The 115,343-nt window shown below is 68.7% G+C and carries 84 protein-coding genes, 1 tRNA gene and 1 pseudogene (1 of these 86 cut by a window edge); 32 read left to right on the top strand and 54 right to left on the bottom strand.

Annotation, left to right across the window (positions count from 1 at the left end):
* The 3 genes in view from AC1HFH_RS23645 to AC1HFH_RS23655 are tightly spaced (at most 9 nt apart) and all read right to left on the bottom strand, a layout consistent with a single transcriptional unit that may run on beyond the window.
* Window positions 1–2,140, bottom strand: partial view of a non-ribosomal peptide synthetase gene (locus AC1HFH_RS23645; protein ID WP_480244984.1) — the 5' portion only. It extends 1,106 nt beyond the left edge of the window; only the first 2,140 of its 3,246 coding nucleotides appear in the window; its start codon is at window positions 2,138–2,140; its stop codon lies beyond the left edge, outside the window.
* A gap of 5 nt (window positions 2,141–2,145) precedes the next feature.
* Window positions 2,146–3,087, bottom strand: a complete 942-nt coding sequence (locus tag AC1HFH_RS23650; protein WP_480244985.1) for a methionyl-tRNA formyltransferase — start codon at window positions 3,085–3,087, stop codon at window positions 2,146–2,148.
* Window positions 3,088–3,096: 9 nt separating this feature from the next.
* A complete protein-coding gene (locus tag AC1HFH_RS23655) occupies window positions 3,097–4,350 on the bottom strand; it encodes a SidA/IucD/PvdA family monooxygenase (protein WP_480247955.1) in 1,254 nt (417 codons plus the stop codon).
* 356 nt (window positions 4,351–4,706) lie between these two features.
* On the opposite strand from AC1HFH_RS23655, the gene AC1HFH_RS23660 reads away from it, so the two are divergent.
* The 4 genes from AC1HFH_RS23660 to AC1HFH_RS23675 all read left to right on the top strand — a co-directional run bounded on the left by AC1HFH_RS23660 (window position 4,707) and on the right by AC1HFH_RS23675 (window position 7,883).
* Window positions 4,707–4,904: a hypothetical protein gene (locus AC1HFH_RS23660; RefSeq protein ID WP_480244986.1), complete on the top strand. Its 198-nt coding sequence runs from the start codon at window positions 4,707–4,709 to the stop codon at window positions 4,902–4,904.
* A gap of 147 nt (window positions 4,905–5,051) precedes the next feature.
* On the top strand, window positions 5,052–5,981 hold the full coding sequence (locus AC1HFH_RS23665; RefSeq protein WP_480244987.1) for an RluA family pseudouridine synthase: 930 nt from the start codon (window positions 5,052–5,054) through the stop codon (window positions 5,979–5,981).
* 205 nt (window positions 5,982–6,186) lie between these two features.
* Complete coding sequence (locus AC1HFH_RS23670) at window positions 6,187–6,927, top strand: CPBP family glutamic-type intramembrane protease (RefSeq protein WP_480244988.1); 741 nt, start codon at window positions 6,187–6,189, stop codon at window positions 6,925–6,927.
* A gap of 116 nt (window positions 6,928–7,043) precedes the next feature.
* Entirely contained in the window at window positions 7,044–7,883 is an 840-nt protein-coding gene (locus AC1HFH_RS23675) for an SDR family oxidoreductase (protein ID WP_480244989.1), read from the top strand.
* Between the two features lie 81 nt (window positions 7,884–7,964).
* Here the strand turns inward: AC1HFH_RS23675 and AC1HFH_RS23680 are convergent, their stop codons facing one another.
* Window positions 7,965–8,624, bottom strand: coding sequence for a DUF4190 domain-containing protein (locus tag AC1HFH_RS23680; protein ID WP_480244990.1), 660 nt, complete (start codon window positions 8,622–8,624; stop codon window positions 7,965–7,967).
* A gap of 243 nt (window positions 8,625–8,867) precedes the next feature.
* Between AC1HFH_RS23680 and AC1HFH_RS23685 the strand changes: the two genes are divergently transcribed.
* Both AC1HFH_RS23685 and AC1HFH_RS23690 read left to right on the top strand, forming a co-directional pair.
* Window positions 8,868–11,417 (top strand): hypothetical protein, encoded by a 2,550-nt coding sequence (locus AC1HFH_RS23685; protein ID WP_480244991.1) that lies wholly within the window; start codon window positions 8,868–8,870, stop codon window positions 11,415–11,417.
* 38 nt (window positions 11,418–11,455) lie between these two features.
* On the top strand, window positions 11,456–12,058 hold the full coding sequence (locus tag AC1HFH_RS23690; protein ID WP_480244992.1) for a putative glycolipid-binding domain-containing protein: 603 nt from the start codon (window positions 11,456–11,458) through the stop codon (window positions 12,056–12,058).
* Between the two features lie 95 nt (window positions 12,059–12,153).
* Here the strand turns inward: AC1HFH_RS23690 and rpsQ are convergent, their stop codons facing one another.
* From rpsQ to rpsJ, 11 genes are read right to left on the bottom strand one after another with little or no spacing between them, the layout of a single operon-like run.
* Window positions 12,154–12,420 (bottom strand): 30S ribosomal protein S17, encoded by a 267-nt coding sequence (gene rpsQ / locus AC1HFH_RS23695; protein ID WP_480244993.1) that lies wholly within the window; start codon window positions 12,418–12,420, stop codon window positions 12,154–12,156.
* Window positions 12,417–12,656: a 50S ribosomal protein L29 gene (gene rpmC / locus AC1HFH_RS23700; RefSeq protein ID WP_480244994.1), complete on the bottom strand. Its 240-nt coding sequence runs from the start codon at window positions 12,654–12,656 to the stop codon at window positions 12,417–12,419. Before rpmC ends, rpsQ begins: the two co-directional genes overlap by 4 nt.
* Window positions 12,656–13,072, bottom strand: coding sequence for a 50S ribosomal protein L16 (gene rplP / locus AC1HFH_RS23705; RefSeq protein ID WP_480244995.1), 417 nt, complete (start codon window positions 13,070–13,072; stop codon window positions 12,656–12,658). Before rplP ends, rpmC begins: the two co-directional genes overlap by 1 nt.
* A gap of 3 nt (window positions 13,073–13,075) precedes the next feature.
* Window positions 13,076–13,870, bottom strand: coding sequence for a 30S ribosomal protein S3 (gene rpsC, locus AC1HFH_RS23710; RefSeq protein ID WP_480244996.1), 795 nt, complete (start codon window positions 13,868–13,870; stop codon window positions 13,076–13,078).
* A complete protein-coding gene (gene rplV / locus AC1HFH_RS23715; RefSeq protein ID WP_480244997.1) occupies window positions 13,871–14,269 on the bottom strand; it encodes a 50S ribosomal protein L22 in 399 nt (132 codons plus the stop codon).
* On the bottom strand, window positions 14,266–14,547 hold the full coding sequence (rpsS, locus tag AC1HFH_RS23720) for a 30S ribosomal protein S19 (protein ID WP_067507622.1): 282 nt from the start codon (window positions 14,545–14,547) through the stop codon (window positions 14,266–14,268). Before rpsS ends, rplV begins: the two co-directional genes overlap by 4 nt.
* A 15-nt stretch (window positions 14,548–14,562) precedes the next feature.
* Window positions 14,563–15,399: a 50S ribosomal protein L2 gene (gene rplB / locus AC1HFH_RS23725; RefSeq protein WP_480244998.1), complete on the bottom strand. Its 837-nt coding sequence runs from the start codon at window positions 15,397–15,399 to the stop codon at window positions 14,563–14,565.
* 32 nt (window positions 15,400–15,431) lie between these two features.
* Entirely contained in the window at window positions 15,432–15,737 is a 306-nt protein-coding gene (gene rplW, locus AC1HFH_RS23730; protein WP_480244999.1) for a 50S ribosomal protein L23, read from the bottom strand.
* Window positions 15,734–16,411, bottom strand: coding sequence for a 50S ribosomal protein L4 (gene rplD / locus AC1HFH_RS23735; protein WP_480245000.1), 678 nt, complete (start codon window positions 16,409–16,411; stop codon window positions 15,734–15,736). The genes rplW and rplD overlap by 4 nt, the downstream gene beginning before the upstream one ends.
* Window positions 16,408–17,085, bottom strand: coding sequence for a 50S ribosomal protein L3 (gene rplC, locus AC1HFH_RS23740; protein WP_480245001.1), 678 nt, complete (start codon window positions 17,083–17,085; stop codon window positions 16,408–16,410). The genes rplD and rplC overlap by 4 nt, the downstream gene beginning before the upstream one ends.
* A 17-nt stretch (window positions 17,086–17,102) precedes the next feature.
* Complete coding sequence (rpsJ, locus tag AC1HFH_RS23745; RefSeq protein ID WP_003938093.1) at window positions 17,103–17,408, bottom strand: 30S ribosomal protein S10; 306 nt, start codon at window positions 17,406–17,408, stop codon at window positions 17,103–17,105.
* 492 nt (window positions 17,409–17,900) lie between these two features.
* On the opposite strand from rpsJ, the gene AC1HFH_RS23750 reads away from it, so the two are divergent.
* Window positions 17,901–18,377 (top strand): hotdog fold domain-containing protein, encoded by a 477-nt coding sequence (locus AC1HFH_RS23750; RefSeq protein WP_480245002.1) that lies wholly within the window; start codon window positions 17,901–17,903, stop codon window positions 18,375–18,377.
* 6 nt (window positions 18,378–18,383) lie between these two features.
* Here the strand turns inward: AC1HFH_RS23750 and AC1HFH_RS23755 are convergent, their stop codons facing one another.
* Window positions 18,384–19,916, bottom strand: a complete 1,533-nt coding sequence (locus tag AC1HFH_RS23755; RefSeq protein ID WP_480245003.1) for an aldehyde dehydrogenase family protein — start codon at window positions 19,914–19,916, stop codon at window positions 18,384–18,386.
* A 340-nt stretch (window positions 19,917–20,256) separates the two neighbouring features.
* Here AC1HFH_RS23755 and AC1HFH_RS23760 point away from each other — a divergent pair, with 340 nt between their 5' ends.
* From AC1HFH_RS23760 to AC1HFH_RS23770, 3 genes are read left to right on the top strand one after another with little or no spacing between them, the layout of a single operon-like run.
* Complete coding sequence (locus AC1HFH_RS23760; RefSeq protein ID WP_480247956.1) at window positions 20,257–21,249, top strand: ATP-binding cassette domain-containing protein; 993 nt, start codon at window positions 20,257–20,259, stop codon at window positions 21,247–21,249.
* Window positions 21,246–22,061, top strand: coding sequence for an ABC transporter permease (locus tag AC1HFH_RS23765; protein WP_480245004.1), 816 nt, complete (start codon window positions 21,246–21,248; stop codon window positions 22,059–22,061). The genes AC1HFH_RS23760 and AC1HFH_RS23765 overlap by 4 nt, the downstream gene beginning before the upstream one ends.
* Window positions 22,058–22,909: an ABC transporter permease gene (locus AC1HFH_RS23770; protein WP_480245005.1), complete on the top strand. Its 852-nt coding sequence runs from the start codon at window positions 22,058–22,060 to the stop codon at window positions 22,907–22,909. Before AC1HFH_RS23765 ends, AC1HFH_RS23770 begins: the two co-directional genes overlap by 4 nt.
* Here the strand turns inward: AC1HFH_RS23770 and AC1HFH_RS23775 are convergent, their stop codons facing one another.
* From AC1HFH_RS23775 to AC1HFH_RS23815, 9 genes are all read right to left on the bottom strand, one after another.
* Window positions 22,910–24,121 (bottom strand): lycopene cyclase family protein, encoded by a 1,212-nt coding sequence (locus AC1HFH_RS23775; protein ID WP_480245006.1) that lies wholly within the window; start codon window positions 24,119–24,121, stop codon window positions 22,910–22,912.
* A 449-nt stretch (window positions 24,122–24,570) separates the two neighbouring features.
* Window positions 24,571–24,924: a hypothetical protein gene (locus AC1HFH_RS23780; RefSeq protein ID WP_480245007.1), complete on the bottom strand. Its 354-nt coding sequence runs from the start codon at window positions 24,922–24,924 to the stop codon at window positions 24,571–24,573.
* Window positions 24,925–24,935: 11 nt separating this feature from the next.
* Window positions 24,936–25,718 carry a CdiA C-terminal domain-containing protein gene (locus AC1HFH_RS23785; RefSeq protein WP_480245008.1) on the bottom strand — a complete coding sequence of 261 codons (783 nt, stop codon included), beginning with the start codon at window positions 25,716–25,718 and terminating at the stop codon, window positions 24,936–24,938.
* Window positions 25,719–25,934: 216 nt separating this feature from the next.
* Window positions 25,935–26,396, bottom strand: a complete 462-nt coding sequence (locus tag AC1HFH_RS23790; RefSeq protein WP_480245009.1) for a hypothetical protein — start codon at window positions 26,394–26,396, stop codon at window positions 25,935–25,937.
* On the bottom strand, window positions 26,393–27,736 hold the full coding sequence (locus AC1HFH_RS23795) for a hypothetical protein (protein ID WP_480245010.1): 1,344 nt from the start codon (window positions 27,734–27,736) through the stop codon (window positions 26,393–26,395). Before AC1HFH_RS23795 ends, AC1HFH_RS23790 begins: the two co-directional genes overlap by 4 nt.
* Before the next feature lie 5 nt (window positions 27,737–27,741).
* Entirely contained in the window at window positions 27,742–28,047 is a 306-nt protein-coding gene (locus tag AC1HFH_RS23800) for a WXG100 family type VII secretion target (protein ID WP_480245011.1), read from the bottom strand.
* Window positions 28,048–28,059: 12 nt separating this feature from the next.
* On the bottom strand, window positions 28,060–28,392 hold the full coding sequence (locus AC1HFH_RS23805) for a WXG100 family type VII secretion target (RefSeq protein WP_480245012.1): 333 nt from the start codon (window positions 28,390–28,392) through the stop codon (window positions 28,060–28,062).
* Window positions 28,393–28,546: 154 nt separating this feature from the next.
* Window positions 28,547–29,857: an ATP-binding protein gene (locus tag AC1HFH_RS23810; protein WP_480245013.1), complete on the bottom strand. Its 1,311-nt coding sequence runs from the start codon at window positions 29,855–29,857 to the stop codon at window positions 28,547–28,549.
* A gap of 390 nt (window positions 29,858–30,247) precedes the next feature.
* Complete coding sequence (locus tag AC1HFH_RS23815) at window positions 30,248–30,847, bottom strand: phosphoribosylanthranilate isomerase (RefSeq protein ID WP_480245014.1); 600 nt, start codon at window positions 30,845–30,847, stop codon at window positions 30,248–30,250.
* 129 nt (window positions 30,848–30,976) lie between these two features.
* Here AC1HFH_RS23815 and AC1HFH_RS23820 point away from each other — a divergent pair, with 129 nt between their 5' ends.
* Window positions 30,977–31,456: a hypothetical protein gene (locus AC1HFH_RS23820; RefSeq protein ID WP_480245015.1), complete on the top strand. Its 480-nt coding sequence runs from the start codon at window positions 30,977–30,979 to the stop codon at window positions 31,454–31,456.
* On the opposite strand, the gene AC1HFH_RS23825 is transcribed toward AC1HFH_RS23820, so the two are convergent.
* The 7 genes and pseudogenes from AC1HFH_RS23825 to AC1HFH_RS23855 all read right to left on the bottom strand — a co-directional run bounded on the left by AC1HFH_RS23825 (window position 31,424) and on the right by AC1HFH_RS23855 (window position 73,161).
* Window positions 31,424–32,686 (bottom strand): TetR/AcrR family transcriptional regulator, encoded by a 1,263-nt coding sequence (locus AC1HFH_RS23825; protein ID WP_480245016.1) that lies wholly within the window; start codon window positions 32,684–32,686, stop codon window positions 31,424–31,426. The two genes, AC1HFH_RS23820 and AC1HFH_RS23825, sit on opposite strands and share 33 nt — an antisense overlap.
* A 193-nt stretch (window positions 32,687–32,879) precedes the next feature.
* A complete protein-coding gene (locus AC1HFH_RS23830; protein ID WP_480247957.1) occupies window positions 32,880–33,902 on the bottom strand; it encodes an alpha/beta hydrolase in 1,023 nt (340 codons plus the stop codon).
* Between the two features lie 236 nt (window positions 33,903–34,138).
* Window positions 34,139–50,983 carry an amino acid adenylation domain-containing protein gene (locus AC1HFH_RS23835; protein WP_480245017.1) on the bottom strand — a complete coding sequence of 5,615 codons (16,845 nt, stop codon included), beginning with the start codon at window positions 50,981–50,983 and terminating at the stop codon, window positions 34,139–34,141.
* 59 nt (window positions 50,984–51,042) lie between these two features.
* Window positions 51,043–58,365 carry an amino acid adenylation domain-containing protein gene (locus AC1HFH_RS23840; RefSeq protein ID WP_480245018.1) on the bottom strand — a complete coding sequence of 2,441 codons (7,323 nt, stop codon included), beginning with the start codon at window positions 58,363–58,365 and terminating at the stop codon, window positions 51,043–51,045.
* 276 nt (window positions 58,366–58,641) lie between these two features.
* Window positions 58,642–64,626, bottom strand: a pseudogene (locus tag AC1HFH_RS23845) (amino acid adenylation domain-containing protein); the annotation flags it as partial.
* Between the two features lie 71 nt (window positions 64,627–64,697).
* Window positions 64,698–72,008 (bottom strand): amino acid adenylation domain-containing protein, encoded by a 7,311-nt coding sequence (locus tag AC1HFH_RS23850; RefSeq protein ID WP_480245019.1) that lies wholly within the window; start codon window positions 72,006–72,008, stop codon window positions 64,698–64,700.
* A 271-nt stretch (window positions 72,009–72,279) separates the two neighbouring features.
* Window positions 72,280–73,161, bottom strand: coding sequence for a M23 family metallopeptidase (locus AC1HFH_RS23855; protein ID WP_480245020.1), 882 nt, complete (start codon window positions 73,159–73,161; stop codon window positions 72,280–72,282).
* Window positions 73,162–73,332: 171 nt separating this feature from the next.
* Here AC1HFH_RS23855 and AC1HFH_RS23860 point away from each other — a divergent pair, with 171 nt between their 5' ends.
* Window positions 73,333–74,376, top strand: coding sequence for an NAD(P)H-dependent flavin oxidoreductase (locus AC1HFH_RS23860; protein ID WP_480245021.1), 1,044 nt, complete (start codon window positions 73,333–73,335; stop codon window positions 74,374–74,376).
* A 96-nt stretch (window positions 74,377–74,472) separates the two neighbouring features.
* Window positions 74,473–74,880: an SCO5389 family protein gene (locus tag AC1HFH_RS23865; protein ID WP_480245022.1), complete on the top strand. Its 408-nt coding sequence runs from the start codon at window positions 74,473–74,475 to the stop codon at window positions 74,878–74,880.
* A gap of 162 nt (window positions 74,881–75,042) precedes the next feature.
* On the opposite strand, the gene AC1HFH_RS23870 is transcribed toward AC1HFH_RS23865, so the two are convergent.
* Entirely contained in the window at window positions 75,043–76,680 is a 1,638-nt protein-coding gene (locus AC1HFH_RS23870; RefSeq protein ID WP_480245023.1) for a long-chain fatty acid--CoA ligase, read from the bottom strand.
* Window positions 76,681–76,863: 183 nt separating this feature from the next.
* On the opposite strand from AC1HFH_RS23870, the gene AC1HFH_RS23875 reads away from it, so the two are divergent.
* Window positions 76,864–78,003: an acyl-CoA dehydrogenase family protein gene (locus AC1HFH_RS23875; protein WP_480245024.1), complete on the top strand. Its 1,140-nt coding sequence runs from the start codon at window positions 76,864–76,866 to the stop codon at window positions 78,001–78,003.
* A gap of 228 nt (window positions 78,004–78,231) precedes the next feature.
* On the opposite strand, the gene AC1HFH_RS23880 is transcribed toward AC1HFH_RS23875, so the two are convergent.
* Window positions 78,232–78,639 (bottom strand): type II toxin-antitoxin system VapC family toxin, encoded by a 408-nt coding sequence (locus tag AC1HFH_RS23880; protein WP_480245025.1) that lies wholly within the window; start codon window positions 78,637–78,639, stop codon window positions 78,232–78,234.
* Window positions 78,636–78,845: a hypothetical protein gene (locus AC1HFH_RS23885; protein ID WP_480245026.1), complete on the bottom strand. Its 210-nt coding sequence runs from the start codon at window positions 78,843–78,845 to the stop codon at window positions 78,636–78,638. The genes AC1HFH_RS23880 and AC1HFH_RS23885 overlap by 4 nt, the downstream gene beginning before the upstream one ends.
* A gap of 12 nt (window positions 78,846–78,857) precedes the next feature.
* Here AC1HFH_RS23885 and AC1HFH_RS23890 point away from each other — a divergent pair, with 12 nt between their 5' ends.
* Together AC1HFH_RS23890 and AC1HFH_RS23895 are read left to right on the top strand one after the other, a co-directional pair.
* Entirely contained in the window at window positions 78,858–79,007 is a 150-nt protein-coding gene (locus AC1HFH_RS23890) for a hypothetical protein (RefSeq protein ID WP_480245027.1), read from the top strand.
* Between the two features lie 60 nt (window positions 79,008–79,067).
* Window positions 79,068–79,140: transfer RNA gene (locus tag AC1HFH_RS23895), tRNA-Arg, on the top strand.
* A gap of 36 nt (window positions 79,141–79,176) precedes the next feature.
* Here AC1HFH_RS23895 and AC1HFH_RS23900 read toward each other — a convergent pair.
* Window positions 79,177–79,479 carry a hypothetical protein gene (locus tag AC1HFH_RS23900; protein ID WP_480245028.1) on the bottom strand — a complete coding sequence of 101 codons (303 nt, stop codon included), beginning with the start codon at window positions 79,477–79,479 and terminating at the stop codon, window positions 79,177–79,179.
* A gap of 567 nt (window positions 79,480–80,046) precedes the next feature.
* Between AC1HFH_RS23900 and AC1HFH_RS23905 the strand changes: the two genes are divergently transcribed.
* From AC1HFH_RS23905 to AC1HFH_RS23920, 4 genes are all read left to right on the top strand, one after another.
* A complete protein-coding gene (locus AC1HFH_RS23905) occupies window positions 80,047–81,999 on the top strand; it encodes an MMPL family transporter (protein WP_480245029.1) in 1,953 nt (650 codons plus the stop codon).
* 5 nt (window positions 82,000–82,004) lie between these two features.
* Window positions 82,005–83,177 (top strand): sensor histidine kinase, encoded by a 1,173-nt coding sequence (locus tag AC1HFH_RS23910; protein WP_480245030.1) that lies wholly within the window; start codon window positions 82,005–82,007, stop codon window positions 83,175–83,177.
* A 46-nt stretch (window positions 83,178–83,223) separates the two neighbouring features.
* Complete coding sequence (locus AC1HFH_RS23915) at window positions 83,224–83,829, top strand: response regulator (RefSeq protein ID WP_480245031.1); 606 nt, start codon at window positions 83,224–83,226, stop codon at window positions 83,827–83,829.
* Between the two features lie 473 nt (window positions 83,830–84,302).
* Window positions 84,303–84,647 carry a DoxX family protein gene (locus AC1HFH_RS23920; protein ID WP_480245032.1) on the top strand — a complete coding sequence of 115 codons (345 nt, stop codon included), beginning with the start codon at window positions 84,303–84,305 and terminating at the stop codon, window positions 84,645–84,647.
* Window positions 84,648–84,741: 94 nt separating this feature from the next.
* Here AC1HFH_RS23920 and AC1HFH_RS23925 read toward each other — a convergent pair whose 3' ends face one another.
* From AC1HFH_RS23925 to AC1HFH_RS23945, 5 genes are all read right to left on the bottom strand, one after another.
* Complete coding sequence (locus tag AC1HFH_RS23925) at window positions 84,742–85,641, bottom strand: pyridoxamine 5'-phosphate oxidase family protein (protein WP_480245033.1); 900 nt, start codon at window positions 85,639–85,641, stop codon at window positions 84,742–84,744.
* Window positions 85,642–85,675: 34 nt separating this feature from the next.
* A complete protein-coding gene (locus AC1HFH_RS23930) occupies window positions 85,676–86,125 on the bottom strand; it encodes a VOC family protein (protein WP_480245034.1) in 450 nt (149 codons plus the stop codon).
* 74 nt (window positions 86,126–86,199) lie between these two features.
* Window positions 86,200–86,742, bottom strand: a complete 543-nt coding sequence (locus AC1HFH_RS23935; protein WP_480245035.1) for a carboxymuconolactone decarboxylase family protein — start codon at window positions 86,740–86,742, stop codon at window positions 86,200–86,202.
* A gap of 419 nt (window positions 86,743–87,161) precedes the next feature.
* On the bottom strand, window positions 87,162–87,893 hold the full coding sequence (locus AC1HFH_RS23940; protein ID WP_480245036.1) for an SDR family oxidoreductase: 732 nt from the start codon (window positions 87,891–87,893) through the stop codon (window positions 87,162–87,164).
* A 124-nt stretch (window positions 87,894–88,017) separates the two neighbouring features.
* Window positions 88,018–89,142, bottom strand: coding sequence for an AraC family transcriptional regulator (locus AC1HFH_RS23945; protein ID WP_480245037.1), 1,125 nt, complete (start codon window positions 89,140–89,142; stop codon window positions 88,018–88,020).
* Window positions 89,143–89,477: 335 nt separating this feature from the next.
* Here AC1HFH_RS23945 and AC1HFH_RS23950 point away from each other — a divergent pair, with 335 nt between their 5' ends.
* Window positions 89,478–90,374, top strand: coding sequence for a LysR family transcriptional regulator (locus AC1HFH_RS23950; protein ID WP_480245038.1), 897 nt, complete (start codon window positions 89,478–89,480; stop codon window positions 90,372–90,374).
* 198 nt (window positions 90,375–90,572) lie between these two features.
* Here AC1HFH_RS23950 and AC1HFH_RS23955 read toward each other — a convergent pair whose 3' ends face one another.
* The 4 genes from AC1HFH_RS23955 to AC1HFH_RS23970 form a co-directional block, all read right to left on the bottom strand.
* Window positions 90,573–91,262: a nucleotidyl transferase AbiEii/AbiGii toxin family protein gene (locus tag AC1HFH_RS23955; RefSeq protein WP_480245039.1), complete on the bottom strand. Its 690-nt coding sequence runs from the start codon at window positions 91,260–91,262 to the stop codon at window positions 90,573–90,575.
* Window positions 91,255–91,839: a type IV toxin-antitoxin system AbiEi family antitoxin domain-containing protein gene (locus AC1HFH_RS23960; RefSeq protein ID WP_480247958.1), complete on the bottom strand. Its 585-nt coding sequence runs from the start codon at window positions 91,837–91,839 to the stop codon at window positions 91,255–91,257. The genes AC1HFH_RS23955 and AC1HFH_RS23960 overlap by 8 nt, the downstream gene beginning before the upstream one ends.
* Window positions 91,840–92,123: 284 nt before the next feature.
* Window positions 92,124–92,558 carry a PIN domain-containing protein gene (locus AC1HFH_RS23965; protein WP_480245040.1) on the bottom strand — a complete coding sequence of 145 codons (435 nt, stop codon included), beginning with the start codon at window positions 92,556–92,558 and terminating at the stop codon, window positions 92,124–92,126.
* Window positions 92,555–92,764, bottom strand: a complete 210-nt coding sequence (locus AC1HFH_RS23970) for a type II toxin-antitoxin system VapB family antitoxin (protein WP_480245041.1) — start codon at window positions 92,762–92,764, stop codon at window positions 92,555–92,557. Before AC1HFH_RS23970 ends, AC1HFH_RS23965 begins: the two co-directional genes overlap by 4 nt.
* A gap of 185 nt (window positions 92,765–92,949) precedes the next feature.
* On the opposite strand from AC1HFH_RS23970, the gene AC1HFH_RS23975 reads away from it, so the two are divergent.
* Complete coding sequence (locus tag AC1HFH_RS23975) at window positions 92,950–94,128, top strand: NAD(P)/FAD-dependent oxidoreductase (protein WP_480245042.1); 1,179 nt, start codon at window positions 92,950–92,952, stop codon at window positions 94,126–94,128.
* 78 nt (window positions 94,129–94,206) lie between these two features.
* Window positions 94,207–95,133: an RNA polymerase sigma-70 factor gene (locus AC1HFH_RS23980; protein WP_480245043.1), complete on the top strand. Its 927-nt coding sequence runs from the start codon at window positions 94,207–94,209 to the stop codon at window positions 95,131–95,133.
* Between the two features lie 48 nt (window positions 95,134–95,181).
* Here AC1HFH_RS23980 and AC1HFH_RS23985 read toward each other — a convergent pair whose 3' ends face one another.
* Window positions 95,182–96,042 (bottom strand): polysaccharide deacetylase family protein, encoded by an 861-nt coding sequence (locus AC1HFH_RS23985; protein WP_480245044.1) that lies wholly within the window; start codon window positions 96,040–96,042, stop codon window positions 95,182–95,184.
* 116 nt (window positions 96,043–96,158) lie between these two features.
* On the opposite strand from AC1HFH_RS23985, the gene AC1HFH_RS23990 reads away from it, so the two are divergent.
* Entirely contained in the window at window positions 96,159–97,055 is an 897-nt protein-coding gene (locus AC1HFH_RS23990; RefSeq protein ID WP_480245045.1) for a LysR family transcriptional regulator, read from the top strand.
* A gap of 66 nt (window positions 97,056–97,121) precedes the next feature.
* Here AC1HFH_RS23990 and glsA read toward each other — a convergent pair whose 3' ends face one another.
* Entirely contained in the window at window positions 97,122–98,930 is a 1,809-nt protein-coding gene (glsA, locus tag AC1HFH_RS23995) for a glutaminase A (RefSeq protein WP_480247959.1), read from the bottom strand.
* Window positions 98,931–99,364: 434 nt separating this feature from the next.
* On the opposite strand from glsA, the gene AC1HFH_RS24000 reads away from it, so the two are divergent.
* On the top strand, window positions 99,365–100,177 hold the full coding sequence (locus tag AC1HFH_RS24000; RefSeq protein ID WP_480245046.1) for a hypothetical protein: 813 nt from the start codon (window positions 99,365–99,367) through the stop codon (window positions 100,175–100,177).
* Window positions 100,178–100,270: 93 nt separating this feature from the next.
* Here the strand turns inward: AC1HFH_RS24000 and AC1HFH_RS24005 are convergent, their stop codons facing one another.
* Both AC1HFH_RS24005 and AC1HFH_RS24010 read right to left on the bottom strand, forming a co-directional pair.
* A complete protein-coding gene (locus AC1HFH_RS24005) occupies window positions 100,271–100,990 on the bottom strand; it encodes a hypothetical protein (protein WP_480245047.1) in 720 nt (239 codons plus the stop codon).
* A 170-nt stretch (window positions 100,991–101,160) separates the two neighbouring features.
* Window positions 101,161–101,907: a TetR/AcrR family transcriptional regulator gene (locus tag AC1HFH_RS24010; RefSeq protein ID WP_480245048.1), complete on the bottom strand. Its 747-nt coding sequence runs from the start codon at window positions 101,905–101,907 to the stop codon at window positions 101,161–101,163.
* Here AC1HFH_RS24010 and AC1HFH_RS24015 point away from each other — a divergent pair.
* Genes AC1HFH_RS24015 through AC1HFH_RS24030 form a run of 4 tightly spaced genes read left to right on the top strand, consistent with a single transcriptional unit; the run spans window position 101,906 to window position 104,668 of the window.
* Complete coding sequence (locus AC1HFH_RS24015; RefSeq protein WP_480245049.1) at window positions 101,906–103,135, top strand: alkane 1-monooxygenase; 1,230 nt, start codon at window positions 101,906–101,908, stop codon at window positions 103,133–103,135. The genes AC1HFH_RS24010 and AC1HFH_RS24015 overlap by 2 nt on opposite strands.
* Window positions 103,132–103,308 (top strand): rubredoxin, encoded by a 177-nt coding sequence (locus AC1HFH_RS24020; RefSeq protein ID WP_480245050.1) that lies wholly within the window; start codon window positions 103,132–103,134, stop codon window positions 103,306–103,308. The genes AC1HFH_RS24015 and AC1HFH_RS24020 overlap by 4 nt, the downstream gene beginning before the upstream one ends.
* Complete coding sequence (locus tag AC1HFH_RS24025) at window positions 103,305–103,487, top strand: rubredoxin (protein WP_365040097.1); 183 nt, start codon at window positions 103,305–103,307, stop codon at window positions 103,485–103,487. The genes AC1HFH_RS24020 and AC1HFH_RS24025 overlap by 4 nt, the downstream gene beginning before the upstream one ends.
* Window positions 103,484–104,668, top strand: coding sequence for an NAD(P)/FAD-dependent oxidoreductase (locus AC1HFH_RS24030; protein ID WP_480245051.1), 1,185 nt, complete (start codon window positions 103,484–103,486; stop codon window positions 104,666–104,668). The genes AC1HFH_RS24025 and AC1HFH_RS24030 overlap by 4 nt, the downstream gene beginning before the upstream one ends.
* Before the next feature lie 182 nt (window positions 104,669–104,850).
* Here AC1HFH_RS24030 and AC1HFH_RS24035 read toward each other — a convergent pair whose 3' ends face one another.
* A complete protein-coding gene (locus AC1HFH_RS24035) occupies window positions 104,851–105,225 on the bottom strand; it encodes a VOC family protein (RefSeq protein WP_480245052.1) in 375 nt (124 codons plus the stop codon).
* A 318-nt stretch (window positions 105,226–105,543) separates the two neighbouring features.
* Between AC1HFH_RS24035 and AC1HFH_RS24040 the strand changes: the two genes are divergently transcribed.
* Window positions 105,544–106,359 (top strand): NmrA family NAD(P)-binding protein, encoded by an 816-nt coding sequence (locus AC1HFH_RS24040; RefSeq protein WP_480245053.1) that lies wholly within the window; start codon window positions 105,544–105,546, stop codon window positions 106,357–106,359.
* An 18-nt stretch (window positions 106,360–106,377) separates the two neighbouring features.
* On the opposite strand, the gene AC1HFH_RS24045 is transcribed toward AC1HFH_RS24040, so the two are convergent.
* From AC1HFH_RS24045 to AC1HFH_RS24060, 4 genes are all read right to left on the bottom strand, one after another.
* On the bottom strand, window positions 106,378–107,292 hold the full coding sequence (locus AC1HFH_RS24045) for a TIGR01777 family oxidoreductase (protein ID WP_480245054.1): 915 nt from the start codon (window positions 107,290–107,292) through the stop codon (window positions 106,378–106,380).
* A gap of 87 nt (window positions 107,293–107,379) precedes the next feature.
* Entirely contained in the window at window positions 107,380–109,617 is a 2,238-nt protein-coding gene (locus AC1HFH_RS24050) for a hypothetical protein (RefSeq protein WP_480245055.1), read from the bottom strand.
* A gap of 52 nt (window positions 109,618–109,669) precedes the next feature.
* Window positions 109,670–110,992, bottom strand: coding sequence for a D-alanyl-D-alanine carboxypeptidase family protein (locus AC1HFH_RS24055; protein WP_480245056.1), 1,323 nt, complete (start codon window positions 110,990–110,992; stop codon window positions 109,670–109,672).
* Window positions 110,993–111,298: 306 nt separating this feature from the next.
* The gene (locus AC1HFH_RS24060; protein WP_480245057.1) at window positions 111,299–112,579 is read right to left on the bottom strand and encodes a D-alanyl-D-alanine carboxypeptidase family protein; all 1,281 of its coding nucleotides are present in this window, start codon (window positions 112,577–112,579) and stop codon (window positions 111,299–111,301) included.
* A gap of 322 nt (window positions 112,580–112,901) precedes the next feature.
* Here AC1HFH_RS24060 and AC1HFH_RS24065 point away from each other — a divergent pair, with 322 nt between their 5' ends.
* Both AC1HFH_RS24065 and AC1HFH_RS24070 read left to right on the top strand, forming a co-directional pair.
* Window positions 112,902–114,458, top strand: a complete 1,557-nt coding sequence (locus AC1HFH_RS24065) for an acyl-CoA carboxylase subunit beta (protein ID WP_480245058.1) — start codon at window positions 112,902–112,904, stop codon at window positions 114,456–114,458.
* Window positions 114,459–114,639: 181 nt separating this feature from the next.
* A complete protein-coding gene (locus AC1HFH_RS24070; protein WP_480245059.1) occupies window positions 114,640–115,338 on the top strand; it encodes a hypothetical protein in 699 nt (232 codons plus the stop codon).
* The last annotated feature ends 5 nt before the right edge of the window (window positions 115,339–115,343 follow it).

A 115,343-nucleotide genomic window follows, 5' to 3' on the forward strand; every position in this document is an offset into this window, starting at 1 on the left:
CGCACCGAGCGATCAGTTCCGCAATCCCGGAGATGTCGTGCCGGCATTCGGGTTCCGGAATCACCAGGCAGGAGCCCACGGTGAGGGTGACGAAGATGTCCAGCATCGATGCGTCGAACCCGACGGCGGCCGTTTGCAGCACCCGGTCGGCGGCCGTCAGATCCCACTGGGCGGCGAATCCGGTGATGTGTTCGGCGATGGCCCGGTGCGGTACCGGCACCCCTTTGGGCCGTCCGGTGGTCCCGGAGGTGTACACGACGTAGGCGAGGTTGCCCGGACGCAGCGGCCGGATCCGGTCCCGGTCACCCGGTGCGGACGTGGACAACGTGCGGGCTGTCTCCTCGGCAGCTGCGAGTTCGACGGCACCGAGCAGCAGCGCCACCCGGGAATCCCGGTACATCGAGGTGATCCGGTCGTCCGGATGAGCGGGATCGATCGGCAGATAGGCGGCCCCGGCCTTCAATACCGCCAGCACCGCGACGACGAAATCGACCGACGCCGCCAACCGCAGCGCCACGACATCCTCCGCGCCGACACCCTGGCCGATCAGCCAGTGCGCGAGCCGATTCGCGCGAGCATCGAGCTCCGCGTAGGTCAGGGTCCGTTCCTCGGCAGCCGTCCGGCCCGGTGACATCAGCGCCGGCTCGGCGGCGGATTCGGCGACCCGCCGTTCGAACAGCGCGACCAAGGTGGTCGGCGGGGCCTCGACGGATTCGCCACGCGAGGCCGCCAGTACCCGGCTCTGTTCCTCGGGCGCGAGCATGGTCAGATCCCCGATCGCGGTGCGCGGCGTCGCCAACGCCGCGGTGAGCAACTGCTCGAAATGCGCGAGGAGCTGCCGCGCCAGCGGCTCACCCATTCGCCGGGGATCGAATTCGGCCACCACCCGGCCGCTGTCGACGCCACGCACGACGGTGATGGCGGCGGCGAGCCCGGGATGGTGCCGGACCGTCGCGGGGACGGACCGGATGGTCTCGACTCCGCTCAGCCGCGGCAGCGGGGGCTCGTCGGTGACGGCGAAGCCCAGCCGCACCAGGCGATCCATGCCGTCGTGAGTTGCGCTGCGCCCAGGCGCCACCGCCCGCACCACCTCATCGATACCGAGATCGGCATGCGCGAATGCGGCGGCACCGGACTGCTCCACTGCCACGGTGAGCGCGCCGAACTCGTCGCCGCCACGACACTGCGCCCGGAGCAGCACGGCGTTGCCGACGTAGCCGATCCGGTCGGCGGCCGTGCCGTCCCGTTGCGAAACCGGCACCGCAACCAGGAAATCGGTGGCGCCGCTGTACCGGTGCAGCACCGCCTGTGCCGCGGCGAAGAGCACCGAGAAGCGACTGAACCCGCGGGCTTCGGCGAAGTCGTCCACCCGGTCCAGCAGGGCGGCGGGCAGAGCTCGGGTGACCCGGCCGGCACCGGTGGTGACAACCGGTTCGCGACGGTGCGGGAAGTCCGGAAGTTCGGGCAGCGGCGTCAAGGTTCGCAGCCAGTAGCCGGCGGAGTCCCGGACCGGTGCCCGGCGGTGGCCGCCGCCCGGCCCGATCCCGCCTGGTGACGGCGGCGATGCTGTTCCGTAGGCATCCGAGAGATCGGCGGCGAAGATCGCTTCCGATGCCTCGTCCCACACGATGGTGTGCACGACCAGCGTGAACACATACTCTTCGGCACCGGTCCGCAGCAACAGCACCCGTGCCGGGACTGCGGGGCCGGTCGGCGTCGGACCTGCTGCGCCGGGAGCCGGCACGCGGAGGTCGAACGGTCGGCCCACCGCCCGGCGGATCAGCACCTGCACTCGTCGCTGCCGAGCCGTTTCCGACAGTTCACGCAGATCGTGCTCGACCCATTCCGGGGCCGCTCCGGTGCCGCACCACCGGAGCGGTTCGCCGTCCGCACCGACCCCGAACGATGCCCGCAGTAGTTCGTGCCGATCGACGACCCGGTCGAATGCGGTCCGCAGCCGCGCGGGGTCCAGCCCGCCGATCATGCGATAGGTCAGTTCGACGTTCAGCGCGGTGTCGTCCTGGTCCCGGGCCTGCAGGAACCAGATGCGCCGCGGTCCGCCGGTGAGCGGAACGGCGCCGAACATCGCGGCGGCACCGGCCGGTGCCGCGCCGCGCAGGTGCGAGCCGATCGCCGTCATCCGGCCTACTCCGGGGTGTCGGTCAGGTATCCACCGCGCCGGAAGAAGTCGGCACCCTCGTGCACGACTCCGTCCGGAGTCCGCACGCTGGTGATCACCAGGCCGCGATTGCGCCCCCGGATCGGTGCCGGCCCGCAGACCACGACACCGCCACCTTCCTGCACGATGACGCGGCCGTTGGTACCGCCGTACCGGGCGTCGGAAAGCTTCGCGGCGAGCACCTCGATCCGCTGCCCCCGGTAATGCGTGAACGGCCGCGGGTACGGCTCGGAAAGCGCGCGCACGAACCGCTCCAGATCCTCGGCCGCCCAGCCGAAGTCCAGCCGACCGTCCCGGTCGGCGCGCTTGTGGAAGTAGGTGCGCTCGGCCTTGTTCTGCGGCTTCCATTCCGCGGTACCGGATTCCAGTGCGGCCAGGGCCTCGTGCACGGCACCGGGGATCAGCTCCATCCCGGCCACCACCAGTTCGGTACCGGTCGCGGCCGGACCGATCGGCAGCCGGTGCTGGACCAGGATGTCGCCGGTGTCCAGCTGCTCGTCCATCCGATGCACGGTGAGCCCGAACTCTTCTTCACCGCTGATCAGCGCCCACAGCACCGGCGAGAAGCCGGTGAACTTGGGCAGCAGCGAATCGTGCAGGTTCAGCGTGCCGTGCGTGGGCATGTTGTACAGCTCCGGCGGCATCCAGGTGTACCAGCTGTTCACCACCATCACATCGGGCTCGGCCCGCTTGACCAGGTCGATGGTCTCGGCGTCGGCCCGTTCGGTGAGGTGCACCGGGATGCCGTGTTCGCGCGCCAGTTCCTCGACCGAATCCGACCAGATGCCCTTGTACGAATCCTCGCTGGCAGGGTGGGTGACCGCGAGCACGACCTCGTGCTCGGAATCGATCAGGGCCTGCAGGGTCTTACGACCCCAGGTCTGGAAACCGAACGACACAATACGCATAAGGCAAGCCTAACCTACGCCCTTGGCGGTGGTTGCGGCACCCCGGACGCCGCCCTCGGCCCGCAATGCCGCCTCCCCCAGCACCCGATCCGAGAGTTCGCCCAGGCAGCTGAGATTCGGGAAGCCGGGCCCCTGCGCGAGACCGGCCAGGTTGGGCAGGAAAAGCTTGGCCTCCATCCCGGCCACCGCCAGGTCGTGATCGATCGCCGCTTCCAGCCGGGATGTGCTGATCGGGCCGCCGATGGCGAGCTCCACCAGATCGGCGGCATCGGAATCGAACAGGTCCAGGAACCACAGTGGATGCCCACCGGTGGCGTCGACGACCAGATCGAAGGCATGCACCTGATCGGGCCGGCGCTCGTTGCGCAGGGTCAGCTCGATCGCTTCACCCGCCCCGATCACCCGGCTCACCCGGCCCTGCAGGTGATGCACCCGGCTGTCGGCGAGCAGATTCTGCTGCACCTGCACGGAGAAAACGCCGCGATCGGTTCGGCGTACGACATCCCGGCGCTCGTCCACGCTCAGCGAACGCCACTTGGCGGGGTCGCTGAACAGCGAATTCTCGAAGTAGCTCTCACCGCGGGTGTAGATGGTCGCCGCGGGCGAGATCACCGAGACGGTGAGGACATCGTGGCGGATCAACTCGTCCATCGCCGAGGCAGCGGTCTCGCCGCCACCGATCACCGCGGCCCGCGAGGACGGCGGCAGCTGCCGGCGGCCGGCGAGATTCCAGAATTCCGCGATGGACAGCATCTTCGGATGGTCGGCCAGCGTCCGCGAACTGCTCCCCGGACCGGTGATCATCAGCCCGTCGGCGGTGAGCTCGGACAGAGAACCGTCCGTGGCGGCCACCTCGACGCGCCAGCCGGTGGCCGCCGCCGACACGGTCCGGACCGTGCCCAGCACCACTTCGACGCCGGACTTCCGGGCGACCCACTGCAGGTACTTCGCCCACACATGATGCTCCGGACTCGGCCGGCCCCGGTCCACCCATTCGGCGTAGGTTCCCCGCTCCACGAGGAAGGAGGTCCAGCTGAAGGCGGTCATCGCCTCGTTGATCGCCCGGTTGCGGCCACGCGCCCAGGTGGAGTGATACGGGAAGCCCACGTCCTTCTCCGGACTGGTCCCGAGGCGGTGCCGTCCATCGGTCCAGCCACCGGAGGACAGCCAGTGCCCGCCGACCGCATGTGATTCCACGATCACGATCTCGGGAGCCGGCAGGCCGAGCTGCCGCAGCACCTGCGCCTTCGCGGCGACCGCCATGGCCTTCGGACCCGCGCCCACCACCAGAAGTCTGTCCACCGGTTCTCCCAACTCTCTCGACCGCAGAACGCGGCGCCGGCGTGCTTCCGGCCGGTGCGATGCCTCCGCAGAGACCCGCACACCTATGTTTGCATAGGCTTACCTTATAGCGGCGGCAGATTCCAGTCAGCGGCGGCTCCGGGCCGCACCGGAGGCCTCCCGGCCACGATCGGGAAGACCACGCTCACCTGCGGTTTCCCGGACCCAACAGCGTGATAAGCGTTCATGAACAGCGGGCCGTTCGACATCGAATGCCGGGTGGCTATGGCTGACTTGTCTCCCACACCCGAAAACAGCGTTCGACAGGGAGCACCGGCATGTTCGTCACCCACATTGTCTCCACCGCTACCGACTGCCACCGCGACCCCGGCGCCCTCACCTCTGGGCAGGCGCACCGGGCCATGCAGATCCATCTCGACTGTCATGTGGACTGCTGCGTAGTCCGCCGCCGAGCCCGCGACACCCTGGTCGATGCCCGGCTGATGGTTCTCGACGACCGCGCGCGGCACCGGTGACCCCACCGGCCGACAATCGCCCCCCCGATCCGGGCGCGCCGGGCCTCGACCACACCGAAGTGGCACCGTAGGCCGTGCCGGTCCGGATCACCCTCGATCAGGTGCGCGGGTTCGGGCCGAAAGGCCGCCGGATATTCTGGTGGGGCGATGAGACGGAGGCAGAAACCGCCGCTGCCCAAGCGGCACGGCCTCGACCCGGCACGACTCCGGCTGCCCGACGACGGCACCTGGCCTACGCTGCGCGACCACCTGGTCGAGCGGCTGCCGCGAGTGGATCCGGACCGGATCGACGAGATGCTGCGGGACGGCGACATCGTCGACCTCGATGGACCCGTCGCACCGGACGCGCCGTTCGTTCCCGGCGGCGCGGTCTGGTTCCACCGTGATCTGCCCGACGAGACCGAGGTGCCGTTCGAGATCGGCATCGTATATCGCGACGACACGCTCTTGGTGGCGGACAAACCGCACTTTCTGGCCACCATTCCGCGGGGGCAGCACATTCTGCAGACGACGCTGGTGCGGTTGCGCCGGGAACTGGACCTCCCCGAGCTGATCCCGGCCCACCGCCTCGACCGGGTCACTGCCGGGCTGGTGCTGTTCGTGATCGACCCGGCCCGGCGCGGCGCCTACCAGACCATGTTCGGCAATCGCACCGTCCGCAAGGAGTACGAGGCGATCGCACCCTACGATCCAGCTCTCGACCTGCCGCGGGTGGTGCGCAGCCGGATCGTGAAGGAGAAGCAGATCCTGGCGGCCTACGAGGCACCCGGCGAGCCGAATGCCGAAACCGAAGTGGAACTGCTGGAGCATCGGGACGGACTGGGCCGCTACCGGCTCCGGCCGCACACCGGCCGGACCCACCAGCTGCGCCTGCATATGAACAGCCTCGGCGTCCCGATCCTCGGTGACGAGTTCTACCCCACCATCACCGACAAACCGGTCGACGATTTCACCCGCCCACTGCAACTGCTCGCCGCCACGCTCGAGTTCACCGACCCGATCACCGGCGAACCGCGCCGCTTCACCACCCGGCGCACCCTCCAGGCCTGGGACGACTACGCCGGTTGGGCCGGCTGAACACCCGCACGGGCAGTGATGCCGCCGGACGGCCCCGGCCTCCGACCACGGCCCGATGCACCCACCCGCCGATGAATACACATCCCCTGACGCCGAGGGCTCGCGCGACATCGTTTCAGTGCGCGGCTCCGGCTGCTTAGGCCGTCGACTGTGAGGATTGTCGCGAAGACTTCCGGTCCCGGGATCGATCCCTAGACTGGTCCGGATGTCTGTACCGGTCCGGGTGGATTCGCCGCCGCATCCCAAACTGCATGCGTATATCGATGTGGCGGTCGTCGTCCTCGCACTGGCCGGGACCAATCTCATCGCGCATTTCACCACTCCGTGGGCCAGCATCGTCACGGTGCCGATCGCGGCGGTCGTCCTGCTGGTACTGATGCGGCGGCGCGGGCTCGGCTGGTATGAGCTCGGGTTGTCGCCGCGGCACTGGCGGCGCGGCACCCTGTATGCGGTCGGTGCCGTTGCGATCGTGCTGACCGCGGTCGCCATCGGCGCCCTTCTCCCGGCCACCAGGCCGTTCTTCCTCGCCGACCGGTACGCCACGATTTCGGGCGCCCTGATCGCCTCGATGATCGTGATTCCACTGCAGACGGTGATCCCGGAGGAACTGGCATTCCGGGGTGTGCTGCACGGCACGCTGGAACGCGCTTGGGGTGCCCGCGGCGTGTTCGCGGCCGGTTCGCTACTGTTCGGCTTCTGGCATATTGCCTCCTCGCTGGGGCTCACCGACAGCAATCGCGGCCTCACCGAATTCTTCGGCGGCGGTCTCCTCGGCCAACTGGCGGGGATTTCGCTGGCCGTCGCCGCCACCGCCGCAGCCGGTGTCGTCTTCACCTGGCTACGCCGCCGCAGCGGCAGCCTGCTGGCCCCGATCGCCCTGCACTGGTCGCTGAACGGCGCAGGCGCCCTCGCAGCTGCCATCGTCTGGCACACCGCCGTCGCATAGTTTTCACAGACCGTCCGGCTCCGGACTTCCGAACCGTGGCCGGGCCGAACATACGCCGGATCGTCGGCAACGGCGATACAGTTCATCCGAATGCGTAACGCGTCGGGAGGATGGACATGAGCAACTCGCCGGCCGGGCGCACGGTCGCGGTCACGGGTGGCGCCGCCGGGATCGGCCGGGAGATCGCCCGGCAGCTGGCCGCTGCCGGCGCCCGAGTCGCCATCGGCGACCTGTCCGAGGACGCCGCGAAAGCGACCGCGGCCGAGCTTCCCGGCACCACTGCCGGGTTTGCGCTCGACGTCACCGATACCGATTCGTTCCGCACCTTCCTGGAGTCCGCCGAAACGGCGTTCGGCCCGATCGATGTGCTGGTCAACAATGCCGGTGTGATGTGGGTCGGTGCATTCGACGACGAACCGGAGTCCGCCACCGAACGCATGCTCGCCGTGAACCTGCACGGCGTGATCCGCGGCGTCCGCCTGGCCGCACCCGGCATGCGGGCTCGCGGCCGCGGCCACATCGTCACCATCGCCTCCGCCGCCTCGAAACTCGCACCGCCCGGTGAATCGACCTACGCGGCGACCAAACACGGCGTACTCGGCTACCTCACCGGTGTCCGTGAAGAACTCCGCGGCAGCGGCGTACAACTCTCGGTGATCATGCCCGGCGTCGTCGACACCGAACTGGCCGCCGGCACCGCAACCGGTGCCGCAAAACTCCTCCAACCGGCCGATGTCGCCCGGGCCGTACTGCAGGTACTGGAGCGGCCGCGATTCACAATCAGCCTCCCCGGCTACGTCGACCCGCTGCTCCGCATCGCGGGCCTGCTGCCCCAGCAGCTACGTGATGCGGTTTTGCGCAGGGCAGTACCGAACCAGGTGGCGGCCGTCTCGGGTAGCGGGGCGCGCGAAAAATACCAAGCGCGGGCACTCCGGACCGCAGAAGGTGAGCAGTAGTTGCGCTATTCGCACAGAAGACCCACCCGCAGGGCCGAATCGGGGACTCTCTGAACGGTTGCGTGCGAACAGCGCAACAACTCACCTGGGGACCCGACCGACCAGCGGACTACCGTCGATATTCATCACGACACAGTCGACACCCCGGTCCTGCCGCCAGCTGTAGCCGGAATTCGGGTACAGGTAGGCGATATCGAGCGCATCCAGATTCGGGCTACCCGAGAGTGCCTCGCCGACCCGGGTGGTGCAACCATCCGCTGCCCCGGCCTGGGCATCAGCCTCCCCCGGCCAGGCCCCCGGCGGAAAGGCGAACTTCGAAATGATCTCGGCGTCGTGTGGCTCGCCACATGGCACGACGCGGAGTTCGTATACTGTGTCTTCGGCTGTGGGCCAGTCGACACAATCACCGACTCGGGTCTCCAGTACCGAGACATCGCCGGCATCGACAACCGAACCGTCCGAGTCCCGCTGCGCACTGTCGGACAGCACGCCGGCCAGGGACAGCCCGGCCAACCAGACCATCGAAAGCACCAATCCGGCGATCGCCGCCGCCAGGCCACGCTGATTTCGTTTCGGGATCTGGACCAGCGCAATGATTCCGAAGGGCACTGCCAAAACAAACCCGCCGATGACGCCGAAGATCACCGAAGCAATCGCGAACCCGTTGTAGCCGGACGGCGGTGCCGGTGGCCGCATCGGCGGCAGTGGTGGCGGTGGTGGCATGGCGGGATATTCGCCCACCCCCACTCGTTCGTGCGAATACTGCCTATCCGAACCGCTCACAGCTCCCCTTGTCCACACCGGCATTTCACATGCCGATGAGGAACCATATCCGAGCCCGTGCGGATCGTCCTACCGAACCGGCACCGGTCGCGACACGCACACAACGGAATCACCTCTGGCCTTCACACACATGTTCGATTATCGTGCATGTGTTCGAATGACCGCACCGCGGCAGGACACCTGCTCAACGGAAGGCGCGCTATGTCCGACGATCGGTCGACCGGCAGCCCGGAGATCACCGCGCTGGCCCGGCAGGTGGCCGCGGCCCGGGGGAAGCTGCCGTTGCAGCACGACGAGGCGCTCTACGAGGCACTCTCGGACACGGAGATCGCGGCTGAACGGGAACTCGCCGAATGGGTTCGGGCGCAGCGCCGCAAGCAGCGGCGGCGGGCGGTGGCCGACGAACTGGCCGACGACCGGCGGGATCGCCGGATCGGCGCGGCCATCCGGCGCGCCGAGGCCGCGGACGCACGCTGGCATCGTAAGGCGCTGGCGGCCCGGCGCCGGGCCGCCAGCGCCGACGCCCGGCTGGCACAGCTGTATCGGCGGGCCGAGTGGTCGTCGCGCGCGCTGATCGGCGTAGTGGTGCTGGGCATGGTGTGGGCCGGGGTGAACGTCCAGCAGAACCTGGTGCCCAGCGGGGATATGTCGAACCCGCTGTACTGGCTCAGCTACGGGATCGAGGCGATGATCTCGGTCCCGATCATCGTCATCATGATCGCGGCAACCACCGCGGCCCGCTGGGGCCGTGAACTCGACCGAGGCAAGGTACTCGGCGTCGAGATCGCCCTGCTGGCCACCACCATCGGCCTCAATACCGGCCCGCACCTGGCTTCCGGCGACTACGCCCGCGCCGCCGAGTTCGCCATCGCCCCGATCATGGTCGGCGTGGTGATCTGGCTGCATGCCTGGGTTTCCGCCCGATACGCCACGCTGATCGATGCGGCATCCGTCGTCACCGCCGACTCCGTCACCGCCGAATCGCATCGCGCCTACGAGACCGGCACCGAGCCGACGGGACCCCGGCAAGCCGTCCCGGAGTTCACACCACCCCAGTCCCTACCATCGGTTCCGCACCACAGCACCGATCCGGCGCAGCAACTCCGCATCGGCGACCTCGGCGCCGGGGCGGCAGCGACCCGTCGTCAGAACATCGAACGCAACGAGCAGGATCTGCCCGACCCACGAACGGTGGACAACCCTCGCCCGGCTGACCAGAACCGAGACCCCGCCGCCCAGATACCGAGCCGGTCGCCCGTTACTGTGCCCGCGCTTCGCGAACCTCAGTACGATTCCGGCACTCAGGATTCCGTCATCTCCTCACCCGAAGACGATGGCCGATCGGAGGCGGCCACCGCGCAGTACGAACCGGCAGCAACGGCACCGGGCGGCTCCGAAACAGCCGACTCGCAGGACACGGAGGACATCCGGAATCCCGTACTCCGCCCGGTTCGCGGACCTCGGCTCCCGGCGGCCGGTGATCACCCGGTGGCCGGGAACGGCGCCGGCCTCGGCCCCGAATCGGTTCCGGCGCCGGGCGATGGCGCGGCGACCGGATCGCACGACAACACCCGACCCGCCGAATCACCCAGGCCCGGAAACGGTGACCGGCCGCAGGCCACCGCGGGCACACCGACCGCCCTGCACCTGATCCAGCACAACGGCCACCGAGTCGACCGCACCCGGCCGATTTCTCCGACCCCTGCCCAGCGTGCCGAGGGGGCGGCCGCCCAACTCCGCACCGACCGGCCCGCCACAGCGGGAGCCGAGCGACCATCCGGCGAGATACCCACGGCCGAACCGGTTCCGGAGGCGGCGGTGCACGCCGGCACCGTCGCCCGGAACCTCCACGGCGACACCACGCAACCGGATTCCGAAGCATCAGGACCCGAGCAGCTCATGCTCACCGCGGAACCGGACGACAGCCCACAGTCGGCCTCGAGCATCACCCGTCCGGAGCCTGCGCCTGCCATAGCCGGCACCGGCGCCGTCGAAGAATCCACCGCTCCGGTCGACCGGAGTAATCAGGAATCCACACAGCGCATGACAACCGCCGCTGAAACTGCGGTGGCCGACCTCGATTACGCCCGGCGGCAGCCCGCCTCCGACGGATCGCCGACCGGGCCCACCCGCGTGGAGCCGGTGAGCACCAGCACGGCCCCCGCACAAGCTGCCACCGAGGTCGCGCACGAACCCGCCCCAGCCACCCCCGACGCAACCGACGCCTCCGGAAAGCCCCGCCGAGCCGGAAGCGCCCACACAGCCACCGACATCGAACACAACAGCGCCGGATCCGACGCCCCGCACGAACCTGCCCCAACCACCGTCGACACAACCAGCACTTCCGGAGAGCCCCGCCGAGCTGTCGGGACCACCCGCCGACCGACGGCTTCGCCGAACCGCCGCAACGACGAGTCCGGCGCCGGGCGAACAGCTGCGCACAACGAAGCCGATGCGCACGGGGCAGTGAGCATCTCCGACGTCCAGGACGAGATCGACGAAGGCCCCCAGGAGGACGACTACGACGATCTGGACACCGAGGTGGGCCCGGTCCGGGCGCTGGCCCGGGAGATCGCGACCCGCAGCCCGCTGCGACTCACCCTCGATCAGATCGAGGAGATCCTGGAACTCACCGACCAGTCCTGGCCGGCGCCGAGTATCGGCGCCGAGGTCGGCGTCTCCGGGCGTACAGTGGCGAATGTGGTGGAGTTCGCCCGGAAGATTCGGACGCCGTACGCCTCCACCGGCTGACAGCTCCCGGTACCGGCGGAGGAAGATCGGAGCGGCAGATGAGCCCAGCCACGAACGGCGCCCCGTTCGCACCGCTGCCCCGCAACGCCGCCTGGCGGCATCACTCGGTGCGGTCGGGATTCGAGGCAGCTCGCTTCACCGTCACCGGCGACCGGATCCGCATCGAAGGCACCACCGACGCCACCGAGGCCGGGGCACGCTGGACGGTGCACTACGAGTTGGCCCTCGACACACGCTGGCACTCCCACCGTGCGACGGTCACGACGCGTCGCCCATCCGGCACCGAAACCCACACGATCGACAGTGACGGCACCGGCCGCTGGTTCATCGACGACCGACCGGCCCCGCATCTGGACGGCTGCCGCGATATCGACCTGTCGGCCTCGGCGCTCACCAACGCCTTCCCCATCCACCGGGTTTCCCCGGCCCTGTCCGCAGAATTCTCCGCCCCCGCGGTCTACGTCCCGGTCGACGGAACCGATATCGACCGCCTGGAACAGTTCTACCGCTACCGCACCGGCGCCCCGGACCGCCGCCGATTCGACTACGCCGCCCCGGCCTTCGACTTCACCGCCACCCTCACCTACGACGCGGCCGGCCTGATCCTCGACTACCCGGGCCTGGCCACCCGCGAACTCTGACCCCCGGGGGATCCGTTCCCGAAGACGACGAGGGCCCCGCCTCCCAACCGGGAAACGGGGCCCTCGCAGACTCACTATGGAGCGCCGGGAACGCCTTACTTGGCCTTCTCCAGCACCTCCACCAGCCGCCAGTGCTTGGTGGCCGACAGCGGGCGGGTCTCCATCAGCTGAACGCGGTCGCCGACGCCAGCGATCTCGTTCTCGTCATGCGCCTTCACCTTGGAGGTGGTGCGAATGATCTTGCCGTAGAGGGGGTGCCGCGTACGGTCCTCCAGCTCGACCACGATGGTCTTGTTCATCTTGTCGGATACGACGTAGCCGACCCGCACCTTGCGGCGGCCACGCACTGCCTGTTCACTCATGCCGCGTCTCCTTCGCCGGCGGGACCGGTGGCCAGACCGAGCTCACGCTCACGCATGACCGTGTAGATGCGCGCGATCTCGTGACGGACGACGCGCAGACGACGGTTGTTGTCCAGCTGACCCGTCGCCATCTGGAAGCGCAGGTTGAACAGCTCTTCCTTCGACTCGCGCAGGCGGTCGACGAGCTCTTCGTTGTTGAGCTCGCGGAGCTCTGCGGCCGGTGTTCCGGTAGCCATCAGAACTGCTCCTCCCTGGTCACGATCCGGCACTTCATCGGGAGCTTGTGCATCGCGCGGCGCAGTGCCTCGCGAGCGATCTCCTCGTTGGGGTAACTCATCTCGAACATCACCCGGCCGGGCTTGACGTTCGCGACCCACCACTCCGGCGAACCCTTACCGGAACCCATGCGGGTTTCGGCCGGCTTCTTGGTCAGCGGGCGATCCGGGAAGATGTTGATCCAGATCTTGCCGCCACGCTTGATGTGGCGGGTCATCGCGATACGAGCGGACTCGATCTGCCGGTTGGTGACGTAGTGCGGCTCCAGCGCCTGGATGCCGTACTCGCCGAACGACACCTGAGTGCCGCCCTTGGCCATACCCGACCGCTTCGGGTGATGCTGCTTGCGGTGCGGGACCTTACGAGGCATCAGCATGCGTCAGCCCTCCTGCTTTTCTGCCGGGGGCTCCGCCACCGCGGTGGCGGCGCGTCCGGCCTCGGTGCTGGTCGCGGTGGTGCCGGCGGAACCCGAGCGACGCGGCCGGTTCGGCCGCTCACGACGCGGCCGCTCCGGGGCCGCGGCGGCGGCACCCAGCTCACGCCGGCCACCGACGATGTCGCCCTTGTAGATCCAGACCTTCACACCGATCCGACCGAAAGTGGTCTTGGCCTCGTAGAGGCCGTAGTCGATGTCGGCGCGCAGCGTGTGCAGCGGCACCCGGCCCTCACGGTAGAACTCCGAGCGCGACATTTCGGCGCCGCCGAGACGGCCCGAGCACTGCACCCGGATGCCCTTGACGTTCGGCGAACGCATGGCCGACTGGATGGCCTTGCGCATCGCGCGACGGAACGCCACACGGTTGGACAGCTGCTCGGCGACGCCCTGGGCGACGAGCTGCGCATCGGACTCGGGGTTCTTGACCTCGAGGATGTTCAGCTGCACCTGCTTGCCGGTGAGCTTCTCCAGTGCGGCGCGGATGCGATCCGCCTCGGCGCCACGGCGGCCGATCACGATGCCGGGGCGAGCGGTGTGGATGTCCACCCGCACGCGATCCCGGGTGCGCTCGATCTCGACCTTGGAGATGCCGGCCCGCTCCATGCCCGTGGACAGCAGCTTACGGATGGCGACGTCTTCCTTGACGTACTCCGAGTACTGCTTGTCCGCGTACCAACGCGACTTCCAGTCGGTGGTGATACCGAGGCGGAAGCCATGCGGGTTGATCTTCTGTCCCATTTACTTTGCCCCTCCCTTCCGGCGGCTGCGAGCAGCACCGGCGGTGGGCACGCTCTCGACCTCGATGGTGATGTGGCTGGTGCGCTTGCGAATCCGGAACGCGCGGCCCTGGGCGCGCGGCTGGAAGCGCTTCATGGTGACACCCTCGTCGACGTAGGCCGTCGAGATGACCAGGGTGTCCGGGTTCAGGCCGAGGTTGTTCTCGGCGTTCGCCGCGGCGCTGGCCACGACCTTGGCCACCGGTTCGCTCGCGGACTGCGGAGCGAACTTGAGGATGGCCAGAGCGTCGGAGACCCGCTGACCGCGGACCATGTCCACGACACGACGAGCCTTCATCGGGGTGACACGCACGTGCTTGGCGGTCGCCCGGGCAGTGGGGTTCTGAGTCTCAGTGGTCATCGCCGCTTGCTCTTCCGGTCTTCCTTGACGTGGCTCTTGAACGTCCTGGTCGGCGCGAATTCACCGAGCTTGTGCCCGACCATGTTCTCCGACACGAACACCGGCACGTGCTTGCGGCCGTCGTGCACCGCGAACGTGTGGCCGATGAAATCGGGGATGATGGTGGAACGACGCGACCAGGTCTTGATGACCTGCTTGGTGCCCTTCTCGTTCTGGACGTCCACCTTCGCGAGGAGGTGATCGTCGACGAACGGGCCCTTCTTGAGGCTGCGTGGCATTTCTTACCTCCTCCTTCAGCGCTTCTTGCCGGTCTTGCGACGGCGGACGATGAGCTTGTCGCTCGGACGGTTGGGCTTGCGGGTGCGGCCTTCCGGCTGACCCCACGGCGAGACCGGGTGGCGACCACCGGAGGTCTTGCCCTCACCACCACCATGCGGGTGGTCGACGGGGTTCATCACGACACCACGGACGGTCGGGCGCTTGCCCTTCCACCGCATGCGGCCGGCCTTGCCCCAGTTGATGTTGGACTGCTCGGCGTTGCCGACCTCGCCGACGGTGGCGCGGCAGCGCACGTCGACGCGGCGGATCTCACCCGAGGGCATACGCAGGACGGCGTAGGAGCCTTCCTTACCCAGCAGCTGGATGCTCATGCCGGCGGCACGGGCCATCTTGGCGCCGCCACCGGGACGCAGCTCCACGGCGTGGATGGTGGTACCGGTCGGGATCGAGCGCAGCGGCAGGTTGTTACCGGGCTTGATGTCGGCACCCGGGCCGGACTCGACCTTCGTGCCCTGGGTGATGCCCTTGGGCGCGATGATGTAGCGCTTCTCGCCGTCCACGTAGTGCAGCAGGGCGATGTTCGCGGTCCGGTTGGGGTCGTACTCGATGTGTGCGACCTTGGCGGGGATGCCGTCCTTGTCCAGACGACGGAAGTCGATGACGCGGTAGGCGCGCTTGTGGCCACCGCCGCGATGGCGGGTGGTGATGCGGCCGTGCGCGTTACGACCGCCGGACTTGCTCAGCGGACGCAGCAGCGACTTCTCCGGCGTGGACCGGGTGATCTCGGCGAAGTCCGAAACGGACGAGCCGCGACGACCCGGGGTCGTCGGCTTGTATTTACGGATTGCCATGAGTTCTTCTCTGCTTTCTGGGGGTCCGGCGCTTACGCGACCGGGCCTCCGAAGATCTCGATGGGCTTGCTGTCGGCCGAGATGGTCACGAGCGCACGCTTGGTGTCCTTGCGCTTGCCGTAACCGAAGCGGGTCCGCTTGCGCTTGCCCTGACGGTTGGCGGTGTTGACGCTGGTGACCTTCACGCCGAAGATCTTCTCCACGGCGATCTTGATCTGGGTCTTGTTGGAGTCCGGGTGCACCAGGAAGGTGTAGGTGCCCTCCTCGATCAGCCCGTAGGACTTCTCCGAGATCACCGGCGCCAGGATGATGTCCCGGGGGTCAGCGATGGTGGTCACTTGCTCTCCTCCTGCGCAGCCTCGGCCGGACCGTGCACGAAGGCGTTCAAGGCCTCGACGCTGAACACCACTTCGTCGCTGTTGAGCACGTCGTAGGTGTTGAGCTGGTCCGGTGCGATCGGCAGCACGTTCTGCAGGTTCGCCACGCTCTTCCACGCGGCAATGTCGGAACGGCCGACGACGACCAGGAACTTCTTGCGCTCGGACAGTTCGGCGAGGAACTGCCGCGCGGTCTTGGTCGACGGGGTCTGACCGGCAACCAGTTCGGTGATCACGTGGATCCGCTCGTTGCGGGCCCGGTCGGAGAGGGCACCACGCAGGGCGGCAGCCTTCATCTTCTTCGGGGTCCGCTGGCTGTAGTCGCGCGGCTGCGGGCCGTGCACGGTGCCACCGCCGACGAACTGCGGCGCGCGGGTCGAGCCCTGCCGGGCGCGGCCGGTGCCCTTCTGCCGGTACGGCTTGCGGCCACCACCGCGGACGGCGCCGCGGGTCTTGGTGGCGTGCGTGCCCTGGCGGGCCGCGGCCTGCTGCGCGACGACCACCTGGTGCATCAGCGCAACGTTGGCCGGCGCGTCGAAGATCTCCGCGGGGAGGTCGACGGTGCCGTTGGTCTTGCCGCCGAATTCCTTGACCGGGAGGGTCAGGTCGGCCTTCTTCTCAGTGCTCACAGTCATGCGTGCGCACCACCCTTCACGGCGCTCTTGACGATCACGAGGCCGCCCTTGCGACCGGGGATCGCACCCTTGATCAGCAGCAGGCCGTTCTCGGCGTCCACCTTGTGAACCGACAGGTTCTGCGTGGTGACGCGCTCGTTACCCATGCGACCCGACATCCGCATGCCCTTGAACACGCGGCCGGGGGTGGCGCAGCCACCGATGGAACCCGGGCGACGGTGCACGGCCTGCGCACCGTGGGAGGCACCCTGGCCGGCGAAGCCGTGCCGCTTCATGGTGCCGGCGAAGCCCTTGCCCTTGCTGGTGCCGGTCACGTCGACGAAGCTGCCCTCTTCGAACACGTCGGCGTTGATCTCCTGGCCGACCTCGAAGGAGCCGGCGTCGGCGACCCGGATCTCGGCGATGTGCCGGCGCGGGGTGACCCCGGCCTTGCTGAACTGGCCGGTGACCGGCTTGTTCACCTTGCGCGGGTCGATCGCACCGAAGGCGACCTGAACGGCGGAGTAGCCGTCCTTCTCCGCGGTGCGGATCTGGGTCACGACGTTCGGGCCCGCCTTGACGACGGTGACCGGAACGACGCGGTTCTGCTCGTCGAAGACCTGGGTCATGCCGAGCTTGGTGCCCAGGATGCCGGCCGCCGGACGGACCTTGCGGTCGATGTTGGTGTCAGTCATTCGAATCTCCACCGCCGTCACTGGATGTTGACGTCGACGCTGGCCGGGAGGTCGATGCGCATGAGCGCGTCGACCGTCTTCGGCGTCGGGTCGAGGATGTCGATGAGGCGCTTGTGCGTACGCATCTCGAAGTGTTCGCGCGAGTCCTTGTACTTGTGCGGCGAACGGATGACGCAGTACACGTTCTTCTCGGTCGGCAACGGCACCGGCCCGACGACGCGGGCGCCGGTGCGGGTCACCGTCTCCACGATCTTGCGCGCAGACGCGTCGATCGCCTCGTGGTCATAGGCCTTGAGCCTGATGCGGATCTTTTGTCCCGCCACGCTAAGTGTCCTTTTCTCCGCTTACGTATGTGGCTTGGATGCCGGTGAACACACGAAAGACGCACCAGAGGAGACCGCGACCGGGCACACCCGGTCTTCGCCGCTGTTCATCTGTCATGGTTCCCCGGTCCACGCGGTCGGGCGTGTCGCCCTTTCGCGCATTCCGCAGCCCTGGTCACATTCGTTCCCGAGCCCGGAACACTGGTCCGGTCGTACCCACCGTCACCGATGGAGTACAAGATTCGGTACTGCTCGCCCCGTTCCGGCCGCACCCGTTCCGCAGAACAGGCATGACCCGGTGCAAGGCAACCCGAACAGTATGCCCCAACCCGTCGACGCACTTCAAATCGGGACCCGTGCGACGACGATCACGCCGCCCCGGAGTGCTCCGGGAACGGGCGAGACGCACCGTCGGCCATGGTAGCGGCCGGTCGGCAACCCATCGGAACCGGGCGGGTTCCACAGAACTTACTTTTGAGTAAGATAAGGACCATGGCACATGAAACCGGCACCTTCCGCGGCTGGAAGAAGCTGCCCGACAACCGTCTCGGGCACACCCTGTTCTCCCTCGGCATGGTCGCCCGGGTCCCCTACTTCGGCACGGTGCTGCCCCAGGTGGTGCGACTGGAACCGGGACTGTGCGAGGTCACCTCACCCAAATGGTTCGGCATCCACAACCATCTGGGCACCTATCACGCCATCGCCGCCTGCAACCTCGCCGAGGTCGCCATGGGCATGCTCAGCGAGGCCACGGTGCCCACCACGCACCGCTGGATCCCCAAGGGCATGAACGTGCAGTACCTGACCAAGGCCGAGACCGGCCTGCGCGCGGTGGCGGAACTGTCCGAGATCCCCGACTTCGACGCCATCACCGAGGGGTGCGACCTGACCGTCCCGGTCTCGGTCTACGACAAGCACGGGGTCGAAGTGGTGCACGCCGACATCACCACCTGGGTGACGCCTCGCTGACATTGCTCACACGCCGTGCCGCACCCGGAACAGTGCTCGGGCGGCACGGAGCTGACGACGGTGCCGATCGAAGGTGGAAAGACCCGCTCCGCCGTAGCGATGCCGGGCGATGGCCAGGGTGCGGCTGAACTCGCGCAGCCCTTGCTCACCATGACTGTGTCCCTGGCCGTATTCACCGACGCCGCCGAACGGCAGGGCCGGGATACCGGTGAAAGCAGTCGACGAGTTGACCGTGACCACGCCGACCCGCAACTGTTCGGCGATGGCGTCGACGCGCGGCAGGTCCCGGGTGAACAGCGTCACCGCGATGCCGTTGTCGACGGCATCGACGCGGTCCACGGCATCGGCGAGATCGGCCACCCGGTTGACCACCAGCACCGGACCGATCCCTTCACCGGTGATCGCGATGCTGTCCTCGGGGACGTCGACCAGCACGATCGGCTCCACATACGGATCGCGAATCGATTCCGGTCCACCGAATGCGGCACGGCCGCCCCGTTCGAGTGCATCGGCGACCTGCTGCCGCACCACTTCGACCTGCCCCTCGTGGATCATCGGGCCGTAGGTGGCCCGGTTGTCCGCGCCGGGACGTAGCCGGCTCGCTCGCGCGACCACCAGGTCCAGGAACTCGTCGAACGCGGACCCGACCACATAGCAGCGATGGATCCCGGCCGCGTTCTGTCCGGCGTTGGCCATCGCACCGAAAACCGCCGCGTCGGCAGCGGCATCGAGCGCCGCGTCGGCATGCACGATCATGCTGCCCTTACCGCAGTGCTCGACGACCACGGGTGTCATCGTCTGCGCGCAGCGGGCGATCACCGCCCGGCCGCCGGCCTCCGGCCCTGCGTAGGCGATCTTGTCCACCCCGGAACGACACAGCGCATCGATGGTCCGTTCATCCCCGGTGACCGCCTGTAGCACCGGGTGATCCGGTTGCAGCCGCGCCCAGCTCTCCGCCAGCCAGGTGCCGACGCCGGTGGTGAGTTCATGTGGCGTGAAGACCACCGTGTTGCCTGCCGCCATCGCATAGGCGATAGAGCCCATCGGCGTGAACACCGGGTTGTTCCAGGCCCCGAGCACGCCGACGGTGCCCAGCGGCAGGTATCCGACCGAGGCGCGTTGATTCCGGGCGAACCAGCCGGTGGCGAGGGTGCGCCGGGACAGCGTCCGCCGGGCATTACGCGCCGCCCAGTCCAGATTCTCCACCGCCAGCATCACCTCGAGCGCGGCGTCCGCCTCCGGCTTACCGGTCTCCGAGCGCAGCACCTCGACCAGCTCACCGGCGTGCCGGGCGATCTCCCGCTTCCAGGCCAGCAGCCGGCGTTTCCGCCCGGCGAACCCTTCGTCCCGCCACCAATCCTGGGTCGCGCGGGCGGCCCGGACCGCGCGAGTGACCTCGCCGTGGCCGTGTACCGGATAGCTGCCGAGCCGTTCCCCGGTGCGCGGATCGAACGATGTCAGCGAATCCGGCCGTGACCGGCCGGTCGACGAAGCCGAACCGGACTGCTCCCACTCTGCCAATGCCTCGGACTCGGACATCGTCTCCTCCCGAAAACGCGCTTCCTCCCCCTGCTCAGCAAGCGTATGAGCCACCGATCCGGGCGACAAGGGCTACTTGCCGTCGTTGCGCCGCCCCCGCGCGTTCCTTCTCTGCCCCAGCACTGCCCCGGTCGATGCTTCGCCCGACCGGGCCGTCCGGCTGTGCGCGGATCCGCGCAACCGAACAGCGACCCGGAAAATCACCGGGCCGGTAACATCGCGCCGGACGGTAAGGATCACTACCGGGAAGTAGTTCCGTGTGCGGCCGGCGTTCGGTAGCCGCACCGGTCGATGTGGAGAGTTGATGCCGACCCCTAATTCAGTGGACGCAACCGACCCGGTGGAGGCGCCCCGGGACGTCACCCCGGAGCCCGCAGCTGCGGAACCCGCGGTGCTCGTCACCGATGTCCGTAAGTCGTTCGGCGACGTACACGCACTGCAGGGCATCAGTTTCCGGGCCGAACGGGGCAGTGTGCTCGGCATTCTCGGCCCCAACGGCGCCGGTAAGACCACCACGGTGAAGGTGCTGTCGACACTGTTGCGGCCGGATTCCGGCAGCGCCGTCGTCGCCGGGCACGATGTCGTCGACGATCCGGCCGGCGTGCGCCGCTCGATCATGATGACCGGCCAGTACGCGGCTCTGGACGAGAACCTGTCCGGCCGGGAGAACCTGGAATTGTTCGCCCGGTTACTGGGGCTGAGCAAATCCGCAGCCCGTCGCCGGGCCGACACTCTGCTCGAGGAGTTCGACCTCGTCGACGCCGGCAAACGCGCCGTCCGCTTCTATTCGGGCGGCATGCGCCGGCGCGTGGACATTGCCTGCGGCCTGGTGGTGCGACCGGAGGTGGTGTTCCTCGACGAACCGACCACCGGCCTCGACCCGCGCAGCCGGCAAGGCGTCTGGGATCTGGTGACCGCGCTGAAGAACCAGGGCATCACGGTGCTGCTGACCACCCAGTACCTGGAGGAAGCCGACGTCCTCAGCGACAACATCATCGTGATCGACAAGGGCACGGTGATCGCCGAAGGCACCGCCGACCAGCTCAAGGAACGCACCGGCGGCAGCTACTGCGAGGTCGTCCCGCTGGATCCGACGCAGCTGCGCAAGGCCGCGACCGCGCTCGGCGATCTGGTCCCCGAAGCGGTCGGCGCCGAACTGAACGGCGGCGACCGCCTCTCCATCCCCGCGCCGGAGGGCGCGGCGACCCTCGCGGAGGCGTTGCGTAGGCTGGATGCGGGCGCCGTCGAGCTGGCCGATATCGCGCTGCGCCGGCCCTCTCTCGACGATGTGTTCCTGTCGCTGACCGGCCATTCCGGCGGTGAGCACGCGTGACGGCAACACCAGCGGCTGCTCCGGCAGCCTCGTTGTTCACCGATGTCCCACCGGCCCATCCGAACAACTTCGCCCAGTGGCGGGCGCTGACCGGCCGAATCGTGCGCACCATGGCCACCAAGGGCGAACTGATCGTCGCCGTGGTGACCCCGCTGGTCTTCACGCTGGCGTTCTATCTGCCGCTGCGCCTGATCATGCAGCTGAGCGGCATCGACTACGCGCAGTACGTGATGCCCATCATCGTGCTGCAGACCATGTCCTTCACCATGATGTCGAATGCGCAGCTCTCCGCCTTCGAGGCGCTGACCGGCCTGAGCACCCGGATGCAGACGCTGCCGATCGGCGCGATGGTCCCACTGGCCGCCCGCATCGCCTCCGGCTTGGTCCGGTCCGGCGCTTCACTGGCCGCGGCCATCGGATACGGCTATCTGATCGGGTTCCGCTTCCAGGCCGGACTGGGGCAGGCACTGCTGTTCTGCGCCTTCGCCCTGACCATCAGCGTGGTACTCACCCTCGGTGGAGACGCACTGGGCAGCCTGACCAAGAACCCGGAAGCGCTGAGCCAGGCCCTGACCCTGCCGACCCTGATCCTGGGGATGCTCTCCAGCGGATTCGTGCCCGAATCGAAGTTCCCCGAGTGGATCCAGCCGTTCGTGCGGAACCAGCCGATCTCCCAGTTCGCCTTCGCACTGCAGGACATGGCAGCCGGGGGTGTCGCCTGGAGTGTGCTGTGGGTGCCGCTGGCCTGGCTGGCCGGATTGACCGTGTTGTTCTTCCCACTGGCGGTGTGGGCGAGCGTGAGGCGAGCATGAGTTCCGTGGAAACGACACCGGCGACCGGATGGAACACCCCGCTCCCGGTGGTAGCCGGGCGGCCGGAGAATGCCCTGTTCAGCTGGCTGGTGCACAGCTGGCTGCAATGCAAACGCCTGCTGCTGAACTGGCTGCGGGATCCGTCGACGACGATCCAGATCCTGCTGTATCCGGCCCTGACGCTGGCAATGTTCCAGATCGTGCTCGGCAACCAGATCGATTCGTCGCCGCTGACCACGATCCCGGCGATCTACGGCCAGGCACCGATGATCACCCTGATTGCGGCGATGGCCGGGGCGGTGGTGAGCGCCCTGGGCATCAAACGCGAACGCGAATCGGGGCTGCTGAGCCGGATGTGGACGCTGCCGGTGCACCGGGCCGCCGGACTCACCGGCCGCCTGCTGGCCGAATGCGTGCGCATCGTGATCACGACGGTGTTCGTCCTGCTGGTCGCGGTGCCGTTCGGGTTCCGGTTCGCCACCGATCCGCTGGTGAACATCGCGATGATCAGCATTCCGGTGCTGTTCGGGCTGGGCTTCGCGGTGATGACCACAGCGCTGGCCACCATCACCGAGGGCGTGATGCTGGTGAGCCTGATCAGCACGTTCAACTCGCTGCTGATGTTCTTCAACACCGGCTTCGTCCCGGCGATGGCCTACCCCACCTGGCTGCAGCCGATCGTCGAGAACCAGCCGATGAGCTGCGCCATCGACGCCATGCGCGGGCTGGTGTGGGGTGGTGCGGTGGCGGCACCGCTCACCAAGACCGTGCTGTGGACGGTCGGCATGATGGTTGTCTTCGGCTACCCCGCGGTGCGCGGATACCGGCGGCTGGCCGAGAAGTCCTGATCAGTCCGCGGCCGGTCCCACGGGACCGGATTCCGGCAGGTTCATTCCGCGATCGGGCGCCGGAAACGGGAAGTCGAGCCAGCGATTGCGGTTCGTCCAGCCGACCAGGTCGTAGCGCCAGCGGAACGGCCAGGTATGGGCGACGGTGTTGAACAGCACGGCGCCGAGGGCGGTGTAGTCGTCGTGTGCGGAGAGCAGGGCGCGCTGCCCGCGCGGCGATGCGTTGAAGAACGCGTCGAACATGGCGATCGACTGCTCGGTGGTGAGCCGGCCCAGCCCGTACAGGCCGCGCATCCGCATCCAGTACACCAGCCGGGCCCGGACCGGCCAGAGCGCGGCGACCGGGTCGCTGCCCTGCCGGAGTGCGGTGACTGCCGTGTCGGCGAGCGCCAGCGAATCGGCGACGCTGTACCCGGTGCACGGGTGCATCATCCCGCCGCGGGAACCGAACGGTACGGGCTGTCCGGGCCCGCGTTTCGGGGGCACCTGATCCAGCGGATAGTGCGCGGCCTCGGTGGGTTCGTCGCCGGTCAGGCGGATGCCGTGGGCAGCGAGCCGGTTCAGAGTACGGCGCCGGAGTTCGTGCTGCGGCATGCCACCGCGCAGGCCCAGGCTGGTCTCCTCGAAGATCACCCGACCGTCGCCCAGCGGCACCGCGTAGAGGAAGGACGGCGGTTCGTCCGGCCCGGCGCCGTTCTCCGGCCGCCAGTCCAGCAGCAACCCCTCCCCGTCGCCGACCATCGGCGCGGCGATCTCGGCATCGACGAAGATGCCGTGCGCCGAGGCCGCTCGCCGGCGGCCCAGGGTGGGCATTCCCCGGGAGTCGAACACCGTCGCCGCCCGGATCGTGGTCCCGTCGGCCAGCTCGACCTCGTGTTCGGTCACCGCCCGGGCGCGCTGCGCGAAGACCTCGGCCTCGTCCAGCCCCAGTGCAGCGTGCAGGCCCGGTTTCGACAGCACACAGTATTCCCGCTGGATCCGCAGCTTCCGGTGCGTCCAGACGGTAGGCGCCGCGATCCGCTGCGCAATCGCCGACTCCGGCAGCCACCCCGGCAGCTCGTCCACCCAGCAGGAGAAGGTGGGCGGCCACAACCGATCCGGCCGCGGATCCACCGCCGCCACCCGCAACCCGCCCCGCATCGCCCGATGCGCCAGGGCCCGCCCGGTGGGGCCCAGGCCGACGACACAGACATCGAACTCCGCGGTGCTCATATCGGGCATTCAACCCATCCGCGCGGGTGCTGTGCAAGCGGTGGTGGGCGGTGGCGGTACGTCGTTGCGCACGTGCTCACGTCCAGATCCCGGGCGCTGACCCGCTAACGGAACTAGCGACGACCAAGGCACCTGAGTGAGACACGGTCTTACTCTTCAACGCAAAATGTCGGCTCACTGTCACTTGCGAGCTCTATACACCCCCAATCGCCCTCGATACGGTACTCGCCGCCCTCCCGGGTCAGCGAATCAATGTTTCCGAGGCCTACCTCACCGGATGCATCTCGATAGGTCTGCGAGGGGCGCTCGAACGGGTGACGCGATCTGACGCCGGAAAAGTCAACAACCCGCGTCGATAGCAATATCGCCCACCCAGCCCAGGTGGCACGTAGTCGGGATGTCCTGGGATCAGTCCCGCATCAAGATCGAACACCCAAATGAATATCAACCTACCTTACCCGAACTCTTAAATCGAACACCAAAATGCCCTCACACTTGCATAGGTCAGTTACTAGATCGAAGATTTTCTCAGCGAATTCCCTTTCCCTATCCAGACTGGAGTCGAGATCCCTGAAGGTCAAGACAGCCGGAAATCGAGAGAACGGAATCTCGTAATCGTCTTCGTATTCATGAGAAAATGCGAGATCCACGGCAGCGTGCTCGACCTTGAAGACATAGCTCGGTCCGCCGAGCCCGAAACCTTCGGAGTCCACCGATTCCGGAGCCACGCCGAGAATATTACCCAGACATCGCAACAAATCCCGATCATCGCATTTCAGAAACGCTTCGTAGTGCGCACTCACCAGCTACCCTCCTAAGGCCAAGTTATTTCCCACCCATCGCCAACAATTCGAATACTATTCATCCTGTCAGGATTAGCACCCAGGAACCGACCGAGCCCTCGCTGCGCCTCCTCTTGAGTGAGTCCACTTGCCCGCGCGTCCAGGATAGCACTGTCCGACTGCCCCTTCGCACTGTTGAGCGCATTCTTTACGCTGTTATTGGACGCACCCTCACTGAGGGTCTTGAACTCCGTCGGCACGCCGTCCACCTCGGCATCTGGAGTACGTTTACTACCCTCAGGTATTGCTTTTACATCCTTTCCCTCGTCCGCAAGCAGTTCTGCAACCTTACGCTCGTCATCGTTGAACGATTTTTCCGTTTCATCGATCGATCCACGGCGCTTCGATCCGGACCTGTCCTTGACGTCGTCACTCCGATTCTTGACGAGGTTCCGGATGCGCTCCATATTCTTCTTGCTCTGGTCGATCGTTTTGGTGACTTTCACTTTCGAAGCAAGCTTTGTGGCTTCGACCAAGGTTTTGATCTTGCCCGCCCACTTCTTCACCTTAACGGTGATCTTCCCAGCCTTGTAGAGCGCCACGGCCGCTGCTCCGAAACCAACAGTCACCGCCCCCAGGACCCATCCGATCACCATACCCTCGGCCACTTCGACGGCAATTTCCACGGCGAGACTCTCGAGGTACTCGATGAGCTTGGCACGCAGACCATCGATTGTGCTCTTCTGATCCCGACAAGCTGTGGCAAGGTCACTACAGGTGGTGATCAGGTCTTCAGCGGAGACCCCGCTCCCCACGTAGCGACCACCTCAACGTAAGGGATCTGCATCAGATATTGACTCGCACCCGACTTGCCACCTGACAACAACTCAGCGACAACGTCGGCTTCGATTTCGGTAAGCACACGTGGCTCAATGGGCGTGCTGCTCATAGGTCTCCTCGAATCATGCCACCGAGGTCGACCTTGCCTATCAGGCCACGACACTCGGGCGTCGAACGGCCAGCCCGGGTGGCTATCCCCAGTCTATGATCAACTCGTCAGCGATCGTGTTCACTGAAAGTCGAATCCCGTCTATCAGGAAGACCACCCCTGAAATCCTGCCGTCCGGCAACTCATTCTCAATGACCGCCCCGATAGTCTTTCCCACGAGGCTTGCATAAGGTTCCTCAGAGTCGACACAGAATGCCGAGTATTTTCCCGATTTCTCGACGAATTCAATATTCTCACGACTCATGCGCCCCTCGAACGGATCGCACCACCGATCCTGCGAAACCCGAAGCTCTTCACCGTCACTGCCGGAATCTAGGAAAACCACTCGACCGCCTGACAGAGATATCTCAATCGCACCCTCAGATCTGTCAATCTCCCCACGGAAAACATAGAACACTCGCCGGAACGAAGTTATCGAAGCACCCACCAGACTCGCGAGAAAGGATCTCGAATCGAGCATTAGCATTCCTTCCGTTTCTCTCATTGCGGAGTCGCACCTTCGAACCATGAGTTTGTTCCCTTCATTGGAAATGAAGTCACAAACTTGCCTTCTTCGTTAACTATCAATAGATCATCCCCTTGCTTGTAAAACCAGTAGTTTTCCCCGCCTCCTTGCCCAGCGTGGTACGGACCTTTGCGAACCTCATCTGGGTTGTTCCGAATGTCGTCGAAATGTTGACGCAGCCAAGCGCGGCTATTTGGATCAGACGGATCGAGTCCATAGTCCTGGGCGTGCTTGCCGATCTTCTTTCCGAATTGCTTATCGTCGATCTGCAAATCCGGACCCTTTGAACCGAGCGAAGATTTTCCTGAAACATCATCACTCCTATTTCTGACCAGATCGCGGATGCGCTGCATGTTTTCTTTGCTTTTGTCAACCGTTTTGGTGACTTTCACTTTCGAAGCAAGCTTTGTGGTTTCGACCAAAGTTTTGATCTTGCCCGCCCACTTCTTCACCTTAACGGTGATCTTCCCAGCTTTGTAGAGCGCCACGGCCGCTGCTCCGAAACCAACAGTCACCGCCCCCAGGACCCATCCGATCACCATACCCTCGGCCACTTCGACGGCAATTTCCACGGCGAGACTCTCGAGGTACTCGATGAGCTTGGCACGCAGGCCATCGATTGTGCTCTGCTGATCCCGACAAGCTGTGGCAAGGTCACTACAGGTGGTGATCAGGTCTTCAGCGGCCGCCTTCATGTCACGCAGGTCTTCGTCGATCAGTTCGACATCGTCGGCGGTCACCGTGTCGAACAACACCGCGATAGCCTCGAGTTCAGCTGGCAGGGCACCAATCCCCTCGTCTCCAGCCAGCTTCTCCCACGTGTCCGCCGCCGAACCCAGCCTGCCCGGGTCGCCATCAGGGATCGGAACCCCGATATGGTCCAATAGCTCCAGAGTGCCTTCGACACCAGTCTCGATCAACCCGTTCCCCGGGCCACCCGCCGAAGGCGGTATATGGAAAATGTATGGAAATATTCCACCCAGAGTAGGCGGCGGCAACGGGACCGGTTCAGCGGGTGGAGGGAGCCCGCTGGCCGGATCATAATCAGCACAGGCATGGTTGTAACCGACCTGCTGCAGGATCCCTGCATAGTGGTGCATCGCGTCGGCCAGCGATATCGACAGATTCTTGAAATTGCCGACCGTGTCATCATACGAACTCGACCAGTCGGCGCACTCGCCGACCGAGCCGCCCATCTCATCGGTGCCCTCGAGCCCGTTGATTCCCCCGGTCACCGCCGAATAGAAGTTCTGCGCCGCCGTGTTCAATCGGGTAGCGGCAGAAGAATACGTGGCAGGATCGACATCGATCGGAGCCAATGAAACTACCCCCGGCCGAGCATTCGCCGGTTCACGGCGGCAGCCTCGTTGTACCGGTCCCGGGCGGCCTCGGCCGCCGCCCGCATAGCCGCGATCCCATCTGCCACGCCGGCAGCGCCGGACATCCACGAACGAAACGCATCGGCCTGGGCATCGGCCGAAGCACCGTTCCAGTTCTGCTGAGCCTGCTCGTTCCGCACCCGTAGCCCCTCGAGGCTGTCGGACAGGAACCCGGTGAACCCGGAAATCCGGGCCATTATCTGTTCCAACTCATCCAGATCGACGCGGAATCGCTGCGAACCCTCGACCATGTCCCCTCCCTTCTACAGTCCTGGCAGATCCAACGAACTGATCGCATCCGAGCGGGCTTCGTCGATCTCGGCCAGGACGCGGCTCGACACCCCCATCTGTTCGGCGATCGATCTCAGTGCATCCAGCACCGTGACCGCGCCGGCTTTGGCTTCCTCCCACCCGAGCCGGAACGCTTCGGCCGATGTCCCGGACCACGTATCCAGCAGGGATTCGATATCGGTGTCCAGAGCGAGCAGTCCGTCGGACAGGGTGTCCGCGGTGCCCTGCAGAAACTGCCCGGCATCTGCTACCTCGGCCGGTACGACTTCGAATTCCCCCGGGCCACCATCAGTCTGGCCAGTCATCAATCCCCCTACATGCAGAACAGTGGGCAGTGTAGCCACACATCGCCGATGCACGCACGCCGGCACCTCGTGCCCCCAGAAACTCCTGCGCTGGAGCGCCGAAGTCCGGCCCCGCTCACATAGGTTCCCGGTGTATACGCTCGAGTGTGGCTGGCTAGCGCCAGGCACTCAGCAGGTCCTCCGGGTCGAATGCCGCATCGAGATTGCGGGCGGTGAACCCGGCTCGGCTGACCGCGACGAGGGGGACGGGCTCATCGGTGATCCGGGCTCGATGTCGCTGCAGGGCGAGCAGGTCGTGGTTGTCGAACGCGGAATTGTCCAGCCATTTGACGGAGCCGAGGAAGGCGAGTTCCTTGGCGACCGGTTCCCGGTCGGCGCCGACCAGATCGATTTCCACGTCGTTGCTGCGTGTCCAGAAGCCGCCGATCACTGGTGCCGCAGGGATCTCTTGGGCAGGCAGCAGCCGCAACAGGGAATCGCGGACCAGCGGCTCGACCGCACGCCCACGCCAGCTGGTGAATCCGCGACGGATCCGGTCGAGCGTGAGGTCCGGCCGCATCCGGTCCAGTTCGGGTAGGTACGGCCCCAGGAATGTGAGCCAGAAGCGAAGGTAAGGGTCGGTGATGCGGTAGCGCCGCTCCTTCGAGGGCGTCAGGCTCACCGGGAGGTCGGCGGCCACGATGCCCTTGTCGATCAGCACGGTGAGGGATCGGGTGAGGCTGGTGTGCGCGATCCCACCCGCGGCGTGGGCGATATTGGTGAAGGTGCGCTCACCACTGCCGATCGCCGCGAGTACCTGCCGGGCTTGCGACCGGTCGGGATACTCCGCCGACAACGACAACTGGGCCGAAACGATCAACGGGCTGACCGGGTTCGCGAGTTCGCGGCCCAGGAAAGCCCACAGGTCGTCGCCACGGCGCCAACGTGCGCAGATAATCGGCAGCCCACCGGTGATCAGCACCGCGTCCATGGCGGAGGCGGCGTCGAGATCCGCCATCATCGCCACATCTGCCGGATTCAGCGGGCCGAGCCGCATATCGCAACCGCGTTGATGGAATGGCCGCCCGTAGGCGGTGAGCGCCTCCATCATCGACAGGTCGGAGCCGATGAGTATCAGCAGCACGGGCTTGCGGGACAGCTCGCGATCCCAGGCGCGCTGCAGCACGCTCTCGAAGGCGCCTGCCTCGTCCATCAGATAGGGCAGCTCATCCAAGACCACCACGGACGGGTGGTCATCGGGCAGCACACCCGCGAGCTGACGGAAAGCAGCCGTCCAGTTCGCCGGCATCGCCTCGGCGAACACCGCCGCTTCCGGGAGGGTCGATTCGGCGACCGCGTCGACGAATGCGGTCAGGGGACCAGCCCCGTACCCGATCTCGCTGGTGTAGAACACGTTCGGGACATCGGCGTTGCGGACGAATTCCTCGACCAGTGCGGATTTCCCGATTCGCCGCCGACCACGCATGATGAGGCAACGCCCGGGACGGGACGTGCCGATCTCTGTCGCAACTCCGGTAAGCGCCTCTCGTAGGGCGTCGAGCTCACGCCGCCGACCTATGAAGTCCATCGCAAACCTCTGTGGTGGTATCGGACATGATACTTACCTGAATGATACTATCATCATTGGTTGCTGCTTGGAGTCCCCGATCATGTCCTCGAGAACCTGCTATTCGCTCAGTGCCGCAACAAATTCCGGCCGAGTGACCGGAACAAGGGCGACCTCGCGGCCGCTCACCGCCGCGATCTCACCCACCGCCTCGGCGAAGGTGAGCGACCGGTGGCAGAGACGGGCGAACTCAGTGAGCCGAGTCCTACGGTCGCGTCACCGACGGCGGTCACTGCCACGGTGGGAGTATCAGCCGTCCGCGCGTTTGGCCTCGGCGACGAAGCGGGTGATGAGGTCGTGGTCCTTGATACCCGGGGCGGATTCGACTCCGCTGGAGACGTCGACGCCCCAGGGGCGGGCTCGGGCGATGGCCTCGGCGACGTTGTCCGGGGCGAGGCCGCCGGCGAGGAGCCAGTGGCCGCTCGGGCGGCCGGTGAGGGCTTCGAGGTCCCAGCGGGAGCCGGAACCGGCGCGCGGGGAGTCGAGCAGCAGGGCTTCCTCGCCGTGGGCGCCCACGGTCAGGTCCGGTTGCCGGGAGAGCGAGGTGGCTCGCCAGATCCGCGGGAACTCGGCGAGTGCGGTGCAGGTGTCGGCGGGCGAATAGTCGTGTAGTTGCAGGACGTCCACGCCGAGTTCGCGTGCGGTCCGGGCGGCGTCGACGGCGGGTACGTCCTTGACCACCAGCACGCTGGTCACCGCATCGGCGGCGGCCAGTATCTGCCCGGCCTGCGCCGCGGATACGTTGCGCACGCTGGCCGCGCACATCACGATCCCGATGGCGTCCGCGCCGGCCACCTGCGCGGCCCGTACATCCGCCGCGGTCTGCAGGCCACAGATCTTCACGAACACGCTGGGTGGGTCCTTCCTCCGCCGGGGACTGTATCGTCGCACAACCGGCGAACCCGCAGGTCTGCCGGATCTCCCGGGCCCGGCGTGGGGCGGCGGAAGATCGAGCGAAGCCACCTAGTATCGGCGACCATGAACTTGCCGAACACTGCCCGGGCCGCCGCGGTACTGGCCGGTTCGACGATCGCGCTGGTCGTAGCGGCAGGTGCGCCGGCCGGGGCGGCCACCACCGCCACCGACTTCCCGGATGTTCCGACCACCGCCGGTGGCGGACTGTGCGTGACCAGCATCCGCAGCTGGGCCGACACGAACCCGGACTGGCCGGGAAGAGCAGTCCTGAACATCCAGGCGGCACCGGCTGTCGGACTCGGGCCGGGTCCGTACCCGCTGGCACCGATGTGCGAGCTGCGCGCCACCGTCTCCTGGCACAACACCGACACCGGTGCCACCGGCAGTTACGCGACAGATGTCCTGGCCAGTATGCACGGCAGCATCCAGTACTCACTGTTCCAGGACACCGGCCCCGGCCACATCCAGGTCACGGTCGATACGGACCGCCCCTGTATTCCGGCGCGCGGATCATTCGACGTCCCGGGCCGCCTCGGCCGGTGACGTCCCCTCCTCGCGCCCTTCGCGCAACTCGTCGAGTATCCCCATCACCGCGCCGGTCATTACGTTCACCCTGGCGACCTGTTCCGGCCGGGAGTCGTAGCGGAGCAGCCGCCCGAGGTCGATGATCTGCCCCATGGCGGCGTGCACCCGGAAGCGGGCCTCGGCGGGCTCACCGTCGAGGACGTTCGCCCATTCCAGGACGTTCTGCCGCTGGATGGAACGCATCCGCTGCTGATCGGACGCCGGGAGATTGCCGAACTCGGCGTAGAACACCGGCATGATCTCTGGCGTGGTGAAGGTCAGCCGGATGTGCCGGTCGGCGATGCGGCGGGCGGCGTCGGCCCGGTTCTCGGCCTGGGACAGGGCCTCCCCGATCTCGACGGCCATCCGATCTCCGGTGCGGTGGAAGGCGGCGGCGAGCAGATCGGCCTTGCTGTCGAAGTAGCGGTACACGCTGGAGGCGTTGATCCCGACGGCGGCACCGATCTCCTCGATACTGGCCTCGTGGTAGCCCCGGCGCCCGAAGATCCGGACCGCCTCGGTGAGCAGCTGTTCGCGTTTCCCGGTCAGCGACAGCCCTGCGGCGGCCGGTGCGGGGTCACCATCCGGCGCCGGCGGGAGTTCGGCACAGATGACCGACCAGGCCATCTCCAGCTGCAGGCGCAGCATCCGGTGGTGCGCGAGGCTGGTGCGGTGGGCGGTGATGCTGGCGACGGCACTCAGGGCACCGACCGCACGCAGCGTGATGTCGGCGGCACTGTCCTGCGGTCGCAGCTCGGCGAGCGGCCGCGCCACGATGTCCTCGAGCTCCCGGTACACCGCCCGGATCCGGGCCCGGTCGTCCGCGGCCAGGTATCGGCGTTCCCAGCGGTACAGGCCGCCTTCGCGGCGCAGATCGATGGTCTGCTCGGCGATCGCGTGCAACAGCGCATCCAGGCGCTGTTGCGGGGTTCCGTCCGGAATGTCGGCGGCCAGGGCGGCATCCCGGAGCGCACCGGCGCCGGTCTCGGCGGCCGCCACCAGGAGCGCGTACTTGTTCGCGAAATGCCGGTACAGCGCGGGCCCGGAGATCCCCACTTCGGCGGCGATCTCGTCGACTCCCACCGGGTGGTAGCCGCGTTCACTGAAGGCGCGGGCGGCGGCGCGCATGATCTGGAGTTTGCGGTCCTTCGGCCGCCGGCGCACCGGCCGATCGGCTCGGGTTGCGGCGTCACTGCGTTCGACGACCATGCACCCTCCGTTCCGCGACTTGCGCTGCCGCGGTTCGGCAGCGGACTCGACACCACCGGGTCGGCAGCATCGGAACAGTCAACCTAAGTTAACCACAATTCGCAAATGTCACCTCCGGAACGACCGGTGGGCACAACGCCGACCGCCCCGGTCGCGGATGCGCCGGGGCGGTCGGAAGTCGAGCCGGGTGAGCCTACAGGCCCAGCCCGCGGGCCAGCACCGGCCAGGACACCTTCAGCTCGTCCTGCCAGTAGCCCCACGAGTGGGTACCGCTCGGCCGGAAGTTGAAGGTCGCCGGGATGCCCAGGTCGTTCAGCTTGTTCTGCAGGTTGTGGGTGCAGTAGTTGGTGCCCGCCTCGATGACACCACCGATGATCAGCTGGTTGGCCAGGCCGTAGGCGCCGGGCAGCGCATGCTCACCGTTGAGGGTGTCGTACGGACCGGGCAGGCCGTTTCCGGTGGAGACGTAGAGGTCCATGCCACGCAGCTTCTCGGCGTGCACATACGGGTCGTTGGCGACCCATTCCGGACCGCCCTGCTCGCCCCACATGTTCATGGTGTCGCCGCCGCCCCAGGTCTCCACCGTGAGCTTGACGAACTCCGAACCCACCGGGTCGCTGACCTGGGCGCAGCCGCTGTAGGCGGCGGCGGCCTGGTACAGGCCCGGCTTGGCGATCGGCAGCGCCAGCACCGTGGTGCCGGAGGTGGACAGCCCGGCGATGGCGTTCACGCCGTTGGTGCCCAGGGCGCCGTCGACGAGCGGGGGCAGCTCCTCGGTGAAGAAGGTCTTCCACTTGTTCCGGCCGAGCACCGGGTCGTCCTTGATCCAGTCGGTGTAGTAGCTCCACTTGCCGCCGATGGGCTGGATGACGTTGACGTTCTTGTCGGAGAGGAACTCGAGCGCATCGGACTTCGCGACCCAGGAGGCGGCGTCCTCGCCGCCACCGGCACCGTTGAGCAAGTACAGGGTGGGGCGGGGCTCGGAGGCATCAGCCGGCCGCTGGACGTCGATGATGACGTTCTTGTCCATGGCCGCCGAGTAGACGTGCAGGCGCAGGCTCCGCTGGTCCTTGTACTCGGCCTTGACGATCTTCGACCCGTCCTCGGACACCGGGTTGGCCAGCAGGCTCTTGGAATCCATGATCGGATCGGCAGCGGCCGGGGCCACACCGATACCGGACATCAGCCCGGTGGCGACCGCCGTCGCCGCGATCATGGCCGCGGCTCGCATGCCGCGGCGCCGAGTATGCCGACGAATCAATTTTCGCACCTTCGCTCGTCTCGAAATCCGACTGGTGTGGCCCGGACACCGGGCAGGTTACTGCACCGCCTCCGACCATACGGCCTATATTGTCGCGAAAACAGCCGTAACTGTTACTGGCATGTTATCGGTAACGGCCCTCCCGGTCTCGACCAGATCACGCGGCCGCGGTGAGATCACGGAACGACCACTCATACCGGTCCCGTCCCCGGCTCGCTCTCCGACAGCAGTTCGGCCAGCCGCGGGCCGATCTCGGCCAGCGCCTCCGGCGTGGTCATCGCGTCGTGTCCGTTCGGCACCCGGTGATCGCGGATCTCCCCGTCGACGTAGGACGCCCAGTTCCGCGCCGCCTGCTCATGGCCCAGCGCGCTGAAATACTCCAGCGAACCGTGGAACCGGGCGGGCCGATGTTCGGCGATCAATTCGGCCGACCGCACCGCACTTCGATAGATCCGCCGCACCCGTTCCGGGGTGAGGACCGCCATATTCGCCGGAATGGTGGCGTGCAGGGCGCTGAGCGCCTCGTCGTTCAGGTCGCGGACACCGCCGGCCGGCAGGACCGCGTCCGGGGCCACGCCCAGTTCGTCCAGGGCCGCGCGGACGGCACTGTGGAAGTCCGGCACATCGATATCGGGATGCGCATCCAGCATGACCAGCAACGCGACCTCGTGCCCGGCGGACTGCAGTTCGGTGGCGACCGCATGGGCGAGCACCCCACCGAGCGACCAGCCGAGCAGCCGGTACGGCCCGTCCGGCTGAACGGCACGGATCTCCTCGACGTAGCGGCGGGCCATCTCCGTCAGCGATCCCGGCAGATACCCGGCCTCGCTCAGCGCCGGCGACTGCAGGCCGAAGATCGGCCGCTGAGCGGGCAGGTACTGCGCCAGGCCGGCGTAGCACCAGGACAGTCCGTACATCGGGTGGATGCAGAACAGCGGCGCCTGGGCCCGGACCCCGTGCGGCACCCGGTTGCGGATCGGCAGCAGCACGCCGAGCGCATCGTCGGATTCCTGGTCGTAGTCGGCCCGGTCGCCCTCTGCCGGCTCGGCGGCATCGATGCGCGCGGCCAGGGCGTCGACGGTGGCGTCGGTGAAGAACCATTGCACCCGCACCTCGGCGCCCACCCGGGTACGCAGCCGGCTGATCGCCCGGGTGGCGACCAGCGAATTGCCGCCCAGTTCGAAGAAGTCGTCGTCCAGGCCGACCTTGCCGGCGCCGAGCACCTCGGCGAACACATCGGCGACCGCGCGCTGCAGCGGTGTGGCCGGCGGACGGTAGGGCCGCCCGGATGTCGGCGGCGCCGGCAGCGCGGCCCGGTCGAGTTTGCCGCTGGCGTTCAGCGGCAGCGCCGGCAGCACCATCAGCGCGGCGGGCACCATATAGGCCGGCAACACCGTCTTGGCATGCGCGGCGACCGCCGCGTCCAGTTCACCGGCGGCGTCGCCGTGTTCGGCGGCAGGCACCAGATAGCCGATCAGGCGGTCACCGGCCGGGCCTGGGACCAGGGCCACCGCAGCCTGCGCGACCGCCGGATGCGCGCGCAGCACCGCTTCGATCTCGCCCAGCTCCACCCGCTGCCCGCGCAGCTTCACCTGGAAATCGCTGCGGCCCAGGTATTCGAGCACACCACTTGCGGACCGGCGGACGATATCGCCGGTGCGGTACAGCCGGGCACCGCCGGGATGGGCCACGAACCGCTCCGCGGTGAGGGCCGGAGCCGCGAGGTAGCCGCGGGCCAGCTGCACGCCGGACAGGTACAGCTCACCGGGTACCCCCGGCGGCACCGGAAGCAACTGGTGGTCCAGCACATGCACCCCGGTGTTGGCGACCGGGGTGCCGATCGGCACCGTGACCGCGCCGGGTGCCATGGCATCGGCGCCCGCATCGGTGACCACGGTCGCCTCCGCGGGGCCGTACCAGTTGATCAGCGCGGCCTGGGGCAGCACCGCGGCGAACCGGCGCGCCGTCTCGGCCGACAGCGCCTCCCCGGCGGCGAACACCCGGCGCAGCACCGGCAGCTCGGCCCCGTGCTCCAGTGCGTCCAGGAACGCGTCCAGCATCGACGGTACGAAATGCACGGTGGTGACCGACCGGTGCGCCAGTGTCCGGGCCAGATACCCGGGGTCGCGGTGCCCGCCGGGCTCGGCGAGCACCACGGTGGCGCCGGTCTGCAGCGGCCAGAGCAGTTCCCAGGTGGAGATGTCGAAGGTGATCGGCGTCTTGTGCAGCACCACATCGCCCGGGCCGTGCGGATAACGGTCCTGCGCCCACCGGAACTGGTGCACCAGCTGCCGATGGGTCAGCAGCACGCCCTTGGGCCGGCCGGTGGAACCGGACGTGTGGATGATGTACGCCAGGTTGTCCGGATGGACCCGGACCGGCGCCGGCGGTGGCCCGTCCGGCGACCCGAGCTCTGCCACGGTGAGCACCGGAACCGCACTGCCGGTACGGAATCCGGTCGCGCTGCCGGTGACCACCGCGACCGGCGCCGCGGCGGCCAGCACCCGCTCGTTGCGCTCGGCCGGATGCTCCGGATCGATCGGCACATAGACCGCACCGGTCCGCAATACGGCGTAGATCGCGACGACGAGATCGATCTCCCGGTGCATCGCGACCACCACCGACGTCTCCGGTCGGGCGCCGCGGGCGGCGAGTGCCCCGGCGAGCCGGTCGATCCGATCGGACAGCTCGCGGTAGGTCACCGAACCGGCCGCGGACACCACCGCGGTGGCGTTCGGCGTGCGCTGGACCTGGGCGTCGAACAGGTCCAGCAGGGTCTGGTCCCCGAGCAGTTCGGGCACCGCGGCCGCCGCGGCCGCGGCGGTGAGGCCGGAGCGTTCCCCGGGCAACAGGGCATCGACCTGCGCGATGGGCGTGTCCGGGGCCGTGACGAAGCGGGAAACCAGCATCGCGAATCGTTGTGCGATCGCCTGCGCCGCATCCGCGGTGAACACCTCCCGCAGGTATTTGACGGTCACCCGCAGGCGCTCACCGGGCACCACCACCACGGTCAGTGGATAGTGGGTGCCGTTGCTGGCGTCGATACCGGTCACCGCCGGCCCTGCCCCGGTCGCCCGGGCCAGGCCGGCTCGATCCACCGGGAACGATTCGAAGACCAGCAGCGAATCGAACAGCGCATCGGCGCCCGCGATCTCCTGGATCTCCCCCAGCCCCAGGTAGTGGTAGTCGAGCAGCTCCGCCTGTTCGTCCTGCAGCCGGCGGGCCAGCCCACCGAGGGTCTGCTCGGCGGGCAGCGCCACCCGGACCGGGATCGCGTTGAGGAACAGCCCGACCATCCGCTCGACACCGGGCACGGCGGCGGGCCGCCCGGATACCGTGGCGCCGAACACCACATCGCTGCGGTCGACGAGCCGGCCGATCAGCAGCCCCCATGCCGCCTGCAGCACCGTGTTCACGGTGACGCCGAGGTCGGTGGCCAGTTCGATGAGCGCCGCGGTATCCGCTGCCGGCAGCTCGAATTCGGCTGCGCCGGCGCCCGCGGCGATCTCACGACCGGGGTCGATCGGTGCCAGCGGGGTGGGCTCGGCCAGACCGGTGAGGGCGACCCGCCAGGCCTGCCGGGCGGCGTCCGGGTCCTGCTCGGCGAGCCAGGCCAGATAGTCCCGGTAGGGCGTCGGTTTCGGCTGCCGCGGCGGCCGGCCGCCGTGCAGGTAGGCGTCCAGCAGGTCCTGCAGCAGCAGCGGCATGGACCAGCCGTCGATCAGGATGTGGTGGCTGGTGACCAGCAGGTGTGCCCCCTGTGGGGTGCCGCGGACCAGCGTGAACCGCAGCAGCGGGGCCGTGTGCATATCGAAGTGCCGGGCCAGATCGGCGGCCCGGACCTGGCGGTATTCGGCCCACGCCGCGGCCGCATCGCGGCCGGCGAGATCCACCACCCGCCACGGGACTTCCAGCTCACCGTGCACCACCTGCACCGGCCGGCCGGACCGGTCGGTAGCGAAGGCGACCCGCAGATTGTCGTAGCGATCCAGCACGGCCTGCGCGGCGCGGTGCAGCCGTTCGTCGTCGACGCTGCCGTCCAGATCGAGAACGAACTGGGTGATGTACGGGTCGACGGAGTTCTCCGCGAGCAGCGCATGGAACAGCATGCCGGACTGCAGTGGGGTGACCGGCCACAGCTCGGTGAGGTCCGGGTACGCAGCGAGCAGCCGGTGCAGATCGGTGCGGTCGAGCGAGACCAGCGGGAAGTCCGACGGGGTGTGCCCGCCGACTCCGGGGGTCAGGCCGTGTTCGGCGAGTCCGCCGAGCGCCCGGATCCACTGCTCCGCGAAGGCCTTCACCTGCGCGGGCGACACCGCGGCGGGAGCGAAATCGAAGCGGGCGAGCAGCCCGTCGGTGGTGGCCTCCACGATCAGCGCGAGCACCAGATCGCCGGTGGGCGCGCCGGTGTGCGGCCGGGCCGGCCGGACGTCCCGGAACCGCAGGGCCAGGCTGCCCCGGTCCAGTTCCCGGACGCCGCGCAGCGGGGGCGACAGGTCTAGCAGCAGGCCGTAGCCGGCCCCACCGGCGGGCACCGCGCGGCGCGCTTCCTTCAGTTGCACCAGTGCGGCGCCCGCGGCCGGACCGCCGACCAGAGCATCGTCGAGATCGATCCCGTCCAGCCGCAGCGGCAGCGGGAACTCGGCACTGAAACCACCGACCAGATCGGCGGCCGCCCGCGGCCCCAGCGTGCGCTGATCAGCGGTGAGCCGTACCAGCGGACCCGCGGCCCGGGCGACCGGTTCCGCCGCCGGGCTGTGTACCGCCAGGGCCAGTGCGGTGAGCAGCACGTCCTCGATCTCCGCGTGGTAGGCCTCCGCGACCGCGACCACCGCCTCCGTGCCCTCGGCGGTGATGGTCAGCGAAACCCGGTTGCGATGCTGCAGATCGGCGACGGTCTCCCGCGCCGGGGTGTGGATGACGTGCTGCCAGTAGTCCCGTTCGGCGGCGGCCCGCGGGGTGCCCGGATAGTCCGCCAGGGTGCGCACCAGGGCGCCCAGACCGGCATCGGGGATCGCCGGCGCGGCGTGCCGGCCACGGCTCCATGCGGTGCACAGCTGGTCGATCACGGTGCGCCAGGACTGATCGTCGACCACATGTGCGGCGGCGACCACGACGAGCGTGTCGGAGCCGTCCGCACCGTCGGTCCGGACGAAGTGGATGTTGCGGCCGGCGCCGGGGTCCAGTGCGGCCGCGGCCGCCTGCACCACCTCGTCGGTGGACAGGCCGGCCTCCGCGCCCGCGGGATCGAGCCGGCGGTACGGGATCGGATCCCGTTCCGGTTCCGGCGGAATCGACAGTGTCGCGGCTTCGGTGTCGATCCGGGCCCACAGCATCGGATGTTCGGCCATGATCGCCGAGACGGCCGCCGCCACCGCGGAGTCCGCGCAGTCGGCGGGCATGTCGAGCAGAACCGCGCGCGGCTCGGTGGCCGCGCCTGCGCCGTTCCCGGCCGCCAGCAGCCGGGCCGCACCGGCCGTGAGCGGCAGTTCCAGTCCGGCTTCGGCGAGGCCGCCGAAGGCCTCGGCGAGCCCGGGCAACGGCTGCGCCAGCCGGGCCAGCGCGGCCACGGTGCGCGCTTCGAACAGATCGCGGGGCCGCATCTGCACGCCGGCGGTGCGGGCCCGGGCCGCCACCTGGATCGCGGAAATGCTGTCGCCGCCGAGCGTGAAGAAGTCGTCGTCGAGACCAACGTGTTCGATCCCGAGCAGCTCTTCGATGGTGCGAGCCAGGGCCCGTTCGAGGGCGGTGCGCGGTGGCCGGTACTCGGTGCGGCGCTGGGTGACCGGATCCGGCAGGGCCGCCCGGTCCAGTTTGCCGACCGGCGTCGACGGCAACTCGTCGAGCACGACGATCGCGGCCGGAACCATATGCTCGGGCAGTACCCGGGCGGCGAGCTCGGTCAGTTCGGCCGGGTCCGGCCGGGCACCGTCGTCGGGGAGCACGTAGGAGACCAGCATGGTGGCGCCGGTGCCGGTGGTCCGGCCGATGGTGGTCGCGAAGGCCACCCCCGGGGTCGCACCGAGGACCGCGTCGATCTCACCGAGTTCGATCCGGAAACCACGGATCTTGATCTGGAAGTCGTTGCGGCCGGAGTATTCGAGTACGGCACCGGCTTCGCCGGTCCGGCGGCGCACCAGGTCACCGGTGCGGTAGAGCCGCGCACCGGGCGGGCCGTAGGGGTCGGCGACGAACCGGGCCGCGGTGAGCCCGGCCCGCGCATGGTATCCGCGGGCCAGCTGGACCCCACCGAGGTACAGCTCGCCGATCACCCCGTCCGGCACCGGGTGCAGCCGCCGGTCCAGCACCAGGGCGCGCATACCGCGGGTCGGGCCGCCGAGGTGTACTCGCCCGTCCGGGGTCAGCGGATCGCTGATCGCCGCCATGATGGTGGTCTCGGTGGGGCCGTAGCCGTTGTGGAACCGGCGCCGGGCATCGGCCGTCCAGCGGGCGGCCAGCTCACCGGGCACCGCCTCGCCACCGGCGACCACCACCTGCAGCCCGGCCACCGAGGTGGGTTCGAGCGTGGTGAGCACCGTCGGCGTGAGGAAGGCGTGGGTCACGCCCTCTTCATCGATCAGCCGGGCCAGTTCGGCGCCACCGGACACCTCCGGTGGGGTGAGGACCAGGGTGCCGCCGCCGCCCAGGGCGAGCAGCAGTTCCAGCATCGACGCATCGAACGACGGTGACGCGTTGGCCAGCGCCCGGGTGTGCCGGTCCAGCCGGTACCGGTCGACCTGTTCGGCGCAGAAGTTGACCAGTCCGGCGTGTGCGACGACCACGCCCTTGGGCAGTCCGGTGGAGCCGGAGGTGTAGATCATGTAGGCCGCGCCGTCGGGGCGGATCGGCCCGGGCAGCTCGGCCGGGGTCAGCGCCGCCGTGTCCCGGCGGCCGACCTCGGCGGCGAAGTCCCGGTCGTCCAGCACCACCCAGGCCCGGCCGCCGGGCAGTTCCGGCAATCGGCCCGATTCGGCGTCGAGGGTCAGGCCGAGGACCGCACCGGCATCGTCGACCAGATGACCGATCCGCTCGGCCGGGTAGCCCGGGTCCACCGGGACGAGGACGGCGCCGGTCTTGGCGACCGCCCAACCGGATAGCACCGATTCCACCGAACGCCGCAGTGCCACTGCCACCGGGATTTCCGGCCCCGCGCCGCGGGCCAGCAGCGCCCGGGCGAGCTGATTGGATGCCGCGTCGAGTTCGGCATAGCTGAAGCTGCGGCCGCCGGCCCGCAGTGCGATGCCGGAAGGGGCCGCGGCGGCGGCCCGGTCCATCAGCTCGGGCAGGGTGCCCGGCGGTTCGGCGGCGGCGCCGGTCCAGCTGGTGAGCGCGGCGGCTTCGGCCGGCGCCAGCAGGTCCAGGTCACCGACCGGCCGCTCCGGACCGGCGGCGACGGCGGTGAGCAGCCGGGTGAACCGGTCCGCCAGCCCGGTCACCGTGGCCTCGTCGAACAGGTCGCGGGCATAACCGAATTCGGCGACCAGCCCGGCCGTCCCGGGCAGCTCCCGGATCGTCAGCAGCAGGTCGAACTCGATGTGACCGGTACGCGCGTCCACCGCGGTCGCGGTGAGCCCGGGCAGTGCGATATCGGCGGGCTCGAGGTTCTCGAACGACAGCGCGACCTGGAACAGCGGGTGCCGGGCGGTGGACCGGTTCGGGGACAGTTCCTCCACCACGCGTTCGAACGGGATGTCGGCATTGGCGAAGGCGCGTAGATCGGTCTCCCGGACCTCGCCGAGCAGTTCGGTGAACGGCTGCTCCGGACGGATCCGGGTGCGCAGCACCAGGGTGTTGACGAACATGCCGATCAGGTCGTCGAGCTCCCGGTGACCACGTCCGGCCACCGGGGTACCGATGGCGATGTCGTCGGCATCACCGATCCGGGCGAGCAGGGTGGCGAGGGCGGCGTGCACGACCATGAACACGGTCGCGTGCCGATCCCGGGCCAGTTCCGTCAGGCCGGCGTGTACCTCGGCGGGCACCGTGCAGCCGACCGTGCCGCCCGCGAAGGACTGAACCGGTGGCCGGGGACGATCGGCGGGCAGGGCCAGCTCGTCGGGCAGTCCGGCCAGTTCGGTACGCCAGTAGCCGAGCTGGGTGGCGGCCGGGGATTCCGGATCGTCCTCGGCGCCGAGCATTTCGCGCTGCCACACCGCATAGTCGGCGTACTGCACCGGAAGCGGCGCCCAAGCGGGTGCGGCGCCGCCGCTGCGGGCGGTGTAGGCCAGCATCAGATCCCGGGTCAGCGGCCCCATCGACCAGCCGTCCGCGGCGATGTGATGGGTGACGAACACCAGGACGTGCGCTCGGGCATCGGCCGGATCGTCGGCAGCGTCCGGCAGTACCCGGAGCAGCCGCACCCGGACCGGCACCTCGGCGGCGACGTCGAATCCGGTTCCGGCGATCTCTGCGATCCGGTCGAGCAGGCGGGCGGCGGCGACCGATTCGGGGGTGAGATCGACCGGGCAGTCGCCGGGATCGAGGATCTGCTGGACCGGTCCGCTGCCCGAGTCCGGATAACGGGTGCGCAGAATTTCGTGCCGGTCGATCAGATCGGTGACCGCGGCCTCGAGTGCCGCGCGATCCAGCGCCCCGGCGAGCCGCACCGCGGCCGGGACGTGATACGCCGCGGCCTCGGTGTCGAGCTGGTCGATCACCCACATCCGCTGCTGGGCGGGCGAGAGCGGCAGCGGGTCGGGGCGTTCCCCGATGACCAGCGCCGGTCCGGCGGCCGCCGAACTGCTCACCCGGGCGGCCAGTTCGGCGACCGTCGGGGCCTCGAACAGCAGCCGGACACCGACCGCACGATCCAGGTCGGCGCCGATCCGGGCAGCTGCCCGCGTGGCCAGCAGCGAATTGCCGCCCAGGGCGAAGAAGTCGTCGTCGGCGCCAACCTGTGCCGCGCCGAGGATTTCGGCGAAGGTCCGGGCGACGAGTTGTTCGGCCGGGGTTCCGGGCGCGCGGAATCGGACCGGTTCGAAGTCCGGGTCCGGGAGCGCGGCCCGGTCGAGCTTGCCGTGTGCGGTCCGCGGCAACCCGTCCAGCAGCACGAGGCTTTCCGGCACCAGGTAGGCGGGCAGCTGTTCCCGGAGCGCAGCCTGCACCCCGGCGACATCCGGCTCGGCGGCATCGGGTTCCGGCACCAGATAGCCGACCAGGCGGTCGCCGAGGTACTCGTCGTGCCGGGCCACCACCACGGCCTGCGCCACCTCGGGCCGGGCCAGCAGGGCCGCTTCGATCTCGCCCGGTTCGATCCGGAAGCCCCGGATCTTCAGCTGGAAGTCGCTGCGGCCCAGATAGTTCAGCTCGCCGCTCGCGGTGCGACAGACCAGGTCGCCGGTGCGGTACATCCGCTCCCCCGCGGCGAACGGGTCGGCCACGAAGCGCTCCGCGGTAGTCGCCGGGCGGCCGTGATAGCCACGGGCCAGCTGGATCCCGGCCAGGTACAGTTCACCGCGCACCCCCGGCGGCACCGGCCGCAGCCGGTCGTCGAGCACATAGGTGCGGCTGTTCCACTCCGGCACCCCGATCGGCACCACCCGGGTGTCGGCACCGGTCACCCGGTGGCCGGTGATCGAGACCGCGGCTTCGGTGGGGCCGTAAAGGTTGTCCAGCCGCACCTCCGGCAGCGCCCGGCGGAAGCGCTGGGCCAGCGCTGCGGGCAGCGGTTCGCCGATGGCGAGCACCCGGCGCAGGGTGGTCGGTGAGGCGAGTCCGCGGGTCAGGAGCTCGTCGAGCAGCGAGGGCACCGCGGCGAGCGTGCTGATCCCGGTGTCGGCGATCAGTTCGGTCAGATACCCCGGGTCCCGATGTCCCTCCGGTGCGGCGATCACCAGCCGACCGCCACAGATCCGGGCCGCCCAGAACTCCCATACCGAGAGGTCGAAGGTTGCGGGTGTCTTCAGCAGCACCGCGTCGGTGGCGTCGAGCTCGAACTCCGCCTGCAGCCAGCGCAGCTGGTTGACGATCGCCGCGTGTGGGACGGCCACACCCTTCGGCCGGCCGGTGGATCCGGAGGTGAAGACGATATAGGCGGTGTGCTGGGGCCGCAGCGGGGACCGCCGGTCCGCGTCCGTGACCGGTGCGGGACTCAGTTGTTCCAGAGCCGGATCGTCGACCCGCACCGTGGCCGCCGCCGATTCGACCGGCACCGGGTCCGGCCCGGTGATCACACATGCCGGTGCCGAGACCGAGAACAGATGCGCGAGGCGCTCGGCCGGTTGCTCCGGATCGAGCGGCACGTAGGCGCCACCGGCGGCGGTGACCGCATACATGGCCACGACCAGATCGGCGGACCGGGGCAGCAGCAATGCCACCGGGGATTCCGGCCCGACGCCGAGCTCGATCAGCCGCCGGGCCAGCCGGTTGACCCGCGCGCCGAGTTCGAGACGGGTCAGCGTGTGCCGCGTACCGTCCGGCAGATCCGCCACCACCGCAGGCGATTCGGCGGCGCCGCAGTCGAGCAGGTCGGCGAGCGTGCCGGCGGCAGCTCCGGGTTCGTCGGCGCCGCTGACGATCTCGGCTGCCCGTTCGGCCGGGGTGCGCAGCTCGATATCGCCGGCGCGGACCGCGGGGTCGGCGGCGACAGCGGCCAGCACCCGGCCGAAGCGGTCCGCGAAACCGGCCGCGGTGGCGGTGTCGAACAGGTCGGTGGCGTAGGTGAGGAATCCGCTGATCCCGGCCGGTTCACCCGCTTCGGTGCGGTCGTCGGCGATGATCAGATGCAGATCGAACTGCGAGACCGCCGGATCGGCCGGGACCGCGGTGACCCGCAGTCCGGGCAGTTCCAGTTCGGCGCGGTCCAAGTTCTGGAAGGACAGGCCGACCTGGAACAGCGGATGCCGGGCGGTCGACCGCGGCGGGTCCAGCACCTCGACCAGCCGTTCGAACGGGATGTCGGCATGTGCCAGGGCGGCGAGATCGGTCTCGCGCTGCTCGGTGAGCAGTTCGTCGAATCGACGGTCGCCCCGGTACCGGGTACGGAAGACCACCGTGTTGACGAACATGCCGATCAGGTCGTCCAGTTCGCGTTCGCCGCGTCCGGCGACCGGGGTGCCGACGGCGATATCGTCGGCGCCGGCGGTGCGGGCCAGCAGCACCGCGAATGCGGTGTGCAGCACCATGAACAGCGTGGCGTCGTGGGCGCGGGCGAGCTCCGCCAGGGCGGCGTGGGTGGCGGCGTCGATCGAGACCGGCACCCGGGCGCCGGCCGCGGTGGCGACCGCCGGGCGGGGCCGGTCGGTCGGCAGCTCCAGCTGGTCGGGCAGCCCCGCCAGTTCCCGCTGCCAGTAACCGAGCTGTTCGGCGGCCAGGGAGTCCGGATCCGTCTCGTCACCGAGCCGGTCCAGTTGCCACAGTGCGTAATCGGCGTATTGCACGCGCAGCCGCGGCCAGTCCGGCAGCTGCCCGTCGATCCGGGCCAGGTAGGCGCGGGTGAGATCACGGACCAGCGGTCCCATCGACGAGGCATCCGCGGCGATGTGGTGCACCACCACAGCCAGGACGTGTTCGGTGCTGTCGGTGTTCGGGTCGACCCGCAGCAGCCGGACCCGGATCGGCACTTCGGTGGTGACATCGAACGCGGTCGCGGCGAGCTCCGACACCTGCTCGGCGATCTCGGCCTCGGACACCGGATGCACGGTGAGGTCCGGCTCGACCCGGTCGACCGGCTGGATTCGCTGTTCCGGCCCGGTGTCCCCGGTATCGGGGTAGACGGTCCGCAGCACCTCGTGCCGGCCGATGAGGTCACGCAGCGCCGCCGCGAGCGCCTCGACGTCCAGTTCACCGGTGATCCGGAGCGCCAGCGGCAGGTTGTAGGCGGCGACCGCGGCGGCGTCGGTGCTGTCCTGGTCGAATCGGTTCAGGAACCACATGCGCCGTTGCGCCGGCGACAGCGGCAGCCGCACCGGGCGGCGCAGGGTGCCCAGCCCGGTGCCGAGGTCGGCCACCGCGCCCAGGTCCAGCCGTTCGGCGAGGGCGGCAACGGTCGGTGCCTCGAACAGAGTGCGCACGGCGAGCCGGCCGGAGACCGCGGCGCCGAGCCGGGCGACCAGCCGGGTGGCGAGCAATGAATTTCCGCCGAGCACGAAGAAGTCGTCGTCCGCGCCGACGCCGGTGCGGCCCAGTACCTCACCGAACAGCTCGGCGACGAGACGCTCCTGCGGGGTGGCCGGTGCCCGGAAGGCTTGTGCGGTGAACTCCGGTGCGGGCAGCGCCTTGCGGTCCAGCTTGCCGCTGGCGTTGCGCGGCAACTCGGCCAGCACGCTGATGCCGGCGGGGATCATGTAGTCCGGAAGGCCGGTACCGAGCCGGCGGCGCAGCTGTGCGGGGTCGGGCGTCCGCCCCGGGACCGGTACCACGTAGGCGGCCAGCGTCGCGCCCTGCTCGGTGTCGGCGACGACGGCGACCGCCTGCCCCACCGAATCGTCGGCCAGCAGCGCCGTCTCGATCTCGCCCAGCTCGATCCGCTGCCCGCGCAGCTTCACCTGGAAGTCGATCCGGCCCAGGTACTCCAGCCGATGCGGCAGATCGTCGACCGCCGTCCGCCAGACGACCAGATCGCCGGTGCGATACATCCGCTCGCCGTCGGTGTGCGGATCGGCGACGAACCGGTCCGCAGTCAGCCCCGGCCGGGCGGCGTAGCCGCGGGCGAGCTGGACACCGGCCAGATAGAGCTCACCCGGGACACCGGGCGGGACCGGCCGCAACCGATCGTCGAGTACGTACACCCGGCTGTTCCATTCGGGCAGGCCGATCGGCACCGAGCGGCGGCCCGGCTGCGCGGGCCAGTACGTGATCGACACCGCGGCCTCGGTCGGCCCGTAGAGGTTGTGCAGCCGGGCCGGGGTGAGCGCGGCCATCGCATCGACAGTCTCCGGTGGCAGCGCCTCACCGATGACGAACACCTCGCGCAGCAGCGGCAGTCCCCCCGGCGGTGTCTGCGCCGCGAATTCGGCCAGCATCGAGGGGACGAAGTCGGTGACGGTCACCCGTTCGGCAGCCATGACCGCGGCCAGGTATTCCGGGTCCCGATGGCCGTCGGGCGCGGCGAGCAGCAGCTGCGCACCGACCCGCAGCGGCAGGAAGTAGCCCCACAGCGAGACATCGAAGGTGGTGGCGGTCTTCTGCAGATAGACGTCGCCCAGGGCGAGCGGATACCGCGCCAGCATCCAGGTCAGCTGATTGCCGATGGCGGCGTGCGAGACCAGCACGCCCTTCGGCCGGCCGGTCGAACCGGAGGTGAAGATCGCGTAGGCCGGATGTGCGGGGTGCAGCGGGCGGCGCAGCTCGTCCGGCTGCACCGGCGTGACCGGGACATCCGTGATATCGATCCGGTCGAGCAGCAGCACCCGGGTCCCCTCCCCCACCTCGATGGCGTCGGCGGAGGTGGTGAGCACACCGGCCGGGCGTGCGGTGTCGAGAATGTAACCGATGCGCTCGGCTGGATGATCCGGATCCAGCGGCAGATAGGCGGCGCCCGCGGTGAGCACCGCGTACATGGCGATCACCAGGTCCGGCGAACGCCGGATCGCCAGGCCCACCAGGTCTTCCGGGCCGATTCCGGCCTCGATCAGGACTCGGGCCAGGGCATTGACCCGCTCATCGAACTCCCGATAAGTCAGGGTCGCGAAGCGAGGCGTTGGGGGGTGGTGGTCGGGCGACGGGTGGTCCGGCGGCGAGTCCTCGTACCCGATCGCGACGGCGGAGGGATGCGCCCGCACCGCGCGGCGGTACGCGGCGAGCACCGTCTCCTCGGCCAGCGGCTGGGCGGTGTCGTTCCAGTCGACCACCATCCGGGTCCGCTCGTCGGCGCCGAGTAGATCCACCTCGGCTACCGGCCGGTCGGGGGCCGAGGTGACCTGGTCCAGCACCCGCAGCAGCCGATCGGCGAGATCGGCGACGGACGCGGCGTCGAACAGGTCGGTGGCATAGCGGAAGGCGGCGCGCGCACCGGCGGCCGGATCCGGCCCCGGTACGACGGTCAGCTGCAAATCGAAACGGGCAGGCGCGCCGTCGAACTCGACCGCTTCCGCGGCGAGACCCGGCAGCCGCAGCTCCGGCAGACCGAGGTTCTGGAAGAACAGCGCAACCTGGAACACCGGGTGGTGGGCCTGGCTGCGCACCGGGTCGAGGACTTCCACCAGGCGTTCGAACGGCAGATCGGCATTCGCGAAGGCGGCCAGATCGGTGCGCTTGGTCTCGGCGAGCAGTTCGGTGAAGCTCGCCGCCGGGTCGATGCGGGTGCGCAAGGCCAGGGTGTTGACGAACATGCCGATCAGATCGTCGAGTTCCCGGGCGCCACGGCCGGCGACGGGGCTGCCGATCACGATGTCGTCGGTGCGCGCATACCGCGCCAGCAGCAGTGCGAACGCCGCGTGCACCACCATGAATTCGGAGCCGCCGCACCGCTGCGCCAACTCGGCGATCCGCTGCCGCAGCGGGCCGGGGATCTCGAAGTCCAGATCGGCGCCGCGCTGCGTGGCGACCGGGGGCCGCGGCCGGTCGGTGGGCAGGTCCAGCCGGTCCGGCAGACCGGCCAGGGTGGATCGCCAGAATGCCAGCTGGGCGGCGGCAACCGATTCGGGGTCGGCCTCGTCGCCCAACCGGTCACGCTGCCATAGGGCATAGTCGGCGTACTGCACCGGCAGTGGCGCCCAGGTGGGCCGGGAGCAGTTGCGGCGGGCCAGATAGGCACCCAGCAGGTCCCGCATCAACGGGCCCAGCGAGGCGCCGTCGGCGGTGATGTGGTGCAGCACCAGGGCGAGCACGTGCTCTTCCGGGCCGAGCTCGGCCAGCGCCACCCGCAGTGGCACTTCGGTGGCGACATCGAAGCCCATCGAGAAGAATTCGCCGAGCCACAGCGGCAGCTGATCGGGGTCGAGCCGGTCGATCGACACCTCGGGAATCGCCTGCTCCGCGGCCAGCACCACCTGATGCCCGGTCCCGTCGACTGCCGGGTACCAGGTGCGCAGCGATTCGTGCCGGGCAACCAGATCCGCCAGCGCCGCGTACAGGGCCTGCGGGGAGAATCGGCCGGTGAGCCGGATCGCCAGCGGGATGTTCTCGGCGGACGATCCGGGATCGAACTGGTTGAGAAACCACATCCGCTGCTGGGCGGGCGACAGCGGTATCCGCTCGGGACGCGGCCGCGCGGCAGGGGCGCTGTGGCCGCCGGACCCCTTCAGCGGTTCCAGCCGCTCGGCCAGCCGGGCCACCGTCGGGCACTCGAAGACCAGTGCGGCCGGCACCCGGGTGGCCAGCTCGGCGCCGAGCCGGGCGGCGGCCTGGGTGGCGAGCAGCGAGTTGCCGCCGAGTGCGAAGAAATCGTCGTCCGCGCCGACCGGGTCGGCGGTGCCGAGCAGGCCGGCGAAGACCTCGGCGACCAGTTCCTCCGTCGCACCGGACGGCGCGCGGAAGGCGTTCACCTGCAGCTGCGGTTCGGGCAGCGCGGCGCGATCGAGTTTGCCGACGGGGGTCAGCGGGATGGTGTCGAGCACGGTCAGCGCGGTGGGCACCATATGCGCAGGCAGCCCGGACCGGGCGTGTGCCAGCAGTTCGTCACGATCGATGCGGGCGCCCGGGGCGGCATGCACATAGGCGGCGAGCACGGTATTGCCGTCCGCGGCCGGGTCGGCCGATCCGGCGCCGCCGAGATCGTGACCGACGGTGACCGCGAAGTCGACGGTGGGGTGCGCGGCCAGCACGGCATCGATCTCCCCCGGTTCGATGCGGAAACCGCGAACCTTCACCTGGAAGTCGTTGCGGCCGACATAGGCGAGAACGCCACCGGCCGCCTCGGTGGCGGGCAGCCGGCGGACGATATCGCCGGTGCGATACATCCGGCCGCCGGTCGGATCCGCCGGATCGGCGACGAACCGGGTGGCGGTGAGACCGGGCCGGGCGTGATAGCCGCGGGCCAAGGGGGTCCCGGCGATGTAGAGCTCACCGGCCACCCCGTCCGGCACCGGCATCAGCCGATCGTCGAGGACGTATTCGGTGATCCCGCGCAACGGAGCACCGATGGTGACCGGTCCCCCGGGCTGCAGCGGGGCACTGATATTGGTCATCACGGTGGTCTCGGTGGGACCGTAACCGTTGTAGAACTCGCGCATCCCGGCGGGCAGTGGCTGCACCCAGCGACGCACCAGATCCGGCGGGCACGCCTCACCTCCGGCGATCACCACCCGCAACTCGTCCAGCTCGGCCGGATCGATCGAGGCCAGCGCCGCGGGCGTGACGAAGGCATGGGTCACCCGTTCCCGGCGCAGCACATCGGCCAGCTCGGCACCGCCGTACACCTCGGGCGAGACCACCACCATGGTGGCCGGACCGCCGACGGCCAGCAGCAGCTCCAGTACTGCGGCGTCGAACGAGGGTGAGGCGAAATGCAGCGTGCGGGCGGTGCCGTCCAGCTGGTACCGGGCCCGCTGTTCGGCACAGAACCCGGCCAGCCCGGCATGGGTGACCAGCACCCCCTTCGGCGTACCGGTGGAACCGGAGGTGTAGATCACGTACGCCGCATGCCCGCCGCGCAGTGGCCGCACCCGTTCCGCGAACGACACCGGTTCGGCGGAGAACTCCGCCAGCAGGTCCGCCGTCGCCGGGGTGTCGAGCGCGAGGCGCGGGAAGTCACCGGGCAGCCGGTCGGCGACGGCCGCGCCGGTCAACCCGAGTACCGCGCCGGAATCGGTCAGCATGTGGGCGATCCGGGCCGCCGGATAGTTCGGGTCCACGGGCAGGAACGCCGCGCCGGTCTTGGCCACCGCCCAGACGGCGAGCACCGACTCGACGGATCGGGGGAGGCCGACCGCGACCACGTTCTCGGGCCCGATCCCGCGGGCGATCAACAGCCGTGCCAACCGGTTCGCGCGTTCGTCGAGCTCGGCGTAGGTCAGCTGGGCCACGGTTCCGGCAGCATCGGCGAAGACCACCGCGACACCGTCCGGATCGGTCTCCACTGCCACCGACAGCAGCTGCGGCAGCGTCCGCATCCGCTGCCGGGCACGGGCCGTAGCGCCCCGCGATACCCGGGTCACCGCCGCTCCGTCCGATCCTGGGAGCCGATCCGCTGCCCGGTCACCACACTTACCGCCACCTATCCAGTCGATCCTTGCCGCACCGGTGTACCGCCACCGGCACCGCCGATCATCTCACCCAAGCCGACGATCGTCGCGCCGGTGCCCGCACCCGGATCCGCCACCGCCACCGCCGACTCGGTGAACACATGGCTCACGCCGTCCGCTTCGCCGGCGGGGGCGAGCATGATCGCCCCACCCGAAAGCCCGGCGGCAACGACTTCGAGGAGGCCGGCCACCGAATCGGGCCGGCCGGCCGCCCTGGTCCGGGACTCGAAATCCACCCCGGTGCGTTCGGTGAGCCGCTGCACCACGCCGGCCAGTTCGTCGTAGCTGAGCAGGCGCCCGCCCCCGACGAAGGCCGGGTCCGCACCACGCAGCGCACGGGTGCGATGGGCGTATCCGATCGGGCGCGGCGACTGCGCCGCCCATTCCGCCCGGATCACCTCGTCATCGAGCGGCTGCCAGTCGATTCCGGTGTCGGTGCCCGGCTCGCCGGAGGCACCGGTGGTGAGACCGACCTTCACTTCCACCCGATCCGGCGGTTGGGTGTCCACCGTGGGCAGCGGAACCACGGCGGCGCCGGATTTGAGCACCGCCCAGATCGTGATGGCGGAGTCGGCGCCCCGGTCCAGCCGCACTGCGACACCGACCCCGGGGCCGCAGCCCCGGGCGATGAGCATCCGCGCCAGGCGGGAGGATTCGGCGTCGAACTCCTGGTAGGAGACCTCGCGGTCGGCGAAGATCAGGGCCGGCGCCTCGGGGTCCTCTTCGACGACGGCGGCGAGTTCCTGCGGGAGTGCGGCACCGTTGGCCACCGGGGTCGGCGCGTAGGCCGCCGCGGTGAGCTCCGGTTCCCGTTCGCCGGCCGACCGCAGATCGATGGTGCCCACCCGGACCGCCGGGTCGGCGACGACGGCACCGGCGATTTCGGTGAACGCCCGGGCGAACGCCGCCACCGTCTCCTCCTCGAACAGGTCGGTGGCGTAGGTGAACACCGCATCCAGGATTCCGGGGTCACCGGTTTCGGACTGCCGCGGTTCGATACCGAGTTGCAGATCGAACTTGGCCGGACGGGCCGCCAGGTCGAGCGCTTCGACACTCAGGCCGGGCAGCCGCAGCACCGGCGTCTCCAACTGCTGGAAGGACAGCACCACCTGGAACAGCGGGTTGTGCGAGACGGTTCCGGTGGGCGCGATCTCCTCCACGACCCGCTCGAACGGCAGATCGGCATGGGCGAACGCGGCGAGGTCCTCCTGCCGGGCCCGGGCGACCAGTTCGGCGAAGGTGGTGTCGGCGGCCACTTCGGTGCGCAGCGTCAGCGTGTTCACGAACATGCCGACCAGATCGTCGAGTACCGCCTCACCGCGCCCGGCGATCGGGGTGCCGATGGCGATATCGGTGTTCCCGGACAGGCGGGCGAGCAACACTGCCAGCACCGCATGCACCACCATGAACAGCGAGGCGTTCTGCTGGTGGGCGATATCGGCCAGCCCGGCATGCACCGGTGCGGGCAGTTCGAACCGATGCTCGGCGCCGCGCAGCGAAGCCACCGCGGGCCGGGGATGGTCGTGCGGCAGTTCTGCGACACCGGTCAGACCGTCCAGCCGCCGGCGCCAGTAGTCCAGCTGCCGCGCCCCGACCGACTCCGGGTCGTCCGGGTCGCCGAGCAGTTCCCGCTGCCACAGCGCATAGTCGGCGTACTGCACCGGCAGCGGGGACCAGTTCGGCGACCGGCCCTCCACCCGGGCCCGGTATGCGGTCACCAGGTCGCGGGCCAGCGGAGCGAGCGAGGCACCGTCGGCGAGAATGTGCTGCACCACCACGGCCAGCAGATGTTCCTCGTCGTCGGCCGGTCCGGTGGGCTCCGAGCTGAACAACCCGATCCGCAGTGGTACCCGGTCGACCACATCGAAGCCGCCGGCCAGCAGCCGCAACACCCGCTCCCGGGGGTCGGGGCATTCCTGCACCGGCAGACCGGCCGGCAGCACCGCACTGACCGGGACGATCTCCTGGCCCGGAGTACCGTCCGCATCGGCCGGGAACCGGGTGCGTAGCGCCTCGTGCCGTTCCAGCACATCGGCGACCGCGTAGCGCAGCGCCGAGACATCCAGGGCACCGTGCAGGCGCAGCACCAGCGGGATGTTGTACGCGGGCGAATCCGGGTCCATCCGGTTGAGCAGCCACATCCGCTGCTGGGCGGGCGACAGCGGAATCCGGTCCCGGTCCGCGGCGGCGACCAGCGGCGGCCGGACCGGCGCGCTCCCGGGGCGCACCCGCGAGGCCAGCGCCGCCACCGTCGGTGCCTCGAACAGGTCCCGCACCACCAGGTCGGCGCCCAGCGCGGTGTCGATCCGGGCGACGGCCTTGGTGGCCAGCAGTGAGTTCCCGCCCCGATCGAAGAAGTCGTCGTCGACGCCGACCTCGGCGATGTCGAGCACCGTCGCGAAGGTTTCCGCCACGGTCTGTTCGATCGGGGTGCGCGGGGCCCGGTATTCGGCGACGGCAGCGAATTCCGGTTCCGGCAGGGCGGCGCGATCCAGCTTGCCGTTCGGGGTGAGCGGCAGCTCGGGAACCACCACGACGGCGTCCGGGACCATGTACGAGGTGAGGAAGTCCGCCACCCGGGACCGGATGCCGGCCGGGTCCGGGTCCGGTGCGTCACCGGCCGCGACGACATAGCCGATCAGCCGGTCGCCGGTGTGCTCGTCGGTGCGAACCACGGCGACGGCCTGGCCGACCCCGGGCACCCCGAGCAGCGCGGTCTCGACCTCGCCGAGTTCGATCCGGAACCCGCGCAGCTGCACCTGCTGGTCACCGCGTCCGGCGTACTCCAGGGCGGGTTCGCCACCCACCCCGATCCAGCGGCCGAGATCGCCGGAACGATACATCCGCGCGCCGGGCGCACCGTTCGGGTCGGCGACGAAGCGAGTCGCGGTCAGGCCGGGTCGGCCCAGATAGCCGCGGCTCACCTGGCCGCCCGCGACATACATCTCGCCGGTGACCCCGAACGGCACCGGACGCAGCCGCTCGTCCAGCACCGTCACCGACAGGCCCGGCAGCGCGCGGCCGATGACGCTCGCCGACAGTTCGGTCATGGGTTCGTCGACGGTCAGCCGGGAGACGTGCACCGTGGTTTCGGTGATGCCGTACAGGTTCTCCAGACGCGGTGAATCCGGCCCGGTGCCGTACCGATCGATCCAGCGGCGCAATCGCCGCGGGTCCAGGGCCTCGCCGCCGAACACCACATAGCGCAGGCCCAGCGGTGCCGCGCCGGCCGCCTGGGCGGCCCGATCCGCCTCGGCGAGCTGAGCGAAGGCGGACGGTGTCTGGCTCAGCACCGTCACCTGTTCCCGGTCCAGCAGCTCCCGGAACTGTTCCGGGGAGCGAGCGGTGAACTGGTCCACCACCACGACACTGCTGCCGCCGGCCAGGGCACACCACAGTTCCCAGACCGAGAAATCGAAGGCGAACGAGTGGAACATGGTCCACACGTCGGACTCGTCGAAATCGAACTGCGACTGGGTGTTGGCGAACAGCTCCAGCAGGTTGCGATGGGTGACGGCCACCCCCTTGGGGACACCGGTGGACCCCGAGGTGTAGATCACGTACGCGAGATGGTCGGGCCGCAGTGGTGCGGTCCGGTCGGCGTCCCGGATCGGCGTGACCGCACCGCCGGACGGGGCGAGGGCATCCGCCGGATCCAGCAGCACCACCGGCAGCTCGGCGGCCGGCACCCGGTCGCGTTCCGCCGCCGTGGTCAGCAGCACCTTGGGGGCGGCATCGGTGAGAACGAATTCCAGGCGCTGTTCGGGATAGCCGGAATCGATGGGCAGGTAGGCGGCACCACTGAGCAGCACGCCGAGCAGCGCGACGGGCAGGTCCTCGGTGCGCGGTACCGCGACCGCCACCACTGTTTCCGGTCCGGCGCCGTGCGAGATGAGCCGGCGGGCCAGCCGGGTGGCCCGCTCCAGCAGCACCTCGAAGGTGAGCTGCCGGCTGCCGGCGCGCACGGCCACCGCCGCGGGGTCGCGCGCGGCCTGCGCCTGGATCAGTTCGGTCAGGGTGAGGTCGGGAACCGGCGCGCCGGGGGTGCGGCCCGCCCGCAGCATGAGCGCACGTTCTCCGGGTGCCAGCACATCGATGTCACCGACCACCCGATCCGGGTCGGCGGCGACGGCGGACAGGATACGCAGCCAGCGGTCGGCGATCTCGCGCACCGTCGCGGCGTCGAACAGCTCGGTGGCGTATCCGAGGTTCACCACCAGGCCGGCCGGTTCGCCGTCGGCGGTGCTACGTTCGGTGAGCTCCCACTGCAGGTCGAATTTCGCCGGTTGGAAATCGAACTCGGCCGGTTCGACGGTCAGGCCGGGCAGCGCCAGTTCCGGCTGCTCCAGGTTCTGGAAGGTCAGCATCACCTGGAACAGTGGATGCCGGGCGGTGGAACGGGCCGGTTCGAGCAGTTCCACCAGCCGTTCGAAGGGCAGCTCGGCATGCCCGAAGGCGGCGATATCGCGGGCACCCACCTGCTCGACGAGTGCCCGGAACCGGGCCGCCGGATCGACGTCGGTGCGCAACACCAGGGTGTTGACGAACATGCCGATCAGGTCGTCGAGTTCACGCAGGCCACGGCCGGCGACCGGGGTACCGATGGCGATGTCACGGCTGCCGGACAACCGGGCGAGCAGCACCGCCAGCGCCGTGTGCACCACCATGAACAGTGTGGTGCCGGTGTCGCGGCCGAGCCGGGACAGGCCGGTGTGCACCGTGGCGGGCACCTCGAACCGGTAGCGGTCGCCGCGATGGCTCGCGACGGCGGGCCGGTGCCGGTCGCGCAGCAGCGGCAGTTCGTCGGGCAGCCCGGCCAGCTCCCGGCGCCAGAAGGCCACCTGGGCGGCATAGCGCGAGGCCGGATCGGCTTCGTCGCCCAGCAGCTCCCGCTGCCACAGCGTGTAGTCGGCGTACTGCACCGGCAAAGGTGGCCGGTCCGGGCCGTGGCCCGCCCGGCGGTCGGCGTATGCCGCGATCAGGTCGCGGGTCAGCGGCCCGAAGGAGAATCCGTCGGCGGCGATGTGCTGGACCACGCAGACCAGCACGTGTTCCTCGGGCTGCACGGACAGCACCCGGATCCGCACCGGTGGCGCGATCGTGACATCGAACGGTGCCGCGGCCGCCTCGGCGATCGCGCCGGGCAGCTGCGCCTCGCTCACCGGCCGCATCGCGAACTCCGGTACCGCACGGGCGTCACCGGCGGGCAGCACCAGCTGATAGCCGGTGCCGTCGAGCTCCGGATACACCGTCCGCAGCACCTCGTGCCGGGTGACCAGATCGTCGACGGCGGCGCGCAGGGCATCCAGGTCCAGCTGCCCGCGCAGCCGGACCGCCACCGGAATATTGTCCACCGCGGCGGCCGGATCGAACCGGTTCAGGAACCACATCCGCTGCTGGGCATAGGACAGCGGGATACGTTCCGGGCGGGGTCGGGCCGTCAGTTCCGGCAGCGCATCCGCGTCGGCGGCACCGCTGTCCAGCCGGGCGGCCAGACCCGTCACCGTGCGGTCCTCGAACAGCCGCTGCACCGGCACCCGGGTGCCGAGTGCGGCACCGATCCGGGCGGCCGCCTGCGCGGCGAGCAGCGAATCGCCGCCCAGCTCGAAGAAGTCGTCGTCGGCACCGACCCGGCCGCCGGGTGTCGCCGGGCGCAGCAGTTCGGCGAAGATCTCGGCGACCCGGTGTTCGGTCGGCGTCGCCGGGGCCCGGTACCCGCGGGCCGCGAACACCGGCTGCGGCAGGGCGGCGCGGTCCAGCTTGCCCACCGAGGTGAGCGGCAGTTCGTCGAGCACCATGATCGACGCGGGGATCATGTAGGACGGCAGCGTGCCGCCGAGGAAGTCGGTGAGCTCGCCGGTTTCGACCGTGCGACCGACGCGGGGCAGCACATAGGCGACCAGCGCGGTGTTCCCGGACGGCAGCGACCGGCCGACGGTGACCGCATAGTCGAGGTCCGGATGCGCGGTCAGGGCATTGTCGATCTCGCCGAGTTCGACCCGGAAGCCGCGAACCTTGACCTGGAAATCGGCGCGGCCGACATACTCCAGCTCGGCCGCCTCCGCGGCCCCGTTGCCGCGCCGCACCAGGTCACCGGTGCGGTACAGGCGTCCCGGGCCGAACGGTGAGGCGACGAAGCGCTCGGCGGTCTGCCCCGGCCGGCCCAGATACCCCTGCGCCAGCCCCGGTCCGGCCAGATACAACTCGCCCACCACCCCGGCCGGCACCGGACGCAGCCGAGCGTCGAGGACGAAGGCACCCACGCCGGGGATCGGGGTGCCGATGGTGATCGGTTCACCCGGCGTGAGCGGCGGCGTTCCGGTGGCCAGAATGGTCGCCTCGGTCGGGCCGTAGCCGTTGAAGAAGGCGCGCTGGTCCCGCGCCCAGCGGGCGAGCAGTTCGGGGCCGAACCGGTCGCCGGCCACCACGACCACCCGCAGATCCGGCAGACCCTCGGGCGATACCGATTCCAGCGCACCCGGAGTGATCAGCAGGTGCGTGATCCGTTCCCGGCGCAGCAGTTCGGCCAGCTCGGGCCCGCCGAAGACTGTCGGTGGCGCGACGACCAGCGTCGCCCCGCTTGCGAAGGCCAGCAGCAGTTCCAGGACCGACACGTCGAAGCTGGGCGAACACACCTGCAGCACCCGGGATTCGGGCCCGACGTCGTAATGCGCCTGTTCGGCGGCCACCAGACCGGCCAGCCCGGCGTGGGTCACCACGACTCCCTTGGGGCGGCCGGTGGACCCGGAGGTGTAGATGACATAGGCCGGGTGTCGTTCGTCGACGGTGCGCACCCGGTCGGCATAGCTCACCGCGTGGCCGGGCCGTTCGGCGATCCGCTCGGCCACCACCGGATCATCCAGTTCGACCCAGTACACCGAGGTGCCGAGACCGGCCCGGTGCTTCGCCGTGGTCAGCCCCAGCACCGCCGCCGAGTCGGCGAGAACGTGCGCGATCCGCGCCGCAGGATGGCCCGGATCGACCGGCAGGAAGGCCGCACCGGTCTTGGCCACCGCCCACACCGCCAGGATGTATTCGGGTGACCGGCCGATCGCCAGCGCGACGACGTCACCGGCCCCGATCCCCCGGTCGATCAGTTCCCGCGCCAGCCGCGACGAATCCTGATCCAGCTGCCGGTAGCTGAAGACCCACTCGTCACCTGGTGCTCCGGTGGGGTTGTAGCTGATCGCCGGCGCATCGGCAGCGGACTCGACCGCAGCCGTCAGCAACTGCCCGAGCTGGGCCGTTGTCGACGAACGGCGCCTGGCACGACCGGCACGGCGGGGGGTATCCATGCAGTGCTTCACCTCTCGCGTCCGGCGGGGCCGACACGATGCAGCAGTTTATCCGCATGAGGGCGATCACCGAGCCGCTTCGCACGGACCTGATCGACCATGCCAGATACCGCGGAACAGCCCACCGCATCGCCCCGGCAAACATCCGGTGGGCAGTTCGGTGACCGCTCCGCCGACTGTACCGGCCGGCACCGGTGCGGTGTAACTCCCGACACACCGCACGCTGTTTTCGTCCGGTGGATCGGACAGGACCGGCGCGGTGTTACTCGTTGCCGATCACAGGTCCGCCAGCCGGTCCGCCAGCACCGGGCTCAGCACCGCCGTCGCCGCCGGGGAGACCATCTCCTGGTGGGTCACGGCGACCGGATGGTCGGCGATCGTGCCGGAGATGTGCGGTCGCCACAGCGATGCCCCGCCGGGTGCATCCGGCCCGGTGTCCATCGCGGTGAAATAGATCAGATCACCGTCGTAGGGCTGCACCGAATGCTGCGCCACCAGATCGGCCGTGCGCAGGGCGCCCCGGTAGATGCCGGCGAACCGCTCCGCGTCCACCGTCGCGGCGCCGTCGAGGGCCGCGTGCAGGGCGCGCAATGTCGCGGCATCCAGCTCGGCCAGGTCGGCGCCGGCGGGAATCCGATCCGCCGGGACGCCCAGCTCCAGCAGGACCTGCCGCAGCTCCGCCCGGATCCGGGCCGGATCGATCCGCGGTACCGCGTCCAGCAGCGCCAGCAGCTCGACCGATTCGCCCGCCGCCTGCAGCCGGGCGGCCACCGCTTGTGCCAGCACACCGCCGAGTGACCAGCCGAGCAGCCGGTACGGGCCCTGCGGCGCCGCGGCACGGACCTCGGCCACATAGCGGTCGATCAGGTCGGCCGCGTCGGCCGGTGCGAAATCCGGGTCGCCGAGCACCGGCGACTGGATGCCGACCACCGGTATCCCGGCGGGCAGGCTGCGGGCCAGCTCGGTATAGGGCCAGGCCAGCCCGGAGATCGGGTGGAAACAGATCAGCGGTGCACTGCCGGTGCCGTCCCGCAACGGCAACACCACCTGCAGCGCGGCGGCCAGGTCGGCGGCGGCATCCGGCCCGCCCGAGCCGAGCCGGCGGGCCAGCCCGCGCACCGTCGGATCGGCGAACAGCGCCGCAACGGTCAGGTTCGGGGCGTGGCTGCGCAACTGCCCGACCACCCGGGTGGACAGCAGCGAGTTGCCGCCGAGGGCGAAGAAGTCGTCGTCCGCCCCGACCCGGGAAAGCCCGAGCGCCTCGGCGAACACATCGGCCACCAGCTTCTCGGCCGGTGTCGCCGGTTCCCGGAACTCGGCGGCGGTGAACTCGGGATCGGGCAGTGCGGCCCGATCCAGCTTGCCGTTCACCGTGCGCGGCAGCGATTCGAGTTCCACAAACGCGGTCGGCACCATGTACGACGGCAGGCGGGCCGCCAGGCTCGCCTGAACCTTCGCCACATCCATACCGGTCCCGGCCGGAACCAGGTAGGCGACGACGCGATCACCGGCCACCGGGTCCGTCTGGGCCACGACCGCCGCCTGCCCGACCTCCGGCAGGGCGAGGACGGCGGCCTCGATCTCGCCGAGTTCGATCCGGAACCCACGGATCTTCACCTGGAAATCCGTGCGGCCTATGTAGTGAAGGACAGCGCTGTAGTGAAGGACAGCACCGTCCCCTGCCGGTTCGGTCGGCCGCCACATCACCAGGTCACCGGTGCGGTACAGCCGGCCGCCCGGCTGGAACGGGTCGGCGACGAATCGCTCGGCCGTCAGGTCCGGCCGGGCGTGGTAGCCACGCGCCAGTTGGGTACCGGCGAGGTAGAGCTCCCCCGGGACCCCGTCCGGTACCGGCTGCAGCCGCGAGTCCAGGACGTACACCCGGCTGTTCCATTCCGGGACGCCGATCGGGACGGTGTTCCGGTCCGCGCCGGTGACCCGATGGCCGGTGATCGAGACCGCGGCTTCGGTCGGGCCGTACAGGTTGTCCAGCCGGGCCCGCGGATACCGGGCGAGCCAGCGCTGCGCCAGATCCGCAGGCAGCGCCTCACCGATCGCCAGCACCCGCCGCAAGGCCGGAGCCTCGGCGCCGGACTTCGGTACACCGGTCCCCGGTACCGTCGGCACCATCGCGCCGATCCCCGGTACTGAACGCTCGGCAGGCTCCGGTCCGGCATCCGGCCCCGCGGTCACCGCATCAGCGGCAGATCCCGACACCGCACGCTCGACCGGCTCAGCATCAGCACCGGGCCGTAGGCCCGCACGACCGGCCGATCTCGACGGCGCGGCATCGACGGGGCCCGCTACCGCTTCGGCCGCGGGATCGGGAACTGTCAGTAGCGCGTCCAGCATGGACGGCACCGCATGCAGCGTGGTCACACCGTGCCGGCGGATGAGCCGGGCCAGGTAGTCCGGGTCGCGATGGCCGTCGGCGGCGGCAATGATCAGCCGGCCGCCGCAGACGGCGGCCGACCAGAACTCCCAGACCGACAGGTCGAAGGTGGCGGCGGTCTTGAGCAGCACCGCGTCGGTGACGTCCAGTCCGTATGCGGCCCGTTTCCACTGCAGCTGGTTCGCGATGGCCGCATGCGACACCGCGACACCCTTCGGCCGACCGGTCGACCCCGAGGTGAAGATCACGTAGGCGGTGTTGTCCGGCCGCAGCGGCCGCAGCCGCTCGGCATTCGCGATCGGGCCGGTGGCCGATTGCTCCGGCAGCGGTTCGTCCACTCGCAACACCGGCGCAACCGCGGTATCGAATCCGGATTCGGCGTTCGTCAGCACGCATACCGGGCGCGCGGATTCGAGAATGTACCCGGTCCGCTCGGCGGGCTGGTCCGGATCCACCGGCACATAGGCGCCACCGGCGCGGGCCACCGCGTACATGGCGACCACCAGGTCGACCGAGCGCCGCAATGCCAGCGCGACCCGGTCCTCCGGACCGACACCGCAGGCGATCAGCTGTCGCGCCAGCCGGTTCACCCGCCGGTCGAGTTCGGCGTAGGTGAGGACGGAATCGTCGGCGCCGATCAGGGCCACCGCCGCCGGGTCCGCCGCGACCGTGGCGTCCAGCAGCGAGACCAGCGTCGCCGTTTCGTCCACCGGGTGTGCGGTGTCGTTGCGATCGGTGAGGACCGCGGTGCGCTCCGCCGCGGTCAGCAGCTCCGCCGCACCGACCGGCCGGTCCGGCTCGCCCGCCAGTTCGACCAGCAGCTGTTCGAATCGGCGGGCCAGCCGGGCCGCGGTGGCCGGCTCGAACAGATCGGTGGCGTAGGTGAGCGCGCCGCCGATGCCCAGCGGCCGGCCGTCCTCGTCGTACCGGTCGGCAACGATCCAGTGCAGATCGAACTGGGAGACCTCGGCCGCCAGTTCGACGCCGGACACGGTCAGCCCGGGCAGTTCCAGGCTTGCTCCGGCCAGATTCTGGAAGGAGAGCCCCACCTGGAAGAGCGGATGCACGGCTGTCGAACGGGGCGGATTCAGCACTTCGACGAGCCGTTCGAACGGCACATCGGCGTGCGCGAAGGCCTGGATGTCCGCGGCGCGTTGCTCACTCAGCAGCTCGAGAAACGATGCGGCCGGGTCCACCCGGGAGCGGAACACCAGGGTGTTGACGAACATGCCGATCAGATCGTCGAGGGCCTCCTCACCGCGCCCGGCGATCGGCGTGCCGATGGCGATATCGTCGGTGCCGGACAGCCGGGCGAGCAGTACGGCAAGCGCGGTGTGCACCACCATGAACAGGGTGGCGCCCTCGGCCTGTGCCAGCTTCAGCAGTGCCCGATGGGTTTCGGCGTCGATCCGGATATCGGCCTTCGCTCCCGCGAAGGATTGGACGGGCGGGCGCGGCCGGTCGGTCGGCAGGTCCAGCCGGTCGGGCAGCCCCGCGAGGGCCTGCTGCCAGTACTCCACCTGCCGCGCCGCGGTCGAATCCGGGTCGGATTCGTCGCCGAGCAGCTCCCGCTGCCACAGGCTGTAGTCGGCGTACTGGACCGCCAGGGGCGGCCGGTCCGGAACCGTTCCGGCGGAGCGGGCCGCATAGGCGGCCATCAGATCACGGGTCAGTGGCGCGATCGACGATCCGTCAGCGGCGATGTGATGCACGACCAGGGCCAGTACATGGTCGGTACCGGCACCGTCGATGTCGAGCAGTGCGGCCCGCAACGGCACCTCCCGGGTGACGTCGAACACCGAGCCGACCACAGCGGCGACGGCCGACTCCAGCTCGTCCGCCGATACCTGGTGCACCGGCAAGTCCAGCGCCGCCTCGGAGGCGGGCAGCACCTGCTGCACCGGCCCGTCGGCCGTGTCCGGGTAGACCGTGCGCAGTACTTCGTGCCGCTGCACCAGATCGCCGACCGCGGTCCGCAAGGCCGGGACATCGAGAGTGCCGGTGAGCCGCACCGCGATCGGGATGTTGTATGCGATCGAGGTGGGGTCGAAGCGGTTCAGGAACCACATCCGCTGCTGGGCTGGGGACAACGGAATGCGCTCCGGCCGGGGTCCGGCGACCAGCGGCCGACGCGTTTCGGTGCCGGCCAGTTCACCGAGCCGCGCGGCGAGAGCGGCGACGGTCGAGGACTCGAACACCTCCCGCGGCGGAATCCGGGTGTCGACGGCGGCACCGAGGCGCGCGGCGACCTGGGTGGCGATCAGCGAATTGCCGCCGCGCTCGAAGAAATCGTCATCGGCGCCGATCGGGCCAGCGGTCGCGAGCAGCTCCCCGAACACCTCGGCCACCAGTGTCTCCAACCGGCCGGACGGCGCCCGGAATTCGGTACTGCGCAGCTGCGGAGCCGGCAGCGCGGTCCGGTCCAGTTTGCCGGCCGGCGTCAGCGGGATCCGGTCCAGCACGGTCACCGAGGCCGGCACCATATGTGCGGGCAGCCGTTCGGCCACCCGGCGCCGCAGCTCGTCGGGATCCGGTGCGGCGCCGGGGTGCAGCCGGACATACGCGGCCAGCACGGTGGCCCCGTTCTCCAGCCGGTGACCGGCCGTGACCGCGAAATCCACCCCGGGGCAGCCGGCCAGTACCGCGTCGATCTCGCCGAGCTCGATCCGGAAGCCGCGGATCTTCACCTGGAAGTCGTTGCGGCCCATGTACTCGAGATCGCCCGAGGTGTTCCGGCGCACCAGGTCGCCGGTGCGGTACATCCGGCCGCCCGACGGATCGAACGGGTTCGGCACGAATCGCGCCGCCGTCAGGTCCGGTCGGCGGTGGTAGCCGCGGGCGACCTGAGCACCGGCGATGTACAGCTCGCCCACCACTCCGTCGGGCAGCACGCCGAGCCGCTCGTCGAGGACGAATTCGGCCACGCCACCGATCGGCGTGCCCAGTGTGACCGGCTGCCCGGGATCGAGCGGGGTGATGTTGGTGGCGATCGTGGCCTCGGTCGGGCCGTACATGTTGAGGAACCGCCGTGCCGGGAGGTCCGGCCCGGTCCAGCGCTGCACCAGTTCCGGTGGGCACGCCTCACCACCCACTGCAACCACTGTCGCCGAGGTGGCCACGCGGGGGTCGATCGACGCCAGTGCGGCGGGGGTGAGGAAGAGGTGGGTCACCCGCCGGTCGCGCAGCACCTCACCCAGTTCGTCGCCACCGTACACGGTGGGCGCCACCACGACCATGGTGGTCGCACCGCCTGCGGCGAGCAGCAGTTCGAGCAGTGAGGCGTCGAAGGACGGTGAGGCGAAGTGCAGCGTCCGCGATTCCGTGTCGACACCGAAGCGTTCGCGCTGTTCGGCGCAGAATCCGGCCAGACCGGCCTGGGTGACCGTGACACCCTTCGGCAACCCGGTCGAACCGGAGGTGTAGATGATCCAGGCCGGATGTTCGGCCCGCAACGGCCGGACCCGGTCGCCCTGGGTGATCGGCTCGACCGGCGCCCCGGAACCGGCCGTCGCGTCGACGAGCAGCCAGTCCACATCATCGGCCAGGGCCGGGCGATCCGCGGCGACGGTGAGGCCGATCCGGGCACCGGAATCGGCGAGCATATGGGCGATCCGGTCGGCCGGATAGGCCGGGTCGACCGGGACGAACGCGGCACCCGATTTGGCGATCGCCCAGACCGCCAGCACCGATTCCAGGGACCGGGCGATCCCCATCGCCACCACGTCCTCCGGGCCGATGCCGCGTTCGATCAGCACCCGGGCCAACCTGGTGGAACGGGCATCGAGTTCGGCGTAGGTCAGCTGGCCCAGGACACCGGTGGCGTCGGCGAATTCGACCGCGGTACCGGTGGGATCGGTTTCCGCGGCAGCCGTCAGCAGTTGCGGAAGGGTGGTGACCCGGGCCCGGCGGACCCGGGTCGGCCGGGTGCGTCCGGCGCGGGTCACGCGGACACCGCCGCCAGCTCCTCGATGCTGACCACGATGGGCGCGGCCGCCGGCGCAGCACCGGCATCGAGCACCACCGCGGCCAGGTCCTCCAGCTGATCGGTACCGAGCCCGGGCAGTTCCTCGGCGGCGGTGAACAGGTGGGTCACCCATTCGTCGGCCAGCGCGGCACCCAGTTCGGTGCCGGTGACCTCGGTGCCTGCGCCCGGCACCAGCACCATGCTGGCCCCTTCGCGCCCCGCGGCCACCAGTTCGAGCAGCGCCGACCAGGATTCGGCGCCGCCGTGGCGGTAGGTGCGGGATTCGATGGTGAGCTCGGTGCGCTCGGTGAGCCGGGCAGCCGCGGCGGCCAGTTCGTCGTAGCTGACCGTCGCACCGGTCCCGGCCGCCACGAAGGCCGGATCGGTGCCCTGCAGCACCCCCAGCCGGTTCGCATAGGTCACCGGACGGGCCGACTGCAGGGCGGTCTCGGCGGCCACCGATTCGTCGTCGAGGGCCAGCCAGGTCACGCTGTCGTCGGCCGCGGCTTCGCGGCTGCCGGTGATACCGATCTTCACCGCCGGGGTGGCGGGAACCGCTGCACCAGGGCTCAGCGGAACCAGCGCGGCACCGGTCTTGAGCACCGCCCAGTCCGCAACCGCCCGCTCCGCGCCGCGGACCAGCCGGACCGCCACGCCGGTTCCGGGACCGCAACCGTGCGCGATGAGCGTGCGGGCCAATCGGGACGAACGCTCGTCGAGTTCCCGGTAGGTCAGCTCGGATTCACCCCAGACCAGCGCCGGGCCGTCCGGGTCGTCCTCGGCGACCGCGCTCAGCGACTGCGGCAGCTTCACTCCGGTGGCGGCCGGGGCCGCGGCGACCGGTTCGGGAGCGGCGACCCGGGCCCGTTCGGCGGCATCGAGGATGTCGATATCGCCGATCCGGGTCTGCGGGTCGGCGGCCACCGCGGTCAGGATCCGGTCGAGCCGGCGCCCGAGCGCCTCGGCGGTCGCATCGTCGAAGAGGTCGGTGGCATAGGCGAATACGGTCACCAGGTCGCCGGCCGAACCGTCCGCGGCCGGCTGTGGTTCCACGACCAGCTGGAGATCGAACTTCGCGGCGATCTCACCGGTGTCGACCGCTGCGACGGTGAGACCGGGCAGCTCCAGATCGGGCTGATCGATGTTCTGGAACGACAACGCCACCTGGAACAGCGGATTCGGGCCGGTGCGCCCCGGGGCGACGGTCTCGACCACCTGCTCGTACGGAAGGTCGGCGTGCGCGAAGGCGGCCAGATCGACCTCCCGCGCCTGCTGCACGAGTTCGTCGAAGCTGGTATCCGCCGCCACCTCGGTGCGCAGCGTCAGGGTGTTGACGAACATGCCGACCAGGTCGTCCAGGGCCCGCTCACCGCGCCCGGCGATCGGGGTGCCGACGGTGATGTCGGCGCTGCCGGTCAACCGGGACAGCAGAACCGCCAGCGCGGCGTGCACCACCATGAACAGGGTCGCGTTGTGGTCCCGGGCGATCCGGAGCAGGCCCTCGTGCACGTCGGCAGCCACCGTCATCCCGACCGAGGCGCCGCGGCCGGACGGGGTGGCCGGACGCGGCCGGTCGGACGGCAGTTCCGGGGCACCGGTCAGGCCGGCCAGCTGTTCCCGCCAGTAGGCGGCCTGCGCGGTGGCGACCGACTCCGGCTCGGTATCGGAGCCGATGGCGGCGCGCTGCCACAGGGCGTAGTCGGCGTACTGCACCGGCAGCGGTGCCCAGCCGGGGGCTTCGCCGCCGGTCCGGGCGACGTAGGCGGTCACCAGATCCCGCGCCAGCGGGGCCAGCGATACCCCGTCCGCGGAGATGTGGTGCACGACGACGACCAGCAGATGATCGTCGGCGGCCACCGGATCGTTCAGCAGACAGGCCCGGATCGGTGCGCCGGTGCCGACATCGAATCCGGTGGACATCAGCTCGCCCACCCGGCCGGGCAGATCGGCCGGGGTCTCCACCAGCAGCCCGTCGGGCAGGGCCTCGGTCACCGGCAGGACTTCCTGGTACGGCTGCCCACCGGCGCCGTCGGCCGGATACCGGGTCCGCAGCGCTTCGTGCCGGATCAGCACGTCCTCGACGGCCAGCCGCAGGGCCTCGGTGTCCAGGGTGCCGGTGAGCCGGATCGCGAACGGCATGTTGTACGAAGCCGATTCCGGATCGAGCTGGTTGACCACCCACATCCGTTGCTGCGCCAGCGAAAGCGGCACCCGGTCCGGCCGCTCGGCGACCCGCTGCAGCGGCGGCCGGGCGGCGGCGCCGCTGCCGACACCGGGGACGATGCGGGCGGCGAACGCGGCAACCGTCGGGGCCTCGAACAGGTCCCGCACCGCGACATCGCTGTCCAGAGCCTCGTTGATCCGGGCGATGGCGCGGGTGGCCAGCAGCGAGTTGCCGCCGAGCGCGAAATAGTCGTCGTCGGCGCCGACCCGCGGTAGCCCGAGCAGTTCGGCGAACACCCCGGCGACGATCTCCTCGGCGACGGTGATCGGCGCCCGGAACTCCCCGGCGGTGAACGTGGGTTCGGGCAGCGCCTTCCGATCCAGCTTGCCGCTGGTGTTGAGCGGGAACTCGGCGAGCTCCACGACCGCGCCCGGAATCATGTACGCGGGCAGGGTGTCCGCCACCGCGGCCAGCAACTCGGCCTGGTCGAGCTGGGCACCGGGCTGCGGCACCAGATAGACCGCGAGCTGTTCACCGGCGGGCGAATCCACCACCAGAGCGGCCGCCTGACTCACCGAATCCTGTGCCAGGAAGGCGGTTTCGATCTCGCCGAGCTCGATGCGCTGGCCACGGAACTTGACCTGGAAGTCGGTGCGGCCAATGTATTCGAGTCGAGCAGAGTTTTCTCGCCACAGCACCAGGTCACCGGTGCGGTACATACGCTGCCCGGGTTCGAACGGGTTGGCCACGAACCGATCCGAGGTCAGGTCCGGCCGGGCGACATAGCCGCGGGCCAGCTGGTCCCCGGCGAGATACAGCTCACCGGCCACCCCCGGCGCCACCGGCTGCAGCTGGGCATCCAGCACATAGACCCGCGAATTCCACTGCGGCACACCGATCGGCACGGTCGTCCGGTCGGTGCCGCCGGCTTCGGCGTAGGTGATCGACACGGCGGCCTCGGTGGGGCCGTAGAGGTTGTGCACCCGGGCCTGCGACATCTGCTTGACCGCCGTGACGGTTTCGGGCGGCAGCGCCTCCCCGATCACGAACACGTCCCGCAGCGTAGGGCAGCTGCCCGGTGCCGTGTGCGCCGCGAAGACGGTCAGCATCGACGGCACGAAGTCGGTGACGGTGACGCCCTGCTCGGCGATGGTCGCGGCCAGGTAGGCCGGATCCCGGTGCCCGTCGGGGGTGGCCACCACCAGCGTGGCGCCCCGCCGCAACGGCATGAAGTAGCCCCACAGCGACACGTCGAAGGTGGTCGCCGTCTTCTGCAGGTACACGTCACCCGGGCCCTGCGGATACTCGGCGAGCATCCATTCGATCTGGTTGTGGATGGCGGCATGCGAGACCGCGACACCCTTCGGACGACCGGTGGAACCGGAGGTGAAGATGACGTACGCCGGATGCTCCGGCCGGATCGGACGCAGCAGCTCGCCGGGCTGCACCGGTGTGCCGGGTACGGACTCGGCGACCTCGGTGTCGACGGTCACCGCCGGGGTGCCGGCGGGCAGCGCCGCGGCGTCGGCCGCGGTGGTGACCACGCAGACCGGTGCGGCGGTGGCCAGGATGTGGCCGATGCGTTCGGCCGGGTGATCCGGGTCCAGCGGCACGTAGGCGCCGCCGGCGGTCACGATGGCGTACATGCCGACCACCAGCTCGGGGGAACGCCGGATCGCCAGGCCCACCAGTGCTTCCGAACCCACGCCGCGGTCGATCAGGACACGCGCCAGCCGGTTCACCCGCTCGTCGAACTCCCGATACGTCCAGGCCGTGCCCTCGTACCGCAATGCCACGGCATCCGGGTGCTCGGTGACCGCCTGCCGGTAGCCGTCGAGCAGCAGGCCGGGCGTGATCGGGTGCCGGGTGTCGTTCCAGTCCACCAGGATCCGCTGTTGTTCGGCCGGTTCGAGCACATCGATCCGCCCCACCGGCCGGGCGGGATCGGCGACAACGGCGGCCAGCAGCCGCCGGAGCCGCTCGGCGAAGGCGGCCATCGACGTCTCGTCGAACAGATCGGTGGCGTACATGATCGCGGCACCCAGCCCGTCCGGCACACCGTCGCGCTCGCGCGGCACCACGGTCAGTTCCAGGTCGAACTTGGCGAACGGCACCGCCATATCGACGCCGCCGACCGACAGACCGGGCAACTCGAGTTGCGGCTGGTCCATGTTCTGGAAGGTCAGCATCACCTGGAACAGCGGATGCCGGGCCATCGACCGCACCGGGTCGAGCACCTCGACGAGCCGCTCGAACGGAACATCGGCGTGCCCGAAGGCGGCGATATCACCGGTACGCACCGCACCGAGCAGCTGTTCGAAGCTCTGGTTGCCGTCCACCCGGGTGCGCAGCACCAGGGTGTTGACGAACATGCCGATGACGTCGTCGAGCACGGCTTCACCGCGCCCGGCCACCGGGGTGCCGACCGCGATGTCGTCGGTGTTGGACAGGCGCGCCAGGAGCACGGCCAAGGCGGTGTGCACCACCATGAACAGCGTCGAATTGTGGGTGCGGGCCAGATCGTCGAGCGCCGCGTGCAGTTCGGCGTCGATCTCGAAGTCGTAGGCAGCACCCCGGTTCGACATCACCGGCGGCCGCGGCCGGTCCCGGACCAGCGGCAGTTCGTCCGGCAGGTCGGCGAGTTCGGCCCGCCAGAACGCGATCTGGGCAGCCAGCACCGAATCCGGGTCGTCCTCGGACCCCAGGGTGGCCCGCTGCCAGAGCGCATAGTCGGCATACTGCACGGCCAGCGGATGCCATTCGGGGGCCAGACCCCGGCTGCGCTGCGAGTAGGCCGAGATCAGGTCCCGGGTCAGCGGTCCCATCGAGAAACCGTCGGCCGCGATGTGGTGCACCACGCACAGCAGCACATGGTCGCCGTCGCTCAGCCGGAACAGCCGCAGCCGGACCGGCGGCGCCGCGGTCACGTCGAAACCATCAGTCGCGGCCTCGGCGATCAGCGCCGGCAGTTCGGCTGCACTCGCCGACACCTCCTCGACCGCCGGCACGGCCCGCGGATCCGACGGCGCCAGCACCACCTGGACACCGTCACCGTCGACGGCCGGATAGACGGTGCGCAGTACCTCGTGCCGGGCGACCAGATCGCCGACGGCGGCGCGCAGGGCGGCCACATCGAGATCACCGGTCAACCGCACCGGCAGCGGGATGTTGTTCACCCCGTCGTCGGGCGCGAACCGGTTGAGGAACCACATCCGCTGCTGGGCATAGGAGAGCGGGATCCGCTCCGGGCGCTCCTGCGCCACCAGCGGATTCCCGGTTCCGGCGCCGACATGCTGTTCGACCCGGGTCGCCAGCGATTCCACGGTGGTCGCCTCGAAGATCATCTGTACCGGCACCCGGGCGTCGAGGGCCTTACCGATCCGGGCGGCGGCCTGCGCGGCCAGCAGCGAGTTGCCGCCGAGCTCGAAGAAGTCGTCGTCGAGGCCGACCCCGCCCGGCTCGTCCTCGGTGCCCGGGACCAGCAGCGCACCGAACACCTCGGCGACGATCTCCTGTACCGGGGTCACCGGTGCGCGGAACTCGCGCGCGGTGAAGACCGGTTCCGGCAGTGCGGTGCGGTCCAGCTTGCCGGCGGGCGTCAGCGGAATCTCGTCGAGCACCATCACCGACGCCGGGACCATATAGGCGGGCAGCAGCCCGCCGACATGGTGGGCGAGGTCGGCCGCGGACACCTCGGCGCCGGAACGCAGGCGCACGTAAGCGACCAACGCGGTCACCCCATTGGTCAGCGTCCGGCCGTTCGTCGCCGCGAACTCGACATCGGGATGGGTGAGCAGGGCATTGTCGATCTCGCCGAGCTCGATACGCAGACCACGGATCTTGACCTGGAAGTCGCTGCGGCCGAGGTACTCGAAGCACCCCGATCCGTCGAGGCGCACCAGGTCGCCGGTCCGGTACAACCGGGTGCCCGGCGCATCCGCATCGGCACCGAACGGGTTGGCGACGAAACGCTCCGCGGTCAGGCCCGGCCGGTGCAGATAGCCCTGAGCCAGGGCGGGACCCGCCAGATAGAGTTCGCCGACCACGCCCGCCGGAACCGGCCGCAGCCGGGAGTCCAGGACGAAGGCGCCGATCCCGGCGATCTGCCCGCCCAGGGTGACGGCCGCGCCCGGCGTCATCTCCCCGGTGGTCACCATGACGGTGGCCTCGGTCGGCCCGTAGGCATTGAACACCGAGCGCCCACCGGCGGCCCAGCGTTCCACCAGTTGCGCACTCAGCTTGTCGCCGCCGGTGACCACGGCCCGCACCGAGTCCAGTCCCGCGGGGTCGACCGATTCCAGCGCGCCCGGGGTGATCAGCAGATGGCTCACCCGCTCCCGGCGCAGCAGTTCGGCCAGTTCGGCGCCACCGAACACGGTCGGCGGCACGATCACCAGGGTCGCGCCCACCGTGAAGGTGAACAGCATCTCCATCAGGGAGAAGTCGAAACTGGGCGAGCTGAGATGCGTCACCACCGAGTCACCGGTGATGCCGTACTGTCGGCCGGTGACCGCCATCGCGGCCAGGCCGGCATGGGTCACCACGACGCCCTTGGGCAGGCCGGTGGAGCCGGAGGTGTAGATCACGTACGCCGGGTGTCGGCTGTCGAGCTGCCGCACCCGGTCGGTGTAGGAGACGGCATGCCCGGGCCGCGCCGCGATCCGGGCGGCCACGACCTCGTCGTCCAGTTCGATCCAGTAGACGGCGGTGCCCAGGGCGGGCCGATGGGCATGGGTCGTGATGCCCATCGCGGCGCCGGAGTCGGTCACCATATGGTCGATCCGTTCGGCCGGATAGGCCGGGTCGACGGGCACGTAGGCGGCACCCGCCTTGGCGACCGCCCAGACCGCCAGCACCGACTCGATGGACCGGGTGATCGCGATGGCGACGATGTCACCGGGACCGATACCGCGTTCGATCAGTTCCCGCGCGAGCCGCGACGAGGCCTCGTCCAGTTCCCGGTAGCTGAGTTCGCGGGCATCGCCCGGCTCCCCGGTGGGCGAGAAACGCACCGCCGGCGCATCGGCGGCGGACTCGACGGCCGCGGTGAGCAACTGCCCGAACAGCGGCGTACTCGCCCGACGGCGCCGGTTACCACGGGTCGAACGGCGGGCAGTTTCCATCGAGTTCTTTCACCTTCCTACCGAGCGAGGACCGAACCGTGCCTCACTTCCTGCACCGAAGCGGGCGGTCCCGAGCAACGCGAGCCATAGTATCTGTCCGGCCCCGCCGTCCTGAAGGTTCGTGAACCGGGACCGCCGGGCGGACTATCGGAACTCGGCCGCCGCGCGTTGCCGATCGCCGGATTCGGTGATGCAGATCATGCATATTGCCGGGTACGAACACGACGGCGGCTCGCCGGGCTGTACCCGGCGAGCCGCCGCAGGAACGTTCTCAGTGAGCGCTGGGGCCCCACTCCATCGGCACGCCCTTGGCGGCCAGGTAGGGCAGCGGATCCATCTTGTTGCCGCCCTGGTCCCAGATCTCCAGGTGCAGGTGCGGGCCGGTGGACTGGCCACGGTTGCCGACGGTGGCGATCACATCACCGGCATTCACCCGCTGCCCGGCCTGCACGAACATCTCGTTGACGTGGCCGTACACGGCGGTAGTGCCGTCGTCCTGCAGGACCCGGACCCAGAGGCCGAAGCCGGAGGCCGGACCGGCCTCGACGACCGTGCCACTGCTGACCGAGTGGATCGGCGCGCCCAGCGCGTCGGCGAAGTCCAGGCCGTAGTGGAAGGCACCCCAGCGGTGGCCGAAGCCCGAGCTGATCTGGCCGGCCACCGGGCGGACCGCCTGCGGCGGGGCGACCTGGTGCTGGATGCTCTCGACGAAGTCCTCGACCTGCTGCAGCGGCGCGGCGACCTCGGGCGGCAGGTTCTGCAGACCGAACGGATTCGCGACCGGAGCGGCGACGGGAGTGGCTTCGGGAATCGGCGCCGGCGCGGGCTCCTCGGCGACCGGAGCGGCGGCCTGCTGGGTTGCGGCGAGTGCCACGGCAGCGGCTTCCTGCTTGACCTCCGGCGGAGCGACCGACTCGTCGGCGTCATTGCTGCCGGGCAGCAGCGGCGCCGCGTAGGCGATCGCCGGGGCGATCTGGCTGGCGGTGCCGACCAGCGCGCCCGCAGCCACCGCGGCGCTGGCGGCGACCTTCACCCGGTCGGCGGTGACGCTCTGGGCCCGATGCTTGGTCCGGCGGCCCGCCTCGCCCGCGGCGTTCTCGCCGAGCAGACTGGCAACGGTGATGGATTCGGGGCCAACCCGGTGCAGCGACAAGGTCTCGTCCTAGCTTCCGACAACAGGGGTGCCGGATTTCGGACCAGATTGTGTAACGGTCCGGCATCCGACGTGACGTGAACTCTACTCCGCCGTGACCATTTCGCAACCTTTGGGGCCGAACACGCAGGTGGGCGCCGATTTCGCAATGTTACAAGGCAAGCTGTAATCGTGATCCTCGACGAACTTCCCACCCCGATCGTGCTCGCGCCGATGGCCGGCGGCCCGTCCACTCCGGAACTCACCGCAGCCGTCGCCGAGGCCGGTGGCTTCGGCCAGCTGGCCGCCGGCTACCTCGATACCGGCACCCTGGCCGAACGGATCGCCGCGACCCGCACCCGGACCGATGCACCCTTCGGGGTGAATCTGTTCGTCCCGGGCCCGCCGTCCGACCCGGCCGCCTATTCCGGCTATCTGACCGAGCTGGCAACCGAGCACGACCTCGGCCCGGCCCGATACGACGCCGACGACTGGGCCGGCAAGCTGGATCTGCTGACCGCCGAACCGGTCGCCGTGGTGAGTACCACCTTCGGCTGCCCGTCGGGCGGCGACATCGACCGGCTGCACGCAGCCGGTAGCGAGGTATGGGTGACCGTGACGACCCCGGCAGAAGGGATCAGCGCGGCCGAGGCCGGCGCGGACGCCCTGATCGCCCAGGGCGCCGAGGCCGGTGGCCATCGGGGCGGATTCACCGACCGGCCCGCCGACGACCCGGTCGACGCTCTCGGCCTGCTGGCCCTGCTGCAACTGCTGACCACCACCGACCTGCCGCTGATCGCCGCGGGTGGGCTGGCCACCGGACGCGGTGTCGCTGCCGCCCTGGCCGCCGGGGCGGCGGCCGCCCAGCTGGGTACCGCATTCCTGCGCTGCCCGGAGGCCGGCACCCATCCGGTCCACCGCGCCGCCATCGGTTCCACCACGCCGACGATGCTCACCCGAGCCTTCAGCGGACGCCGAGCCCGCGGTATCCGCAACCGGTTCATCGAGGAACATTCGGCGAGCGCCCCCGCCGCCTACCCGGAAATCCATTACGCCACTGCACCGTTGCGAGCCGCTGCGCGGGCCGCGGGCAACCCCGACGATGTGAACCTGTGGGCGGGGCAAGCCCATTCGGCCGCACCCGAGCTACCGGCGGGCGAACTGGTCCGGCGGCTGGACCGGGAGGCCAAAGCCGCACTGGAAAAGGCACTTTCGCGACGAATCCAGGGTTGTTGACAACCGATTTCGTTTAGAATCGAAGGGGCAGAGCCGCTGCGGGCCTGACCGGCCCGGAAGCCGACCGCCGTCCACTCCATCCAGGAGGAGAGCGCCATGTCCCTCGATGTTCCCGCCGCACTACTCGAACGCGCCGAACAGGGCGATATCGACGACGCCGAATTCGTCGAATGCGTACGCACCTCGCTGCCCTACGCCTGGGAGGTGGTGAGCCGCGTCGCCGACGAACTGAAGGAAGGCGATGCCGAGACCGCGGCCAAGGGCTTCGCCGACAACGTCATACCACCGCCGGACGAGGTCGCCCGGGGACAGTTGCTGCGCGCACTGGCCTCGGATGCCATCCGCGGCGGGTTGGAGCGGCACTTCCAGGTCAAGCTGGCCTTCCAGAACTGCCACCGGGTAGCGGCATTCCCGCTCGCTTCGGTCGGCGGTGAGACCTACACCCGGTTCACCAGCACTCGCGCCCAGCTGCTCAACCAGAGCCCCGAACTGCGCAACTGCTGACCGCGGCCCCGAGAGCCTGCACACCACAACTGAATATCGACAACTGCATCGCACAACAGGATCGGCACAACAGAATCCGACAATCGAATAGCGACAACTGCATACGACAACTGAAAACGGCGGGCGTGGAATCACTTCCACGCCCGCCGAGTTTCGTGCCGATCAGGCGAGCGTCGTCACCTCGAGCTCGCCCTCCGCATACTGCGCACGCAGCCGCTTCTTGTCGAACTTGCCGACGCTGGTCTTGGGCACCTCCGGAATGAAGGTCCAGTGCTCCGGCAGCTGCCATTTCGCGAACTTGTCGGCCAGGAACTCGCGGAGCTCACCGGCCTCGGCCGCGCCGCCCTCGGCCAGCACGATCGCCACCAGCGGGCGCTCGTCCCACTTCTCGTCCGGCACCCCGATGACGGCTGCCTCGGCGACGGCCGGGTGGCCCATCACCGCGTTCTCCAGGTCCACCGAGGAAATCCACTCGCCACCGGACTTGATGACATCCTTGGACCGGTCCACCAGCGTGAGGTAGCCGTTCGGGCTGATCTTGCCGACATCGCCGGTGCGCAGCCATCCGTCGTCGAACTTCTCCGGGTCGACGACATTGCCCTCCGGTGCGTAGTACGAACCGGTGATCCAGGCGCCGCGCACCTCCAGCTCACCCAGCGACTCACCGTCGTTGGGGACCACCTTGCCCTCGTCGTCCACCAGCCGGGCCTCGACGTTCGCCGGGAACCGGCCCTGGGTGTAGCGGTAGGCCCAGGCCTCGTCGCCCTCCACGCCCGACGGCGGATGCGCCACGCTGCCCAGCGGCGACGTCTCGGTCATGCCCCAGGCGTGCAGGATCCGCACGCCGTACTTCTCCTCGAACGCATGCATCATCGACGGCGGCACCGCGGCACCGCCGACCACGACATTGCGCAGATGCGAGATGTCCTGCGGCTGGGCGGCCAGTGCGGCCAGCACACCGCCCCAGATGGTGGGCACCGCGGCGGCGAAGGTCGGCTGCACGGCCGCCATCATCTCCAGCAGCGGCTGCGGCTGCAGGAACCGGTCCGGCATCAGCACGCTGGCACCCGACATCAGCGCCGCATACGGCAGGCCCCACGCATTGGCGTGGAACAGCGGGACGATGGCCAGCACGTCGTCGGAACCGTCGAAACCCATCCCGTTCGGCTGACAGACCTGCATGGCATGCAGCCAGTTCGACCGATGCGAGTAGACGACGCCCTTCGGATCACCGGTGGTGCCGGAGGTGTAGCACATCGCCGCGGGCGAACGCTCGTCGATCACCGGGAAGTCGTACTCGGCGGGCTGTGCGTCCAGCAGCTCCCGGTAGGAGTGCACCTGCACGCCCTCCGGCGCCTCCAGCGCCGCGGCGTCGCCGTTGGCGACGATCACGTGCCGCACCGTCTTCATCTTCGGCAGGTACTGGGCGAACATCGGCAGCAGCGTTCCGTCGACGATCACCACCTGGTCCTCGGCATGGTTGGCGACGTAGATCAGCTGTTCCGGGAACAACCGGATGTTGAGCGCGTGCAGCACCGCACCCATGGCCGGCACGCCGACGTAGGCCACCATGTGCTCGTTGTTGTTCCACATGAAGGTGCCGACCCGGTCGCCGATGCCGACGCCCATGCCGCGCAGCGCGTTGGCCAGCCGGGCGGCGTCGGCCCCCATCTCCCGGAACGTCATCGTGCGCAGACCCTCGCCGGTCCAGGTGGAGACGGTGGCATCGCCCTGGAAAGTCGAGGCGTACTTCAGCAATGTGGCCAGCGACAGCTGGTCGTCCTGCATCGTGCTCTGCATTCGTTCTCCTTCATATCTGCGCCACGCCTGCGCGCGTGATCGACGCCACATCGGAGCCTATCGGTACAGATCGCGTCCCGCATTGTTCCGCAGCACAGTCCGCTCCGGTGACGTGTGGCACGCGCGCACACCGGGTCGTCGTAGTGTCTGCGGTGTAGTCACCCTCGTCACCGGAGTCGAAACATGCCTGTCGAACGTATGCTGCCCACCCCCGAGGCCCGGGAGCTGATCGAACTCACCCGCGATATCGCCGACAAAGTGCTCGAACCCCGCGCCGCCGAATGCGAGAAGACCGGCGAGTTCCCCGACGGCGTGTTCGATGCGCTCGGCGCGGCCGGGCTGCTCTCGCTGCCGTACCCGGAAGAATTCGGTGGCGGTGCGCAGCCGTACGAGGTGTACCTGCAGGTATTGGAGGAGCTCGCGGCCCGGTGGGCCGCGGTGGCGGTCGCCGTGAGCGTGCACGGCCTGTCCTGCCATCCGCTGTTCACCTTCGGCACCCCCGAACAGCAGCAGCGCTGGCTGCCCGACATGCTGTCCGGCACCCGGGTCGGCGCCTACAGCCTGTCCGAACCGCATGCCGGTTCCGATGCCGCCGCCCTGCGCTGCCGGGCGACACCGGTCGACGGCGGCTACCGGCTGAACGGCGCCAAGGCGTGGATCACCAACGGCGGCCGCGCCGACTTCTACACACTGTTCGCCCGGACCGGCGAGGGTTCCCGCGGCATCTCCTGCTTCCTGGTGCCCGCCGACACCGCGGGGCTGAGCTTCGGCAAGCCCGAAGAGAAGATGGGCCTGCGCGGGATCCCGACCACCACCGCCGCCTACGACGACGCCTTCCTCCCGGCCGAACGCCTGGTCGGCACCGAAGGCCAGGGCCTGTCCATCGCGTTCAGCGCACTCGACTCCGGCCGGCTCGGTATCGCCGCCGTCGCCACCGGGCTCGCCCAGCGCGCCCTGGACGACGCCGTCGCCTACGCCAAGGAGCGCGAGGCCTTCGGCCGCCGGATCATCGACCATCAGGGCCTCGGCTTCGTGCTGGCCGATATGGCCGCGGCCGTCGACTCCGCCCGCGCCACCTATCTGGATGCCGCCCGCCGCCGCGACGCCGGACTCCCCTACTCCCGCCAGGCCAGCGTCGCCAAGCTGATCGCCACCGACGCCGCCATGAAGGTGACCACCGACGCCGTCCAGGTGTTCGGCGGCTACGGCTACACCCAGGACTTCCCGGTGGAGCGCTATATGCGCGAGGCGAAGGTGATGCAGATCTTCGAGGGCACCAACCAGATCCAGCGCCTCGTCATCGCCCGTCAACTGGCGGGCTGACGACCGCGGCAGGTCGGCCGAGCTAACCATCCGGACACAGGATCGCCCACCCCACCGCAGTCACGGCAAACGTTCAGTAAACTGGACGCCGTACGAACCTCGACGAAATGAGGTGCGCAATGCTGTGGCTCCTGATCCTGATCGTGGTGGTGGCCGTCGGCCTGCTGCTCTTCCTGCGCTACCGGGACCAGCAACGCGGACTGTGAGCGGCCGACGCGAACTCGCCGGTCAAGGCACCAGAAGCAGGTTCCCCGCGGTGGACCGAACGATCGAGAAATGCTTTCGATCGAGCGTTGCCACCGCTGTGACCGGAAACCGTTCGGCAACGGCCACCACGGATGCATCGACAGTGCCCAGTGGCAGATCGGCGTACTTCCGAACCAGCTCACATATCCGATCGAGGTCTGCCGCGGTGGTGTCCACCACGGTGAAGGCTCCTTCTGCAACGTCCTGCAGAAACGCAAGCTCCGCTGTCGCGCCGCACCGGCGTTCCAGAAGAATCGCCGCCTCGGCGAAAACGGGTGCTGGAACCAAGAGCGGTCCCGGCGCGTTCAGCAGCAGATCACGGCATGCAACGTGGAAATTGTCTCGACTGTTGACCAGAGCAACAATCGGCCCCGTGTCGACAACGATCATCCGTTGGCGTCCTGATCGAGTTCGTCCCGCACGATTTGCTTGGCATGCTCCCCGAGGTCCGGCTGGGCCGCCGCCACCCCGAGACTACGGAAGGTCCGTCGACCGGACTTCTGCACGAACTGACGAAGCAATGCCGTGGCCGCCGCAACCTGATCGTCGGGCACAGCCTCCGCAAGCTGTAGCAGTTCCTCGTGGTTGGCGCGCATACGACCAGTGTAGTGCCGTTCTGCTGCTGGTTCGCCGAGCACTACGGCATCCCCGACACAACCGCCATCTACGATCGGGTGGTCGCGGCAGCCGACCACCTCGTCCGCGCCCGCCACCTCCTCGGCGGCCGCACCGGCGAGCTCACCGCATTGGCGAGCTGATATCGCTCAGCGCACCCAACCCGGTAGACTGCCGCACGTCCACCCTCGCGGCTGGACCCCGCCCTCGTAGCTCAGGGGATAGAGCACGGCTCTCCTAAAGCCGGTGTCGCAGGTTCGAATCCTGCCGAGGGCACGGTGTGATGTCTCAGGACATCGGAATGGCTCGAGCCTACGTTTCGTATGTTCGAGCCATTCGTCGTTTGGGGGCACGGCCGGGTGGTCGGCCGGTGGGCTGGTAGATGCGGGTGGGGTCGAGGGTGAGTTCGCGCAGGATCTCGCCGGTGGCGGCGTCGATGATGCGGATGTCGAGGTCGCGGATGAGGGCCACGACGTTGGTTCGGGTGTGTTGTTTGCCGATGCCGATCTTGTAGAGGGTGCCGTTGTGGCGCAGGGTGATGGTTCCGGCAGCGGAGACGCGGTCGTGGCGGACGCGGTGGTGGTTGTCGGTGCTGCGGTCGCCGGCGAATCTCACGGTGTAGACCATGCCGTTGTCGGTCAGCGTGGAGTCGGGGCATCCGCGCCGGTCACAGGTTCGGCGGAAGGTGTCGAGCACGATGTGGGCGGTGACGCGCGGGTGGGACGAGAGGTGCAGGGCGTAGCGGGATCCTGCGGATTGCTCACTGGAACCGTCCGTCCGTGCGTCTCCACTGACTCGGAATCGCACTGAGTTGCTATCGGATGGCAGGCTGTCGGTATGCCGATGAGGGTGTAGCCGTAGACCGCGGTCCCGGCCGAGGTGGTGCGTGCATCGAATTCGGTGTCCACCGATCGGTGGACACCGAATTCGACCGGTCGAGGCTGTTCTGAGGAGGAGGTCGGACAGCAGTATTCGAGTATGCGAAATCGCCTGGTGGCCACAGCCGGCTGGAGTGCACGCCGCCCGTGGCTCGCCATAATCGGATGGTTCGTCTTCGTTGCCCTGTGCATCGGGGTGGGAGCGGCGATCGGTGGGAAACCGGCTGCTACAGAGGATTTCCGGATCGGAGAAGCTGGTCGGGGCGAGGCGATCGCGGCCTCGGGTGGGCTGCAACCGCGAGCGGTGGAGCGGGTACTCATCACCGGCGACGGGACCCGGCTGGACGGCGTGGCCTATGACGTCGCGCAGGAAGTTGCCGATCGGATGCTGCGGCTGCCGGAGGTCGAATCCGTGGCAGTACCGGTGTATTCACCCGGCAATACGGCGCTGCGGGTCGATGTGACCTTGGCGGGGGCGGAGCTCGACGGGAAAAAGCATGTCGGTGCGTTGCGGGCGCAGACCGAGGAGCTGCAGCGGGCTCATCCCGAGCTGTTGATCGAGCAGACCGGTGGGCCTTCGATCAGCAGCGGTGTCGACGAATTGCGCGGGCGGGACCTGGCCCGCACGGAGTTGATCGCATTGCCGGTCACCTTGATCACCCTGATGTTCGTCTTACGTTCAGTGGCAATGGCGCTGGTACCGGTGCTGCTGGCGGTGTCGTCGATCATCGCTGCCGTCGGGTTGTCGATGCCCGCCTCGCACCTGTTCCCCGATAACGGTGTCGGCACCAACATCATCTTGCTCCTCGGTCTGGCTGTCGGCGTCGACTACACGCTGTTCTATTTGAAGCGTGCCCGGGAGGAGCGCGCCCGCTCCGGTGGACTGCTGGGTGCGCAGGCGTTGGTGGAACTGGCTGCGGCGACTTCGGGCCGGGCTGTGGTGGTGTCCGGGCTTGCCGTCGTGGCCTCCACCGCGACCTTGTACTTCGCCGATGATGTGATCTTCTCCTCGATCGCCACCGCCGCGATACTGGTGACGCTGGTCGCGGTGATCAGCTCGCTTACCGCGCTACCGGCACTGCTTGCGGTGCTCACCCGTCGGGTCGCATGCAAGGCCGCGGTTACCGCACCGAACCACCGTGAGCCGTCGAACGGCGGGCGATTCACCAGATTCCTGCTCGGTAGGATAGCGATGAAACCTGCTGCTGGACTGGTGGTAGCGGTGACGGCGATGCTGGCGCTCACCACGCCGGTGCTCGGTCTGGAACTCACCGATATGGGGCGGGAGACTCATCCGCGCATTATCCCCGCCATGCAGACCTTCGATCGTCTGAACGCCGCTTTCCCGGAACTGAAAGCCATGCACCAGGTTGTCGTCGCGGCGGAGCCGGATCGGGCGAACGAAGTCGCGGACGCGCTGTATGCCCTGGCGCGACGGGCCGCGGCGGACCCGGCGCTGACGGGCACCTCGGACCTGCGTACCTCGGCCGACGGCCGCGTCAGTCTGCTGGAACTACCTACGCCGCACTACGTCAGCGACAAGGCGGCCGTGGAGTCGCTCGAGAGAATCCGAGCGGACTACGTGCCGACCACGATCGGCGCCCTGTCCGATATCGACTTCGCGGTGACCGGTGACGTCGCCCGATACGCGGACTACCCGGCACATCAGAAACAGAAACTACCCGTGATCATCGCGGCATTGTTGCTCGCGACCTTCGTTCTGACGGCCGCGGCCTTCCGGTCTCTCGTGCTCGGGGCGATCGGTGTGGTGCTGAACCTGCTCTCTGCGGGTGCGTCTCTGGGACTGGTGACCCTGGTCTTCCAGCACACCTGGGCCGAGGACCTGCTCGACTTCGACTCGACCGGCACGATCGGTTCCCGGGTGCCATTGCTGCTGCTGGTGATCCTGTTCGGCTTATCGATGGACTATCAGATCCTCGTGCTGAGCCGGATCGAAGAAGCCGTCGACAAGGGGCTGAACACCAGGCAAGCCGTGCTCGAAGGTGTCGGCGGTTCGGCCGCGGTGGTGACCAGCGCCGCATTCATCATGGTTACCGTGTTCGCCAGCTTCGTTCCGCTGCACATCATGGAAATGAAGCAGATGGGCTTCGCGCTCGCTGCCGCCGTACTCCTCGACGCGTTCGTCATCAGGATCGTGATCCTGCCCGCGCTGCTGCTCATACTGGGGGAGCGAGCCTGGTGGCCCGTTCGGCCGGTCGGCGCCAAGGAACGCTTCGTACCGGTGAAAGTAAGCTGATCGAAATGGACGAGCAGCCGCGTACCGACGATCGATTCCGGGTGCGGATACTGCGACGGTGGTATCTCGGCTGTTGGGTCCTGTTCGGTCTGTGCCCACCGGTGATCGCTGTGCACGACAGGATCGATGCCACGAAGTACGCGACGTGGGCGCTGGTGGCAGTACTCGCCGTAACCTACTTCGTCCTGAGGTGCTTTCCCGTCAATCCCCTGGTGCGGCCGAGCGGTTTCCTCTGGGTGCTCGTGCTGGTACTCGGCGGGACCGCGATCCTGCTCGACGGTGGCGCGGCGTTCTTCATCGTGTCGCTGCCCATGTTCTGGATCTATACCGCCACCCAGCGCCAGGCGATCGGCTTCATCGGTGCGGCCGCGGCGGCTACCTTGATCGGTACTTTCACCGGGACGCCGTTCTCCCCGGGGCACGTGGTTTTCACCCTGATCGGCCTCGCTGGCGGTGTTTTGCTGGGGTTGTGGATGGACCGGGTGCTCGAACAGGGGGAAGAACGTGCCCGGATACTCAGCGCCGAACTGGAACGCACACAATCGGAACTGGTCGCGGCGCATCAGCGGCAGGGCGCGGCCGAGGAACGTGAACGACTCGCCCGCGAGATCCACGACACGCTGGCCCAGGGCTTTGCCTCCATCGTTGTGCTGGCCGAGGCGGCGCGCGCAGGTCTCGAAACCGATCCGGTGGCAAGCGCCGGACAACTGTTGTCCATCGAACGCACCGCCCGCGAAAACCTGGCGGAAGCACGTGTCCTCGTCGGGCCGGCGCCGACAGGCGGTGTCGTGTCCGGCGGTATCGCACCGGCACTGCGGCGCATCCTCGACAGGTTCGTCGAGGACACCGGGCTGGTCGTGGACGCGGAGCTGCACGATGTCGGCTGCGATCAGCGCACCAGGATCGCACTGGTGCGCTGCGCCCAAGAATCGCTGGCCAATATCCGAAAGCACGCTGGGGCGAGCACGGTGAGCATCGTTCTGGCAGCAGGAGCGTCCGGACCGGAACTCGAAATCGCGGATGACGGAACAGGTTTCAGTCCCACCGCGGCCCGAGGCTTCGGCCTCAACGGTATGCGCGCCCGGCTCGCCGAACTCGGCGGCGAGCTCACCGTCACCAGCTCGCCCGGCGAAGGTACCCGCATCTTCGCCGCACTACCCGCCGACGATCGGACGTGATGTGGCCGGACCTCTACGCTTGATCCTCGCTGACGACCATATCGTCATGCGTGCTGGTCTCACGGCACTGCTCGCCGCCGAAGCAAGTATCGATATCGTCGGTGAAGCGGAGGATGGCCGCGCGGCCCTCGAACTCGCTCAGCGACTGAAACCCGATGTGGCCTTGCTCGATCTGCGCATGCCGGTCATGGACGGCGTAGCCGCCACCCGGGAGATCACCGGCCGCACCACAACGCGCGTCCTCATCCTGACCACCTACGACACCGACTCCGATATCGAACGAGCCATCGAAGCGGGCGCCATGGGCTATCTCCTCAAGGACACCACTCGCGACCAACTCGTCGAGGCCATCCACTCCGCCGCCCGCGGCCGCACTGTCCTGGCTCCCCGCGTCGCGGATCTACTTGTCGCCCGGTTGCGCCGTCCGGAACCGATACCCTTGACCGCTCGTGAAATCGATGTCCTGCAAGCCGTAGCCGGTGGCCTCTCCAACCCTGAAATCGGCAGGTTCCTGAACATCGCCGAAGCCACCGTCAAGACCCATCTGCTTCGCATTTTCGCCAAACTCGACGTCAGCGACCGCACCCATGCCGTGGTCGTCGCCCTGGATCGCGGGCTCCTGCCCCGGTCGACGTCGGAGGGTCCGCACTAGAGCCGGCCCGGATGCCCCCACTACGTGCAGCTGCCTCCGAACACAGCACCGGTCAGTGCGGTGTCCACCCGGCGACGGTGCCCCTGAGCCGCCAGCCACTGCTCGCCGGGTCACCCGTGGTGAGCTGCGTGTCTTCCCGCTCGTCCCGATCGGCGCGGTCTCCCGCTACCCACGTCTGGACGCTTTGTTCGCCGACCTGCGCACGCACGCGATAGCCGGCCGGATCGTCGATGTCGACTACGAGTTCCAGGTGGGCGGAAACGAAATGCTGATCTGTCGTCCGATCACCGGCCGGTCGGCACCCTGAGCCGCGATATCAACGGTCGGCCGCACCTGCCGGACTGAAACAAACCGGACGCTCGGTTCGCATGGGATGTCACACTCGGATACTGTGCCTCGTCTACTCGGCAGACCACGGATCACGTGGTGCAAGAACAAGGCCGGGCACACCCGGGGAGAGATCGGAGCAGGACATGGACACCGCCTACGTCATCGTCACCATCGCCGCGGCGGTATGGGTGGGATTCTCGGCATTCTCGCTGCTGCGGCGGGCACCGTTCGTCGTCGACCCGCTCGTCGAGTACGGGGTGCCGGAGAGCTGGTGGACTCCGCTCGGCGTGGCGAAGGCCGCGGGAGCACTGGGGTTGCTCGCCGGACTGTTCATCCCGATCATCGGCGCCGCAGCAGTCGTCGGCCTGGTCCTGTACTTCACCGGTGCCCTGGTGACGATCGCCCGGGCCCGGTCCTGGGGACACCTCCCGTTCCCGGTGCTCTACCTGGCGCCGGTGATCGCTTCCGGCGTGCTCGCGGCAGCGTGAGACGGCAGCTGTCCCAGGACCACGAAGCCGGACGGGACTGACGAGGGTTCCGGTGCGGGGGAACCTGTCCCGGAACCCTCGTCGGATATCTATGTCACGTCCCTACCAGCGGATTGAACTTGGAATACGCCTCGAAGATCCAGCTCATCGGGAGGGCATGTTCGATCTCCACGGCGAGTTCGAGTTCGAAGTCGATCACCCGCTGCGCTCCGGGAAATTCGGTGGCGCGGTGCGGGTCCCAGTCGGTTCGGGCGCGACCGCTCAGATGCAGGGCGTGTCCGTGTTCCCAGTCGAGGAACAGCAGCCCGCAGCGCGGGTCGAGTTCCAGATTGCCGAGCGTCATATACATCGAGTTGCCGAGGTAGTCGGGCCAGCTGAGCGTTCGTTCGCCGGTGACGGTGACGAAACCGGGATTGCCACCCCGATGCGAGGCGTCGGCGCCGGCGCCTTCGGCCAGGGTGGCGACGACGAAGGTATCGGCAGCCGAGATCCACTCCCGCTGTGCGGCGGTGAGAACCTTCCCGGTTCGCGACGCACCCTGGGCACGGGCAGCGAAATCGCCTTCGGGACGGCGGGCCTGGATGTACTTGGGGCAGTTCGAATAGACCTGGTCGGTACGGATCCGCAGGCCGTCGCCGTCCCGGCGGGCGGTACCGTTGATCCGCATGCGCCGGCGCGTGGCCGGCTCGATCACGAGCATGCCGAGATCGCGATCGACGTCGAACGACCCGGTCAACGGATCGGCCCCGGCAGGCGCCCGATCGACGACGACAGTGTGCTCGTTGACGGACGAGACGAAGCCGGCCGGCCCGGCCAGCGCACTGGCCCACACCCTGTCTTCGCCGTCGGTGGCACCGATCGCGATGAGCCGCTGGTGTGGGAGGAATTCGGCGGCCTTGGCCGGAATGGTGGCGCCGACACGAGCCGAGCCCAAGGTTTTTCCGGTCGCGATTCCGGCCCGACGCTGGACAGCGATTTCGCCTGGATGAAGCATGGCACTCCTTTCGGACGGGGTCCGAGGCGATCGTCTAGAAGAATCCGCAGGTCGGGGCATCGGCAACGGGAGCGGGCGCCGTTTCGGCACCGGAGGGCGCGTAGATCTCCAGGCGGATGCCATCGGGATCGGTGAAGAACACGCCGCCGGCGGAGGCGCCCTCGCCGTGCGAAACGATGCCGTCGTAGAACATCTGCGCACCGAGCCGCTTCAGGGTGGCCTCCGCCTGCCGGACAGCCGCCATGTCGGGAACCTCCATGGCCAAGTGGTGCAGGCCGGGAAGGCGGGTGGGGAATTCCCCCTCGCTCTGCTCCCACAGGGCCAGCTGCAGGACCCCGTCGGCACCGAGGAGGGCGTGCTTGCGCTCGCCCTCCGTCTGCCCGGCGAGCACTTCGAGACCGAAGACTTCTGTGTAGAAAGCGGTGGACCGCGCGAGGTCCGAGACGTTCAGGCCTACGTGGCCGATCTTCATGGTGATGCTCATTGTGATTCCTCGTGCCGTGCACATTCATGGCGCCCGGTGCGGGGCCCGAAGGCCGCACCGGGCGCCGGAGCGGATCAGATGGAGGTGCGGACGACCGGCCAGTCGATGTCGGTGTCGGCAGTCTTGTTGAGGTAGTTGGTGAAGACGTTGAGGGCCACGTTCGCCACGACTTCGGCGATTTCCCCGTCGGTCACGCCCGCCTCGCGGGCCGTCTTCAGATCGACGTCCTCGACTCCGCCTTTGCGGCGGACAACCGCGGTGGCAAAGGCCAGGATCGCTTCGGTCTTCGCATCGAAAGCGTTCCCGGTGCGGGCGCGGGAGGCCTCTTCGGCATCGAGCCCGGCGACGTTGGTGGCGAGGTAGGTGTGCGCGGACAGGCAGTAGTCGCAGCCGTTCTCCTGAGCGACGAGGATCGCGATCCGCTCCCGTACCGCGGCCGGAAGCGTTCCGCCGTTCAACGCACCGGAAAACCCGAGGTAGGCCTCGAGCACCGCCGGGCTGTTGACCATGACCTTGGTCATGTTCGGTGTCACGCCGAGCGCCTTCTGAACGCCGGCAAGGAGGTCGGCGGCGGGACCGGTGGCGGATTCGGGTTGAATGAGCGGGAGACGAGACATGTTGTACCCCTTTCAGATAGGTGCCGGCTGACATCACTGTCCAGTCGGTGTTCACAGCGATCGATAATTTGCGAGCCAAGGGAATCGGACCCAGCCGAGCCTCGCCCGGCCTCGGCACAGATTCGGCACTCCGGGTCCGCGGCTAGGTGGGATTCGTCAGATATGAGCGCAGGCTCCAGCGCACCAGCTGTCGGTAGGGCTTTTCCCTGCGCGCGCACCGAGCGGTCAGGATGCGCTGGACTCGAATATGGAATTGCTGTGGCGTGATACCCAGGCCGACCAGCAACTCCTCACTCGGTGGGCCGCCGTACGGTTCCCACATCATGGCCAAGTCGATGAGTCGTTGTTCCTCGTCGTACACGTCAGTCGTTTCCGCTCCGGGCTTTCGGCGTGGTCGTCGCCGGTGCGGCCATCGTTGCTCAGCTCCCCACCGGGAGCCCCTGGGCGAAACCACCGTCGACAGCCAGTTCGACATTCGTAGTGAACGTCGCATCAGCAGCCAGAAACAATGCCGCAGTAGCCACTTCCTCGACGGTGCCGGTGCGGCGCAGCGGCGTGGATTCGTTGCCCTGCCGCACGAACTCCTCGCGTTCCTGCTCGGACAGACCGGCAACACCCATCGTCGGCGTCTCGATGAAACCGGGGGCCACCGAATTCACCCGGATCTTCCGGGGCAGCAGTTCGGCGGCAAGTACATGAGCGAACGCACGGACCGCCTCCTTCGAGGCCGAATACGCACTCAGCCCCGGAAACACCACATCGTTGCCGACCGTGGTGAAGACGATGGAACCACCATCGGACAACAACGGCGCCAAAGCCTGCACGGTGAAGAAGGCACCCTTGGCGTTGATCGTGAAGTGCCGGTCCCACTCGGCCTCGGTCACCTCGGCAAGCTCCGCGAACGCAGCTATGCCGTGATTGACGAACAGGTGGTCGACCCGGCCGAGCCGGCCCTGGACGAATTCGGCCAGCGCGGCGATATCGGCCATATCCGCCGCATCGGACCGGACGACATGCGCCGCCCGACCGGCGAGCTCCGTCCGCGCCTCCTCCAGCGTCTTCTCGTTACGCCCGGTCAGCACCACCTCGGCACCGGCAGCGAGCAACGCCTCCACGAGGGCCAACCCCATCCCATGCGTACCACCGGTCACGACAGCCCTGCTGCCCGCCAAATTCCGGCTCACCGGATCTCCCCTCGCTCGAATCATTGTTGTCGGGAATCGACAGGAGCGGCTGCGCTCCGGAATCGAAGCTACGGATCGGCCGGCGACGGCATCAGGGCCGAAGATGCCGCCTTCCGGACACTTCGCGCCGATCCTGGTGTCCGGAGGAGTTCCGGACAGCTTTCGGGCCGCATCCGTACCACCGGTGGATTGCCCGGCGCAATGCCCGGGAATCCGAATAGCCCATCCGGGACGCAATCGAATCCACGGTCAGCGACGTCTCCCGCAACAGTCGGTCCACCCGACGCTGACGGAGGCAGTCCACCTCCGCTCGCCACGTCGTCCCGGCTTCGCTCAGCCGCCGCTGCACCGTTCGTGGCGCCATACCGAGCCGATGCGCAACCTCCGTGAGATCAGGCGGGCCGTCGTCGACGGCCGCACCCAGAACGATATGAAACCGATCCAGCCAGCTGACGACCGATCTCGCGGTCTCCGCCGTGATCCGAGCATGCTCGTTCAAGATCGCCGCCAGTACCGGATCGGCCCCCGGCAACGGTGCCTCCGCATCCGCCTCGGAAAAGGTGATCGCCGGCGCCCCCGCCTCGAAATCGACGTTCCGCGTGCGGTACAGCTCGCGCAAATCCGCAATCCGTTTCGGCGCCCGATGCGGCAACCGGACCCGCCTCGGCGTGATCGGACGCCCAGCTCCGGAGCACGCCTCCGCGAGTAGCAGGGAGGGTACGAATTCCGCGATCAGCGGATAGGACGGATGGTCCCCGACATGCGGACTGCCCCAGCTGACTGTCAGCCCCTCGTCGTCACGGGTGACGGATATCTCGGTGCGCGGGTCACCGATGACCGCGAGCTGACGCGCGCTGTCCCGGAATGCGACGGAAAGTGTGTCCGACGCGATGAACAGATAGTCCCACACCCCCAGCGCCCCCGGCCGCCACAGCTCCGTCAGACGGCCGACTCCACCCGCATCGACCAGCACACCACCGACTTCCTCCCAGACGCGGATCATGGTGGCGGTCGGGATCCGGCTCCGGTCCCAGCTCCGGGCACCAGGGGTCGGAAGATGCCTGATCTGTGCTCGATCCAGCCCGACCCGCAGCCCCGTCTCGATCAGCAACCGCGTCAAATGCGGAGAAACGGTGTAGCGCACCAGCGCCTCATCACCACGGCACTCCGTGTCCACCTCCGATGGCCCGTCGGCGACATCGCTGATCGTTCTCACCTGCCGCCTCCTGGCTACTACGTCCCGCAAGATCGGTACTTCTACTGCTGACGACGCGGAACAGGTGAGTGTGACCGGCATCGTCGCGCGAGTGATCACCGGCACCGGAGCCGCAGTCCCTGTTCAGGCCGGTCGAGGGCGCGCCTACCCGGGCACCCCCGGCCACCGGACCGGTGCGCGATCGACGATCGGCCGGTAGTCGTACAGCAAGTTGTCCACCCCGAAAACCTTCGACCACCACCGGATGCGGATCAACGACGTTCCGGTAAACGCGGATTCACCAGTGCTAAAGCAGCCCCCGCAACACCGCCGAGCGGCCCGGCTATGCTCAAGGCGTGGAGCGGTACGAGATCGAAGCGTTCCTCACGCTCGCAGAAGAACTACACTTCGCCCGCACCGCCGAACGACTACACCTCTCACCCGGCCGCGTCAGCCAAACCATCAAACGCCTCGAACATCGCATCGGCGCACCCCTGTTCGACCGCTCCAGCCGCAAAGTCACCCTCACCCCACTCGGCGCCCGATTCCACAACGACCTGAAACCCGGTTTCGACCGAATCCAGCAGGCCGTTCGCAATGCCACCGAGACGGCACACTGCATTGCGGGCAGCCTGCGTATCGGGTTCTCCGGTCCATGGTCGGGTCGACTGATGCTCCAGGCCGCCACGGCCTTCCGTGGCGAGTTCCCGCACTGCGAGGTGACCGTGCGGGAAGTGTCCCTCGACAGCCCGCATCGGGCGCTCCGGGACGGTGACCTGGATCTGCAGCTCACCGAACTACCGCTGGAAGAACCCGATGTGGTCGCCGGACCGGCATTGTTCTCCGAGCCTCCCGCGCTCCTCGTGCCCGCCGGCAGCCGGCTCGCCCGGCAGCACTCCGCCGACCTGGAAGATCTCGCCCGGCTTCCGCTGATCACGGTCGCCAGTATGTCGAAGGCGTTCCAGCATCGGCACTACCCGACGGTCACGCCGTCGGGACGACCGATCCAGCACCTACCGGTGCGGATGCCGTTCTACGACATCCCGACTCTCATCGGCGCCGGCAACGGAATGACCGTCGTCTCGGCTGTCCTGGAGAAGTACCTGTCCCGCCCCGACATCGCCTACGTACCGCTACCGGAGGCACCACCGGTCGAGTACGGCCTGATCTGGGCCGGTCACCGCGCGACGGCCACCGTGCGCCGATTCATCGACACTGTGCACTCCGTCAGCGCGGCCGACTCACCTCGATAATCGGCTGTCCCCCACTCGGCGCTGCCTGAATTCGGGGATCGCTCGGGCGATGGTCACGAAGTCGGTGGTCGATATCGGCGACCGATACATCGGCCTCGGCAACCGCACCCCGAACCACAACACTGCTCGAATACACCGGTCACTCCACAACCCGTGCCCAAGCGTCTCGCACCGTCGCCAGCGCGGTCTCAGCCGTGATCACCAGCCGAGTCTGCCCGGCCAGTTGCGTGTTCCAGACGTCTTCATCCGGTGCACGATCGAACAACGGCGCACTGGGAACCGGTTCGTCGGACCGTACTTCCGGTACATCACTCCTGCAGTGCGGTCGATCGCGCCGATGCCGCTCAGCGCCCAGAGGTCCCAGAGGTCGCGCGCTGCGCGCCGGTCGTGCCATGTCGCCGTCTTTCCCGCAACAAAGGCCGGCAACGTCGGGACGAACATCTCGGCCGGCGGCACGTCGCTGTACCGCTGTTCGAGACGACGGAGTTCGGCCGGCCACACCGATCTGCCGCGTACCGACAGCAACTGGATCTTGACCGACACACCGAATGCAGAGCGAAGATTGGCTGCGCCGACATCCGGGACGTTGCTCAGCGACGGCGCCCATTCCAGCCGCCCGTAGCTCCGCGCGACCGCGCGAGGTAGCGCAGCATCCAGTTCGGCTGCCAGTACCGTGCGGTTGTCCAACGCAACCAGATCGATGTCTTCACTGAGCCTGCCGCTCACCAGATGGGTACGGGCGAGGGCGGTTCCGCCGATGAAGTGCAACCGGTCACCGAACCCGCGGCTGATAGCCGCCAGCAGGTGGGAGATCAGGTGGTCCCGCTCGACCTGCTCCGCGGATACGCCGAATTGAGCTGCGACACTTTCGTGTTCCTCGCTACTCATGCCCGAACCAGCTTTCCGCGCGCCGAAGTGCCGCACCCAGACGCTGATCCCTGGCGAGCTGTGCCAGCCTCGCAGAGTCGCTGCGGCGGTACAGCGTATCGATCGCCGAACGAACCTCCGCCTCGGCATTGCCCAGCTCGGGACGCCGGGCGAGATCGAGCACGGTCTGTTCCGGGGTAGTGACCAGCGCCGACCCCAGTGTTGTTTCGATGCGCTCGGCGTCGAGTGCCTCGGTGTCGCGGCGGACGAACCGAACTTGTGCCGGGCGGTCGGTCAGCGAAATCGACCGATGCTGTCTCGGCACCGCGACAATCGCAGTCGCCAATGCACGGGGTACAGCTCCCAGCATGCGCGCCGCACTGACCCCCATGACGACTGCCTGATCGGAGCCGTAGATCGATGCGGCTATACCTGCGGCCGCCGCCTCGAGGCCGGGCAGCCAAGTCCGGCCGACATGGTCCGGCGGCACGATAACGTAGTAGCCGTGCGCAACACGGTGCAGCACCCCCCGGTCGACCAGCCGCGCGATTTCGGGCCGCGGCTGTGCGTAGATGTCGGCCAAGTCCTGCGGCCGCATGGTTCGAAGCGGCACCCGCCACAGCTCCCTGGGCAGTGGGGTACTGCGACGCCCGACCGCCACCAACACCACCTCCCGGTGTATGCAAATAGTTGGCCCAGAGCCAACGTAATACATACTAACACTCGGCCACTACTTCGCTTACCGCGGTTTTTGCCACCCCTGGGACAATGACGGATATCGAGCGATCGACAACACTCGAACCGGGTGCAAGGCCACGATGACCAGCCGCATCGCCCATCGTCACGACGAGCAAGGGCCGATACCCGCATGCGCCGATCCCCTCATCGGTGCCGTTCACCCGGCACCACTCGGCGCTGCCTGAATTCGGGGATCGCTCGGGCGATGGCCACGAAGTCGGTGTCGTTGTGGATGACCGTTGCGTCGTGGCGGAGCGCGACGGCGGCGATATGCACGTCGGTGGTCTGCGCGCCGCGACCCGCGCCGATTTTCCACAGCGCGGTGCGGATCCGGCCGACATTGCTTTCGACGATCTCGTCGGCAGGGAGCCAGCAGAAGACGGAACCGTACAGTTCGGTGAGATAGTCGAGGTCGGCCGCGTTACGGGCGCTGAACCGCGCTTCGTCCATGGTCACCGCCGACGCGCACAGCGCACCGGTGACCGCGAGTTCGTCTATCGCCTGCTCCACGGCGCCGTCGGTGCGGTAATGCGACATCGCCGACTGGTCGACGAGGTACCGGGGTCGCACCGAAGTCATCTACCCTCACCGTGTTCGGCCAGCTCCTCGGCGGTCAGGAACGGGTTGTGATCCATCCGCTTGAGCCGGGTCAACGCCTCCCGCTGCCGGTACCCCTGGACCAGCTCCGACATCGCGAGATTGATGACGGCCTTCTTGGTACTCAGCCCGGTCAGGCGCAGGGCTTCGGCGAGGAGCTCGTCCGGAATTTCCACCGTCGTCGCCATGCCGCCACCTCCATATTTCAAATCTCGAATATTCATAATATCAGCGATTCGTAATACGAGATGTTGCGGATCGACAGCTCGGCAGGCCTACCAAGTGACTCAGGTCACATTACATGGTGTCACGTCCGCGGCCGCTGCCCTGTCCCATAGCCGACCTCGACAACCGAGCACCCAGGGAGCACGGCATGACCACCACGACCCACGAGATCATCGTCCTCGGCGCCGGCTACGCCGGCCTGATCGCCACCGCCCGGCTGGCCCGCTACACGCGCAGGCTGAACACCCGCATCACGCTGGTGAATCCTTCTCCTCGCTTCGTCGAGCGGTTGCGCATGCACCAGGTCGCCGCCGGACAGGAACTGACCGACTTCCGGATCCCGGACCTGCTGGCGGGCACCGGCGTGGAATTCCACCGGGCCGCCGCCACCGCCATCGACCCAGCCGACCGCACCGTCACCCTCGACGACGGCTCGGTCCTGGGATACGACCGGTTGGTCTACGCACTCGGCAGCACCACCGACACGAGCCGGGTCCCCGGCGCGGCGGACCACGCCTGGACCCTCGACGATCCGCGGACGGCACACCACTTCGCGCAGCGGTTGCCCGAAATCGCCGCCGCCGGGGGCGGGGTCACCGTCTGCGGTGGCGGGCTCACCGGAATCGAAGCGGCCGCCGAGATCGCCGAGGCATATCCGGAGCTGACCGTCACCTTGGTCAGCGCCACCGAACCCGGGGCCATGATGGGCGCGAAGGCCCGCACCTACCTGAACCGCGTGCTGGACCGCCTCGGCGTGGTGCGCATGGCCGGGGTGAAGGCCACCAAGGTACTGCCCGATGCGGTGCGGCTGGACACCGGCGAACTCCTGGCCTCGGATCTCACGTTGTGGACCACCGGTGTCCGGGTGTCCCCGCTCGCCGCCGAGGCCGGTATCGAGACCGATGCGCACGGGCTGGTCGTCACCGACCCGACCCTGCGCTCGGTATCGCACCCGGAGATCCACGCCATCGGCGACGCCGCACTGGTCCGGCAGGCGTGGGGGCGGCTGCACGGCACCTGCCAGAGCGGGGTGGTCACCGCCGACTACACCGCCGGTGTCATCGCCCGGCAGTTGCGCGGGAAGAAGGTACAGCCGTTGCGCTTCGGCTACTTCCACCAGCCGATCAGCCTGGGCCGCAAGGATGCGGTGGTCCAGTTCACCCGGGCCGACGACACCCCCAACCGGTGGTACCTCCGCGGCCGGGCCGCGGCCATCTACAAAGAGCAGGTCAGCAGCACCCCGCCGGTGGCCGCGAAGATGACCCGGTACGTGAAACTGCCGGTGCAGTTGTCCAAGGGTGGCCGGGCCACCCTCGAGACGGCATGATGATCCGAATCCGGGCCGAGGGACCACACGGACCCTCGGCTCCGTCCGGCGAAGCGAAGACCGGTGAGGACGACAGCCATGCAGGACCACGGTGCCGATCGGCGGACACCGGCGCACGAGATGCACGACGCCGCCGACCCGTTCATCGAACATCGCCGGCTGCTTTTCGGTACCGCCTATCACCTGCTGGGCAGTGTCGCCGACGCCGAGGATGTACTGCAGGATGCCTGGCTGAAATGGCATGCCGTGGAGCACGCTTCGGTGACACACCCCAAGGCGTACCTGGTGCGCACGGTCACCAATCTCGCCCTCAACCGCCTGACCTCGGCCCGGGCTACTCGCGAAACCTATGTCGGCCCATGGCTTCCCGAACCGCTGATCACCACACCGAATGCCGCCGAGGAGACCGAGATGGCCGATACGGTGTCGACGGCCATGCTGGTCGTCCTCGAGACCTTGAACCCCACCGAACGAGCGGTCTTCGTGCTACGCGAGGTATTCGGCTTCTCGCACGCCGATATCGGTGGTTTCCTCGACCGCCCGGAGAACACCGTCCGCCAGATCGCCCGCCGCGCCCGCTCGCATGTGCAGGCCCGCCGACCCCGTTTCGACACCGACGACGCGGCACGCAACGAGATCACCGAGAAGTTCATCGCCGCCTGCCACGGCGGTGACCTCAACGCGCTGATGGCGCTGCTCGCCCCCGACGTGACCCTGTGGAACGACGGCGGCGGCATCGTCACCGCCGCCCGCCGCCCACTGTTCGGGCCCGACCACGTGGCCCGCTGGCTGCTCGGCGTGCTGGCCAAACCGGCCTCCGCCGATATCCGGCTGGAATCCACGACGGTCAATGGGGAAACCGGCATCGTCGGTGTCGTCGGTGGCTACCGGATCGGCGCGCTGACCTACGACATTCACGACGACCGGATCGAGAACATCCGATTCCAGGTCAACCCGGCCAAGCTCGGCGGAATCCAGGAACCGGGCGATACCGCCGCCGGGTGACCCGTAGTAGTCCGCACCACCGGAATGGTGTGGCCGATCCGGTCACGGTCAGAGCAACCGGTCCGCACAGTGCTGGGCGATCTCGTCACTGGTGGTGAGCCATACCCCGTCGTGGCCGGCGATGTAGGCCAGTGCCTCGTCCAGGTACTTGGCGCGGAAGGCCTGCCCGATGACGAACGGATGCAATGCCAGTGAGAGCACTCGCCCGCTCTCGGCGGATTCCGCGTAGAGCTGGTCGAACTGGTCGATCAGCATGCGGGTGAAGTCGGGCCCGGTGAAGCTCTTCATGGTGAACAGGCCGATATCGTTCAGCTCCACCGAGTACGGGACACTCAGCATACCGGGGACATTCAGCCGGAACGGTTGATCGTCACACGTCCAGTCCAGTACGTAGTTCAAGCCGAGCTCGGCGAGCAACCGCGGCGTGTGGAATGTTTCGGTGAGACCGGGCCCCATCCAGCCACGAGGACGGCTGCCCGTGGCCTTCTCGATGGTCTCGACGATCTCGGTGAGCTCATCGCGCTCCTCGGCCTCCGTATATCCCGTGTGCAGGACCGAGTTGGTACGACCGTGCGCCACCCACGCCCAATCCCGTTTCCGCCCGGCCTCGATGATCTGCGGATAACGCGAGCACACCTCCGAATTGACCAGGGCGCTGGCCCGGATGCCGTGCGAGTCCAGTATTTCCGCGATCCGCCAGATGCCGACCCGTGGGCCGTAGTCGCGCCAGCCATGGTTGAGGGCGTCCGGCACGAGGGCGGCAGTACCCTCGTTCAGGCTGGTCGAAGGCACGCCGACCCGGAAATGCTCGATGTTGAGGCCGATGTAGAACGCCACCCGGGCATCCCCCGGCCACCGGATCGGCGCGCGGTCGACGATCGGGCTGTAGTCGTAGAGAGTGTTGTCCACCCCCGAGACCTTCGCGCAGCTCCGCATGTGGATCAACGACGTTCCGGTAAACGGAGGTTCGGTGCTGCTAAGCAGGCCCCTGAAGCCCCGGCTACGGAGGCCACTATGCTCGAGGCGTGGAGCGGTACGAGATCGAAGCGTTCCTCACGCTCGCAGAAGAACTACACTTCGCCCGCACCGCCGAACGACTACACCTCTCACCCGGCCGCGTCAGCCAAACCATCAAACGCCTCGAACATCGCATCGGCGCACCCCTGTTCGACCGCTCCAGCCGCAAAGTCACCCTCACCCCACTCGGCGCCCGATTCCACAACGACCTGAAGCCAGCGGTCGACCGGATCCAGCAGGCCGTGCACCGCGCCACCGGGACGGCACACAGCGTTGCGGACCACCTGCACGCCGGGTTCTCCGGCCCATGGTCGGGCCGGCTTATGCTGCGTGCCGGCGCCGCCTTCCGCGCCGAGTTCCCGCACTGCGAGGTAGCGGTGCGGGAAGTGTCCCTCGACCACCCGTATCGGGCACTCCGCGACGGCGACCTGGATCTGCAGCTCACCGAACTACCACTGGACGAACCCGATATGGTCGCCGGACCGGTGCTGTTCTCCCAATCGCCGGCACTGCTGGTACCCGCCGACAGTGCACTCGCCCGGCAGCGAACCGCGGACCCGGAGGATCTGGCACAGTTGCCGCTGATCACGGTCTCCGGAATGTCGCTACCTTTCCAGCGACGGCACTATCCGGAGGTCACCCCGTCCGGCCGGCCGATCCGGCACCTGCCGCTGCGGATGCAGTTCTACGACGTCCTGGGCTTCATCGGTGCGGGCAACGGCATGACCGTTGTCTCCGCGGCCGCCGAGCAGTACCAGACCCGCCCCGACGTCGCCTACATACCGTTGCGGCAGGCGCCGCCGCTGCTGTACGGCCTGGTCTGGCAACGCAGCCGGGAAACGGCGACGGTCCGGCGATTCACCGAGACCGTGCACCAGGTCCACACGGCCGACCCGGCTCCGTAGCCGCCGGGCAACTGTCCGTGCCCCGGTCCGGCGAGGCATTCCGACATGCCGAAGGCAGCCCTGCGCTCAGTAGTCGGCCGCACTTCCGGAGATGATCCGCACCATCGCGTCCATCTGCGCGTAGGCACCCGCGGCGAGCCGCTGCAGCAGCGCGAGTTTCAGCCGCGGATGGTCCTCGGTGAGCCGGTCGAAGGTTTCCGGCCGCATCACCGCGCCCCGGACCGGGGTCTCGGCGACGACCTCGTTGACGAACGGTTCCCCGATCAGCATCGGTATCTCGCCGAAGGACATCCCCGCCGACAGCGTCACCAGTCGATGGGTTCGTCCGTCCGTGCCGAGGAAGGTCACTCGCACCCGCCCGTCGAGGATCAGATACAGCCCGGAGCGCGGATCGCCCCGCTCGGCGATCACCTCACCGCGCGCGAAGGTACGCGATTCGAAGTCTGCGGCCAGTCGGGCGCGATCGTCCTCGGTCAAGCCGGCCAGCAGCGGGTGTTCGGCAAGGGTGACCTCGGTACCCGCACCGGTCCCGGGCGGCCGGTGCAGGTCGAGGACGACGTCCTCGCACCATTCGGTCGCGGTGTCGCGGTCGATGAACACCCGCCCGCGTGGGTCGCCGGGGTCCAGGCTCGATACATCGTGGCCGAGCCGGGCGTCGGGATCGACCAGCGCGACCCGGCTGCCCTGCCGGACGAGTTCGGCCTGCAGGTCGTCGAGCATCGTCCGGGCGACCGCGCTCACCTCGCCGACCCGGCGCAGATCGATCACCAGCGCGTCGAGCGAGCCGACCTTGCCCTCGATGGCACGTACCGCACGCTCGGCCGCGGCGAAGAGCAGATCGCCGTGCAGTTCGTAGACCCGGGCGCGGTCACCGTGCGCCGCGAGCACGGCCGAATCCTCCGGGGAGCGGCGCAATCGCGAGGGCCGCTGCGCGACCGAATAGTCGGCACGGATGGCGGTGCGCGCCGACCGGGTCACATGGCAGAAATGCAGCTCCAGCCGCCGGGACAGTTCCCGGCAAGCGGCGACGCCGCGCACGCTGTTGCCATGAGTGTCCAGCCGGGGCGAGTACACCGAGATGCCCAGCTGGCCGGGCAGTACCGCGATGATTCCGCCGCCGACCCCGCTCTTGGCCGGCAACCCGACCGTGGTGACCCAGTCACCGGCGGCGTTGTACATACCGCAGGTCGTCATCACGCTGAGTACCCGCTCGGTCAGTGCGGCCGACAGTGCCCGCTCCCCCGTCCGTGGGTTCACGCCGTTGTCGGCCAGGGTCGCCGCCATCACGGCCAGGTCGGCGCAGGTGACCTCGATCGAGCACTGCCGGAAGTACCGGTCGACGGCGTCGTCGGGGTCGGCGTCGATGATGCCGACCGAACGCAGCATGTAACCGATCGCGCGATTGCGGAACCCGGTGCGCGCCTCCGACCGGTACACCGCCTCGTCCATCCGCATGTCCCGCCCCGCGAAGCGGGAATAGCAGCGCCGGACCCGTTCGAACCTGTCGGCGGCGTCGCGCCCCCTGATCAGGGCGGCGGCAGTGATCGCACCGGAGTTGATCATCGGATTACTGGGCCGCTGGGTGTCTGGTTCGAGGCTGATCTCGTTGAACGGCTCGCCCGACGGTTCGACATCGATATGTGCGGCCACACCGTCGAGCCCGCGGTCGACCAGGGCCAGCGCATAGGTGAACGGTTTCGAGATGGACTGGATGGTGAACCCGGTATCGGTGTCGCCCACCCGGTAGATCAGCCCGTCTGCGGTGGCCAGGCACAGCCCGAACGAATCGGGCGGTACCGCAGCCAATTCGGGGATGTAGTCCGCGGGCGCGCCCGAGGTGTCGTCCCGCAGTCCCGCGTAGACCTCGTCGAGCATGCCCGCGACCACACCGGGATCGATCGTGCGCGTCACACCGTCGGATTCGGCCACTGCGCCACTGTATGACGCAGCCGGACCTACTCCGCCGCGGACGCGCGGGGGGCGGCCGGGTTCCCGGAACCATGTCGCAGTCGAATGTCGCATCGTCTACCGCGGTTTACACAATGTAACCTGTGACAGTTTATTTCCGATCAGAAGATATCCACACGTGTGACCCACTGTCGAGTGAGTGGCGCCCAGTTTCTTCTGCTTCAGCAGAATTGCAGGTCAACGGGCTCTGTCCAGCCGGGCTTACAGGACGGAAACCCGGGTGGACGATTTCCGAATCTCCCTACAAGCCAATCCAATTGATGTGAAACATGTTCTAGCCAAACCGTTCGGTGCGTGCTCTACTTCTTTCCCACCACACGCCTTCGAGAAGGGAAAGAACAATGACCCACTCCTCGACCATGCCGCGTTGGGCGGCACTTGCAGCCGGCGCGGCGCTCATCACGGCGCCGGCGTTCTTCGCAGCTCCTGCCATGGCGGAAACGACCGAAACGGCATTCCTGGGGCACTGTGTCGCCGGTTCGATCATCGGTGACATCTCGAAATCGACCGATAATGTGGTCACCGTAGATGCACCGGCCGATGTCGCCCCAGGGGCACAGTTCACGTATCGAATACAGCCGAATGCCACCTCGTATCCGGATCAGGAATCCGGTGCCACCACCACGAACCTGTCCCGGCTCAAGTACGACTACGCGATCCCGGACAACGCGACGTTCGTGGATGCCACGGTTGTCGCCGGCACCGGGATCGGGCTCGCCGGGGTCGCACCGAATGTGCTGCGGGTGAACGATTCCGGTGCAGTGGATGCCAGCGGCGGCATTCTGCGCTTGTCGGGCAACAACGAGGTGATCGGCAACAGCCCGACCTCCGATACCGACTCCGAGGGAGGCATTCTGGTTCCGAAGACCGGGGAGAACCTCGACGGCACCCCGAACCCCGACGGGGAGACCTGGTTCCGGCTCCCCGCCGTGGACATCACGCTGGTCGCCGGGACATCCGGGGTCGTCGAGCCCGAGCTCCGCACCGACGGAGATGCCGGACAGGTCGGCAATGCGGCGAACTTCAGCACGCAGCTCGCTCGTGCCTCGTTCTTCGGCACCCAGTGGGCGCCGACTCGGTGCACCCCCCGAGACTCCGCGAACGACCCCTTGAACGCCGGGGCAGGACCGCTGGCCACCATCACGATCACCTGACCGGCCGATCCACCCTGCACCGATCGCCCCGTTCCGGCCGGAACGGGGCGATCGGTCGTTCGCGGTCCACCTGCCGAACCATCAGCGGCAGGATCAGAAATAGACGCCGGGCACGCAGTAGCCGGTCACCAGCTGGCGGTCGCCGTAGCGCACCGCATCCGGATCCCACCGGGCACCGAGGCGGTGCACGAAATCGCGTGCGATATCGAGGTCGGCGCGGTCGGCGACCAGGCTCAGCGTGCCGTCCGCGGCGACCGATCCGCCGCCCAGGCGATCCCGTGCCACCGGATCGGCCAGCAGGGCATCGCGCACCCGGACCGGATCCATCCCCGGGACGCGGACGAGGAAGCCGTCGGCCCGCTCGTGTTCCGGGGGCAGGAACTCGATACCCAGTACCGCCTCCTGGTTGTAGCGGACCTTCAGGTCGTCGGCGATCCAGCACAGGTTGTCGCGACCGGTGCAGGCGAGTTCGAACCGGCGAGCCGGGTCGTAGACGACCTGCTGCGACCGCTCTTCCCACTGGACGCTTCGTACCGACTCGGAGAAGACGGTGAGCCCGAGCTCCATCGCCGCGGTGAGGTTCACCTCCAGCTCGAACTGCGTCAGCGGATCATTCAGGCGCGGATCGGCCGGATCGGTGATGGTGGCGGTGTTCCAGGTTCCGAACAGCTCCGCGGTAGGGCGTAGCGGATCGCCCGGTGCACATGACCAGGGACCGTAAGCCGCGGCCGGGCCGGAGCCCGCCGCAGCGGACAGAATGCCGCCCGACAGCACCAACGCCGCGGCGGCGGCAACGATTCGGGTAATGATCATGTGGCCATCACCTCTCCCGAGGGGCGGGCTCGATCGGTGCCTGCACAAGAGGAAGCGCCCGAATTGTATTCCGGGGAGCACGCGGGGCGCGCCGGCCGACTCCGAACCGCGACCGAATGGAAACCCCGAGGTCACCCGGACCACGGGCTCATCATGGATGGTTCTCAGGCTCAGGAACCGGGCAGAACGCCGGTCAGCACGGCGCCGATCTGGGCCACGGCCCGGTCGATGCTGCCGGTCGGCTGGAACATATGACTGAGCGTCAGCCGGACCATGACCTCGACAATCGAGGCGAGCTCGGCATCGGACAGCTCCGCCAGGCGGTACCGGTCGCGAACGGTGGCGGTCAGGGCGGCGATTGCGCGGCCGAGGATCGGCTCCGGATCGCTGACCAGCGCGGGTAGCAGAGCCGTGTCGTCGCCCCGGCGGGCCGACAGGACGGCCTTGATCAGCATGTTGTCGCCCGCATTGCGCAAGGTGTACTCCGCGGCTGCGGTCATGCCGGCCAGCGGATCGTCCGGATACTCGGCGAGCGTTTCGGCGATTCCGGCCAGGTAGATACCGGTTTCGCGTTCGATGAGCGCATCTGCGAGCGCCTGTTTGGTGCCGATCTCCTTGTAGAGGACCGGCCTGCTGACACCGACTTCCTTGGCCACCCGCGACATGTTGACCGCCCCCCACCCCTCCGCGACGACCATCTCTCGGGCGGCGTCGAGCATGCGCTCGCGCAGCAGCTGACGCATCTCGGTCTGAAAGTTCGTCGATTCGCCCACTAGATCATCGTACACATGCCCAAGATGTGCTGCACTGTTGACAACATAGCCATATGTGTATTCACTGAGAACAGTTCGCACATAGTTGTAAAGAAGTGCGGCAGCAGTCGAGACTGTGTTCCGACGATCAGGAGAAACGACCATGACGACATCCCGCATCGGCGACCACGAAGGAGCGGACACCGCCCTGCACTGGCGTGACCCCAAGCGCTACCTGTGGCTGTTCGGCCTGGTCGCACCCAGCGCCGCCCTGGTGGCCACCGTCCTCGTCTGGGGGTTCAACCGGGCCGGCTGGCAAACGGTCGCCCCGGTCTGGTGGTGGCTGGGACCGATCCTGATCTACGTACTGCTGCCGATCCTCGACCGCTTCTTCGGCCCCGACGGCAAGAACCCACCCGATGAAGTGATGGAGCAACTCGAGAACGACCGGTACTACCGCTACTGCACCTATGCCTTCATCCCGTTGCAGCTGATCAGCCTGGTCTTCGCCGGCTACCTGTGGTCGGCCGACAACCTGTCCTGGCTCGGCATCGACGGCGGCCTCGGCCTGGTATCGAAGATCGGCCTGGCCTTCACGATCGGCGCCATGGGCGGTATCGGCATCAACACCGCGCACGAACTCGGCCACAAGAAGGACGAACTGGAGCGCTGGCTGTCGAAGATCACCCTCGCCCAGACCGGCTACGGCCACTTCTACATCGAGCACAACCGCGGCCACCACGTGCGGGTCTCCACCCCCGAGGACCCGGCCAGCGCCCGCTTCGGCGAATCGTTCTGGACGTTCCTGCCGCGCAGCGTCTGGGGCAGCCTGCGCTCGGCGTGGGAACTGGAACGCACCCGGCTCGAACGTCTCGGCAAGGGGCCGTTCACGATTCACAACGATGTGCTCAACGCATGGTTGATGACGGTCGTGCTGTGGCTGGCACTGGTCGCCGTGTTCGGTCCGGTGATCCTGCCGTTCCTGCTGATCCAGGCGGTGTACGGGTTCTCCCTGCTGGAGACGGTGAACTACCTCGAACACTACGGCCTGCTCCGGCGCAAGACCGCGTCGGGCCGCTACGAGCGCTGCACTCCGGAGCACAGCTGGAACTCCGACCACATCGTCACCAACATCTTCCTGTACCACCTGCAGCGACACAGTGATCACCACGCCAACCCGACCCGGCGCTACCAGACGTTGCGGCATATGGACGCCGCACCCGAACTGCCCAGCGGCTACGCCAGCCTGATCGGCCTGGCCTACCTGACACCGCTGTGGCGCAAGGTGATGGATCACCGGGTGCTCGCGCACTACGACGGCGACATCACCCGCGTGAACATCCAGCCCGCGAAGCGGGACACGATCCTGGCGAAGTACGGAGCGCACGCATGACCGCCTACCGCTGCCCCGTCTGCGACTACCGCTACACCGAGCGAACCGGCGCTCCCCGCGAAGGTTTCCCGGCCGGCACGCCGTGGTCGGCGATCCCCGACGACTGGTGCTGCCCGGACTGCGGGGTCCGCGAGAAGGCCGACTTCCAATCTATCGAGGAGGTTTCGAGATGAACGACTACAAGCTGTTCCGCTGCGTGCAATGCGGATTCGAATACGACGAGGCGCTGGGCTGGCCCGAGGACGGCATCGAACCGGGCACCCGCTGGGACGATATCCCCGACGACTGGTCGTGCCCGGACTGCGGCGCCGCCAAAGCCGATTTCGAGATGCTGGAGGTGAGCCGCGGATGAGCGACCGGATCATCATCGTCGGCACCGGTGTCGCCGGGGCCACCGCGGCCCAGACCCTGCGCCGCGAGGGATACCCCGGTGAGATCATGGTCTTCGGCGCCGAACCCGACCTGCCGTACCGCCGGCCGACGGTGTCCAAGGAACTGCTCGCCGGCACTGTCTCGTTCGACCGGGCCCTGCTGAAACCGGCGAAGTTCTGGATCGACAACACGATCGATCTGCGGCCGGCGGTCGCGGTGGAATCGATCGACCCCGACCGGGCGACCGTGCGCACGAGCACCGGCCAGGTACTCGGCTACGACAGCCTGCTGCTGGCCACCGGGGCCCGGGCCCGGACCCTCGACACCGCAGCGACACGGGTGCACACCCTGCGCACCCGTACCGATATCCGCGCACTGCGGACCGCGATCGACACCCACGGCTCCCTGCTGATCGTCGGCGGCGGCCTGATCGGCTGTGAGGTCGCCGCCACTGCCCGCGGCCTGGGAGCGGAGGTCACGCTCCTCAACGCCGGCCCGGCGCTACTCGATCGGGTGCTGCCGGAGCCGGTATCGGCGCTACTGCAACGGATTCACCACGAACACGGCGTGGTGGTCGAAAACGATTCCGCCCCCAGGCACCTGGCCGACACCATCGACGGCGTCACCGCCACCACCGCGGACGGGCGCAACTGGTCGGCCGGGACCGCCTTGGTCGCCATCGGCTCGGTGCCGGATACCGCGCTGGCCGAGTCCGCTGGGATCGCGGTGAACAACGGGATCGTGATCGACCAGCACTACCGCACCTCGGCACCGGGAGTGTTCGCCGCCGGCGATGTCACCACCGGATTCCATCCGATCAGAGGCGAATTCGACCGCGGTCAGCACTGGAACTCCGCCATGACCGCCGGTGCCGCAGCCGCCACCGCCATGCTCGGCCACCCGGCACAATCCGCCGAGGTCCCGTGGGGCTGGACCGACCAGTACGGCATCTCGACGCAGTTCACCGGCTGGCTGCACCCACACGACGAACTGTTCGTCGAAGGCTCGCCGGCCGAGCGGAACTTCCTCGCCGTCGCCCTCCGCGCCGGGAAACCCGTCGGCGGGGTCGCCATGGGCCGTCCCAGAGAGCTCCGTGCGCTCCGGACCGGCATCGCCACGGGCGACCCGTGGATCGCACCGGCTCCCGCAGCAAGCCGCTGAACTTCGATGCGAGGAGGTCGGCGACCGGCGGGTGACGGTGCGGACGCGACGAGGCGTTCGGACGGGCCGGGGCGGTACCTCCGGTGGACGGCTTCGCCCGCCGGAACCGGACGCCGGCCCGGTGACGCACGGCGGGTGCGGTGCGCCACCGGGCGATCGGGAGGGCACGGCTCCCGCAACCGTCACAGATACGGGCGGGTGAGCATCTCGATGCCGTGACCTGCGGGGTCGCGGAAATACACCCCGCGCCCGCCGTGCCCGAAATTGATCTCCCCGGGCTGCTGGAAGTGCGGGTCGGCCCAGTGTTCGATGTTCCGGTCACGCAGCCGGGCGTATGCGCGGTCGAACAGCTCGTCGTCGACCAGGAACGCGTAGTGCTGCATCTGGATGTCGACCGGGGGTTCGGCGAACTGCAGCAACACCCCGTCCTCGCAGAGCAGGTTGGTGAACACTCCCCAGGAAGGGGCTTCGGCGAACTCGAAGATATCGCGGAAGAACGCCGCGGACTCGTTGCGGTCCTTTGCGGCGATGATGGTGTGGTTGAAACGTGCGGGCATTGGTTTCTCCTGTCGTGATGAATCCAGGGCTGGTGATCATCACGACGGAGGTGGTGCCCGCGCGGCTGCGCCGGCGGCCGAGTACGGGCCAGCGGCCCGTACGGCGCTCAGCGGAGCACCGGGTCACCGATCCGTGCTCGGCGCAGTGCCGTCCCGGTAGTCATCGCCGACAATTCTAGCAGGCGATGACAGTGGGACGCCGCACCCGCCGCCTGCCCCTCCGGGCGCCTCCGGGCGCTCGAGTTCACCGGCGCCACAACATGATGCGCAGCCGTCAGCACTGGCAGAACCGGCCGGGTGGCCGCAGAATCTACAGGCATGATTCTGGTGACGGGAGCGACCGGCAATGTTGGTGCGGAAGTTGTCCATGCGCTGCACGCAGCCGCGAAACCGGTGCGGGCACTGGTCCGGGATGTCGATCGCGCGGCGATGCCGGACGGCGTCGAGGTCCGGGCGGGTGATCTGACCGACCCGGCGACCCTGGATTTCGACGGTGTCCGGGCACTGTTCCTGCTGCCCGGCTATCCGGGGGTGGCGCAGACAGCGGCGAAGGCCGGTGTCGAGCACATCGTGCAACTGTCGGGTGTCTCCGCGAAGACCGGCGACACTTCGAACGCGGTGACCCGGTACATGATGGCGTCCGAGGAAGAGGTCCGGACGTCCGGTGCGGCCTGGACGATACTGCGCCCCTGTGCCTTCGCATCCAATGCCCTGCGCTGGCTGCCGCAACTGCAGAACGGAAACGAGATCCGGGCACCGTTCCCCACGGTGCGCACCGCCGTACTCGATCCGCGGGACCTGGGCGCGGTCGCCGCCACCGTACTGCGGAACCGTAGCCATCAGGGTGAAGTCCTGTGGCCCACCGGACCGGAACCGCTCACCCCGGCCCAGCAGGTCGCCATCCTAGCCGAGGCCACCGGCCGCGACCTCACCTGCCGGGAACTCACCGACGAACAAGCACGCGCCGACCTGCTGGAGAACACCCCGGTCCAGTACGTGGACGCCTTCTTCGACTTCTACGTGAACGGCGCCATCGACGAATCCGTCGTCCACCCCACCGTCACCACCATCCTCGCCCGGGAGCCACGCACCTTCCGGCAGTGGGCCGACGACCACGCCGACACCTTCCGGTGACGGCTGTCGGCCGGACCGTCACCGGCCGAGCAGGCTGCGAAGGGCGGGCTCCAGTTCCGGCTGCCGGAAGTGGTAGCCGTGTTCCAGGAGGCGGGCCGGGCGCACCCGGGCACCGGTGGTGAGCACCTGGGCGCCCGGGCCCAGGGCGGCGCGCAGCATCGGGCCGGGGATGCGGCCGAGGGTGGGGCGGCCGAGGACGCGGCCGAGGGTCTTCGACAACTGCCGATCGGTGACCGATTCGGGTGCGGTGAGGTTCACCGGACCGGAGATCGCATCGTTGTCCAGGCAGAACAGGATGGCACCGACCTCGTCGGCCAGTCCGATCCACGGCACGTAATGCCGGCCACCGGCGGTCGGGCCGCCGAACCCGGTCCGGTACGCAGGCAGCATCTTCGCCAGCGCACCGCCCCGGGTGGACAGCACCACACCGGTACGCACGGCGACGACCCGCAGCCCGTACTGTTCGGCGGCGCAGGCCTCCTTCTCCCGATCGATACACACCCAAGCGAGGAAATCGTCACCTGGCGCAGCGGTCTCATCGATCTGCTCGGCACCCCGCGGCCCGTACCAACCGACCGCCGAAGCAACCACCAGCACCCCCGGCCGACGATGCACCCCGGCGATCCCGGCCACCAGATGACGCGTGGTCTGCACCCGGGAAGCCCGGATCTCCGCCTCCACCTCCGGCGTCCACTTCTGCACCAGCGGTTCACCCATCAAATGCACCACCGCATCCCGCCCGGCCAACGCCCGTTCCGGCGGCGGTTCGCGCAGCGGATGCGGCCAGGCCACGACATTCACGTCGATACTGAACCTGGCGGCCGCCCGATAGGGGTCCCGGGACAGCACGGTGATCTCGTCGCCGCGCTCCCGCAACGCCGCCACCACCGCCGTGCCGATCAATCCGGTTGCGCCGCTGACCGTGACTCGCATGTTGCCTCCCACCGGTACCGCACACCCAGTGTGCGGCGGGCCCGGGCGCGGCACGGCGGATCCGATTGCCGGGAGGTGTCGAGACGGTCAGGATCCGATCAACTCGGCCGTCCGCGCGGGCAGCTCCGCCGGAGCAACGGGATCCGGCCGACGCCTGCGGCGCACGTACAGCCATTGCAGCAACCCGATTCCGGCCAGACCGAGGCCGAATGTGGTTGCCCCCAGATACATACCCGGCGGCCGCCAGGTCACCACGAGCTCGGCGCCCGCCGTTCCGGCCGGGATCTCGACGGAGACGAAGATGTCGTCGAGCGCTTGGTACTCGACTTCGCGACCGTCCAGGGTGGCCCGATAGCCGGGCCAGTCCAGCCGGGCGAAGGTCACCCGCCCGCCGGACTCCGAGGACACCCGTACCGTACTGGTGTAGTCGGTTTCCGAGACCGATACCGCGTCGACTCCGGGGGCATCCGAGATCCGGCCGTTGTCCGGCGAAATCGGCCCGGTGTCGCGCTCGAGCACCCAGATCCATTTGTCGTTCGGCGGGTAGTCGACCCAATGCCAGCCCGGCGGTGCGGGTTCGTTCCGGGCATCCGGGTAGACGAGCCGCATCAGGGTGATCCGGTCGACCTTCATCAGGTCGACGATCGGCTTGCCGGTGACCGGTTCGGTCTCGAAAATCTTCCGGTAAGCCTCCGGACAGGTACTGCCCTCCCAGCGCATGCAGATCCGTTCGGAGAAGGCGGCGTGCCCGATCGGGGTGTATCCGTTGACGTAGTCGACGCCGAGGTCCTCGGCGTAGAACCCGACCACCAGCGAGCTGTATACGCCCGCACCGTCCTTGGCGTCGCCGGGGAAGATCAGGCTGTTGCCCAATTGCAGTGTGGTGCCCTCGAAGTCCGGGAACCGGGCCTGCGCCTCGGAACGCCGTTCCGGCAGGTTCCACGACATCGGGTGCGGATAGGCGTCGTCGACCTGGTAGTACGCGATCGGAGCGATGGTCACCAGCAGCGCGGCGCAGGCCACAGCCCGCCCCCACCGCCGATACATCAGTACAACGGTCGCCCCCAGGGCGAACACGATCAGCGCCGCCGCCAGGTGGGTCCGGATCCGATCGCTCGGCGCAGACGCCACCGAACGCATCAGCAGCACGGCGATCAGACCGGCCGCCACCACCCCCCGGACCCGCAGGTTCGCGACGGTGCCGTGCCGGCTCAACAGCACGCAGACGAGCACGATCAGGCTCAGCGCGAGCATCGGCAGCACCCGCGCCGGCCATCGCAGCGGGCCGAATGCGGCCGGGCCCGCCGTCCACAGCAGGGCGACCCCGGCGAACAGGGCCACCCCGCTGATCTCCCGGAACGTCTTCGCCGCCGCCCGCCAGTCGATGAAGGCCAGCGCCGGGATCAGGAACCAGGCGATGTAGACGACCGGGAACGGCTGGATCAGCCCGAACCAGGAGTTGAACGACGGCAACGTGGTCGGCAGGCTCGCATTCAGCGATTCCGACCAGGGCACAGTCATGAAACCGTCGTTGCGGATCGCATCGTCGGCGGTCCGCCAGGTCACGTCCGAGGACAGCAGGCTCGGCAGATACGTCATCAGCCCGGCCAGCCCGGCACAACCGGCCGCCAGCAACAACCGCAGCGACGGCCACGGCGAGCGCTGATACAACCACTCCCCGGCGGCGACCGCGACGATCATCAAGGCCGCCTCGATCCCCGGCCACACGTAGCCGACCGTGATCCCGAAGAACAGGAAGACGAAGACCGGGATCGGACCGCTCCGGCCCCGGGCGTACCGGACTCCCGAGGCCCAGGCGTTGGCCAGCCACGCCGTCCCGGCCAGACCCAGCACCCAGCTGGCCTGGTCGAGGAACAGCAACCAGCCGGAGAAGCAGAACGCCACCCCGGCCACCGCAGCCCACGGCGGTTGCGCCCGGTAGACCAGGCAGATCCGGAACACGCCGAGGGCGAGCACGATCGAGTAGGCGAGCTTGACCAGGGTGGCCAGCACGACCAGATTGTCGAACGACGGGGCGAGGAAGGCGATCAGCAGCTGCGGCGGGTTGAACAGGCTGGCCTGGCCCTCCACCAGGTAGTTCCCGGCCATCCATTCCTCGGGAACGATGCCCGGGAACCGGCCCTCGCGCAGCTGCCGACCGGCCGCCAGCCACAGCGGCACATACTGTGCTTCCGTGTCGTCGGTGTAGAAATGCCTGCTGTCGGCGAGCAGCACCGCTGCATAGCCGGCGAGCACCCCGAAGACCGTCACGGCCGCCCACAGCGCGGTTCTCCTGCGCGCGACACCCGAGCCGTTGTCCGTCACGGTGTCGTGACACTACTCGCCCGCCGTAGTGATCTCCATCTCCCCATGCCGCCTACATGCGGAACTTGCCGGCCAACACCCAAGCGCCGACCGCCAGTAGCAGTGCCCCGACCAGTCCGGCGGCGGTGAGCGCGACCAGACGGGCCGAGCCGCGGTCGGCGGAGAGAGGCGCGTCGGAGCCCGGCGCGGGCGCAGCGACCGCCACCCCGGCATCCGGCAGCGGGGGCTCGTCGCCGGGCAGCGCCCCCACGCCCGTATCCGCCGGCAGGCCGAATCCGTAGTCCAGCAGGCGGGCGGCCTGCTCGGCGGGGTGAATCGGTTTCACCTCGGCACGCAGCAGGGTGACGACCAGTCGCCGGCCGTCGCGTTCGGCGGCGGTGACGAATGTCTGCCGGGCATCGTCGGTGAAACCGGTCTTACCGCCCAGGTTTCCCTCGTAGCTGTAGAGCAGGCGATTGTCGTTGCCGATCGGGAAACCGGGCCGGTCCTCGTCACCCGGGATCCGCGGGTCGGCCGGGAAGCCGGGGAAGTCGGCCTGCATCGTGCCGATCATCTCCGCGAACACCGGGATGGTCATCGCGTCCCGGAACAGCACGGCCAGATCGTAGGCCGAGGTACTCATGCCCGGACCGTCCAGGCCGGACGGGGTGGCCGCCCGGGTGTCCATCGCCTGCAACTCTTGTGCCAGCTCGTTCATGGCGGCGACGGCGGCCCGGTCGCCGCCGAGCTGGGTGGCGATCGCATGCGCGGCGTCGTTGCCGGAGCTCATCAGCAAGGCCTGCATCAGCTGGCGGTTGGTGTAGCGGCCACCGGGGCCGATGCCGACCCGGGTGCCCTCCATGTTGGCATCCTCCTGGGTCCCGACCACTTCCGCGTCGAGGTCCAGGGTGCGCAATGCGACCGCCGCCAGCAGCACCTTGATCGTGGAGGCCGGGCGATAGCGGCCGTGCGGATCCTTCGCGGCGAGCACCTGCCCCGAGTCGAGATCGGCGATCAGCCAGGCCGTGGCGGACAGGTCGGCCGGCACCGGCGGCGCACCCGCCGGTAGCACCACTGCGCACTCGCCGAGCCGTGGTCCGCCGACCGGTGTGGCGAGAACCGGCAGCGATGCGGGCGTCGTCTCGCCCGGCCGCGGCACCTCGGAGGTGTCGATCGGCGGCGGTGGCGCGCTCCGGTTCGGGCACGCATCGGTGTTCGGGGTGGTGAACGGCGCCGTGGTGGTCGGCGAACCAGCTGTCGGCGGGACCGGTTGCGCGGCGGCCGGTCCGGCGACACCCGCCCCGGTCAGCGCAGCCGTCCAGCCGACCCCCAGGGCCGCCACCGCGGCCACGAACTTTCGGCTACGGCGCGGAGGCCGGGACATACAGGTGCTCATCGCCGTGGAGCTTATGCGGCACCGCCCCGCTCCGCTCCGCTCCCCGCCCGGCACAACCGGTCGCCGGGGCCACGCGGCGGAAATCGTCACCGGCCGCGGCGGTCTCATCCATCTGCTCGGCACCCCGCGGCCCGTACCAACCGACCGCCGAAGCAACCACCAGCACCCCCGGCCGACGATGCACCCCGGCAATCCCGGCCACCAGACGACGCGTGGTCTGCACCCGGGAAGCCCGGATCTCCGCCGCCACCTCCGGCGCGCCGGGCGGGCGAAGGCGACCCTCCGACCGGAAGTCGCCGACCGGACTCAGCGGCCGGGGCGGCCGAAGGATCTGCGAACGAACAGCACGGACATCAGGGCCGCGGTCAGCACTGCGACAGTGAGGATCAAGGCGGTCCAGCCTGCGGCAGTGGCACCGTCGTCCGAGGTGTCGGCAGCAGGTGCGGCCAGCACGGGTTCGGTGTCTGCGGCCTGCGGGACCGGGTCCGGGAGCCGGCCGACCGCAGCTGTTGCGGGCAGCGCGAATCCGTAGTCGAGCAGGCGGGCCGCCTGCAGGTGTGGGCGGATCGGCCAAGCTTCGGCGCGGAGCAGGGCGACCACCAGGCGGCGGCCGTCCTGTTCGGCGGCACCGACGAAGGAATGGCGGGCATCATCGGTGAACCCGGTCTTGCCGCCCAGGGCGCCCTCGTAGTTGTAGAGCAGGCGGTTGTCGCTGCCGATCGAGAAGCCGGGCCGATCCTCGTCGCCGGGGATATCCGGGTCCGCGGGGAAACCCGGGAAGAACCGCTGTGTGGCGCCGATCGTCTCGGCGAAGAACGGGAAGGTCATCGCGTCGCGGAACACGGCGGCCAGGTCGTAGGCGGAGGTGCTCATACCGGGACCGTCGAGCCCGGAGGGAGTAGCTGCCCGGGTATCCAACGCCTGCAGTTGCCGGGCCAGATCGTTCATCTCGGCGACTGCCGCCGCATCACCGCCGAACTGCGCGGCGATCGCATGCGCGGCGTCGTTCCCGGACCGCAACAGCAGTCCTTCGAGCAGTTGCCGGTTGGTGTAGTGACCGCCGGCCCCGATCCCGACCGAACTGCCCTCCACATTCGCATCCTCCTGGGTGCCGACCACCACCTCGTCCAGCTCGAGGTTCCGCAGGGCAACCGCGGCCAACAGCACCTTGATCGTGGAGGCCGGGCGGAAACGCCCGTGCGGATCCTTCGCGGCGAGCACCCGGCCGGTGTCCAGATCGGCGATCACCCAGGCGGTCGCCGACAGGTCGCCGGGTATCGGAGGTGCGTCCTGCGGCAGGACGGTTCCGCAGGAACCGAGCCGTTCGCCGCCGACCGGAACGGCCGGAGTGGCCAGTCCGGTAGGCGTCGGCGCGCCCGGTTCAGGCACCTCGGACAGATCGATGGGCGGCGGTGGCGACACCCGGTTGGGACACTCGGCGGCCGAAACAGGTGGCGATCCAGCCGGATCCGCCGCAGCCGGGCTGACGCCTCCGGATACCGCGGCGGCACCCACTCCGGCCACCAGCACAGCGGCCGCTAGAACTCGAAAACGACTGTTGCACCGGAACTTGTATTCAGCTGTCACCGAAAAAGCTTAGGAACAACAGGGACTCGGCACGCCGAGGTAGGATCACGATCCGAAACCGGCCCGGCGACGGTCGTCGTGACCTGCTGCGGGACGCCAACCGCCACACCTGAGCACCGACCCCGGCGAGAACGCCGCCGGCCACCACCGCCGATCCCGGCTCACGGTGCCCGACGGGCCGGCCACTCCAACGCCCTGAGGCGGCGACCAGTTGCCGCGGCCCCGGACTGTGAACCGTCCTCGAGGTGGCCGACGGCCACCTCGAAACGGGTGAGTCGCACATAGCCTCGCCGCCGGAAGCAGTTCGGAAGGCGGCGACACGATGGTGGGTACCACCCGCGAAAAGCTCGATCAGCTGGAGAAGATCCTGGCGGTGGCCGCCGAGCCGGCCGGGGAAGTCGGTATCGCCAAACGCGCGAAGAAGCAGATCCCCAGTGTCCGCGCCCGGGTTCGGGCGCTGCTCGATCCGGGCACCTTCCTGGAAACCGGTGCCCTGGCCCGGCAACCGGGCAACCCCGAGGCAATGTACGGCGACGGCGTGGTCACCGGGCACGGGCTCATCGACGGCCGGCCGGTGGTGGTCATCGCCCACGATCAGACCGTGTACGGCGGTTCGGTCGGCGAGATGTTCGGCCGCAAACTCGCCCGGGCCCTGCAGCTGGCCTTCGAGAAGGCCTGCCCGGTGGTGACCATCAACGACTCCGGTGGGGCGCGCATCCAGGATGCGGTGGCCTCGCTGGCCTGGTTCGCCCATATGAGCCGGCGGCAGGAGAAATTGTCCGGGTTCGTGCCGCAGGTGTCGATCATGCTGGGCAAATGTGCTGCGGGCGCGGTGTACGGGCCGATCAACACCGATGTTCTGGTCGCCACCGAGCAGGCCTACATGTTCGTCACCGGCCCGGATGTGATCAAGGCCGTCACCGGCGCGGAGGTCAGCGCCGAGGAACTGGGCGGCGCCCAGGTGCAGGCGCGGCGCGGCACCATCCACCATGTGGCCGACTCCGAGCGCGATGCGTTCCGATGGGCCCGCGACTACCTGAGCTATCTGCCGTCGAGCTGCCTGGAGCAGGCGCCGGTCGTGAATCTGGGGCTGGAACCCGAGATGACTCCGACCGACCTGGAACTGGACTCGATCATTCCCGATGCCGACCGGGCCGGCTACGATATGCACGAGATCTTGTTGCGGATCTTCGACGACGGCGAGTTCCACGAACTGCGTGCCGAGTTCGCACCGAACCTGATCACCGGATTCACCCGGGTGGACGGCCGCAGCGTCGGCGTGATCGCCAATCAGCCGCTGGTACTGGGCGGTGCGATCGATGCGGCGAGTTCGGACAAGATGACGTACTTCATCCGGCTCTGCGATGCCTTCGGCCTGCCGCTGATCTTCGTGACCGACACGCCGGGCGTGCTCCCCGGTGTCGAAGAGGAACGCAACGGCGTGATCATCCGGGGCGGCCGGGTCCCGCGCGCCATCATCGAGACCACGGTGCCGATCGTCAGCCTGGTGGTGCGCAAGTCCTACGGCGGCGCCTACGGAATGATGGCGTGCAAGCAGATCGGGGCCGACCTCGCCTTCGCCTGGCCGACCGCCCGGATCGCGGTGATCGGAGCCGAGAGCGCCGTGGACCTGATCGGGAAGCGGCAGCTCATGCAGGTTCCGGAGGAGCATCGGGCGGCGGCGCGCGAGTTCATGATCAACCAGTACAACGAGACGGTCGCCACGCCCTGGGTCGCCGCCGAGCGCGGCTACATCGATGCGGTCATCGAGCCGTCCCGTACCCGGCTGGAACTCCGGCACGCATTGCGCCTACTGCGCGACAAACAGCCGCTGGCGCCGGAGTTCAATCCGCGCAAACACAGCCTCTATTCGATGTAGCCCGCCCCGCGCGGGGTGTGCGATACGCCGAACCGGCCGGTACCGGTTCGGCGTTTTCGTGATAGCGACGTGACGAACACGAGTGTTGAATCGGCAATATTTCAGATTTTCAGGACAAGCGTCCAGTAGGCATGTTTACTCGGTCCCCAGCTGCGCACCACCCGCATCCGGAAGGATCGACATGTCCCGTACCGTTCGTACGCTCGCCCTCACCTCCGCCGCCGCGCTGGCCCTGAGCGGCGCCGCCGCCGTGGCCGGCGCGGGCACCGCGTCCGCCGCCACCTGTGCCGACCGGACCCACCTGACCAAGAAGGACGCCAGCACCGTCGGCATCACCCATACCTACGACAAGATCGTCAGTAGCGAGACCGTCGGCGTCGGCACGAACGTCACCTACACGATCGTGGTCGGTACGACCGGCATCGGAAACCCGTACGTCAATACCATCACCGACTTCGCGCCGCCCGGATTCGGCGCGCCGACCGAAGCCACCGTCACCGCGTACCACGCCGGCGTCGGCCAGCGCACCGAACCGGTGACACCGGAACCGAATGCGGGTGGCTGGAAGGTGACCAGCACCGGCTGGTTCGTCAATTCCGGCAATCCGGTGACGCTGAAGCTGACCTACCCGGTCCCCGGCAACCTCACCGCGGGCCAGGAAGTGACCAGCGGCGGGGTCGGGGTGGCCGGCACGGTCGGGGTGAGCAACGAGATGCCGAACCTGACCGCCTGCTTCACCGCCCGCGGCAAGAACGTCGGCGAGGGGGTGCTCGGCAGCCTCGGCGACAACGGCCTCGGCTCCTCGGAGGGCCAGCTCAGCTCCACCGGGTCCATCGCCGACATCCTCGGCGAAGCGCTGCGGCAGATGATCGGCAGCTGAGTCCG

Source organism: Nocardia sp. KT25-26 (assembly GCF_056627695.1).

Excerpts from the sequence above, each read along its gene's own strand:
- AC1HFH_RS23775 (WP_480245006.1), bottom strand. The coding sequence starts at position 24,121 with ATGAGCACCGCGGAGTTCGATGTCTGTGTCGTCGGCCTGGGCCCCACC.
- AC1HFH_RS23755 (WP_480245003.1), bottom strand. The coding sequence starts at position 19,916 with ATGTCCGAGTCCGAGGCATTGGCAGAGTGGGAGCAGTCCGGTTCGGCT.
- AC1HFH_RS24015 (WP_480245049.1), top strand. The coding sequence starts at position 101,906 with ATGACGACATCCCGCATCGGCGACCACGAAGGAGCGGACACCGCCCTG.
- AC1HFH_RS23830 (WP_480247957.1), bottom strand. The coding sequence starts at position 33,902 with ATGATCGCGGCGACGGCGGTCGCCACCGGGCTGATGTCCGGTATCGGT.
- AC1HFH_RS23865 (WP_480245022.1), top strand. The coding sequence starts at position 74,473 with ATGTCCCTCGATGTTCCCGCCGCACTACTCGAACGCGCCGAACAGGGC.
- AC1HFH_RS23675 (WP_480244989.1), top strand. The coding sequence starts at position 7,044 with ATGAGCAACTCGCCGGCCGGGCGCACGGTCGCGGTCACGGGTGGCGCC.
- AC1HFH_RS23920 (WP_480245032.1), top strand. The coding sequence starts at position 84,303 with ATGGACACCGCCTACGTCATCGTCACCATCGCCGCGGCGGTATGGGTG.
- AC1HFH_RS23825 (WP_480245016.1), bottom strand. The coding sequence starts at position 32,686 with ATGGTCGTCGAACGCAGTGACGCCGCAACCCGAGCCGATCGGCCGGTG.
- AC1HFH_RS23870 (WP_480245023.1), bottom strand. The coding sequence starts at position 76,680 with ATGCAGAGCACGATGCAGGACGACCAGCTGTCGCTGGCCACATTGCTG.
- AC1HFH_RS23925 (WP_480245033.1), bottom strand. The coding sequence starts at position 85,641 with ATGCTTCATCCAGGCGAAATCGCTGTCCAGCGTCGGGCCGGAATCGCG.
- AC1HFH_RS23820 (WP_480245015.1), top strand. The coding sequence starts at position 30,977 with ATGAACTTGCCGAACACTGCCCGGGCCGCCGCGGTACTGGCCGGTTCG.
- AC1HFH_RS24020 (WP_480245050.1), top strand. The coding sequence starts at position 103,132 with ATGACCGCCTACCGCTGCCCCGTCTGCGACTACCGCTACACCGAGCGA.
- glsA (WP_480247959.1), bottom strand. The coding sequence starts at position 98,930 with ATGCTCGACGAGGTCTACGCGGGACTGCGGGACGACACCTCGGGCGCG.
- AC1HFH_RS23685 (WP_480244991.1), top strand. The coding sequence starts at position 8,868 with ATGTCCGACGATCGGTCGACCGGCAGCCCGGAGATCACCGCGCTGGCC.
- AC1HFH_RS24030 (WP_480245051.1), top strand. The coding sequence starts at position 103,484 with ATGAGCGACCGGATCATCATCGTCGGCACCGGTGTCGCCGGGGCCACC.
- AC1HFH_RS24070 (WP_480245059.1), top strand. The coding sequence starts at position 114,640 with ATGTCCCGTACCGTTCGTACGCTCGCCCTCACCTCCGCCGCCGCGCTG.
- AC1HFH_RS24025 (WP_365040097.1), top strand. The coding sequence starts at position 103,305 with ATGAACGACTACAAGCTGTTCCGCTGCGTGCAATGCGGATTCGAATAC.
- rpmC (WP_480244994.1), bottom strand. The coding sequence starts at position 12,656 with ATGGCTACCGGAACACCGGCCGCAGAGCTCCGCGAGCTCAACAACGAA.
- AC1HFH_RS24035 (WP_480245052.1), bottom strand. The coding sequence starts at position 105,225 with ATGCCCGCACGTTTCAACCACACCATCATCGCCGCAAAGGACCGCAAC.
- AC1HFH_RS23885 (WP_480245026.1), bottom strand. The coding sequence starts at position 78,845 with ATGCGCGCCAACCACGAGGAACTGCTACAGCTTGCGGAGGCTGTGCCC.
- AC1HFH_RS23955 (WP_480245039.1), bottom strand. The coding sequence starts at position 91,262 with ATGAGTAGCGAGGAACACGAAAGTGTCGCAGCTCAATTCGGCGTATCC.
- AC1HFH_RS23965 (WP_480245040.1), bottom strand. The coding sequence starts at position 92,558 with ATGACTTCGGTGCGACCCCGGTACCTCGTCGACCAGTCGGCGATGTCG.
- AC1HFH_RS23750 (WP_480245002.1), top strand. The coding sequence starts at position 17,901 with ATGGCACATGAAACCGGCACCTTCCGCGGCTGGAAGAAGCTGCCCGAC.
- rpsS (WP_067507622.1), bottom strand. The coding sequence starts at position 14,547 with ATGCCACGCAGCCTCAAGAAGGGCCCGTTCGTCGACGATCACCTCCTC.
- AC1HFH_RS23770 (WP_480245005.1), top strand. The coding sequence starts at position 22,058 with ATGAGTTCCGTGGAAACGACACCGGCGACCGGATGGAACACCCCGCTC.
- rplD (WP_480245000.1), bottom strand. The coding sequence starts at position 16,411 with ATGACTGTGAGCACTGAGAAGAAGGCCGACCTGACCCTCCCGGTCAAG.
- AC1HFH_RS23665 (WP_480244987.1), top strand. The coding sequence starts at position 5,052 with ATGAGACGGAGGCAGAAACCGCCGCTGCCCAAGCGGCACGGCCTCGAC.
- AC1HFH_RS23935 (WP_480245035.1), bottom strand. The coding sequence starts at position 86,742 with ATGTCTCGTCTCCCGCTCATTCAACCCGAATCCGCCACCGGTCCCGCC.
- rpsQ (WP_480244993.1), bottom strand. The coding sequence starts at position 12,420 with ATGAGTGAACAGGCAGTGCGTGGCCGCCGCAAGGTGCGGGTCGGCTAC.
- AC1HFH_RS23810 (WP_480245013.1), bottom strand. The coding sequence starts at position 29,857 with ATGCGTGGTCGGCGGCGAATCGGGAAATCCGCACTGGTCGAGGAATTC.
- rpsC (WP_480244996.1), bottom strand. The coding sequence starts at position 13,870 with ATGGGACAGAAGATCAACCCGCATGGCTTCCGCCTCGGTATCACCACC.
- AC1HFH_RS23660 (WP_480244986.1), top strand. The coding sequence starts at position 4,707 with ATGTTCGTCACCCACATTGTCTCCACCGCTACCGACTGCCACCGCGAC.
- AC1HFH_RS24055 (WP_480245056.1), bottom strand. The coding sequence starts at position 110,992 with ATGAGCACCTGTATGTCCCGGCCTCCGCGCCGTAGCCGAAAGTTCGTG.
- rplB (WP_480244998.1), bottom strand. The coding sequence starts at position 15,399 with ATGGCAATCCGTAAATACAAGCCGACGACCCCGGGTCGTCGCGGCTCG.
- rplC (WP_480245001.1), bottom strand. The coding sequence starts at position 17,085 with ATGACTGACACCAACATCGACCGCAAGGTCCGTCCGGCGGCCGGCATC.
- AC1HFH_RS23690 (WP_480244992.1), top strand. The coding sequence starts at position 11,456 with ATGAGCCCAGCCACGAACGGCGCCCCGTTCGCACCGCTGCCCCGCAAC.
- AC1HFH_RS23930 (WP_480245034.1), bottom strand. The coding sequence starts at position 86,125 with ATGAGCATCACCATGAAGATCGGCCACGTAGGCCTGAACGTCTCGGAC.
- AC1HFH_RS24010 (WP_480245048.1), bottom strand. The coding sequence starts at position 101,907 with ATGGTCGTTTCTCCTGATCGTCGGAACACAGTCTCGACTGCTGCCGCA.
- AC1HFH_RS23910 (WP_480245030.1), top strand. The coding sequence starts at position 82,005 with ATGGACGAGCAGCCGCGTACCGACGATCGATTCCGGGTGCGGATACTG.
- AC1HFH_RS24000 (WP_480245046.1), top strand. The coding sequence starts at position 99,365 with ATGACCCACTCCTCGACCATGCCGCGTTGGGCGGCACTTGCAGCCGGC.
- AC1HFH_RS23980 (WP_480245043.1), top strand. The coding sequence starts at position 94,207 with ATGCAGGACCACGGTGCCGATCGGCGGACACCGGCGCACGAGATGCAC.
- AC1HFH_RS23800 (WP_480245011.1), bottom strand. The coding sequence starts at position 28,047 with ATGGTCGAGGGTTCGCAGCGATTCCGCGTCGATCTGGATGAGTTGGAA.
- rplP (WP_480244995.1), bottom strand. The coding sequence starts at position 13,072 with ATGCTGATGCCTCGTAAGGTCCCGCACCGCAAGCAGCATCACCCGAAG.
- AC1HFH_RS23655 (WP_480247955.1), bottom strand. The coding sequence starts at position 4,350 with ATGGCGGTCGCCGCGAAGGCGCAGGTGCTGCGGCAGCTCGGCCTGCCG.
- AC1HFH_RS24005 (WP_480245047.1), bottom strand. The coding sequence starts at position 100,990 with ATGATCATTACCCGAATCGTTGCCGCCGCCGCGGCGTTGGTGCTGTCG.
- AC1HFH_RS24065 (WP_480245058.1), top strand. The coding sequence starts at position 112,902 with ATGGTGGGTACCACCCGCGAAAAGCTCGATCAGCTGGAGAAGATCCTG.
- AC1HFH_RS23840 (WP_480245018.1), bottom strand. The coding sequence starts at position 58,365 with ATGGATACCCCCCGCCGTGCCGGTCGTGCCAGGCGCCGTTCGTCGACA.
- AC1HFH_RS23975 (WP_480245042.1), top strand. The coding sequence starts at position 92,950 with ATGACCACCACGACCCACGAGATCATCGTCCTCGGCGCCGGCTACGCC.
- AC1HFH_RS23805 (WP_480245012.1), bottom strand. The coding sequence starts at position 28,392 with ATGACTGGCCAGACTGATGGTGGCCCGGGGGAATTCGAAGTCGTACCG.
- AC1HFH_RS23850 (WP_480245019.1), bottom strand. The coding sequence starts at position 72,008 with ATGGAAACTGCCCGCCGTTCGACCCGTGGTAACCGGCGCCGTCGGGCG.
- AC1HFH_RS23790 (WP_480245009.1), bottom strand. The coding sequence starts at position 26,396 with ATGAGAGAAACGGAAGGAATGCTAATGCTCGATTCGAGATCCTTTCTC.
- AC1HFH_RS23970 (WP_480245041.1), bottom strand. The coding sequence starts at position 92,764 with ATGGCGACGACGGTGGAAATTCCGGACGAGCTCCTCGCCGAAGCCCTG.
- AC1HFH_RS23960 (WP_480247958.1), bottom strand. The coding sequence starts at position 91,839 with ATGCGGCCGCAGGACTTGGCCGACATCTACGCACAGCCGCGGCCCGAA.
- AC1HFH_RS24045 (WP_480245054.1), bottom strand. The coding sequence starts at position 107,292 with ATGCGAGTCACGGTCAGCGGCGCAACCGGATTGATCGGCACGGCGGTG.
- AC1HFH_RS23875 (WP_480245024.1), top strand. The coding sequence starts at position 76,864 with ATGCCTGTCGAACGTATGCTGCCCACCCCCGAGGCCCGGGAGCTGATC.
- AC1HFH_RS23650 (WP_480244985.1), bottom strand. The coding sequence starts at position 3,087 with ATGCGTATTGTGTCGTTCGGTTTCCAGACCTGGGGTCGTAAGACCCTG.
- AC1HFH_RS23880 (WP_480245025.1), bottom strand. The coding sequence starts at position 78,639 with ATGATCGTTGTCGACACGGGGCCGATTGTTGCTCTGGTCAACAGTCGA.
- AC1HFH_RS23670 (WP_480244988.1), top strand. The coding sequence starts at position 6,187 with ATGTCTGTACCGGTCCGGGTGGATTCGCCGCCGCATCCCAAACTGCAT.
- AC1HFH_RS24040 (WP_480245053.1), top strand. The coding sequence starts at position 105,544 with ATGATTCTGGTGACGGGAGCGACCGGCAATGTTGGTGCGGAAGTTGTC.
- AC1HFH_RS23915 (WP_480245031.1), top strand. The coding sequence starts at position 83,224 with ATGCGTGCTGGTCTCACGGCACTGCTCGCCGCCGAAGCAAGTATCGAT.
- rplV (WP_480244997.1), bottom strand. The coding sequence starts at position 14,269 with ATGACCACTGAGACTCAGAACCCCACTGCCCGGGCGACCGCCAAGCAC.